Consider the following 101,333-nt stretch of genomic DNA (forward strand, 5'->3'; position numbering starts at 1 on the left):
TGGGCGAGCTGTTCCTGATTGAAGACGAGCGCCGCGAGGGCATGGAAGCCAGCTACCGCGATGTCGCCAGCGAAGGCACCAAGCGCAACGTGATTGCGGCGCTGGCGTGGCTGTCCACGGTCGATCCCGCCCTGCCAGCGGCCACCGTACTGAGCGAGCTATGTACACGCGTGCAGCTGGCCGCCACCGCCAAGCGCATCTTTGTGCGCGCCTACGATGCCGGCGTCATTACCAAGTCGATCGACAGCCTGCTGCAATCAGCAGCCGCGTCCGGGCAAAGCCTGGCGGAATTCTGGAAAGCCGTGAATGCGCGCGAAGCCTTCGTGCGCCGCAAGCGCGACCGCAAGTCGGTGCTGATCGAATGTGCGGCCAATGCCAAGGGCAAGGAATTCGACCACGTGATCCTGCCCTTCCTGCAAGACGGCGAGTTCCCGCATCCCATGCAACCCCGGCGTGAAGAGGAAAACCTGTTTTACGTGGCCGCCACACGCGCCCGCGCGCGCCTGACCCTGTTGTCGCCGGCCGAAGCCAGCCAGCGCAGCAGCTTCCTGGCCCAGATGCGCCTGTCCAAGTCGTCAGCAGCGGCCGAGGCTGCGCTGGAACGCAACCAGCGCACGGCAGCCCAGCCGATGCAGCCTGCGGGCCGCCACTACCTGACCGCCAGCTTTGCGGAGAAAGATGAAGTGAAGGCCTTGGGCGCCAAATTCGACATCGCGCGCCGCGCCTGGTACGTAGAAACCGATAGAGATCTGGCACCTTTTTCACGTTGGCTAAAAAAATAATGCATAAGACCAATTTTTCCAAGGGAAACCCTTATATAATACTGCTCGCGGCTGCAGAACAGCCACACACCTAGCGTGTATCTTATTTGTCCCACAAACAAAACCAATTCGGGAGTTTTTCGATGAAAGCTACAACCCAAAGCCTGCTGGCTGCATGCACCGTCGCTCTGCTGAGCGCCTGCTCGACCCCTGCTCCAACCCCAACTCCAGCACCAGCGCCTACCCCGGCGCCAGTGGCACCGGCACCAGCACCAGTTGCTGCGCCAGTACCAGCACCAGTGGCTGCTCCACTGCCAGCGTACCTGGACCCAAACAGCTCGATCTACAAAAACCGTAGCGTGTACTTCGACTTCGACAAGTACGCTGTCAAATCGGAATTCGACACTCTGGTTGCCGACCACGCCAAGTTCCTGGCCGCTAACCCGAACGTAGCGATCAAAGTCGAAGGCAACACCGATGACCGCGGCGGCGCAGAATACAACCTGGCCCTGGGCCAGAAGCGCGCACAAGCCCTGATCACCGCCCTGAAAGTACAAGGCGTGAAAGAAGGCCAGCTGGAAGCCGTATCGTACGGTAAAGAGAAAGTCACCGGTACCGACGACGCAGCCCGCGCGCATGACCGTCGTGACGACATCATCTACCCAAGCAAGTAATTCAAGTCGTATTGAACGCCCGGCACTGCCGGGCGTTTTTCATTGTGGCTCTGCCTTTTGAGAGCGGCAAGAAGCTATCGTAGTCGTTATGCTGGAAGTTTCCATTCATCCCCATCAGGCGAAGGAAGTTTCATGAAAAATCTCACTACGGCTGCCGGCGCCCCCGTCGCCGACAACCAGAATACCCAAACCGCTGGCCCGCGTGGCCCCGTGCTGCTGCAAGACGTGTGGCACCTGGAAAAGCTGGCCCACTTCGCGCGCGAAGTCATCCCTGAACGCCGCATGCACGCCAAAGGCTCCGGCGCCTACGGCACCTTCACCGTCACGCACGACATCAGCCAATACACGCGCGCCGCGCTGTTCTCCGAGGTCGGCAAGCAGACCGATGTCTTCCTGCGCTTCTCCACCGTGGCCGGTGAACGCGGCGCAGCCGATGCAGAGCGCGATATCCGCGGCTTCGCCGTCAAGTTCTACACCGAGCAAGGCAACTGGGACATCGTCGGCAATAACACGCCGGTGTTCTTCTTCCGCGATCCGCTCAAATTCCCGGACCTGAACCACGTGGTCAAGCGCGATCCAAAGACCAATCTGCGCAGTCCAGAAAATAACTGGGACTTCTGGACCTTGCTGCCAGAGGCACTGCATCAGATCACCATTGTCATGAGCGATCGCGGCATCCCCAAAGGCTATCGCCACATGCACGGTTTCGGCAGCCATACCTACAGCTTCATCAGCGCCAGCAATGAACGCTTCTGGGTCAAGTTCCACTTCGTCTCGCAGCAGGGGATTGAAAACCTCAGCGACGCCGAAGCCGCAGCGCTGGTCGGCGTCGACCGCGAAAGCTCGCAGCGCGATCTGTTCGACGCCATCGAGCGCAAGGAATTCCCGCGCTGGAAACTGGCCGTGCAGATCATGCCGGAAGCGGAAGCCGCCAAAGTGCCCTACCATCCGTTCGACCTCACCAAGGTGTGGCCGCACAAGGACTATCCGCTGATCGATGTCGGTGTGCTGGAGCTGAACCGCAATCCGGAAAACTACTTCGCGGAAGTGGAGCAGTCAGCGTTTTCACCAGCCAACGTGGTGCCGGGTGTGAGCTTCTCGCCGGACAAGATGCTGCAATCGCGCCTGTTCTCGTATGGCGATGCGGCGCGCTATCGCCTCGGCGTGAATCACCATCAGATACCGGTGAATGCGCCCAAGTGCCCGTTCCACAGCTATCACCGCGATGGCGCCATGCGCGTGACGCCAAATGGCGGCGGCAGCACGCCGTATGAACCGAACAGCCGTGGCGAGTGGGCACAACAGCCGCAGTTCACCGAACCGCCGCTGGCGCTGGAAGGCGCGGCGGGCCACTGGGATCATCGCGTGGACACCGACTACTACTCGCAACCGGGTAACCTGTTCCGCCTGCTGACGGCCGAGAAGAAGCAGCTGCTGTTTGAGAACACGGCACGCGCAATTCACGGCGTATCCAAGCCAGTGCAGCAACGCCATATCGACAACTGCACGCAAGCCGATCCTGCCTATGGTGCAGGCGTGGCTGCGGCAATCGCGGCGCTGGAAAGCAAGTAAATTCGGTACAATGGGGCGGCCTATTTGCCCCATTGTCCGATGCCGCTGATTCTCCTGATCCTTTCGCTGTTTTATCCTGCTGCCGCTAGCGCGCAGCAGGTCGCCTGGCTGTGGGACGAAGCACGTTTGCCGGCCTGGTCGACACATGAAGCAGCCGTGCTGCAGCGGCATATTCTTCTCACCGGCGACAAGACACTGATACGCCCGCGCATGCGCTGGCCCGCCCTGCCTTCTTCCGCACTGGTGACGCCGGTGCTGCATGTGGAAGTGAGCACCGTCAATCCGCCAACCCACATTGAAAACAGCCGCGCCATCATCATCGACGCGCTGCTTGATGCGGCTGCCGTCAGCACCTCCGGCTGGGTACAGCTGGACATGGAAGCCAAACCATCGCAGCGCGTGTTCTACCGCTCCCTCGTCCAGGACTTGCGTACCGCTTTGCCGCAGCGGATAAAACTCAGCGTCACAGCGCTGGCATGGTGGTGCCGCGCGCCCGCCTGGCTGGACGGCCTGGCTGCAGACGAAGTCGTGCCCATGTTTTTCCGCATGGGTAAAGATAGTGCGGCCATGCGCAAGCAGCTGGAACACTCCCCCAACACACTGCACGCCAGCTGCCGCGCGAACAGCGCAGGCTTCTCGCCGCAAGAACCGTTCGCGCCATTTGTCAGCGGACGCTATGCCAAAACTTACTGGTTTGACCGCTATGCATGGAAGCGTAGCGGATCGGACTTGCCGCCACCATCAAGGAGTTCACCATGATTTATACAATGCGCCGCCTCGCCGCCGCTGTTGCCGCCCTGGCCTGTGCCAGTGCTTATGCCAGCGGCGGTGGGCCGTGGGACCCATACGTCAACCGCAACGTGCCGGACATCGCACTCTCGCGCTATCAGGCCGGGGAACTGGGCGTGGTGCTGAGCAGCTATGAGCGCATGTATCTGTACACGGCCTGGCGCAGCGTGATGCTGGGTGCGGACGGGATCAAGAAAGCGCCCGCTGAAGAAGCGGGCCTGCTGCGCGCAGTAGGCAACCGCAAAGGCGGCTGGGTCGATGCATCGGAAGGCGCCGGTGGTTACGGCGAATGGACTGCAGCGGTGAGCGCCGCATTGAAACAGCCAGTGCCCAAGCCGAAGGAAGGCAGCAGCCTGGCCTACGGCTACATCAACTGTCCGCTGACCAGCTATGGCTTCGCCACCAGCACCTTGAAAGAACTCGTCAAGCGCAGCGACGCCACGCCCGCGCGGCTGGCGGCCTGGGTGGCGTCGCAGAAGCAGGTGTTCAAAATCTGCGGCGATGATCCGGATTCCAACCGCAACCGCTACGAACAGCCCAAGCCTGTGATTCCAGCACCGGCCGAACTGCCTGCGACGGAAGCGCTGTACTGGCGCCAGATGCAGCAGTACCAGCTGGCAGCAGCGGCCTTCTACAGCGAAGACTACGCCCGTGCAGCCAAGCTGTTTGCGGCGATCGGCGCTACCGACAAGCATCCATTACATCCATGGGGCGAGTATCTGAGCGTGCGTGCGCAAGCGCGTGCCGCCACCTATATGCCCGAGGACGAGCAATGGAAAGAAGCGCAGACCATCCGCACGGAGAACGCGGAAGCGGCGGCAGCCCGGCTGGCGAAGCAGCAGAAAAAGCTGGCAGCGATCCAGGCCAGCATCACCCACATCCTGGCCAATCCGGAGCTGGCACCGCTGCACGAAGCCACGCGCGCGATTGGCCGCTCCATGCAAGCGCGCCTGACGCCAGCGCAGCGCTTCGCAGAACTCAGCAAACTGCTGGATGATCCACGCGCCAATCCATACACAGAGGATCACCTGGGCGACTGGCGCGTGCTGGCCAACGATCAGCTGCAAGCGCCAGCCGGCGAACAAGCGGACAAACGTGACGCACTGCGCGCCAGCGCTGGCTTTATCGACTGGATCCAGACCTTGCAGCAGTGCGGCGAATATCAGGCGAAACGCAGCTGCGCGGTCGAACAGGCGCACGCACTCGACCTGTGGCGCCGCTACGCCAAGGAGGGCAACAAGCCACAGGCACGCGTATGGCTGCTGGCAAGCACCATGCTGTCAAACACCCTGACGCCTGAACAGGAACAGGCAGCGCTGCAAGTGCCAACCGCCGCACCGGAATATCTGACGCTGCGCTACGCGCTTGCCCGCCACTACCGCCTGGCCGGTAAAGCCGACAAGGCACGCGCGCTGGCAGATACCGTGCTGGCCAGCCCTGCCCTGACAGCAGCCAAGTCCACCAGCGCGCGCAACCAGTTCCTGCAGGAGCGCTTTGCCGTCGCCACTTCGCCGGCGGACGCAGCCAGCTTCCTGATGCGTACCCATAGCCGCGACCTCGATCCCGATACGGGCGAAACTGCGGCCAACAACGAAGCCGTTACCGACATCGCAGCCGACGGCCAGCGCTGGCTGAACAGCGGCCTGTCCGCCGCTGACATCCGTGCGGTCGCATCACAACCGTCGCTGCCGGCGGAGTGGCGCGCCCGCATTGCCATCGCCGCATGGATGCGTTTTGACCTGATGGGACAACAGAAAGAAGCGCAAGAAGAAGCGCTGGCGACCTCGAAGCTGGTCGAACAAATCGCGCCCGAGCTGGCAGGCATCGCCCAGCAGTACCGCAATCTGCCAGGCGCACCTGAGCGCCACTACGCGCTGGTGGTGAACGCGCTGAAATACGGTTTGTCGCCAGTCTTCCAAAGCTACGCCCAGCCACTCAAGCTGCGCAGCGCCGACGACACGCTGGCCGACATGTGGTGCAAGCTGCCAGAAAAGCCTGGCGCCGCCTACTACGAAAACATCGACGCGGAATTCTCGCTGCCGATGCCCAACGTCGGCAACACCGCCGCACGCGACAAGGAACTGGCCCAACTCGGCACACTGAAAACCGCCACCGGCTACTTCGGCGACACCGTCATGGCGCGCGCCAAAGCGCTGCCCAACGATCCCGAGCTGCCATGGCTGCTGTACGTGACCGTACAATCTACGCGCGGCGGCTGCCTCGATAACGACGCCAAAGCCCTGTCCCGCAGCGCCTTCTCGCTACTGCACAAGCGTTACGGCAAAACCGAGTGGGCTGGCAAGACGCCTTACTACTATTGAGTGATATCGAACTTCAGCAAAGGTGCGCCGTGACAGGTCATCATGCCGCAGCCATGACGCCCGAACGGTGCAGCAAGGTGGTGCACCGTTGCGACAGGTGCCGTACCTGCAAGGTCTTGCCGGCTTTGGCGTAACGCTCGCTGAGCGTGGCCACTGCGACCAGCGCGGAATGATCGGCCAGGCGCAGGTGGCGGCAGTCCAGCAGCACCAGGGCGGGATCGGCCTGCGGATCAAACAGGTCGTTGAAGTGCGCGATCGAGGCGAAGAACAAGGTGCCGTGCAGCGTGTAGGTCTTAACGTCCTCACCTTGCGTCACGTCCGCGCGGATCTCGCGGGCGTGGCGCCAGGCGAAGCTCAATGCCGCGATCACGATGCCGCACAGGACGGCGACGGCCAGATCGGTGGCGACAGTAATCGCCGTCACTGCCACAATCAGCAGCGCGTCATGACGCGGCACCTTGCCCAGCACCTGCAGCGAACTCCAGGCAAAGGTCTGCTGCGCGACAACCAGCATCACACCGACCAGCGCCGCCAGCGGAATCCGTTCAATCAGCGGCGACAAAAACAGTATAAACAGTAAAATCATTACGCCCGCGACCACGCCCGATACGCGTGTACGGCCACCCGAGCCCAGATTAATCATGGTCTGGCCGATCATCGCACAGCCGCCCATGCCGCCGAACAGGCCGGACGCCACATTGGCCGCGCCAAGCGCCACACATTCACGGTTCGGCAAACCGCGCGTTTCAGTGATTTCGTCGGTCAGATTGAAAGTCAACAGCGTTTCCAGCAGACCCACGACCGCCATCAAAAGCGCATACGGCAGCACGATGTGCAGCGTCTCCAGCGTCATCGGCACCTGCGGCAAGGCCAACGCAGGAAGCCCGCCGGCGATATGCGCCATGTCCCCCAGCGTACGCACCGGCAGATGCAAGACCTGCGACAGCACGCCGACACCAACAATCGCCACCAGCGCTGGCGGCAAGGCCCTCGTCAGGCGCGGAAGCAGATACACAACCAGCATCGTCAGCGCCACCAGACCGCCCATCCACCACAAGGCGGCGCCGTGCAGCCACAAACCATCCGCCTTAAAATGTTGCAATTGCGACCACGCAATCACAATCGCCAGGCCGTTGACGAAGCCCAGCATGACCGGATGCGGCACCATGGACACCAGCTTGCCCATGCGTAGCGCGCCAAACAGGACCATCATCAAGCCACTCAACAGCACCGTCGCCAGGAAGTATTGCAGCCCGTGCTGCGCCACCAGCGCGACAATCACCACCGCCATCGAGCCGGCCGCGCCGGAAATCATGCCGGGACGACCGCCAAACAGCGCGGTGATCGTACAAATAAAGAACGCGCCGTAAAGACCGACCAGAGGATTCAAGTGCGCCACCAGCGCAAACGCGATGCATTCGGGGACCAGCGCAAAGGACGTGGTCAAACCAGCCAGCGCATTTTTAGAAAAATTCGAAGACCACATGGGGAAAATAAGGGGAAAAGACGATGCAGAAAAGCAACAAGCCGGGTATTTTACACGGCTTGAAATGATTTCTCATCGTTATGGGTGAACTGGCGCACATTCAGAACCGGGGTGAGACGGGCACAATGGCATCGCATCTCCGATCAACCAGCCAGTCAAACTACGCCATGACTACCTTGATATCCGCCAGCTACGCCCTGCAAAGACAGAAAATCGCCGTCGAAAGAACGCTGTATGCACGTTCGGCAGAAGAATCCCTGCTGGCGGCCCGCTGGGCCAGCGCCTGGCACAAACTGGTGCAGCGCAAGCTGGATCAAGACCTGGCTGCCCGCATGCCCAAACCGGTGGGCTCGGATGGCTTCCTGATCCTGCCAGCCACCCGCGTCCTGCACTAATTACGCTGCGTAACGTTGTTGGACCGGGGCTGCGATCGTATTGTGGCCTTGATAGCAGCTGCCTGCGCGGCGTTCCATGCCATTCCGATCCAGCACCGTCACACAACCGCGGCGGTACGTAATCAACCCCTCCTGAGCCAGCTTGCCGGCCGCACCGGTGATGCTTTCACGGCGCACGCCCAGCATATTGGCGATCATTTCCTGTGTCACTTTCAATTCATTCGACATCGAGCGGTCCAGACGTTCCAGCAGCCAGCGGCACAGCTTCTGCTCGATGCTGGTGTGACGGCTGCCGGCAACGCTTTGGGCGAGCTGGGCAAACATCATGCTGGTATAGCGCATCAGCTGCTGGGCCAGCGGGCCGCCGGTGTAAAACACGTCGCGCAGCATCGAGGTTTTCAGGCGATAGCCATAACCGGCGGTCTGCACCACAGCGGAATAGCTGGCGCGCTCGGTCGGATTCAGCGCCACACCGACCACACCTTCGCGACCGACTACAGCGATCTCGGTCGTGGCGCCGTCTTCCATCACATACTGCAGCGAGACGATGGCATTGGTAGGGAAATAAGTGTAGTCGACGGTATCGCCAAAATCGAACAGGTGCTTACCTTCTGGCAACGTGACCAGTTCCAGATCACTAAACAAAGCCAGCAGATCGTCACGCGACAAAGCGCGCAGCAAATCATTCTGTTGCGCACCGATCAGGCTGACGGATGGCGATGCGGCTGGAGTGGAGTGGATCGTGTTCATGTTTAAGCCCCTGTGAATATATGTCTTGTCGATGTAGACACTATATCCAGCGACCTAAACAGCCGGTATAGGAGCACCTTGTAGTCCTGTGTAGGCTGCGAACATTGCAAAATGTCATCTTAATCCTACACTCCGGGGTCAGGTCCGTCTTTTCTACACGCGCTCAGCTGTAAACCGGGCATTACATGATTTAGAGCAACTCACGTTAGCGGTGCTGACATAGGCTGTGGGAATGACCCGACCTCTCAGAATCCAATACCCCGGCGCGCTGTATCACGTGACCAGCCGTGGCGACCGTAAAGCGCTGATCTTTCGCGACGACACCGATCGCGCAGTGTGGCTGCAGCTGCTGGGGGAGGTTTGCGGGCGCTTCGGCTACGCGGTCCATGCGTTCTGCATGATGGGGAATCACTACCATCTGCTGGTCGAGACCATCAATGCCAACCCGGCTTTGGGAATGCGGCATTTGAACGGGGTGTACGCCCAGTATTTCAATCGGCGACATGATTTGGTGGGGCATGTGTTTCAGGGGCGTTATCACGCGGTGCTGATCGAGAAGGAAGCGCATCTGCTCGAACTGGCCCGCTATATTGTGCTGAATCCGGTGCGGGCTCAGTTCGTCACACAACCACAGCATTGGCGTTGGAGTAGCTTCAATTTCACTGTGGCCGTGTTGCCGCCGCCAAGCTGGCTGGAGACGGATTGGCTGCTGTCCAAATTTGGTCCCAATGCAAATGCCGCCAGGGCGGCCTACCATCAATTCGTCCTGAACGGACTCGGTATCAGTAGCCCGTTGCAGAACATCTATCGCCAGCTCATGCTTGGCAGCGCGGAGTTCATCCGCCAGCATCAGCAGACAACATTCTCGGACCACATTGACGGCGTCTCCCGCCAGCAGCGCGGCGCACTGGCCCTGCCATTGCAAGCCTATCGCGACAAATTCCCCGGCGACCGCAACACAGCAATGGCAGCCGCCTACCAGACCAACGCCTACACCATCACCGCCATCGCGCGTGCGTTTGGCGTCTCCCACGCAACGGCCAGCCGTGCCATCAGACAAGGCCTACCGTTGAGTTCGTGTAGAAATGACGGACCTGACCCCGGAGTTTAGTAACTAAGGTGGAGCTGGACGTAGGCGGTGCGGGGCGCGCCGACCATGCGGCCGGCATTGCCGTCGACGTTGCGGGTGTAGTAGCGCTTGTCGGCGAGGTTGTTGATGCCGGCCGCGATTTCATACGCTTTCTGTTTCCACGATACTTGGGTATTCCACAGGCGGAAGCCGGGCACGATGCCGTTGCTGCCGTTGGCCGCTTCGGTCACGGTGTTGGCGGTGTCGGCGTATTGCTTGGTCTGGTGCGTGGTCGACAGGTTGGCGGTCCACGCGCCTACGCGGTAGCGCGCGCCGAGGGTATCGGTGTTGCGCGAGTAGAACGGTACCTCCAGCCCCGCCGTCGCGCCCGATTTCTGGATGGCTTTGGTGTAGGTGTAGTTGGCATACACGTTCAGGCCCGCCAGCATACTGGCTTCGTCAAAGCTGTAGTCGGCGGCGGTTTCGATACCGTCATGGTTGGTCGCACCAAGGTTCTGGAAGGTCGCCGGTGTGATGCCCGGTACTTGCAGGATCTGGTTGTCGAACTTGAGTTTGAAGGCGGTCACTTCGGCACTCACCGATGCGCTTTTCCAGCGTGCGCCCAGTTCGGCGGTCTTCGCCAGTTCCGGCGTCAGCGGATTGTTGGGCGTCTGCGAGTTGAGCTGGGTGTTCTGCACGGCGCCAAACGAGGTGGTGTAGTTGGCAAACACGGTCAGCGCGCGGTTCACCAGGTAGGCGACGTTCAGCGATGGCAGCGCTTTGTTGTTGTCGGTCTCGAAGCTGGCTTTGCCGTTGACGTCGTTACGGGTGGAGGAGATTTTCTCGTAACGCACGCCCGGCGTGACGCGCCATGCGCCCAGCGCGATGCGGTCGTCGATGTAGGCGGCGTGGGCATCGGTGCTGTTGATGAAGGTGGTGGTGGCGCCATTCGCGCCGGTGGCCACGGTTTGCACGTAGTTGTTGTCGTCGCCGCGCTCGCGCAGGTAGCGGTAGCCGACCGTGACGTCGTGGGTCAGGCCGGCGGCGTTGAAGCGCTGCGTATAGCGCGGTTCGACGCCCAGCACTTCGTAGTTGCGCGGCTGCCAGGTGATCTGGGTCTTGGCCGTGTTAATCAGGGCGCTCTGGCGGAAGCTTTCGTTGTAGTAGGCCTTGACTTCAAATTCCTGCGTGGCCGAGATGGTGTTGAGGTAGCCAACGTCCACACCACGGCGGTCGCCACTCCAGAAATCGGTCGGACGGGTGTTCTGGAAGGGATCGGCGTTGTACTGCGCCACCGTCAGGCCGCCCGGCGTACGCGACAGCACGTCGTAGTAAGAGACTTTGCCGTACAACTCGCTGTGGGCATTCAGCGGGTAGCGGAATTTCAGCGCGACGTCGTTGACGCGTTCATCGCTGCCCTTGCGCCATTCGGCACCTTCCATGCCCGAGTACATCAGCGCCACGCCCAGGCCATTGCTGGCGGTGCCGCCCACAAACGCGCTGTACTGGCGGTTCTGGCCGCCTTCGCCGAAGTGGTTGTAGCGCACGCTGGCGTCGCCGCTGATGCCCTCGCCTTCGGGAATGGCGCGGCTGCGGAAGTTGATGATGCCGCCGACGTTCTGCGGACCATAGCGCACGGCGCCGCCGCCACGCACGACGTCGATCGAGTCGATGTTATTCAGGCTCACGGGGGCGAACGACAGCTGCGGCTGGCCGTATGGCGCCACCGCCAGCGGAATGCCGTCCAGCAGCACGGTGGAACGCGGCGAGTAACGGCCGGTCAAACCCCGTACGCCGATGTTCAGCGAGATGGCGCTGCCTGCCGTGCCGGAGTTGTCGGTCGTCTGCACGCCCGGAATGCGGCGCAGTACGTCGCCGATGTTGGCCGCGCCGGTCTCGGCGATGTCGTCCTTGTTGACGACGGTACGCGCGCCGGCAAAATTCTTCACGCTGTTCTGCAGGCCGGAGCCTAGCCAGCTGCCTGCGACCTGAATCGTTTCCATCGGTGCGTCTTCGGTTTGCTGGGCCTGCGCGGCCGAAGCCAGCAGGACGGACACCGCGGCAGCCAACGCGGTCAATTTGAATGGCGATACGCTCTGGGACAATGCAGACATGGGAAGAATTATTGTGGAATAAAAACGGTGTGAATGATAACACTTCTCATTCTCAATTTCTAGCTATTAAGCTTATAGGCTATAATTGAAAGATGTTTAACGCTCTCCGACGCCAAACGCTGCATCTGTGGATTGCCATGCTGGCCGTCCTGTTTGCTGCGCTTGCGCCGACCGTGTCGCACGCGCTGGCCTCGACCACCGAGGCCAGGCTGGCGGAGATGTGTTCGGTCGTGGATGCCGGCAAAAAGGCGCCAACCAACACCATGCATGGCATGGAGCACTGTCCCTACTGCGCGGTGCATGGCACGGCGCCGGCGCTGCCAACCAGCTTGTCGAGCGGTTTCGCCGTCATCGGCGGTCACGATTTCTACCCACCGCTGTTCTACACGGCACCGCAACCGCTGCACACCTGGCGTGCCGCCAGTCCGCGCGGGCCGCCTGCGCTTTCCTGATCTTTCCGCTCTTGTTTCCGTTATCCCGTAGAGGATAACGGCTATCTATCCGCATCATCAGGAACACCCATGAAAACCACTTTGTCTCCCCTGGCATTGGCGCTGCTTGCCGCCTTTGCCACCTGCGTCCACGCTGAAGACGCGCCCCAGCATGTACTGGGCACGGTCACCGTGAGCGGCAACCGCCCTACTTCGCTGCCGACGCTGATCCCGACCACGATCGAAGGCATCACCAAGGAAGAAATCGAACGCGATATCAACGCCACCGATGCGGAAGACGCATTGAAGTATCTGCCCAGTCTTCTGGTGCGCAAGCGCTACATCGGCGACTACAATCACGCCGTGCTGTCCACGCGCGCTTCGGGCACGGGCAACAGCGCGCGTTCGATGGTGTATGCGGATGGCATCCTGCTGTCCAACTATCTGGGTAATGGCGCGACATTTGCGCCGCGCTGGGGCATGGTCAGCCCGGAACAGATTGAACGCGTGGATGTGCTGTATGGCCCGTTCTCCGCTGCCTACGGCGGCAATTCGGTAGGCGCGGTGGTGGACTATGTCACGCGCATGCCAGACAAGTTCGAGGCGCACGCCAGGCTGACGCTGACGCATCAGCCCTTCAAGCTATACAACACCAACGATAACTACGACGGCAGGCAAGGCAGCTTCGCGCTTGGCGACCGGCATGGCGCCTGGTCGTGGTATGTGGACCTGAACCGCACCGACAGCGACGGCCAGCCACTCACCTTCCCCAACCGCGCCGTCAGCACCACTACCAGCAATGCCGGCGTGCCTGTCACGGGCGCTGTGCAGGGTCGGGACCGGACCAACAATCCGTGGTATCTGCTTGGCACGGCCACGCAGTACCACACGGTGCAGGATCAGCTCAAAGCCAAGGTGGCATATGACTTCTCGCCCACCATGCGCGCGACCTACACTTTTGGGCTGTGGCGCAACGATGCGCAAGGCCGCCCGAATACTTATCTGCGCGACGCCTCAGGCCAGCCGGTCTACCGGGGCCAGGTCAATATCAATGGCAGCAGCTATACCCTGAACGACACCGATTTCAACCTATCCAACGAAGACCTGCAGCATGTCATGCATGGCCTCACGCTGAAAACCAATACCAGGGGTGTCTTCGACTGGGAAGTGGCCGCCAGCCTCTATGATTACGACAAGGACCAGCTACGCGCTGCCACCGTGGCGCTGCCCGGCGCGCTTTCGGGCGGCAAGGGACGTCTCGTGAATCAGGGCGGCACGGGCTGGAATACCTTTTCCGCCAAGGGCGTGTGGCGCCCGAACGAGGAGCATATTGCGGAATTCGGCTATCAGCGCGAAGCGTACAAGCTGGCCAGCATTGAGAATGCAACCGACGACTGGATCAACGGCGCGCCAGGCAAACGTAACGCCGCCTTCCAGGGCAAGACTGAAACCAACAGCCTGTATGCCCAGGACATGTGGAAGTTCGCATCGCAGTGGAAGACCGTGCTGGGTGCCCGCTTTGAACACTGGCATGCACATGACGGCGCGACCTCGAATGCCGCTGCAACCGCGTCGCATCAGCAGCGTAGTGAGAATTACGTGTCGCCGAAAGCCGCGCTGGCTTATCAGGCCAGCGACGACTGGGTGCTCAAGGCCTCGCTGGGCCGCGCGGTCCGCATGCCGACGGTATCGGAGCTGTACCAGGGCGGCGTCAATGCGGCCGGCGAACTGACCAACAATGACCCCAATCTGAAGCCGGAGAAGTCCTGGACCACGGAGCTGTCCGGGGAACGCAAACTGGTGGACGGCTATCTGCGCCTGACCGCGTTTGGCGAACGCACTGCGGACGCGCTGTACACGCAGATCAACGCTCAGACCCTGGTCAATAACATCCAGAACGTGGATCTGATCCGCACCAAGGGCCTGGAAGTGTCCTACGCCCAGAATGATGTGTGGCTGCGCGGTCTGGACTTGAGCGCCAGCGCGACATGGACCGATTCCAAAATCATCCGCAACGATAAGGCGCCAACCAGCGTCGGCAAATGGCAACCGCGCATCCCCGAATGGCGCGCGACCGGTGTGGCGACTTATGCCGTGAACGACCAGTTGTCCGTCACGCTGGCGGCGCGCTACAGCGGCACGCAGTATTCAACGCTGGATAATTCGGACGTCAACGGCTTTGCCTACATGGGCGCCAGCAAATACTTCACCGTCGATACGCGCCTGCGCTACCGGTTCAATCAGCAATGGAGCATGGCGCTGGGCGTGGATAACCTCAATAACGACAAGTACTGGAACTTCCATCCGTATCCGCAACGGACCTACGTTGCTGAATTGAAGTTCGACCTCTAAGCACCTGACGAAGCGCCACGGGATTCCGTTGGCGCTTCGTGCACGCTTAAACATTCATATGATATACTTGTTTACGTCGTAACCCACTGAGAGACTGAAATCATGCTGAGCACCGAACATAAAGCCATCATTACCGCCACCGTCCCATTGCTGGAAACCGGCGGCGAAGCCCTGACCCGTCACTTCTATCAGACGATGTTCCGCGACTATCCGGAAGTGAAGCCGCTGTTCAACCAGGCCAACCAACACGAGGGCCATCAGCAACGCGCCCTGGCCAATGCGGTGCTCATGTACGCGAAGAATATCGAGAAGCTGGAAAACCTTGGTCCGCTGGTCAGCACCATCATCAACAAGCACGTCTCGCTGCAGATCCAGCCGGAGCACTACCCTATCGTGGGCGCCTCGCTGCTGAAGGCCATCCGCGAGGTGCTGGGTGAGGAAATCGCCACGGATGCGGTGATCGAGGCATGGGCTACAGCCTACGGCCAGCTGGCTGAGATCCTGATCGGGGCGGAAGAGAACATCTACAAGGAAAACGAACAGGCGCCAGGCGGCTGGCGCGGCGCCCGTGCTTTCAAGGTGGCTTCGAAGACGGTGGAGAGCGACGAGATTACCTCCTTTGTGCTGACACCGGCGGATGGCGGCCAGGTCGTGGCGCACAAACCGGGCCAGTACATTGGGCTGACGCTCAACATCAACGGCACTGGGCAGCGCCGCCAGTACTCGCTGTCCGCAGCAGCGAACGGCGTCAGCTTGCGCATCAGTGTAAAGCGCGAACCCGGTGGCCTGGTGTCCAACTTCCTGCATGACCAGGTCAACGTCGGCGACAGTCTGGACGTGTTCCCGCCAGCAGGCGACTTTGTGCTGGCGGACAGCGACAAACCGGTGGTGCTGATCAGTGGCGGTGTAGGCATCACGCCGACGCTGGCCATGCTGACTGCGGCGTTAAGCAGCAATCGCCCGGTGCACTTCATCCATGCCGCGCGCCACGCCGGCGTGCATGCGTTCCGCGATCATATCGATGCGCTGGCGGCCAAACACCCGCAGCTGCAGCGCTTCTACTGCTACGAAAACGCCGATACGCAAGCACCGCTGCCGCATGCAACCGGCTATCTGAATCCGCAACAGCTGTCGGACTGGCTGCCGGTCACCCGCGATCTGGACGCCTACTTCCTCGGCCCGACGCCATTCATGAAGGCCGTGAAATCACACCTGGCGGAACTGGGTGTGCCGGTCTCGCAGACGCACTATGAGTTCTTCGGTCCGGCGGAAGCACTGGCTTGAACCAGTGATGACAGGCGGGATGGTGCGGCTTGCGTTCATCGCGATTGCACCGTCGCCCGCACCGCCGTCTGGCTTCCCTGCTGGACCTGATAACCGGAGACATACCAGCGCTCCCCGTCATCACCTTCGTTGAGGCTGGCGACAAAGCGCATCAACGCGTCCGTATCGCCCGCCTCCACCGCCAGGCTGCTGCGGCCACCCTGTTCATGCGAAAACGACAGCACCGCCAGATTCGGCGTATCCGCCTGCTCAAGCGTAGACAGTACATTATTCCAGGGATAATGCAGCGCGGCTGCCACCTGCTGCTCCGCTTTCAAACGGGCCTGCACCACGGGTGCGAGTGCGACGCGACGCTGCTCTTCATGATGGCGCGCGTCGAGCTGCGCGTTCACTTGTGACAGCTGACGTTGCAGCACCAGCGATTCCTGATGCGCAAGCTGCCAGCGCCATCCAAACAAGGCGGCGCAGGTCAACGCCACCGTCAACAGTCCATACCAGGCCCACGGATGCTGGCGACGTGGGATAAATTCCAGCGTCAGTTTCATGCGCTGGCCTCCGCTGGCTGGATAAAGTATAGATCGCGGAAATCCGCGAGCCTGTCCTGGCCGGGTGGCAGAGCAAGCTGCAACTGCGGATAGCCGGCGGCCATGCCGCGCCGGGATGACGTTGACACCATACGCACGTCAACGCCAGCCTGTGTGCCGTGCGTGAGACGATTCAGCTCGCGTTCCAACACCAGCGTTTCACCGCGGTGCGGGAATATCAGCGCGGACAGCATCTGCGTCCCGGTGCCGGTCAGCGACACCAGCACCTCGTCCTCTACAACGAGCAAAGCGCGCAGCTCACCTGCACGCCATTGCGCATCGGCGCTAGCCGCGTTCCACAACACGCCAGCCAGCGGCCGCACCGACTCCAGTACCAGGTCATGATGTGCCGCCAGCGCACGCAGTTGCGCCAGCAGGGCAAGCGGCATCGCGCATATCACCGACTTGGCTACATGGTCACCGGCGCGATCGACTGTGCAAGTCCATTCCGCTGGCGCCAGGCCCAGTTCACGCGCCAGCAGCGCCATGGCGACCGCTTCCAGCTCCACTGGCGACGCCACTTGCGGCGGCATGGCTGCCATCAGCAGCTTGCACAGCGCAGCGCCCATATAAACACGCAGGCGACGCCGCAGCGGTCCGATGGCCGGTATGGCACGTGCCGGCAAGTCGGGCAATGCCAGTGTGGCCGGATCGCGGACATCCCAGGACAGCGGCGGCAAATCGGTCAGCCGCCGCTGCCATGGCAGCAAGGACTCCAGGCGCAGACTGGCCCGCCCCGCCGTCAGATGGAGGTGCAGCACCTCATTCATAATCCACCACCCGTTCCACTTCGTCGATGGTGGTGACGCCGCTGGCCACCAGGTCGAGCGCCCGCAAACTCAGGGGCCGCACCTGCAAATCCAGCGCGTAGCGTTTGATGTCGGCGACGTCGGCACGGCGCAGGATCATGGCACGTAAATGATCGTCCACCGGCAGCACTTCGGCGATGGCCCGCCGTCCCTTGTATCCCGTATGGCGGCAATGCTCGCAGCCGCAGCCGCGCTGCAGCCGCACCTCGCCGGCCACCACGCCAGCGCGTTCCAGGCGCGCCAGCAAGGCGTCATCGGCCACGTCGGCCTGGGTACAGCGCGGGCAGTTAATCCGGATCAGGCGCTGCGCCACGATCCCGTTCAGCGCCGACATCACGCTGTACAGATCAATATCCATGTGCGCAAAACGGCTGATGACATCGAATACGCTGTTGGCGTGCACCGTGGTGAACACCAGGTGGCCAGTCAGCGCCGCCTGTACGGCGATTTCCGCTGTCTCCGAATCGCGGATTTCGCCCACCAGGATCTTGTCCGGATCATGGCGAAGAATGGAACGCAAGCCCTGCGAGAAAGTCAGCCCCTTCTTTTCATTGACGGGAATTTGCAGCACGCCAGGCAGCTCATATTCAACCGGATCTTCGATGGTAATGATCTTGTCCTGTTCGGTACGGATTTCGGACAGCGCCGCGTACAGCGAGGTGGTCTTGCCACTGCCGGTGGGGCCTGTCACGAGCAGCATGCCATGCGGTTTTTTTGCCAGGCGACGGATGCGCGCCATGGCGTCTTCGTCCAGGCCCAGGCTGGCCAGCGAAATCACGTCCGTCTCGTCGCGCAACTGGGTTTTGTCCAGCAGGCGAACTACCGCGTCTTCACCATGAATGCTGGGCATGATCGAGACACGGAAATCCAGCTCGCGCTGCCCCAGCGTGACACGGAAACGGCCATCCTGCGGTACCCGGCGCTCGGCGATATCCAGCTGCGCCAGTACCTTGATGCGGGAGATGACTTCTTCCGCACGCTGCACATCGGCCATGTCGGCCGCCGGCACCAGCACGCCGTCCAGCCGCAGTTTGACGCGCACACCGCGCCGGTCGCATTCGAAGTGAATGTCGCTGGCGCCCGCGCGCCAGGCGTCATAAATCGCCGAATCGACAAAGCGCACCACCACGCTGCCGCTGCGCTCTATGCTCTCCAGCGAAATGCTGTTGCCGCCATCCGCAACGCCAGCATGCGGCAGCGTCCCGCCTTGCCCCAACTGGCTGGAAGCCTTGATGCGGCTCTGCGCCTCTTCCAGCGCCGCCTGGATATCCGCCGCCGCTGCCCATCCAAGTTCAGGATACAGGCCGGTGCGGTTGGACAGCCATTGCAGCTGCTGTTCATCCCACGGCTGGGCGACCACGAACAGCAGCCCGTCACCCTGCTCCAGCGGATAGATGCCGCGGCCGATGCAATCGGTAAAACCGATACGCTGCAGCTGCGGTGGTGCGGCGCACAGCTCCTGCAAGGAAAAACAGCGCAAGCCGTATGCTGCAGCGCGCGCACGGTCGGTTTCCAGATTCACTATCACACTCCTCCCGCCAGATCGAACACCGGCATGTACATCAAAATAATAATTGCGCCGATCATGACACCGACCACCATCAACAGCAGCGGCTCGGCGATGCGCGTGGTGCGTTCGATGAACAACATCAGTTCCTGGCGATAGGTCTGGGCGATAATTTCCATGGTCTTATCGAGGTTGCCGGAGCGTTCGCCCACCTGCAGCAGCCGCACGGTGACATTGTCCGTCAAGCCTTGCTCGGCGAAGGACTGGCTCATGCGCCGCCCCTCGTTGACCTGTAGCCGGGCGCCATCCAGTTGGCGCCGCAAACGCGCGTCGAACGCCAGTTCGCGTGCCAGCGGCATGGCGTCGCTCAGCGTAAAGCCACCTTTCAGCAGCATGGCCAGGGTCTGGAAAATACGCGACAGCTGATATAGCCGCAGATGATGGCGAACCAGCTGAAAGCGGCCCAGCAAACGCAAGGCCACCGTTTTCAGCGTCCCGCTGCGATAAGCCAGCACCAGGGCCACCATCACTGCCAGCAGCGCCGCCAGTACCAGCGGCAGATGGGCGTCGAAGAACGCGCCTATCCGTATCAAGATCAGCGTCGGCGTGCTGATGCCATGGGCAAAGTCCTCGTAGACGCGGGAAAAGCGCGGTACCACATAGGACAGCATGAACAGGCTGACCAGCATGCCGAATCCCACCACCATCACCGGATATATGGCGGCGCTGACGATTTTTTTACTGAGTTCACGCCCTACCTTTTCGTAGGCGACAAATTCTTCCAGCGCGTGGTCGATGCGGCTGGAACGTTCGCTGGCGCGCACCGACGCGATCAGCAGCACCGGAAAATCGTAGCGGTTCAATTCCAGCGCACTGGAAAAAGGCTTCCCTTCCAGCAGATGCTGGCGGATCTCCAGCAGCACCGCATGCTTGTCGCCGCTGCTTTGCTTGCCGCTCAGGGTGTCCACCGCTTCTACCAGCGACATGCCGGACGACAGCAGCGTGCGCAACTCGTCGCAGAACAGCACCACGTCGAACTGGGCGGCGCGTGCGAAGCTGATGCGGCGTGCTGGCGCCGTCACCGACAGCACGGTCAGGCCTTGGCGCTCCAGCGCGCGCTGCACGTCCTGCGGATTGTCGCCGTCCACCGTGCGCTCGGCATAGGCGGCGCTGGCGGCATCAAAGGTGCGAACGATAAATTGCATAGGCTAGATTCATGTGTTTATGGCGCCGCCTGATAGACGAACTTCCAGTCGGAATAGTGCTTGCCCAAGCGGACGCGCAGCGGCTCCGCTTCGCTCAGGCTGTACACGCCGGCGATGCCGCCATCCGGCGCAGGCACGATGCCCCATTCCTTGTTGTGGTTCAGCGGATCGCCGTAGACTTTGCGCAGGTGACGCCTGGTGCCTGCGAAGCGCCGGTCTTCCACCAGGTCGTCCAGCGTGCGTGGATAGTTACGCGGAGAGCCGGGACTTTGCGTGTAGTAGTCGCCGATCGCCTTCTGATAGGCGGCGCCGATCGCCAGCCACTCCTCTTCCTTGTCGCGTCGCGCCGTGCTGCTCCACGCCGTTCCGGCCGCTGCCAGGCCGATGCCGAAAATGGCCAACGCGGCCAGCACAATCACATACGTGAAGCCCGACTGGCTGCGCTTACCAGGATGCATACGCACTCCCATCCTGCGCCTGGCCCTGGGCGCCACTGCGCACGTCGAAGACCTTGCCCGCGCCTTTTTTGTCCGGCGCGATAATGACCCAGCTGTCGGCGCGCTCCGTGACCGGGTCCAGCGGAATCTTGCGCAGGTACTTGCGCTCGACCAGCTGTTCCAGCGTGTCGGGGTAGACATCCTGGTCGTTGAAATGCTTGTCGATGGCATCGCGCATCATGGCCAGATCCTGACGCAGCACGGTTTCCTTGGCCTTTTCCACGTGGCCGAAATAGCGCGGCACCGACAGCGACAGCAGCAGTCCGATCAACGCCATCACCACCAGCAGTTCGATCAGCGTGAAGCCGCGCGTCCTCACCATGCGCGATACGGCATGCCGTTCATGCCGACCTCCTCTGATTTTGAATAGACGTCGAAGACGTCGGCGCCGGCCCTGGGCTCGTCCGGTGTGGAGGCATAGCTGCGCAATCCCCAGCCGGCTTCGGCGCTGATGCCCTTGGCGGAAAACGGATCGCGCGGCACCCGCCGCAGCCAGTAAATCATCCGGCCGTTATCCTGCTGGTCCGGCACGCCCACGGTCAGCGCCGCCAGTGATGGCGGATAGCCGCTACCACCGGCCGCGCGGGGAATGCGTCCGCTGTCGCTGGCCTGCTTGTAGGCGTCGATGGCGTGGCGGATCTCCCAGACCGCCTGTTTCAGCTCACGCTCCTTGTTGCGTCGGCTGGATAGCTCCGTCAGCGGCATGGCGGCGGTGGCCAGCAGGCCGAGCACCGCCATCACCACCATCATTTCGATGATGGTGTAGCCGCGTGCGCGCTGGCCATTCATCGACGTCATTTGATGGCGATCTTGCCGGCAGCCGGCATGGCTGGCGGCGGCACGGTGACGCTGGATACCGGCTTGGCCGATATCAGGTTGATGCTGGCGTCGCCCGCTGCCAGTGCCTTGAAGCGGAACGCCGCCACCGTACCGCTGCCCTGCGCGCCTTCCATACTATTGCGCAGCACCGACATGGCGGCATGGCCGACGGCCTGCTCCAGCGTTCTGGTCTTGCTGACCGCAACGCCATCCTGCTTGAAGAATGCCCCTTCTTCGGCATCCATCACCTGCAGGAACTGCGGCGAAAATTCCAGCTGCACCGGCATGCCGCGCAAGGGCAAGCCGGATCTGACGTTGACCTGCACCGCGAAAATCTCGCCCACCTTGACTTCACCCGGCATCTGCAGCTGTAGCGTTACCGGCGCTTGCGCGGGCGCCGGCTGCGCCGCGTCCTGCGACGGCGTCATCACGGGTGCCGGTAACGACGGCGCGGTGGCGGTGGCGGTGGCGGGGGCGCCGGTCGCCGGCGTTGCGGCCGCGGGCGGCTTGGCGCCCAGGGTCAGCGGCCGGCTGCGGACATCGTTCTCGGTGCCGGACCAGAATTCCACCTGGTTGATGTCAGGACGACGGATGTTGCGCACGATGCGCGGGGTCACCGACAACACGATCTCGGTACGCTGATTATCGTCGCGCTGCGAGCCGAACAAACGTCCCAGCATGGGCAAGTCGCCGACGCCGGGCACCCGCAAGGCACTCATACGCTCCTCGTTGCTGATGAGGCCAGCCAGCAGCTGGGTTTCGCCGTCCTTCAGGCGCAGCACCGTGTTGGCGGTACGCGTGCCGATCTGGTACACCAGCGAACCGGCAGCCGTCTTCACCTCGCGCACCAGCGAGCTGACTTCCAGACCAACGCGAATCGCCACCTCGTCATCCAGATAAACATTCGGCTCGACGTCCAGTTTCAGGCCGACGTCAACATACTGCACCGATTCGGACAGGAAGTTGCTATTGGCGGCATTGCCGGTGGTGGTCACCACCGGCAGCTTATCGCCGATCATGATTTTGGCCTTCTCGCGGTTGCGCGCGCGGATCTTGGGATTGGCGAGGATGTTGACGTCGCCGACGTCACGGTGCAGATTGAGGGTCACCGACGGCACGGTGACGCCGATGTTGTCGCGGTTCAGTGTATGAAAATTCCCCAGCGTGTAACCGCCCGGTGGCGCAATTGGCGTCAACGTCAGACCGTCCGGGTATTTGATGCCGAGTTCCGTCAGGCTGGTGCGCTTCACTTCCAGCACCTCCACTTCCATCATCACTTCCGGCTCCGCCTGATCCTGCAGCGACACCAGGCGCTCGGCCAGACGGATGGTCTGCGGCGTTTCACGAATCACGATCAGGTTGATCTTTTCATCGACAAACGGCTCGCGGATCTTGAGCATATTTTTCAGCAGCAGCGCGGTCTGGCGCACGTCCGCGTTCGACAGGTAAAACGCGCGTATCATCAGGTCCTGGTACTCGCGTATCTTTTCCGCTGTCTTGGGATAGATCAGCACCGTGGTGGGATCGATGACCTTGTAGGTCAGCTGATTGGTGGTGGTCAGCAGTTCCAGCGCATCGTCCAGACGGCTCTGGCGCATGAAAATGGTGGTGCGCAGGTCCTGGCGCACATCCTTGTCGATGACGAAATTGACGCCGCTGTTGCGCGTCAGGACTTCCAGCACCATGCGCAGATTCGCTTCACGAAAGTCCAGCGACACCGGGCGCATCTCCGCCAGACGCGCGCCGCCCAGCTCCGATTGCCGCGCCTCCAGCTCGATCTGGCGCTGCATGGCCAGTAGTTCCTGGCTGCGCGGCGAGTCCTTCAACCCGGCTTCGATCACGATGGTCGCGCGTTCGACGAAACCCTTTGCCAGCAGTTCCCTGGCGCTGGCGACAGCGGCGGCCTGGCGCCGGTCGCGGGCGATATCAAGCAGCATGGACTTGGCGCGTTCGTCGTTGGGCCGGATCGCCAGCGCGCGCTGCGTGATCTCTTCCGCCTTGGCGTCGTTGCCCGTGGCGCGCGCCTCGGTGGCCGCCTTCAGCAGGCGTCCGAACACGGCTTCCTGTGCGCTGATCAGTCCAGAGCGCAGCTCGACATTCTGCGGATAACGCTGCAAACCGTCTTCATACGTCTTGAGCGCCTTCTCGTAGCTGCCCTTGTTGATCAATGCCTCGGCTTCGGAGCGCACCGACTGCGCACCGCAGGCGGCCAGCAGCAAACACGCCATGGCCGTGGAAACACGCGCAATAAAAATCCGGCTATACAGCAAGGTCATACTCCAGTTCAGCGATGGCTAATTCTCGGCCGAGCGTACTACGATGCGTACACGCTCGTCGAGAGGTAAATAGGTGATGACGATTTCGGCATCGGACAAGGCATCGACTCGGTAATCCTGGTCCAGCACCTGGTGCAGCTGGACCGGTATCATGGCGTCGCCGCGCGTCAGATAGGTCAGCTGCTTGCCGTCGACGCTGAGCATGCGGCCAAGATAGTGGTACGGGAATGGCGGCGCCACAGGTGCGGGCGGTGGCGGTGGCGGCGACGCTTCAACCGGCTTTGGCGGCGGCGGCGGACCGGCAACCTTGAATGGATCGTTGGCGGCATCGACCAGCGGCTCGCGCTCGAACGCGCGCGCGATGGCCGGCGCAGGATGTGGCGCTTGCGCTGTTCTCGCGCGCGCAGCGGCCGGCGGCACTGGTTCGGCACCATCCTGCAGCCATACCCAGCCGCTAAACAGGCAGGCCAACGCCACAGCCGACCAGGCGACAACTCGTGGGCGCCATTTCATGGGGCGGTCCGGGAATACAGGCTGAAGATCAATTGCACGTCCAGCTTCGGGTCCGCCGCGCTGCCACGCCGGATCGACAGGCTGTCCAGCGCAAGGCCGTCGTGCACCGCCAGCAGACTGGCGGTGAAACGCTTGACGCCCGCATAGCTGCCGCGCACCTTGGCGTCGATGCGGCTCCGGGCCAGGCCGGCATCGTTGCGGGATTCGCTGGGCGTATAACGGGCTTCGGCAACCGTCAGATCCTGTTGCAGGGCGAACTCGTGAAAGTCCCGCAGCAGCGGCGACATATCCCCAGACAGCTGGGACGGCAACTGTGCCGCATGCTGTTGCGCCAGGCCTGCCGAGCTGGCGAGCCTGGCCCGCTGACGGTTCAGCTCAACGGCATCCTGCTGGTTCTGGAGATGCAACGACGCCAGCGCGCTATAGCCATATAGCGCGCCTGCAGCCATCAATACGAGCGCTCCGCCAAAGACGTAAGGATTACCGACTTTAGCAAGACGTCGATTTACAGAAAGTGTGTCGACAAGGCCCAAATTTTTATGTTACCGAATCATTAATTTCAAGAACGCGAGATTAGCATGGACTCTTAGCGACCTAAAGACGCAGCAAACCAATATATTTCAAAAATTAAAAACTTTTTAATTACCAGCTACACAACAAGTTAATCAAATTTACATGCGGGATTTTCTTTTTTATCTTTACTTTGTAAAACAGAACAACCGGATGGGGCAGAACTATAAGGAAATGCCTCCATAGCGCTACATACATCCTCATCCCCAGCTATAAGCTGACCGTCTTTCCTTAAACATTTTTCGATTGAATCACCAGGACGACTGGGAACACTCATTTTAACAAGCTCGCCTCGTTCGAAAACACCAACCATAAACACGGACCAATATTTATTTTCATTTACCCAAACTGTCTGACAGCCCGTATATGACGAATCAATTTTTGATCTTCGGGGAAATACTTTAACTAAATTTCCATGAATACTATCTTCGCCTGAAGCCGCTGGAGGCGCCACAAGCTCACAGTTAGATAAAGGTGGAACGGAAGCTTTAGCATGCAAACTCCAGGCAGCCACCGGAAATGCCAATAACGCTGACATAACAATCCTGATTTTCACATAGCCTCCATATCAATGTTTCAAAATACAACCACCGCAACGATTATCGTATTCAATGATAGTTGCTTTTGTATTATTTATTAATACCGGGCGCAATTTGCCAGGAAGTGCATCATCAATAATATGATCAAGACCTACATGTCCATTATAAGTCCTCATCTGATGACCTGGCGACAAATAATCTTGTTCGGCGTGCAAGACTTGCGCTAGCCCCTGCAAAGAGTTCATCGCAAAACTCTTCTCTATATACTCTGCAACAGCAGCTACACACTGAGGTTGAGTGTTGCCAGAAGCGCACATCGAGTGCATATAGGAATGTGGAACGTTTTGGGAGTCGGCGTTAAAAATACTGCCCAAAGAGCCGTCGTCATTCAATTTATCAACCTCTACGACCAAATTGCCCAGCGCCTTCGCCTCATCGCGACTCATGCCGGCCTTCTGAGCTCCCTCACGAGTTACGCTGTCGTGAACATGGGATAACCAATTAAACAGATAACTAAAGGCCGCACTCTGCGCTCCATTTGCGAACTTTCCACCACCCAAGACGGATGCTGTACCTCCTACAACTGCGCTGACTACAGGCCCTAATAAACGATCACCCTGCGTTACGCTATCGGTATATGGCGCAAGCGCTTTACTGAATCCAGCGCTTAAAGCCCCCGAGCCGCAATTTCCTCCCCCAGCCTCGCTTGTTGCGCAACCGACCACAGCATGCACAGCAATTCCGCCTGCGGTGCCCAAGCCAGGAGTGTTCTGAATAAATTCACCGGCCCCAAAGAACGCCACCGCACTAACTGCTCCCTGCAAACCTCCTCTTAAGTTACCTGATGCAATCGAGCCACTCACGAAGCCTGCAATGGCAGCCTGCGCCACCGCATTTTCTGTCAATGCACCCAGCACACCAAATTCACCCCAAGCCAAGCCACCTGGTCCGAGTACGCTGGCAGCGGCGATTGCGGCAACTATGCGAGCGTTCCGATTGTTAAACAGCCCAGGCAGAATTTTATGACCAAACAAACTAAATCGGCCTGATGGATCGGTACACGTCATCGGGTTGTTAAAGCAATAGCCATAACGATTCAGATTTTGTAAATTAGTAGGATCCTGAATGTATGGATCCGTCTGCATAAACATGCCAAGACGTGGATCATAAATACGTCCATTCATGTTGATAATGCCAACATCATCCAGATGTTCATGGCCAGTATAGCCACGATCCATTCCTTTATTCGTCCTATTCCAATCTACAACGACCTTTCCGTCCGCATCATAATTTCCATCTACGAAGCGACGCTTACCAAACGGATCATAGGCAAACGACTGAGTCATGGTTCCCGTATGATCTGTAGTGGACAGCACACTGTTCTGCATGTCTTTGTGCCAGTATTCGACTTTGTTTAAAGTCAAATTTGACAAAACGACAGGCGTTACATCCAGATCAGAGAGCGTCGGCAGATTACCAGTCGACATAAGCACGCCAATTGCGCCTGCCGGCGTCGCCAAATAATGACGGTTACTTATAACTCCAGCGTTTTCTTCGCTTTCAAAAGCCAGACCATTCGTATTGTCTGGATGCAACATCCAAGTGACACGTGTTTCGCCTCCCAAAGTCCGGGTTTCTTTGATTCGTTGATGTGACTCATCGTATTGCCAAGTGTAACGGGGTAAGCCCGCAGCACCCGTAATGCCGCCTTGGCTATCAGGTAAATTGAAACTGGTGTAATCAATTTTGCTATATGCGCCACCGGACCCGGTGATCATGTTGCCGTTTGCATCATAGGTATAACTAGCGGTAACTGCACCGGCGATACTCTGGACCGCATGAGGCTGAGTTCCGCCCTGGGTTCTATACGAATAAGTACCAACATCGGTCTTGTAAAGCAGCGCGCCTACAGCATTGTATTGAAGCGTAATGCTGCGGACCTGATCCTGGGTACTAATCGCCGAGGAGGTAACGCTGTAATTGTGTAACCTTCCGACTTCATCGTAGTCATAATTGTTTGTGACGACATTGGCACCCGCGCCATCAGTGCGCACTCGCAGGCGATTTAAACTGTCCCATTCGTATTTATAATTCGCCACTGATGTATCATCGCCAATACCGGCAGTAACGGAATCTACCCGACCAGTAAGGTCGTTATAAGTCGATTTGGCAACAACATTGTTGCCATAAATTTGTTGCTCGAGATGTCCCCACGCATCGTACGACAACGCTTGCCACAGCAGACTGCCCAGCGGCAGGCTCACACTTGGACCCGGTGCTCCTCCCGCAACCGCTGGCAGCGGATTGACAGTTGCTGGCTGGCTTAAAGTCAATGAATTCAAATATCCTTTAGTGGTGTAGTTGTAATTTACACTTAAACCAGTGGGATAGATCTGGGTCGATGGACGCCCTGTCGTCGCATCGAATTTGATTGCATTGACAAAGCTTGGGCCATTGGCGACATCGACGCGCGTGCTAACCGGGCGGCCAACGTTGTCATAAAACAATCGACGACGGACACCATTTGAGGCCTTTGTCTCGCACAGTTTGCCTGCCCCTTTATTGCATGCAGTACCGTCGGCATATGTGTCGTAATACCAATTGGTAGTGTACTCAGGCTCTACTCGCTTGATCATGCGACCAAGCAAGTCATATTCCATCTTGGTAAACTTTTCTTCAATGGCTGATTTTGCTGCCTGATTAGGGTTTTGTTGCGAAATCAAATCACCTGCCGCGTTGTATTCGTACTGCCAGGTACCTGCGTCCGGATCAGTCATCGAACGTTTGCGACCACGAATGTCGTAACTGATCACTACTGTATTTTGCAGCCCATCTTTGATATTCAGCAGGTTGCCGAAAGCATCATAGACATGGGCAAGTTGCGCTCCTAAAGCATTGGTGACAATACCAATTTTGCCATCGACATTTTTTTCTACAGTTTCTTTTTTACCCTGGTCATCAGTAGTCACCGTCTTCATGCCCTGATAGGTCAGGTGATTATGCGACGCCTGCTTCCCTCCCCAAGGGCCAAATTGTGCAACGCCAAATAGACCTTTCGGATCGCTCACATAAGTGTCAATCGGACGTCCCAGTTCGTCATAAACGGTTGCATTGATACCTACAGACTGCGTGCCGGCGCTGCTAGAGGCACCGCTATCCAAGAAGTATGGCTGAGTACTAAAAGCCACTCCGCCAAGATTGTTATAAATGGTGTCCTGTACGATCAACCGGTCTTTGGAGGTGGTCTGGCCGCTACCATCAAAGGCTTGTACAACCGAACGAATCTTACGTCCTGCCGCATCCAGATAGACCATGCTGACCGGACCATTTTGGTGATCATTTGCCGACAATACGGATACTGAGTACACAAACGCAACAGCATCCGCCGGAATTTCCGCTGCTGACGGATGAGGGCAATTGAAGTTATTGGCGCTGGTGTCGCTAACTCTACCGGCCAGATAACAGTACAGCGTAATCTTTGCAGTGGCATCCGCATGAACTTCTTTATATGTACGGCCAAAATCATCAATCTGCCAATTGGTTGCCAGTAAATTCGGTCCCGTCACCAACACTGGAGAACCGTAACGTGCGTCCATCATCCGCGCCTCGGACTGATTGAGCGGATTCGAAACCTTCGTAGCAAAACCCCCTGCCGGCACTGTCACATTCAAATTATCGCCGGCTGCGGCGGTAGTGGCCGCATACTCGGTGCTCGTAGTGCGTGCCGCAAATACAGCCGTGCCAGTGGCACCGTCACAATTCTTCTGCGTAGCGGTCTTGCGGTTACCATAAGCGTCATACGTATACACCGTCTTGACGCACAAGGCCGGGTTATTCGGCTCGACGGTTTCCGACAGCAGCATGCCGTTGTCGGGATCATATTCAAACGCGCTGCTGCGGCTGAAGCTGGACGGATCGGCCGGGATCACGCTCTGGGCATCGGCGCCGCCGCACAGCGTCAGCAATGCCAGGGCGCCCACTAGATGTCGTATCGCTGTCATGTTGAAATTCTTGAATGAGTTAAAGCGGACTTGATGGCTCATTTGTTCTCTCCCGCTTCGTTCGCTTCTTCATCGGCCGACAAGGCGCGGGCAGCGGCGGCGCGCTTGAAGGTCAGCGTGTTGCTGGCCGTCGCGCTATGGCCTGCGCTATCGCGTACCTCCACCTGCCAGGTTTCGGTGACCGTCTCGCCCTTGGCCAGCGTTGCGGTGAACACCGGCGATGCAATCGCGGCATTCGAAATGGTCGCGCGGTCGCCCGACAGACGGGTCCAGGTATAACTGTATGGCGTCAGGCCACCGGTCGCGGTGACGCCCATGCTCACCGAACCCGTGCCGGTTCCGGTGGCCGGGATCGCCAGCGACTTGGCCGCCAGCGACGGCGTCAGTTGCGACACCACGCTGAAATTCGGATTTAACTGGGCGCTCGCCGTTTTGCCGATGCTGTCCACCACGTCAAGGTACCAGTAGGCGATGACCGATTTACCCCAGTCCAGACTGGCGCTGAACGACGGCGTCGGCGACGACGCATCCGATATCGAGACGCCCGAACTGGCGGTGCGCCAGTGATAACTGAACGGCGGCACGCCACCGGTCACACTCGCGCTGACCTGTGCAGTGAACGTGCCGGGGTCAAGCTGGCGACCGAACCCGGTATAGCTGAACGCAATGTCAATCGGCTGGCCTGGGTAGGTGTAGGTCACCTCGACCGGCTTGGTGACCGTATGGTTGGCCGAATCGGTGAAGGTGGCCTGCCAGTTTTCCACCACGGTTTCGCCCAGCGCCAGCGTCGCGGTCACCACCGGACTGGTGGCGCTTGGATCCGAGAGGACGCCGCGGCTACCCGAGACGCGGGTCCACACCGCGCTGTACGGCGGCACCCCGCCATTGACTGAACCCTGGTTGATCGCACCGCTGGCCACGCCCTTGCTGGCGACGGTGGCGGTCAGGGTGCGGGTGGGCAGCGTGGTGGCCGACAACACTGCCGGCACGTGCACCGCAGTCGTGGTCGAGGCGCTGATGACGGTGCCGAAGCTGTCGGTGACAGTCACCTTCCAGCTGTCGTTCACGGTTTGCGCCTGGCCCACTGGGACGGCAAAGGTCGCGACTGGGCTGGTCGCGCTGCCCTGCAGCGTCCCCTTGCCGACGCCCACGTGCGTCCAGCTATAGCTGTACGGCGCCACGCCGCCGGTCACGGTCGCGGTCAACTGGTCGGTATAGGTGCCCGGATCGCTCATCTGGAAGGTCTCGTTGAGCGGTGTGATGCGTGCCACCAGCGCGGCGCCAGGATACTCGAAGGTCACGGTGGTCACACTCGATGCCACGTGTCCTGCCGAGTCGGTGACGTCGAAACGCCAGTCTTCCACCACACGCTCTCCCAGACTCAGGGTGGCGCGGATGCCGGGGGTGGTGGCGGTCGGATTCAGCGCCAGCGAGCGGCTGCCGCTGACACGCGTCCACTGATAGGTATTGCCGCCTGTACCGCCGCTGGTGGTGCCGGTGAGTGCCGCCACCGAGACGCCGCCGTTGCCGGCGGTGGCGTCGGCGGCCTGCACCGCCGCCGTGCTCGCCGCCTTCAGTACTTGCGGTACCGAATAGCTGACCGTGACGCCGGCCGCTGCGGTTTTGCCCACGCTGTCCTTGACCGTGACGGTCCAGACTTCACTGCCGCTCTGGCCCTGCGCCACGGTGGCGCTGACCACCGGACTGGCGCTGTTCACGTCGGACAGCGCGGTACGCGTGCCCGAGGTGTGCACCCAGCTATAGCTGTACGGTGGAATACCGCCCTTGCCGCTGGCAGTCATGGAGTCCGATACCGTGCCTGGATCGCTGCCGCGCAGCACCAGCGGGCTCGGGTCAACCGACACGGTCAGCGTCGGCGCCGGATAGTTAAACGTCACTACCGTGGTCGCGGTGGTCTTGTGACCCACCGCGTCGGTCACGGTCACGGACCAGTTCTCGACAATGCTTTCGCCGACTGCCAGCGTGGCGCTGACGAGCGGCGTCGGATCGGTGGCATCCGGCGTCGACGAACGGCTGCCGCTGGTGCGCGCCCAGTTATAGGTGTAGGGTGCGCGGCCGCCGGTTGGCGTCACGGTGAAGGTGGCGGCGGCAACACCGCTGGTGGCGGCGCTGGCCGTCAGCGTGCGGGTGGCCGCCAGCGGCACCGTCAGCGCGGTCGGCGCATTGAAGGCGAGGCTGACATTTTCCGCATAGATCTTGCCGCTGCTATCAGTAATGGTCAGCTTCCAGGTCTCGGCAAAGTTATCGCCGGTCACCAGGGTGGCGCTGAACACCGGATTCGGGATCGCCGCATTCGATACGCTGGTGCGGGTGCCGGTGGCGCGCGTCCAGGCGTAGCTGTATGGCGGTATGCCCCCGGTCGCGGTCGCGGCCAGCGTGCCCGACGCCAGACCCGGATCGTTGGCATTGACCTTGAACGGTGACGGGCTGAAGGTCAGGCCCATGGCGGTTGCCGGGTTGTTGAAGGTAATGACGGTGGTGGCCGCCTTGCTGTGGCCGCCCGCATCCTGCACCGTCAGCTGCCAGGTTTCGCTGATGACCTCCCCTGGCGTCATTTGCAGACTGATCACGGCATTGGCGACGGTTGCGTCCGCCGCGGTCGAACGGCTGCCGCTGACGCGCTCCCACAGGTAGGTGTACGGCGCGCGGCCGCCAGTCGGCGCCACGGTAAAGGCGGCGCTGGCCAGGCCCGTGCTGGCATTGGCCGTTACGGCACGGGTAGCAGCCAACGTCACCGCCAGTGCAGGCGGCACCTTGAAGTTAACCGTGACCACACCGGTGGCAGTCTTGGCCGCCGCGTCCGTTACCGTCACGCGCCATTGTTCGCTGAACGCGTCGCCGATCGCCAGCGTGGCCTTGACCACCGGATTGGCTATCGTCGCATCACTGACCGTCGAACGGGTGCCGGTGGCACGCGCCCAGACATAGGTGTACGGCGCCACGCCGCCGGCCGGCGTCGCCACCAGGCTGGCCCAGCCTTCGCCCGGATCATTGATATCGATGGTCAGCGGGCTTGGCGCGATCTTGACCGACAGCGCTGCCGCCGGTACCGCCAGCGTGACCGGCACCGTGGCCGAAATCACGCTGTTGGCGGCGTCCGTCACGGTCAGCAGCCAGACTTCGTTGAAATTGTCGCCCAGCGCCATGGTGGCGCTGACCACCGGATTGGCGATGGTGGTGCTGGACAGCGTGGTATGGGTGCCGTCGATCTGCGACCAGCGGTACTGGTAAGGCGCAATGCCGCCGCTGACCGTCGCCGTCAGCGTGCCGGACAGCTTGCCCGCCACGGTGCCGATGACCTTGAACGGTTTCGGCGCCACGGCCACCGAGAACGCTACGCCTTTGATGGCGGTGGCATACGGCGCCGAGCCGGCCGTGGTGGCGATGCGGCTGATGCTGTTGGTGACAGTACCGGTGGTGCTGATGGTTTGCTTGACCTGCGCAGCAGTCAGAATGTCGATCTGGTCTGGCTTGGTGAAGCGCGTTGCGGCGCCGCCCTGTTTATGCAGTGCGCCCTGCGCAGCCGTCTTGACCCGGTTATCGGCGGTCACAGTGGCCGTCTTCAGGCGGCCCAGTATCCACTTGTCGCCCGCCGTGTTGTTGGGCACGTAGGTATTGTCGGTAGTCTTGGTGAAGACCTGATTCTGTCCAATGGTCGTGCCTGTGGTGGTGTTGACGATCTTGGTCACGTCACCGGTATCGTTAAACGAATTGACGGTGACCACAACCGGCAGCGCCGTGCCATCCAGGTCCCAGCCCTCCTCCTGCGTCATGTACAGGTAGGGGCGGCGCACTTTGGCCGACGAGTAGCATGGATGGCCGGAATTGGCGTTGGTTTCCGCATCGGCGGCAGCCGTCTTGTCGCAATAAATATTGTAGGTATTGCTGACCACCTTGGCATTGGTGCCCCAGATATCGCCGACCCAGGTGCGGGTCAGCGTGGCGGCGCCGGTGTTGACGCCGTCCTGTTCGAACTCGGTCAGCACCGTCAGATAATTGCCGTTCACGGTAGGCGACTGGGTGCGCATTTCGCGGAAACCCAGCCAGCCACGGCCGTCATAGGCCATTTTCAACCCGGCATAGAAATACGCCGTGGTCAGCGTACCGCTCGCCACACCGGTATCGCTGGTCATGCCGTACACCACGTGCGTCGGCAGGTTGAGGTCGCGCACTGGATAGACCGCCTTGATGTTGCTGTTAAAGTCGGAGAAATATGGTGGATTGGCCGCCACCAAAGAAGCCCAGGACAAGGTGGTGGTCAGCTTGGTCGGCGATACGGTGCTGATCAGCAGGTCCGGCGGCGTGGTGCTGGTCTTCTGGTACAGCACATTGCCCAAGCCGCCATTGGGCGTATTCACCGTGCGCAGGATTTCCGTCTGGCCGTTGCCGGTAAAATCGCCCACCACAAAGCTGGCCGAGCCATCGCTCTTCTGCAACTGGTTATTGCCTTGCACCAGATTGAAGTCGCTGACACGGAAGGTGCCGTCGCCGTTGCTCAGGTAGACCGCATTGGCGGCGGGATTGTCGGACCAGCGCAAAATATCGCCGCGGCCATCGCCGTCGATATCAGCCGTAATGAAGCCCATATTGGGGACTTCGGTATTGGGCACCAGGCCCGTCAGCTCGTAGCCGGCCACATTCAGGTTGAAGTTCTGCGTTCCCAGCAGATGGCCGCCACCATCGGCAACCAGTGCGACTTGCGAACCCACGCCCGCTTTCGGCGAGCTGACCACGCAATCGGCGCGACCGTCACCGTTCAAATCCAGCAAATGCTCGCAACCGACACCGAACGCCGTGCCGCCAAAGTCGAAATCGCCGTCACCGCGCGAATACCATACGCCGCTGTCGGCGACCACATCGGCCATGCCATCACCGTTGATGTCGCCAATGAACGGCCGCTGGTGGTAGGTGCTGTCCTTGGTACCGGGTATCCCGTACAGCGAATGACCGCGGACGTTGGAATCGGCTTTCTCGGCAAAGCTGCCATCGGCCTGGGCCAGGTAGACATGTGTGCACACCATGCCGCCGCACAAATCATCGGCCTGCTGCGGCGAGGGCATTTGCTGGTAGGCCGGCACTTTGGTGGTCACGATGTCCAGCAAACCATCGTTGTTCAGGTCCAGCAGGTGGAAGTTCAAGCCTTCATTCTGGCTGTAGTAGTAGTCCCAGCCTTCCGGGCAGGAGATGGCGGCGGGCGACGCTGGCGCGCCCTCGTGCCTGGCTGCGCTCGGCGTGCGGACCAGCGCTGGGATATCGCCCCGGCAATGCGGCACGCTACGCACCACGGCAGCCACCTGGCTGAAATCAATGCCGTTCATCGGCTTGGCCGTAAACGTGCCATCCCCTTTGGACAGATACAGAATGTTTTGCACCGCGCCGCAATTCACGCCGTTACTGGTGCTTTTCATGATGCGCAGGATGTCGGTAGCGCCGTCGCCATTGAAATCGACTGCGATGGCGGTATAACAGCCGTTGCTCTTGAACAGATTCTGGTCGGTGATATTGAAGTTGGCCACCTGGCTGAAGTTGCCGTTGCCATCGCTGCGGAACAGCTGATTTTGCGCCGGGTTGTCCGACCAGCGCAGCACGTCGGTACGACCGCTGCCCAGGAAATTGCCGGTCAATACACCGAGGTCGCCGGCAGCGCTTTGCATTGGCAGCGTCGCCAGCGGCCCGGCGCCAAAGCTGTCGTTCAGCTTGTACTGCGCGCCGGAACCGTCCGAGTAGCTGAACGTGGTCGGCGGCAGACAGAGGGCGTCATTGCTGCCGGAGCATTCAGTGATCTTGTTCAAACGGCTACGGCCGTTGACCGGGTTGTTCTCGTAGCCGAGTTTATAGGCCTTGACCGCAACGGCCGATGCCGGCTTGACACCGGCACTGGCCGGCCAGTTGATATACGTGCGAACCGCGTCCAGACGGCGGATGCTGACTTTTTTCTGGCCCATGTGATAGGCCTCGGCGCGGTCCTGCGCGCGGCCCGGCGTGTCGGGACGGTCGCTGTATTCAAACACCACCTTGTTGACCGGTTCCTGGCCCTCGCCATGTCCCGTATAGCGGATTTCCAGCAGATTCCATTCATGGCCAGCCCACGGCGCCTGGCTATTCCAGGTCAGCGCCGTGCCCCATGGGACGTCGCGCTGTTCGTACTGGAAGTCCATGTGATTGCCGGCACTGTCAAAAATCCGGCTCACCGCCCAGGTCACGACTTTATTGTTGGCGGTAATTGACGCATTCGCGCGCGCATCGCCGGCCGCGCCATACTCGAACAACTGGCCGGCCTTAGTCCAGACGCGGAAGTATGCCGGGCCGTTCAGCGGGTCATTGCCCGCAGCGCCGTACGCGCGGATACGCGCATACATGTCTTTCTCGGTCCGGTACTCGCGCACCAAGCCGCTTCCGCCCGCGCTGTCGCCGGTCTGAAACGGATGCGCGGCATCGATGGGCACACCGGAGGTCAGCACGGCGCCGTTGGCGTCAGTCTGGATCAGACGCTGGCCGTCCAGGCAGAGCTTGTCGTCCACGCCATACGTGACCGCGCGCGCGGCGCCATCGATCGGCTTGGTGCTGGGGCAGCGCGTGATGCTGGAAATGCCCTGCAGGGTCCAGCCCTTGCCCAGCGGACCATTCACGTCGCCGCCGCTGTAGAGCAGCGACACGTTAGGCGCCATGCCGGCGATACCGGGCGGCACTGCCAGCTGCTTGGCATAGGTAGGCGTACCGTTCGTGGAAATCGCGACATTCTGCGCGGTCGCCGGCAACGCCGTGACCCCGCTTGCCACCAGCAGCGCCGCCATCGCACTACGCCATACGCTAAAACATTTTCCGTGGAATTTAATTTTCACACCGACACCTACCCATGAGATGGCTGGCTAGCAACGCCGCCGCGTTTCATTATTTTTTAACAATAACAATTACAAGATTACCATTAGTTAAACATGGCCTATTTCATAATTTCAATTGGGAAACGATGCTAGCAAACTATTCAGTCGGGAAATATATCCAATTATCACCAGTGAAAAATTTATTTTTAGCCAACCACATAATGTGGTCAGGTAAACCGCCGTTGGCCGGCTAGGCGGCCACGTCGGTTAAGGGGGGAGAAGTGAGACGGCGCCTGATGGGGCCGGGAGATGGACCGAAGACTGCCTTGCTCGGCAGCCTCCATACTTAACGCATTAGAACTTGGCGCGCACGCCAAACACGATGTTGCGTCCTGGCAACGGCGCAATATCCTTCAGCACCGAAGTCGATACGCGGATCTCGTCATTGGTCAGGTTTTTCGCCAGCAGGAACCAGGTCAGATCATACGCGCCGGCTTTCTGGGTGTACGAGAGGTTGGCATTGAGCTGGTTGTAGCTTGGCGTGGCGCTCGTCTCAAACGAGGCCAGACGGTCCTGCGACTGTGCGTGTACCAGCGACAGGCCCGCGCGCCATGCGCCCATCTTGTACGCCGTGCTCGCGCCGACCCGCGTCGCCGGTTGCAGCGGCAGGCTGCCGCCGCGTTCCAGCTTGCCGCGCGTGGTGTCGGCAAACACGCGGCCAGACCAGCCGGCGCCGGTCGGGTTGTATTCCAGTTCGGCTTCCGCCCCCTGGATCGTGGCGTCGGCCTGTTCAAAGATGCGCTCGCGCAGTTCGTCGCCTGGCTGGCCCTCTTCATCCAGCAGGTTGCCGGTGATGTGGCCATAGATGAAGTCACTGACCTTGTTGCGGAAGACGTTGGCCTTCCAGCGCACCAGGCCTGTGGTTTTCTGGAGAGTTACTTCGATATTGCGCGAGGTCTCTTTCTTGAAATCGGCATTCCCGATGTCGAAGGTCACGGTAGCGTCATGCGGACCGTGGGAGTACAGCTCTTCCGTCGACGGCGCGCGCTGGGCATACGAGAAAGTGGCGCCCAGCGCGTAGCCAGGCACGAACGGCCAGAGGCCGCCAAACGAAGCGGATTGCAGGTTGAACGAACGGTTGACGCCCGTGACCGGTTCGCGCTTCACGCGCTCCACCCGCCCGCCGGCGTTGAACTTGACCGGGCCGAAGTCGGTTTCCTCGACCACGAAGGCGGCATTGGAGGTCGAGTGCGTGACCGGCACGGTATCCGGACCGCCCTCGGCGCTGAGCGCGGAAAAGTTGGTGTTCTCGGTCTGCACGCCCAAGGTGCCGTGCCAGCCGGCCACCGGTTGATGGGTCAGCTCGAAACGGGTCTCCAGCGCATGGTTTTTGAACAGGACTTCCGGCAGGCCGTCCTCGCCGATTTCGGCGTGCTTGTAGTCGGTGTAGCCAGCCTTGAACTTGAAGGTTTCAAAGCCTGCGAATGGGGTTTTTACCAGGCTGTCGAGATCATAACGGGTTTGCTTCTGGTCGATTTTCGAGCCTTCGTCGCTCGGAATCCCGTAGACATTGGACAGGCGCGACACCGACGCGCCAATAAAGCCCCAACTATCGATGTAGGAACCGCCAAAGCCGCCGGTACGCGAGCGCGTGTCCGAATGCGGCAGGCGGCCGCTGGCGGAATCCGGGTCATTGAATACGCGGTTGCCCGGGATTTTGTAGTCGCCGGCATTGCGCAGATTGCCGTCGATGTGCCACGCCAGCTTGTCGACAGCGCCGTCCAGGGTGCCGGAGAGATTGCGGCCATTGTCGACCGTGCTGCCGCGCGCTTCCAGCTGGCCCGTCAACCTGGGTTCCAGCGCCGTGGGAATACGTTCGTTGACGACGTTCACCAGGCCGCCGATCGCGCCCGAGCCATACAGCAGGGCCGCCGGGCCGCGCAGGATTTCAATTTGCTGCGCCACCGCGCCTTCCGCCGCCACCGCGTGGTCATTCGACAGCCCGGACACGTCGGACACCGCCATGCCATTCTCCAGCATCTTGACGCGCGCGCCTTCCAGGCCGCGGATGATGGGACGCGATGCGCCAGCGCCAAACGCCGACGCGGAAACGCCCAGCTCCTGCGACAGCGTCTCGCCCAGCGAGCTGCCGGCTTTGTCGCGCAGTTCGTCGCCGGCCAGCACTTTGGCGGGCGCCAGGATCTGGTCATTGGCGGTGTTGCCGAACGGGTTGGCGGTGACCACAACTTGTGGCACCACAGCCTGGCCGAAAGCCAGCGAGGAATAGGCGGACAGGATCGCGCTGGCCAGCAGCGTACGTTGGATATTCATGTAAAACCTCTAGCAAATAGGGATGACACGCACGCGGCCGCACATCTCGCGGCCACGGCGAAAAACTCAAAATTCAGGACGGATTTCGGGTGTCAGGCCAGAGGGGGAGCGCGCGGCTGGAAGGCGCAAGTGGTGCGCTCGCAGGCGGCCAGCGTGGCCGGCATCGCGACCGGGCCAGTGCTGAGAGTGGAGATGGCCAGCGTCAGCGGCGAGGCGGTGATGGCCGCAGCTATCTGGGCCACCGAGACGCATTCCGCGCAGACCTTGTGGACGGCCACGCGCTTGCGATGCTCGGCCTGGTCGGCGTCGGTCAGCTGGAAGTTTTGCTGCTCCGCGCCCAGCCAGTGCGTATAGACGTGCGTCACCCCGACCTGCTGCGTCAGGAGCAGCAGCAGCGCGAGCAATACATGGACTATCGGAGCGGTGGATCGGCGTAACATGCCGGTATTCTAACCGCAAGCCTGCCGCTTGCGCCACCAGCCAGTTTCATACGCCGTGTTACCATAGCGGGATGCCTACGAATACTGCTGAATCACAGATCCGCGCTACTGGCGCCCGCGTTACCCGCCAGCGTGTCATGGTGCTTGACTTTTTACTGGGCCAGAGCAAGTCCCTGACCCACCACGAAATTCAAACCCATCTCGCCAAAAAAGCGCACGCGGAACTGGACTCGGTCACGCTGTACCGCGTGCTGGAATGGCTCACGGAGAATGAGCTGATCCACCGCATCGCCGGCGCCGATCAGGTCTGGCGCTTCAGCGCTGGCGCTGGCCATCACGCCCACGAGCATGCGCACTTCCAGTGCACCCGCTGCGAACAGGTCACCTGCTTCACCGATGTCGCCCTGCCGCGCAAGATCAAGCTGCCGGAAGGCTTCCAGACGCAGGAAATCGACTTCCTCATCAAAGGCACCTGCGCCAACTGCAATCGTAAAAACTAATTAACGCAACTTGGTTGCGTTTACTTTCGAATCCGCTTAATATGCAACTCGATTGCATTAACCAAGCGAGATTTGCCATGCCCGTTCCAGATACCCGTCTCCCCGTCACCGTGCTTTCCGGCTTCCTCGGCGCCGGTAAAACCACCCTGCTCAATCACGTACTCGCCAACCGCGACGGCTTACGCGTGGCCGTCATCGTCAACGACATGAGCGAGGTGAATGTCGATGCCAGCCTGCTGCGCGACGGCGCGCAGAATGCCGGCGCCGCGCTGTCGCGCACTGAAGAGAAGATGGTCGAGATGAGCAATGGCTGCATCTGCTGCACGCTGCGTGAAGACCTGCTGCTGGAAGTGCGCAAGCTGGCCGCGGAAGGCCGCTTCGACTATTTGCTGATTGAATCGACCGGTGTCGGCGAACCGATGCCCGTCGCCGCCACCTTCGACTTTGAGGACGAAGGCGGCGCCTCACTGAACCACGTGGCGCGCATCGATACCATGGTGACGGTGGTGGATGCGCTGAATCTGCTGGCGGACTACAACAGCACCGACTTCCTGGCCCAGCGCGGCGAAACGGCTGGCGAAGGCGATGACCGCACGCTGGCTGGCCTGCTGTCGGAGCAGATCGAATTTGCCGACGTGATTGTGGTCAGCAAAACGGACCTGGTCACGCTGGAGCAGCTGGGCGACGTGCGCGCCGTGATCAAGGCGCTCAATCCCGGCGCCGACATCGTGTATGCCGAGCGTGGCCGCGTCGCGCTGCACAAAATTCTGGGCACCGGCAAGTTTGACCTGGACAAGGCCAGCCAGATGGCCGGCTGGGCGCGCGAGCTGGCGGGCGAGCATGTGCCGGAGACGGAGGAATACGGCATCGGCAGCTTTGTGCTGCGCGAGCCGCGCGCCCTGCATCCGCGCCGCTTCGATCATTTCCTCGACCAGGGTTTCCCTGGCCTGATACGCGCCAAAGGCTATCTGTGGCTGGCCACACGGCCGGAATGGGCGGTGGCGTATTCGCGCGCGGGCAAGATCGCCTCGGTAGAACCGGTGGGCCGCTGGGCGCCGCCCTACACCGACCGTGTCAACGAGGTCGTGTTCATTGGCCGCGCCATGGACCGCAGCGCCATCGAGGCCGCGTTTGCCCACTGCATACTGACCGACGACGAGCATGCCGCCGGGGTGGCCGCATGGCGTCATTTACCCGATCCTTTCCCTGACTGGCAGATCGAGTGATGGTATGATGCGGCCCCATGAAAAAGACGCTCATCACCCTCGCCTGCGCCCTGACGCTTAGCGCCTGTGCGCCCTTCCCGCGCCAGAAACCAGCTGCACCGGACACCGTATCGGGCATGCGCTTCATCGGCGAACAACGGCTGCCGTGGCGCCAGGAATTCCAGGGCACGACGGTGGGCGGCCTGTCCGGCATCGACTACTACGCCGACAAGGACGAATGGGTGATGATCAGCGACGACCGCTCGCAGTTCAACCCCGCCCGCTACTACCGCGCCAAGCTGGCTTACGATCTGCAGTCGTTCAAGTCGGTGCAGCTGACTGGGGTCAGCAGCTTCCTGCAGCCGGATGGATCGACCTATCTGACCAAGGAAGAGTACAAGCGCAAGAACGGCGTGGTGCCGGACCTGGAAACCATCCGCGTTGATCCGCGCGACGGCAGCATCTGGTACGGCAGCGAAGGCGACGTGACGCTGGGCCTCGATCCGTTCATCCGCCAGGCCAATGCGGAAGGCCACTATCTGTTCACGCTGCCGTTACCGCCGTTGTTCACGGTATCGAAAGAACACAAGTTCGGCCCGCGTAACAACCAGAGCTTTGAGGGGTTGAGCTTTACGCCCGATGGCCGCACCATCTGGGTGTCACTGGAAGGACCGATGTATCAGGACGGCCCCGAGCCGACGCCGGAACACGGCGCCGTCAACCGCATCACGCATTTCACGCGCGACGGCAAGGTGCTGGGCCAGTATGCCTATCCGCTGGAGGCCATTCCCGCCACGCCGGGCAAAGGCAAATATGCCGACAACGGCATTTCGGAAATCCTCTCGCTCAGCGAACACCGCATGCTGGTGATGGAGCGCTCTGGCGTGCAGGCCGACGACGGTTCGTACAAGGACTATGTGCGGATCTTCGAGATCGATACCGAGGGCGCCAGCGATATCCAGCAGCTGGCGACGCTCAAGGACGCCCGCTACACGCTGGTCAAAAAGCGCCTGGTGCTGGACCTCGCCGACCTCAAACTGCCGATCGTGGATAACCTGGAAGGCATGTCCTTCGGTCCCCTGCTAGCCAATGGCCATGCCAGCCTGGTGCTGATCTCCGACGATAACTTCAGCAAGACGCAAGTCACCCAGCTGCTGCTGTTCGAGCTGATCCCCTGATATCACGGGCGGCGACAGGCAGTTGTCGCAGCGGCAGCAACGTTCGAAACCGGGCAGCGGATCGCCGAAGTAATCCAGCAGCAGCTTCCAGCGGCAAAAGCCGCTTTGCGCGTAGCCGATCATGCGCTCAAGCTTTTCGCGGTCGAGTTCATGCCTGTCGTCCGGCGCCTTGCTCTTCATGAGGAAGAATTTTTGCAGGCGCGTGTCGTCGTGGTAGTACAGCAGCGTGCACGCGGCGTCGTCGCCATCGCGGCCGGCACGGCCGGATTCCTGATAGTAGGCTTCCAGATTGCCAGGCACTTGCAGGTGAATCACGAAGCGCGTATCGCTCTTGTCGATGCCCATGCCAAAGGCGTTGGTGGCGACCATGATGCGGCGCTCGCCATTCATGAACAGGTTCTGGTTTTCGCTGCGTTCAGCCGCGCGCAGCTTGCCGTGGTAGAGCGTGACGCTTTCGCCAGCGTCCAGCAGCAGCTGGTAGGCCTCCTTCACCGCCTTGACAGTGGCCGCATAGACGATGCCGACACCTTGCGTGCTGCGTACCAGTTCCAGCAGCGTGGTGTTCTTCTCTTCCGGATTGGTGACCTGCTGTACCCGGTATTGCAGGTTGGGCCGGTAAATGCCCGTGTTGACCACCCGTAACGCAGGCCGGCCCAGCTGGGCGCGGATGTCGGCGATCACGTCATCCGTTGCGGTCGCGGTCAGCGCCAACACCTGCGGCTGGCCCAGCGCTGCCAGTGCGCTGCCGATTTCCATATACGCCGGCCGGAAGTCATGCCCCCACTGCGAGATGCAGTGGGCTTCGTCGATGACCAGCAAGCCGACGCCGGTATGCTGCAGCAATTCCCGAAACTCGGTGCTGACCAGGCGCTCCGGCGTACAAAAGACGATGTCCTTGTCCGCGCCCTCGATTGCTTCCAGCGCTTCCAGCTCGTCGGCGCGCGACAGGCTGCTGTTGACTTGCGCTGCGCTGGCAATGCCCGCCTCTTCCAGCTTTTCGGCCTGGTCCTTCATCAGCGAGATCAAGGGCGACACCACCACCGTGAGGCCGTCCAGCAGGCGCGCGGGCAACTGGTAGCACAGCGACTTGCCGCTGCCGGTGGGCATCACGGCCAGCGTGTCACGCCCCGCCATGACACTGTCGATAACGCGCTGCTGCCCGTCGCGCAAGGCGTCAATGCCAAACACCTTGCGCAGCAGCCGTTCTATTTGTTTATTGATTGAGGTAGCCATGTCATCAACGTAGCAAAGAATACAAGCCTGGTATGTGCGGCAGAGCACAAAGCTGACAGGGTTGCTGCGGCATCTGTCATACTATGACTTTTAGTGGCTATCCCAAACAACGATGGACCCGAGACGAGAGCATGTTAGGCGGTTGTTGCAGGTCGACGCCTATCTCACCGATGTACATGGAGAACACAATTTGCCTGCGCAGATCATCGACATCTCGCGCATGGGCGTCGCATTTGTGAGCGACCACGCGATGCCCGCCGATGAACAGTACCTGCTCAATTTCTGCTTCCCCGGCAGCACCATCCGCAACGAGATCACGCTTACCGTGGTCAACAGCCAGGCGGTCGGCACGCACGGCCGCTTCCGCAACGGTGCGCGCTTTATCGCGATCTCGGAGGCCTGCGCCGACCGCATCGTCGATTACGTGACGACGGCACCGGCCTGACTTACCAGCCGATATCCTTCAACAACGGCAAGGTCAGGTCGTACGGCGGCTTGACCGCATGCCGCAGATCGGCGTTGATGGCTGGTTCCATCAGCAGGTTCGGCGTGGCACTGGTGTCGTAGTGCGACACCGATGACCCGGGCTGATTGGGACGTGGCGCATACATCAGCACCCGCCCCAGCGCATCAGTGCCAGCGCGCACCGCCAGGTTCACGCCGAGATTGGCGAACAGGCCGGAGTGCTTGCGTGATCGCCCTGCCAGTGCCTGCCTTAAGGCTGCGCCATCTTCTTGCGTGATACGTACGGCGGCAATGAAGATGCCGGGATCGCTGCCACCCAGCCCCGGCGGGGGCGCGCCGGCCACGTTGTCGGCAATCAGCACAGCAATCGCCCCGGCGTCCTGCGCATGGCGCACTTTGACCACGAAGGTGCAGGCGCCACGGTCGATCAGCGCTATCCTGCCCTTCACTGCCTGGGCATTCAAGGCGGAAAGCGGTGTACACGCAAGGCCGGTATCGGGCGCTGTATCAACCACGGGCATCACTTCGCCTGTCAGGCCAGGACTCGCCAGCGGCGGGCCGAAGGCTGCCGTTCCCACCTGCAGCACGCCCGATTCGGACGGTGGCGACAGGATGGTCAGCACCGGCGTGCCCGCCTGCAAAACCAGTTGCGCAGCATTGGTGACCTGCACACCGTTCCACACCAGCTTGCCCGATTTCACCGCGGACGCGGCGCGTTCCGCATTGCTCATGTCCTTCCACACCTTGCCGCTGCTGGTATCGAGCAGAAAGTAGTCCCAGATGCTGGGCACGCCGGCCAGCAGTTCGCCGGTTTCGTCATCGGTATAGGTCTGGAAGCCGAAGCCGTGTGCAAACTCGTGCAACAACACCGTGACCAGATCGGTGTTGCTGCCGTGGTTGTTATCGAGGCCAAGATAGAACGGCGAGCCAGTAAAACAGCCGGCCTGGCCGAGGTTGACATTGAAGCGCGCGCGCACGTCCGGCGTTTCCGGGTCCATGTCGAAGCCGAGCAGCTTGTTGGCTTCCGCCTTGCCAAACCAGGCGTTGGCTTGCGGCGCGCCCGGAAAATCGGAAAACACTTCCAGTGCGCCTGCGCTGCCCAGCACGGCGGCGGAGTCGGTGCACGGCAGTGCTTCCCAGGTCGCCAGCACGCGGATAGGAACGCTGCTATCCAGGCTGTCGCCCCATTGGCTGGCGGCCGCCTGGAAGGCATTGAGCCGCTGCGCCCCCAGCGTGGTGCCGGTGTTGCCACCCACCGGCGCAACCGGTGCCGGGTCATTGAAGCCGACACCTGGCGCATCGCCGTTCACAATGGTGATGGTGGCGGCGGCCCAGCTCGCGGAAGACAACAGCAGCGCCACCAGGGCAGTCATTAGCGCTTTCATTTTGTCTCTCCTTCGGCTGGCACGCAGGTTTCCGTGAGGCTGCCATCGTCGGCCTTGCGGACCATGGCGTAGCGGGCCTGGCGCTCATCCAGCATCACCCCGATGCCGCCATACGGCGGGCGGATGAGTTGCGGCCGCTGCCTGACCAGCGGCGCCGGCGTGCGCGCGGCTGCTGTCAGCAATGCGGCTTGCGCGGGGTTCGGGCCGGTGAGCTGGCCGGTCTGCGGGTCCTTGTATGCCATGAAACCGCCCTGCCCGGGATCGGCAGCGGCAGCGGCAGCGGTAGCCGGAACTTGCTGCCGCGTCACCTGCACATGGGGGAAGCTCATGACACCATGCTCGTCCGCATTGGCCACCAGCGCGCTGGCAGCCAGGCCGGTCGCGGCCAGCCATCGGCGTCGCGACCGGCCAGTGCCCAGCAGCACAACCAGGCCCAGACACAGCAAGGCCACGGTATCCGGTACCGGCAAGGCATTGACGCTGACGGTATCGATACCGACATAATTACCATTGATACTGGTGTCGTCCACGACATAGCGGAAGGCATAGCGCCCAATGGCCGGCGCAGCCAGACCGTTGACCAGGATGGTCTTGTCGAGCCAGCCGGTATCGCTGTCCGATTCAAATGCCGCCAGCATCGAGAAGGCGCCGCCGGTGCTGACATAGACTTCCATGCGGTCCAGCAGACCCTCGCCCAGTAGGCGCAAGGAGAAGTCCAGTGATTCGCCGTTGGTCAGCATCACTTCCGGCGTCAGCAGCCAGTTGCTGACAGCGCCGCCGAAGCCGGCGCTATTGAAGTTGGCTGCGATGTAGGCGTTCGCCGGCCCGGAGGCCGCCGGGAAGATCGCTGCGTTGCCCTGAAACCAGCCGGTGGTGCCCGGCGGTGAACTGCTATTGACGAACGCCCAGCCCCGCGCTGGCAACGTCGCCACATTATCAAAGCCCTCCGACAACAAGGGCACTCCCATCGCCGAGCAGCTCGCCACCAGCGCAAGCAACCCCGCCAGATGCTTAGCCAGATACTTAATCAGGTCCATATCATCCCCCAAGGAAAATACACGTCACACGGCTCACTTTGCCTTGGTTGGACAAATAGCCGGGCTAACAAGTTCCGTTGAAGATGACAATTACATTGACGGCCTGCGAGGTAGCGCGCTCAGGCGAGCACAGTGTCGATGCGCAGGCCGGCCTTGAGGGTCAGCGTGACAGGCGTTTTCTCGGCGATCTCCGCCATGCGTGCTTTCTGCGTGGCATCCACCGCGCCGGTGATCGTCAGCGTGCGGCGGATCACGGTACTGCCGTCGTCGGCGTGCGTCAGGTGCAGGTCGACGTCCACCGCGTCCACCGGCCACTGCTTGCGATCGGCATACATGCGCAAGGTGATCGCGGTGCACGAGCCCAGTCCCGCCAGCAGAAAATCATAGGGCGCCGGTCCCGCGTTCTTGCCGCCGTTGCGCTCCGGCTCGTCGCCGACCAGCGTGTGGGCGCCGATCTCCAGCCGTGTGGTGTATGTTTCTTTTCCGATATGTGCGGTGCCACGTGCCATGCTGTTGTTCTCCAGTTGCCTTACCTAAGTGTAATTTTGCTCGATTCCCGGCGTGATACGATGATTTTGTATTACCCTGAAGTGGTTTTCGCCGCGCTGGTCGCGGCGCTTTTTTTGCCTTGCCCGCGCGTGCCTTGCGCCGCTTTATGTCGTTTGTAAAGCCAAAGTAAAGAAGCGTAAATGCGATTATTTGCCAGATACCCCGCTGGTATAATGGCAACTCTACCGTATAGTGACGGTGCGCCGTCAAAACCATGCAAAAGATACTGCTTACCTGCTGCCTTACCGGCAGCGCTATTCTGCCAGCTTACGCTCAAAACACCACTCCCGAAAAGCCAGCCACAAAGCCCGCTACGACCGCCGTTAAAGCCAAAGACGCCAAAGACGCCGTCGTTCCGGAGGTAACTGTTTCAGCCGAACGCCCCACCAACCGCATCGACCGCCAGGTCTACGATGTGAAATCCGACGTCTCCAGCACCAACGGCTCCGCTGCCGATGCGCTCAACAACGTCCCCTCCGTCAACGTCGATCCCGACGGCAGCATCACCCTGCGCGGCAGCCCCAACGTCCAGATCATGGTCGATGGCAAGCCATCAGCCATGCTGCAGGGCGATAACCGCGGCCCGGCGCTGCAGGCCATGGCCGCCGACGACATCGAATCGATTGAGGTCATCAACAATCCCGGCGCGCAGTTCGGCAACGAAGCCGGCGGCGGCCCTATCCTGAACCTGGTGATGCGCCGCAACCGCAAGCCCGGCGGTTTTACCACCGTCAACGGCAATGCCGGCACTGCGGGCCGCTACAACAGCGCCGTCAACGGCAGCTACAACGAAGGCGCCTGGGGTTTCCAGGGCAGCGCCAACGTGCGCCACGATGGCCGCAACTCGGTGGCCGATGTCACGCGCGACCGCTTCGATCCACTGAGCGGCCAGTTCGTTCACAGCAGCCAGCAGTCCGTCGGCCGCGGCCTGAATGACATGGCGGGCCTGAACGGCACCGTCAGCTACAACCTGAATCAGACCGATACCCTGGCTGGCAGCGCCTCGTACAACAGCCGTACCAACGACCAGCACTCCGCTGACCATTACATCAACGGCGCCACGGCCATGATCCCGGCCAGCGACTACCAGCGCACCACGGTGCGCACTGGCGACAGCAAGAATTTCAGCTGGGGCGGCCGCTACGATCACAAAGGCGAACTGCCCGGCGAAACGCTGAAGATCGACCTGCGTGTGTCGGCATCGGAAAACGATAACGTCAGCAACTACGACAATGTATACGCCACGCCTGGCATGATCGACACGCGCGCCAACCAGCACAACGAATTCAGCACCCGCATCATCGACTTCACCGGCGACTACGAGCGTCCGCTGTGGGGCGGCACCGCCAAGGCGGGCTACAAGGTCGCCACCAACAAGAACGATTTCGACACGCTGTACACCGACATCGATCCGGTCACCGGCGTCGCCAGGATCAACAACGGCCGCACCAACAGCTACGAGCTGGATGAAACCGTGTACGCGCTGTACGGCACCTACCAGATGCGCCTGAACGAACGCTGGGGCGCGCTGGCCGGCCTGCGCACCGAATACACGGACATGGACATCCACCAGATCACCGGCGGCATCGAAGGCAAGAACAGCTACATCAACTACATCCCCAGCGCATATGCGACCTACAAGGTCAACGACAACGCCAACCTGCGTTTCGCCTACGCCCGCCGGATTCGCCGTCCCAACGCCAACGACCTGAATCCGTACGTGACCTACCGTGACGAATTCAACGTCTCGTCCGGTAATCCGAATCTGAAACCGACCAAGACCGATTCGTTCGAAGTTGGCTACGAAACCAAGATCGGCGGCCTGGAAACCAATCTGCGCGGCTACTACCGCCGCGACACCGACGCCATCGTCGATTACCGCTACTTCGTCGCACCCAACGTGCTGCTGACCACCAAGGCCAACGGTGAAGGCAGCCATTCGAGCGGCCTGGAATTCACCGTCAGCGGCAAGCTGACGCCATCGCTCACGCTCAATACCAGCGGCAACCTGGCCCGCTCGCAGCAAAGCTTCTACGACGACAGCGGTTTGCTGGTGACGCGCACCGCCAATTCGCTGAGCGGCCGCGTGCGACTGAACTACCAGTACGATCCGGCCAACCAGATCCAGATGGCGCTGCAAATGATGGGCAAGACGCTGTCCGGCCAAGGCTACCGTTCGCCCAACCACACGTTCAACATGAGCTGGCGCCACAACGTCACGCAGCAATTGAGCCTGGTGGCCAACGTCACGGACGTGTTCAACACCAACAAGATGGAAACCGTGATCAACAGCGCCACACTGCGCGAAACCAGCACCCGCCGCTTCGACGGCCGCGTGTTCTATGTTGGGCTGTCCTACCGCTTCGGCGGCAGCGGCACCTCCAACAATGAGAACCATGAACAGGGCTGGGGTCCGCGCCCGGGCGGACCTGGCGGCCCTGGTCCAGGAGCCGGCGGCCCGCCACCCGGCGCCTGATCGACGAAAAACCGATGATGACCTCATCGGTTTTTTTACGCCTGCGGACATGGTACATTGCACCCATGTCAAATCGCATACCGCTCGCTGCCCGCATCCTGAAGGTCAACCACGCCGGTGAGCACGGTGCGGTCAGCATTTACGCAGGACAGATCCTGATGGCCCGCCTGACGGCAAAGGGACTGGTCGCGCAACTGGAATCGTTCAAGTCTCACGAGGAGCGGCACCGCGCGATCTTCCTCGCCGAACTCACGGGGCGCGGCGTGCGGCGTTGCAGAAGCTACTGGTTGTGCGCGATCGGTGGATATGGTTTGGGCGTGCTGACCGGATTATTGGGCGCGCGCGCCATCGCGCAGACCACGGTGGCGGTCGAACGGGTCGTGCTGCGGCATTTGCAGCAACAGATGGTGCAACTCAAGGACGATGCGGAGGCATTGGCGGCAATCGTCGCCATCATCGGGGAGGAACAGGAGCATCACGACCTGGCTGCCGGTCATGTGAAGGCAGGCGGACCATTGGCCCGCCTGCTAGAGACCACCGTATCCGCCGCAACGGAATCAGTGATCTGGCTGGGGATGCGGATTTAGTACTTGAAGTTGGCCGTCAGCGTCGCGCTGCGGCCAGCACCGACGCCAGCGTAGTGTGGCGAAGACACTTTATCGAAGTAAGTCTTGTCCGTCAGGTTCTGGATATTCAGCTGCAACGCGATATGCTTGTTGATGTCATAGCTGGCCATGGCGTCAAAGCGGCTGTAACCCGGTGCGTACTTGGTGTTGTTGATGTTGGCGTAGACCTTGGCCACATAGTTCACGCCACCACCCACCACCAGACCTGGCAGCACGGCATACGAAGTCCACAGCGATGCGCTGTTCTTCGGCGTGGTCGGGAACACGTTGCCGTTGTATGGCGACGGCGCATACACCGGCTTGGCGGTGGTGCCGGTGTTCACGAAGCCATTGTCGGCGACGCGGCCATCCAGATACGTATAGCCGCCAAAGACTTGCCACTCTTTGGTGAGGTTGCCGCTCACACCCAGCTCCACACCCTTCATGGTTTTCTTGCCGACGTTTTGCGTCGTGCCATCCGGCGCGGTGACGCGGGCGTTGTTCATCTCGCTGCGGAACACTGCCGCGCTGATCGACAGGCGCCCACCCGGCAGCACTTCCCACTTGGTGCCCAGCTCATAGTTCTTGCTGTCCTGCGGCGCCAGGTTCTGCACTGCGCTGCTCAGGCCATCCAGGCCGTCGCCAGCATCGTTACCCGGCGGAGTCGAAGAAGTGCCGTACGAAACGTAGATGCTGCTGTTGGTCGAAGGCTTGTACACCAGGCCCGCCTGGTGGTTGGCGAAGTTGGCGTTGACTTCCGCATGCGATGCGGCCGTCGTTGTGCCGCTCAGCGTGTACATCGGCACATCCAGCACGCTGCGGTAATCATCCCAGCGTACGCCCAGATTCAGCAGCCATTGCGGCGTGAATTCAACGGTGTCAAACACATAGGCCGAACGGGTGTTGGTCACGATGGTATTGCGTGCTGGCGATACGCTGCGCGTGTAGACCCAGGGATCGTTCGGATTCGGATTGATGGTGGTGGTGCAGTTGTACAGCGTGGCGGCGCCCGATGTTGGGCAGGTGGTGGTGCCGGTCAGCGGATTGTTGGTGCCAGGCATGAACAGGTAACTGCTGCGGTCCGTGTTTTCGCGGCTGATTTCCAGACCCGTCGTGTAGCTATGCTTGATGCCCGCAGCGACAAAGCTGCCGGTCAGGCTGGAGGCGTTGGCCAGCGAATCGGTGCTGGCGACACGCGTGTTGGCGCGGCGCCATACGGTGCCGTACAACATGGTGTTGCCCTTCGAATCGTCGGGCTGGGTCCAGACGTAGTCGTTATCCGATTTGCCGTAACGCGTTACGTTGCGGAACACCATGCCGTTGGCGAAATCATGGCGCACGTCGATGGTGCCGATGTCAGTCTGGGTTTTGCGGAAGTCGCGGTTCACCAGGCCATAGAAGGTATCGCGCGGTACGCTGATCGGCGTACCATCGCCGTTCTTGCTGACATTGGTGCCGCTGGTGAACGGATTGTTGAACGGGATGCCGGTATCCGGCAGCTCATCCGACTGCATGTGGTAATAGCTCAGGTTAACCTTGGTGCTGGAGTTCATGCCAAAGCTGATGCTTGGCGCGATGCCCCAGCGGTTGCCGTTGATCTCATTGCGGCCGGCGACATGGGCGTCGTGGGTCATCAGGTTCAGGCGCACGGCCACATCGTCGTTGATGATGCGGTTGATGTCGGCCGTGGCGCGGCGATATTGCGCCGATCCCAGACCCACGCTGGCGTTGGCGAAGTTTTCCGCTTTCGGCGTCTTGCTGATCAGGTTAATGCCGCCACCTGCCGACGAACGGCCGCCGTAGGCCGAGTTAGGGCCTTTCACCACTTCGATCTGCTCCAGCGAGAAAATCTCGCGCGACTGCGAGCCGCTGTCGCGAATGCCGTCGATGTAAGTGTCGGTCTGCGCGTTATAGCCGCGGATGAACAGGTTGTCGCCGACAGGATTGCCGCCCTCGCCCGCACCAATCGTGATGCCGGGCACAGTGCGCAGTGCGTCGGTCAGCGACACGGCGCCCGTCTGCGAAATCACTTCGGAGGTAATCACGGTCACGGACTTCGGTGTATCCAGCAGCGGTGCGGTGAACTTCTCGCTGGCCGAACGGGTCACCTGAATGTCGCTGGCGCGGCTGGCGCCGACCACAACTTCCGGCAGCTTTTGCGGCTGGTCCGGGGCGGCTTCCGCCTGCACCGCGAACGGCATGGCCAGCGTGGCCAGTGCGGCAACGTGCATGCGGCTCAGTTTCAGCGAGTCGTGTTTGCGGCTTTTGATACCCGCATTTTTCTGTATTGATTTCATCGTCTTCCGTAGATCGGTTTTGGTTACTGGCTGGCGGCGGAGCGTGGCTCCTGGCTGGCTATTGGGGCAAAAAAGTCAGGACTTCCGGGCTTGCGGCACGCAGGTCCGGCAGCGCGCAGGGATGTTGATTTCCGGCGGCAGCAGATAACCCTCCATCACTGCGACGTTGGCCAGCTGCGCAGCCAGCGTGCCATCGGCAATGCGCTGCTGGCGTCCACAGACGTCGCAGCGGAAGGTGTAAGCGCGGCTCTGCGCAGCTTCCGCCTGGATCGAATACACGGCCTTGACGCCACCGGAGCTGAGCTGACGGTCGCGATGTACCAGGCCATCATCTTCCATCTGCTTGAGGATGCGGTAGACGGAACCAAGGCTCACGTCCTCGCCGGTATCCAGCAGTTCGCGGAACACCACTTCAGCGCTGATCGGTTCGGGATGGCGCAGCAGCACGGCGGCCACGCTGGTACGGGCGCGCGTGATCCGCAGCGGCGATTTGCGCATCCATTCCCGGACGCGTTCCCGCTGTGCTGATTCATCCTGTGGCTGCGGCATGTGCTACTCCCTACGCTTTTCGATAGTCCTATACCTACCTTGCCAAGCGAGATACAAAAAAGGGAACCGCGAAATGAAAATTTTTTTACCAGCGCGTATGCAGGGCCAGGCGCACGGCGCGTGGCGAGCCGGGAGAGATGTTGTTATCGTTGTAAGACGAGGCAAAATAGGCGCGGTCGAACAGGTTTTCCACGCCGAGTTGCAGACGGTTGCGGGGGTTGATCTGGTAGTACAGGGTCGCATCCAGCCGCGCATAACCTGGCAGCGCCACGCGGTTGCTGGTGGAGCTGAACATGCTGCTGCGCGCAAGCACGCCCAGCGCAGCTTCAACGCTGGCGCTCAGCGTGTGCGTACTCCATAGCGACAGGCTTTGGCGCGGCACATGCGGCATCTGCGCGCCCGCCTGGGAATTGGCCGACTGGGTGGCGGTCAGGCGCGAGCGCTGCCAGGCATAGCCGGCGCTGAGCTTCCAGCTACGGTTGACGCGTCCCGCCAGCTCCAGCTCAACGCCCTGCCCGCGCTGGCCTTCCACCAATTCGTTATCGCCGCCGTTGACCGGATCGGCGACCAGCACATTGCTGCGGCGAAGCTGGTACATCGCCAGGCTGGCGGACAGCCGGTCGCCATCTTCCCAGCGCGCGCCGATTTCCTGGTTGCGCACCACTTCCGGCGCCAGGTCCTGGTTATCCACGGTGAGTGAGGCCATCTGTTCGCCCACCCGCAGCGAATACGCCTTGCTATAGCTGGCGTACAGCGACAGTTTGTCGCCCGGCTGATAGATCAGCCCCAGACGTGGCGACAGCGGACGGTCATGGCTCGCCAGTTGCAGCTGGTTGCGGATATCGCGGAAGTCCACATTCAGCGCCTCCTTGCGCAAGCCCGCGAGCACCTGCCACTGCGGCGACAGCACCATCTGATCCTGCACGTACAGCGCGGTATTCCGGCCGGTGCTGGCATTGCTCATGTCCGTCGCCGAGGGACGGAACGTCATCGGCAGGTGAAACGTCGGCTGCGCCACCGGCACGGATACGAAGCGCACTTCCGGCCCCAGCGTATCGAAATAGCCGGTGGTACGCGCGTTGTCCGTGCGCTGCCGGCCCAGTTCCAGCCCGGCCGTCAACTGATGGCGCAGCGCTCCGGTAGTTGCCGTGGTTTGCAGGTCGGCCTGGTAAAACAGATTGCTGCGGTGGGTCGTGCTGCCATAGCCCAGCATGCGTACCGTGCTGGCATCGTCCATCCCGCCGGGGAAGACGTTCTGATAATACTTGTCGTAAACGGCGTAGTGCAGCTGGCTGCTGAACTTGAGCGCGGGCCCCAGTGGCCGCTCGACGCGCACGGTGAGCGCATCGATATCCACGCCATTGTGGCTATTGGCCGGATCGCCAAAGAAGGTAGAAGGCGCGGACGCCACGGGACGGCCATTGTAGGACGGCATGCCCCGGTCGGTACTGCGGCGGTCGCGGAAATGCTCATAGCTGATGTGCACAAGCGTCGCGCCATCGCGCCAGGCCAGCGCCGGATTGACGCCGTAGCGTTGCAGCCAGCCGCCTTGACGGAACGAGCCTGAATCTTCATCGACCGCATTCAGGCGCCAGGCCAGTTGCGGATTCAGCGCCGCACCCACATCCAGCGCGGCGCGGCGTTGCTGCCAGCTGCCCAGCAGCAGATCGAGGTCGCCGATGTCGCGCCATTGCGCCTGCTTGCCAACGCGGTTGACCGCCCCACCCGAGCCGCCACGCCCCAGCGACATCGCGTTCGGCCCTTTCAGGACTTCGACGGTCTCGATGTTGTAGAAATCGCGGAAATACTGGACGTCGTCGCGCAGGCCGTTCAGGAAGAAATCGGCGCTGGAGTTATAGCCGCGAAAGGCAGCGTTATCGCGGTTGCCTTCGCCAAGGCTGGGCTGTACGCCCGGTACATACGCCAGCAGATCGTCCATGCTCAGCAGCTGGCGATCGCGGATCTTCTCCGCTGTCACGATGCTGACCGCCTGCGGCGTATCCCGCAGCGCGGCGCCGCCTTTGACGACCAGACTGCTCACGGCATCGTCGGGCGACAGCTCGGCACGCGCCACCACTTCCGGCAGGTGCTTCAGCGCCTGCGACTCCGCGACAGTCGCGGCCATCGGCGCTGCGCGCAGCAGGAAGCTGCCATCCAGCTGGCGCACGGCTTCCAGCCCCGACCCGGCAAGAATGCGCGGCAGATCGCGCTCGGGGGCGGACAGTTCCGGCAAGCCCGGACTGCCGACACCTTGCGTCAACCGGCCGTCCGCGCTGAGCAGCGTGCCGCTTGCCAGCGTATAGGCGCGCAGCACCTGGTCCAGGGAGCCAGCGGGTATCGGTGATATCGGCGGCGCCGCCATCGCGATCGACGGCAGGCAAACCAGCAAGGCAAACTTCTTCATGGTCAGCGCGGCGTGATGCTGACCCACCACGACAGCGTGCGCTTGACGCGCACCGGCAACGCGGCTTCCAGCATATCCAGCGCCTGATCGGTGTCACCCAGCGGGTAGCTGCCCACCAGCCGCATGCCGGCCAGCGCGGGATCGCAAGCCAGATGCCCATGCCGATAGCGCGCGAGTTCGGCCAGGAAGTCATCCAGCCGCATCTGCGTCGCAATCAGCAGCTTGCGCGACCAGGCGCTGCTTTCTTCATTCGCCGGCGTCATCGCCCCCGCCAGGCCGCCGGTGATCTCCACCTGGGCGCCAGCAGGCACCACGACGCCGTCGTTCACCTGCACGGCGCCGTCATACACCGCCAGGCGCGTGCCCTGCTCCGTGAGGCGCACCGCAAAGCGCGTGCCCAGTGCGCGCAGCCGGAGGCCGCGTGCTTCCACGACCAGCGGGCGCGCTGGCTGCTGATGGTCGGCGCCACTGTGCAGCAGGATCTCGCCACGTCGCAGCACGATCAAACGCTGCGTGCTGTCGTAAGCCAGGTCGGCGGCACTGTCGGTGTTGAGCCAGGCCTGGGTGCGATCGGGCAGCGGCAAGGCGGCGATCACGCCAACCGCCGTGCGGTGCCCGGCATGCAGCGCCGCCAGAAATTCGCCCGCTTCCTCGCGGCGCATTGCCAGCGCGCCCGCACCACCGCCAGCGCACAACAGCAGCAAGGCTTTCAACGCGCGCCGGCGGCGCGGGCCGGCCACCAACGCAGCACGGGCCGGCGCGCCAGGCAGCGCCTGCAGCTGGGTGTTGATGCTTTCCACGCGGCGCCAGGCTTCACGGTGCTGGTGCGATGCGTCCAGCCAGCGTTGCCAGGCCTGGTGTTCGCCGGGCGCCACATCGGGCGCACTGAGTACCGCGAACCATTCCGCCGCCTGCTCCAGCACGTGGAATTCCAGCGCGGCCTGGTCAGGCATCGCCGTTACTGATCAACAGGCATTGCAGCATCGCCTGCGCCATGTACTTCTTGACCATGCGTTCGGAGACCTGCAAGTGTGCGGCGATGGCGGCATACGTCCAGCCGTCGATTTGCGATAGCAGGAACGCTTCACGCACCTTGGGCGCCAGCGAGGCAAGCATGGCATCGACCTGCATCAGCGCTTCGATGACCAGCGCCCGCTCTTCCGGCGAGGGCTCCAGCACGGCCTCCTGCACCGCCAGCGCCTCCAGGTAGGCGCGCTCCAGCGTCAAGCGGCGCCAGTGGTTGACCAGCAGGCCATTAGCGATGGTGCTCAGGTAGGCGCGCGGTTCGCGCAGGGTTTCGAGGGCGCCGGCATCCAGCACGCGCATGAAGGTGTCATGCGCGATATCCGCGGCGCCATCGCGGCAGCCGACCTTGCGCCATAGCCAGTTATGCAGCCATCCATGATGGCTGCGATACAGCGAGCCGACGGAATCGGCGGTAGGCGCAAATGTGGGCACGATAGATCAATGGCAAATGAGAATCATTCCCATTGTGCCATAGATTGCGGCAGGTGCCAACCAACTGCCGCAGGCTTGTTTATTTCATCACAGCCAGCTTCTGGCGTTTGGCGTCTTTGAAGGTGAAGATGGTCAGCACGCCGTTCTGGATGTCGCCACGTGCGTCAAACGCGATATTGCCGGTCACGCCTTTGTGGCTGATCTTGGCCAGCACCGGCAAATACTTGGCCGGATCTGGCGAGCCGGCTTTCTGCATGGCGTCGACCATGGTCATCAGCGCGTCATAGGTGTACGGCGCGTAGGTCTGCACTTCGATGCCAAAGCGTTTCTTGTAGCGGGCGTGGAATTCGGTCATGCCTTTTTCCTGCGACGGCTCGACGCCGCCCGCTTCCGCGCAGATCACCTGGCCATCGCTCATGCCCTCGCCGGCCAGGCGCGGCACCGAGTCCGAGCACATGCCGTCGCCGCCCATGAACTTGATCGGAATGCCCAGCTGCTTCATCTGGCGCAGCATGGGGCCGGCCACCGCATCCATGCCGCCGAAGAAGATCATGTCCGGCTTGGTGGCCTTGATCGCAGTCAGAATGGCGCTGAAGTCGGTCGCCTTGTCGTTGGTGAACTGAGTCGAGACAATCGTGGTGCCGCTGGCGGCGCCGGTCTTCTTGACGGTTTTGACGAATTCCTCGGCCAGTCCTTTGCCGTAAGAGGTGCGGTCGTCCACTACGGCGATGCGCTTGGCCTGCATGTTCTGCATCGCGTAGCGCGCCAGGGCCGGGCCGAGCTGCTCATCGTTGGCGATGTTGCGGAACGTGGTGTTGTAGCGCTGGCGCGTGTACTGCGGCGAGCTGGCCGATGGCGTGATCTGCGGAATGCCGGCATCGTAGTAAATGCGCGACGCCGGAATCGTGGTGCCCGAGGTCTCGTGGCCAATCACGCCCTGCACTTTGGCGTCCACCAGTTTTTGCGCCACGGCGGTGGCTTGCTTGGGATCGCCCGCGTCGTCCTCGGCCTGCATCACGACCTTGTACTTCTTGCCGCCGATGAGCACGCCCTTGACGTTCAATTCTTCCACGGCCATGCGCGCGCCGTTTTCGTTGTCCTTGCCCAGGTGGGCGATCGGGCCGGAGGTGGCAGCCACGTGGCCGATCTTGATGATGTCTTCCGCATGGGCGGAAGCCGCGCCGACTCCTGCGACAAAGGCCAGCGTCAGTGCCTGGCAAACTGTTTTTGTTGTGAACTGCATAAAATCCTCGTTGGAATCCTCATTGGTTAACACCACTAGCATACCAGACGGCAACGCACGATTGCGAATAGCTACTTGCATGCCGGTCTGATTGAAGTAGAATAAATATTTCCTAAAGTGAATCAATATGGAACTCTCTCACCGCATTGCCCGCTCTAAACCTCTGGCCACAACGGCCATGCACGGCCGTGTCGACGCCATGAAAGCCCGTGGCGAAGACGTGATCGATTTCTCCATCGCCATCTCGCATTTCCAGGCGCCGCCCACCGTGCTGGACGCGGTGCAGCACGGCCTGGAGCAGCCCTACCTGGCCTACACGGCGGTCGGTGGCGACGGTCAGATCCGTGCGCGGTTGGCGGCCAAGGTGGTCAAGGAAAACGCCATCCCGGCCCGGACCGAAGAGATCCTCGTGACCAATGGCGCCAAGCAGGCTTTATATCAGGCGCTGTATGTGATGGCCGATCCCGGTGACACCGTCATCATCTTCAAACCGCACTGGCCGGCCTATGTCGCCACCTGCGAATTGCTGGAGCTGAAGCCGGTGCTGGTCGATCTGCCGTTGGAGATAAACGACACATTGCTCGACAGCCTGCCGCCGGCGCGCATCCTCATCATCAACAATCCGCACAACCCGACCGGCGCGGTGCTGAAGCAGCAGGAACTCGATTGCATCGCCGCCTGGATGAAGCGCACGGGCACGCGCGCCATCGTCGATGAAAGCTACGAAAAGCTGATCTTTGACGGCAGCCATATCAGCCTGGCGGCGCGCAGCAACTGGCAGGAGCTGGGCATCGTCACCCTGTATTCGGCCTCGCAAAGCTATGCCATGATGGGCTGGCGCGCCGGCTTCGCGGTCGCCCCGGCGCACGTGGTCTCCGCCATGGAAACGCTGCAAGGGCCGATCACCGCCGCCGCGCCGATGCTGATGCAGCTGGCCATGGCCGCCGCATTTGAAAGCGGCGAACCGGACGCCATGCTGGAGGACTACCGCCAGCGGCGCAATCTGGTGCTGGACCTGGTCTATGGCCTGCCGTGGATGACCATGCACTGCCCGGCGTCCGGCCCCTATCTGTGGGGCGACATTTCCAGCCTGACCATGGATACCATCAACTTCAGCGAGCAGCTGCTGGCCGAAAGCGCGGTCGCGATCATGCCGGGCGATGCATTGGGGGTGCCAGGTTATATACGGATAGGGTATATTTCCGATGACGTGGCCACCTTGCGCCGAGGTGTGCAGGCCATCATCAATTTCGGTAACCGCCTTCATAACGCTGCCTGACCACGCCGCATGGCCTTCCTGCTCTTCCAGCTGAATAGTTTGCGCAGCCGCCTGGTGCTGCTGGTCATGCTGGCGATTGCGCCCATCGCGATCATGACCTTCATCAACGGCGCGCGCGAGCGGGACCATGCAATCGAGGTGGCAGAAGATAATCTGCTGCGCCTGACCAATCTGGCGGCGGCCAACGAGGCCCAGTCGATTGCCAGTGCGCGCCAGATTCTGCGCGACGTCGCCAGCGTCCCAGACCTGATGGGCGACGACGAGGACTGCAACCGCCTGCTGGCCAATATCCTGCGCCAGAATCAGGATTACGCCAATCTGGGCCTGATCCAGATGAACGGCGACGTGACCTGCAACGCCACGCCCTCCCAGGGCAAGGTCAATCTGGCGGACCGTTCGCACTTCCGCCGTGCGGTCCATCTGAAACGCTTTGTGGCCGGCGGCTACATCTTCGGCCGCGTGATCCAGAAGCACACCGTCAACCTGACCTACCCTGTGATGGACGACGACCAGAAGGTCAAGGCCGTAGTGTTTGCGGCGATGGACCTGACCAAGCTGGATCGCTTTGTGGCCGATATCAAGCTGCCACCTGGCTCACTGCTGTTAACGGCAGACTCGGAAGGCAAGATCATTTCGCGCAAGCCCAATCCTGAACAATGGTTTGGCAAGCAGGTATCAGAAGCGATGCGCCTCGCCATGGCGGCGGAGCCGGGCAAGCCGGTGCTGCTGGTCGGGCCGGATGGCATCGAACGCCTGCACCGTTTTGCCCGCGTCGGCAACAACGGCCTGACCGATTACACCGTCACCATCGGCATACCGGCCGATGAAATCACCGCCAGCGCGCGCCACGATCAGGTGCTGGACCTGCTGGCGCTGGGAGCGACATTGGGCCTGGCGCTGCTGGCCGCATGGTTTGTCGGCGATGTGCTGGTGCTGCGCCGCGTGAAGCGCCTGGCCAACACCGCCAACAGCATCGCCTCCGGCACGCTGGAAGCGCGCAGCGGCATCGTCTATGGCAAGGAAGAGATCAGCGAACTGGCACGCGCACTGGACGCGATGGCGGCATCACTGCAGGAAAAGGAACTCCAGCATCTGAAGGCCGAAAGCCAGCTGCGCGAAGCCGATCGCCGCAAGGACGAATTCCTCGCCATGCTGGCGCACGAACTGCGCAACCCGCTGGCGCCGATCAGTGCCGGGGCGCAGTTGCTGCAAAGCGGCCATGCCAGCGAGGCGGCCGTGCAGCGCACCGCCAGCATCATCGTGCGCCAGGTCCATCACATGACACGGCTGGTGGACGACCTGCTCGATGTCTCGCGCGTAACACGCGGACTGGTGACGCTGACGCGCGTGCCGCTCGACGTCGCCAAGATCATCGCGGATGCGGTCGAACAGGCGGACCCGTTGATGAAAGCGCGCCAGCACCGCTTTGACGTGGTGCTGCCCCCATCGACACTGGTGGTGACGGGAGATCACAAGCGGCTGGTGCAGGTGCTGGTCAATGTCCTCAATAACGCCGCCAAGTACACGCCGTCGGGCGGCGCCATCAGGCTGACCGCACGCGCCGAAGGCAGCAACGTGAAGCTGATCGTCAGCGACAACGGCATCGGCATGTCGCCCGAATTGCGCAGTCACGTGTTTGAGCTGTTCGCGCAAGCCGACCGCAACTCCGACCGCTCGCAGGGCGGGCTGGGACTGGGTCTGGCGCTGGTCAAGTCGCTGGTGGAACTCCATGGCGGCAACGTCGCCGTGGAAAGCGAGGGCGAACAAAAAGGCAGCACATTCACCATCACCCTGCCTGGTACACCGCGCCAGCAGCCAACGCAGGAACAGCCAGGCCACAGCGCCATCGCGTCCCGCAAACTGGCAGTGCTGGTGGTCGATGACAACGTCGATGCGGCCCAGACCCTGCAACTGCTGCTGGAAGCGGGCGGCCATCATGTCAGCGTGGCGCACACCGCGCTGCAGGCGCTGGAACTGGCCCAGGCCACATCGCCAGAACTGTGCCTGCTCGATATCGGCCTGCCGGACATCAGCGGCTACGATCTGGCACGCGGCCTGCGCGCCTTGCCGCATACCGCCCACGCCACGCTGGTGGCCGTGACCGGCTACGGCCGCCGCGAAGACCGCGAGCAGGCCGATGCTGCCGGCTTCGATCACTACTTTGTCAAACCGGTGGACGTGGATGCGTTGTTGACGCTGATCGCCGGACTACCCTAACGGAGTTTCATGAAACACCTGCTACTCAGCCTCGCCATTGCCGCGGCCCTGCCTGCGCATGCGCAGGAACAGAATATGGCGCGCATCCTGGCGCAGCCGACGGTGAAACAGGCGCTGGCCTACATCGAAAAGAACGAAGCCACGACACACGCCAACACGCTGGCGATCAACGCCATTCCCGCGCCGACCTTTGCCGAAGCGGCACGCGCCCGCGACATGGCGGCCCGCTTCAAGGCCGCTGGCCTGGCCGATGTGCACACCGATGATGCGGGCAATGTACTGGCCACCTACCGTGGCAGCGGCAAAGGCCCGACCATCGTGCTGGCGGCGCACCTGGATACCGTCTACCCTGCCGGCACCGATCTCACGCCGCATGAAAAAGATGGCCGCATCTACGCACCCGGCATCGCCGACAACGGCCGCTCACTGGCGGCCTTGCTAGTCATCGCGCAGGCCTTGCAGGAGACTAAAATACACACCGAGGGCGACGTGCTGTTTGTCGCCAACGTCGGCGAGGAAGGCTTGGGCGACCTTAAAGGCGTGAAGCACCTGTTCAGCCAGCGCAAGGACATCAAGGCCTTCATCGGACTGGAGCCCGCCCTGGGCGTCGACGGCGATCCCGTGACCTACATCGGTACCGGCAGCCGCCGTTTCAAAGTCACGATCCATGGTCCCGGAGGCCACAGCTACGAGGGCTTCGGCCTGCCGTCCGCCATCCACGCAGCGGGCCGCGTGATCGCGCGCATTGACGACATCCGCGTGCCCACGCAACCCAAGGTGACGTTCAATGTCGGCGTGGTACAAGGCGGCCAGTCGGTGAACAGCATTTCGGCCGACGCCACCATGCTCATCGACATCCGCTCCGCCGATGCGCCGCTGCTGGCCAAGGTAGAGCAGCAAATCAAGGACGCCATCCAGCAAGGCGTGGCGGACACCAATCAGCGCTGGAACAGCAAGGGAATTACTGCGGACGTGGTCCTGATCGGCGACCGGCCAGCGGGACAAATGAAGGCAGACGCCGTCATCGTCAACACCGCGCTGGCGGCGGCCAAAGTCCAGGGCCGGCCCGCGCTGCTCGACAGCCCGCACTCCACCGATGCCAACCTGCCCATGAGCCTGGGCATCCCGGCCATCACCATGTCCGGCGGCGGCACCTCGGGCGGCTACCATTCCGAGAAGCTGGAATGGTGGTCGGGGCATAACGCCCATACCGGCCCGCAAAATGTGCTGCTGACCATCCTGGGCTTGGCGGGCGTGCGCGATGTCGCGCCGCCGCTAGCGCAGTAAGCCCAACACGGCGGCCAGCGCCACCACGCTGACAAATGCCGCCGCCCAGCCGATACGCACGATGGCATGCGCGGCGTAGCACAGCGTCAGTACCAGCGCGAATGCCGACGCGGTCAGCACGCCGGCCCAGGCCACCCAGCCCTGCGCCGCGCCCCAGATAAACAGGCACACCAGCAGCGAGATGAGTAGCCCGCCGCTGCCGGCCCAGCGCAGCAGGCGGCGCTGGCCATCGCGCGGCACATTGCCGCGGCCGTGCAAGGCTTCCCAGTGGCGGTCCATGGCCAGACTCAATGCTGTAAAGCCGGCGGCCGCGCTGGACAAAGCCGCGACCATGGCCGCCGCGTTCGACGCGCCACTCATGCCGCCACCTTGGCCAGTTTGGCCTTGAGCGGCGCCTTGGCGGCGCTGCCGAGACGCCTGCTGGCCCACAGCAGGCCGCAGCCGATCAGCAGCGACACCAGATCAAACCCCGCCACTGGCCACAAGCCCTGCGCCACACTGGTGAACAGTCCGGCGCCACCGGTCAGGGGATTGAGCGGCAACAGCAGCGCAAACAGCACGCCTGCCAGCGCAAGCTGGAGACGCCACATCCATCGCTGCGGGAAGGCCAGTGCCGCAACGGCGGCGATGCCCCACGCGGTAAAGAAGCAATGGATTTCCAGGTCCGGGCGCCCCTCCAGGCCAGGCGGCAGCAGGCGATTGGCCCAGAAGTAGACGCTCATGGCGATCAGCAGGCCGGCGATGCCGCCCAGGTTCAAGCCATCCACCAGGCGCAGGCCAAAGCCGATACGGCCGTTCGCATTCGCCTTCACATGCTTGGGCCGTTCTTTCACGGCCCACAGCAGCACGCCAGTGGCAACCATGGCGCAGCCGGCCAGGCCGGACAGGAAGAACAGGCCGCGCAGCAGCGGGCTGGCGAAGCGGCCGATATGCAGGCCATACATCACGCCACGCGTCTCCACTGCAGCGCCACTCTTGTCGGCCTCGGTCAGCAAGCCGCCGGTGACGCCATCGAAGGTCAGCGACGGCAGGTTGTTGCTGACGCCATGGCCATCCTGCTGCGTCAGCGTGACCGTCGCCGCGCTGTCGCCAGCATGGCTGACCATGATGCGGCCGACAGAAGCGCCATCCCACAGCTGACTGGCCTTGGCCACTAGCGGCGCCAGTGGCGTCAATGGCGCGGACACGCCGGAGGCTTTGGCTTCCACCCGTGGGCCGCCATTCAAATCGGCGAAGAAGGCGTCGCTGTCCTTGTACACGGCGCCCAGGCCCTGCGGCAGGTACATGAACATCAGCGTGACCAGACCGGTGTAGGTAATCATCAGGTGGTAAGGCAATGCCAGTACCGCCGTGGCGTTATGCGCGTCCAGCCAGGAACGCTGGCCTTTCCCCGGCCTGAAAGTGAAGAAGTCCTTGAAGATGCGCTTGTGCGTCACGATGCCGGAAATGATCGCCACCAGCATGAACATGGCGCAGATGCCGACGATCCAGCGCGCCCAGAGCACCGGCATGTAGTGCATATCGAAGTGCATGCGGTAGAAGAAGTCTCCGCCCCGTGTGGCCCGCGCGGCGCTCAGCTCCTGTCCCGTGAGCGGATCGATGCTGGCGTTCTCGAAACGGCGGCGGCCGCGTGGCTGGCCCTCTTCTCCGGAGGGCGGGGGCGCCCAGCTGGCGCGGACTGCCGGCTCGCGCCCGGTCGGCATGGTGATGAACCAGCGCGGGCTGGCGGGGGCACGCTGCTGCAGCAGGTTCTGGATCTGCGCCGCTGCCACGCCCTGCTCCACCACGGCATGCGAGGACTGATGCAGCTCGGGTTTCATCCACAGCGTGATCTCATCGCGGAAGTAGCTGGCGGTGCCGCAGCTGAACACCATGAACAGCACCCAGCCCACCAGCAGGCCGGACCAGGTATGCAGCCACGCCATCGATTGACGGAAGCTCTCTTTCATAGGCCGCCTCCGAGCCAGACTACGGCGCCCAGCGCCAACGCCACGGCCAGCACGCCAAGCCACGCGCGCAAGGCCGTCCGCGTGGCAAACGACCACATGACTATGCAAGGGAAAATGGCCAGGCCGGACAAGGTGGCGGCCACCACGCGGTCAACCTCACGGCCCGGCAAGGTGAGCGCCAGCGCGGTCACCGCCAGCGAAGTGACGGCGTAACCGCCGCCTATTGCAGCCAGCGTACGCGAGGCAACGCCCAACCGCCGGTTCATCAGTATTGGAATCATGGGATGACATCTACCTGGCTTGCCGGCGGGTGCGGTAAATGCGAAAACTAAACGATAATGATTCTCATTATGTTGTATGATGATGATTGTGTCAATCATTCTTCGCAATCATTCCTCCTTATCATGCCCGCTTTGAAGCCACTTACCATAGGCGTACTTTCCGCCCTCACCGCCCTCTCCTCGCAAGCCCAGACCACCGATGACGCGGTGCAGACGGTCGTCGTCAGCGCCAGCGCCGATGCCTCGGCTGCGGGTTTGTCCAAGACCTTTGCCGGCGGCCAGGTCGCCAAGGGCGGCCGCGTCGGCCTGCTGGGCACCATGGATATCATGGATACGCCGTTCAACAGCACCAACTACACCCAGCAATTCATCCAGGACCAGCAGGCGCACAGCGTTGCCGACGTGCTGCAGTCCGATCCTGGGGTACGCGTGGCGCGCGGCTTCGGCAATTACCAGGAGCTGTATGTGATCCGCGGATTCCCGGTGAACTCCGACGATCTGGCCTATAACGGCCTGAATGGCGTGCTGCCGCGCCAGTACATCGCCGCCGAGCTGCTGGAGCGCGTCGAAGTGTTCCGTGGCGCGAATACCTTCCTCAACGGCGCGACACCAGGGGGCGGCGGCATTGGCGGCGCCATCAACCTGCTGCCCAAGCGGGCGCCGAACCAGGATCTGACCGAGGTGTCGGCCGGCCTGCAGAGCGGCAGGCAGACCTACCTCGCCACCGACATCGCGCGCCGCTTCGGCGAAGAAAACCGCTACGGCGTGCGCGTCAACGCAGCGCAGCGCAAAGGCGGTACCGGCATCGATGACGAAAACCGCGAGGTGCAGCTGGCTGCTGCCGGTGTGGATTACCGCGGCCGCGGCTTCCGCCTGTCGGCCGATCTGGGCTGGCAAACCAGCAAGCTGCATCAGTCCCGCCCGGCCGTCAATGTCGACGCCTCACTTGCGGTGCCGGCAGCGCCGGATGCCACCGCCAGTTACGGCCAGCCATGGGACTACTCCAGCGAGCGCGATGTGTTTGGCACGCTGCGCGGCGAATGGGATGTGGCCACGGATGTGGTGGCGTGGGCCGCCGTTGGCGGGCGTCGCGGCAGTGAGCTGAATCGCCTGGCCAGCACACTGAATCTGAACAACGCCAACGGCGGCGGCCAGATTCGCCGCTTCGACAATGCGCGCGAAGACCATGTGAAGACCGCTGAACTGGGCCTGCGCGCGGCGCTGCGTACCGCCTCCGCAAGCCACAAGCTGGCCATGACCACCACCGGCTTCGACCTGGACTCGCGCAATGCCTACGCCACGTCGGCCTACCAGAATACCTCGTTGTATCAGCCCCTGGTCCTGGCGCTGCCGGTGCTGACCACCTTTGGCAACGACCTTGCCGCTCCACGCACCACCAACCAGGTCAAGCTGGTCAGCGCAGCGATTGCCGACAGCATGGGCTTCCTCGACGACCGGCTACTGCTCACGGTCGGCGTGCGCCATCAGAACATCAAGCAGACCGGCTATGCCTATAACACCGGCAAGCCGACGGTGTACAACGAAGCGGCCAATACACCGATTGCCGCCATCGTCTACAAGGTCACACCCAAGGTATCGCTGTACGCCAACCGCGTAGAGAGCTTGCAGCAAGGCCCGGTGGCCGGGTCGACCGCCGCCAACCGCAACCAGGTCTTCGCGCCATACAAGTCGGTGCAGAAGGAAGCCGGTGTGAAGCTCGACGCGGGCCGTTATGGCGCCACGGCCGCGCTGTTCGCCACCAGCCAGCCCATGGGCGTGCTGAATCCGGCAACCAAAATCTTCGGCATCGACGGTGAACAGCGCAACCGGGGCCTGGAGCTCACCGCTTACGGCGAACCTGTGCGCGGCCTGCGGGTGCTGGGCGGCGCGACACTGCTGGATGCGACGCAGCAGCGCACTGCGGGCGGCCTCACCGACGGCAAGGACGTGATCGGCGTGCCGCGCACGCAGGCCAACCTGAGCCTGGACTGGAGCGTGCCAGGGGTTCGCGGGTTGAGCGTATCGGCACGTGCGCTGCACACTTCATCGCAGGCGGTGAACGCGGCAAATACGCAGAACCTGCCGTCCTGGAACCGGCTGGACGCCAGCGCGCGTTACGCGTTCAAGGCCGACGGGCATGAGGTAGTGCTGCGCGCCCGCGTGGACAATCTGACGGCCCGGGATTACTGGGCATCGGCTGGCGGTTCGCAAGGCGCGGGCTATCTGGTGCTGGGGGCGCCGCGCACTTTCGGCCTCACTGCCAGCACGGAGTTCTGAAACAGGCAGGCCCGCCGGCGGCAAAATGGTACCCTAGGCGCACAGGAGGCAACCCAAGGGGACGATATGAAGCGAGCCATCATTTGCGCGCTACTGACGGTTTTCACACTGCCGGCGGTGGCGCAAAAAGAAGCACGGCCGGATACCGGCTTGTCCATCCGCACCTGGACACCGGATAACGGCAATGGCACCTTCACCAATCCCCTGTTTTACGACGAGCTGTCCGATCCCGACCTGATACGCGCCGGCGAATGGTTCTACCTGACCGGCAGCACCATGCACGCCATGCCTGGCTTGCCGCTGCTGCGCTCCAAAGACCTGGTCAACTGGGAGTTCCTGGGCTACGCGGCCGACCGCATCGACTTCGGCCCGGCCTACCGGCTGGAGGGCGGCAAGAACATCTACGGCCAGGGCATCTGGGCGCCCAGCCTGCACTACCGCAACGGCGTGTTCTACATCTTCGCCAATGTGAACGGGCGTGGTACACAGGTCTATTCCGCCGTCAACCCGCGCGGCCCATGGACACGCTGGGAGATGAAGCGCAGCCTGCAAGAACTGTCGGTGCTGTTTGACGATGACGGCAAGGCATATGCCGTCTGGGACCGTCAGCCAATGCACATCGCCCAGCTCACCGATGACCTGCTGGACATCGTGCCGGGCACGGAGAAAGTGCTGTTCTCGAAAGCGGACGGCATGGGCGGCGGCGCCCACTTCTACAAAATCAACGGCAAGTACTACATCCTGGGCGCCAACGATGTCGGCGGCCTGCGCATGCCGGCCGCGCGCGCCGACAATATCTACGGGCCGTATGAGGTCAACCCGGCCATCAGCAAGGAGGAAGGGTTTGGCATGGTGGCCGGCTACCGCCTGAAAAACAGGCAGTATCCGTTTGAGGTGACACCGCCCGATCCGTCCCTGCGCGATGCCACCGCCATGCACCAGGGCGGCATCGTGCTGACCGAAGCTGGCGAGTGGTGGGGCTTCTCGATGATGGACTATAACGCCGTTGGCCGCCTGCTCAGCCTCGCACCGGTCACGTGGAAGGATGGCTGGCCCTATTTCGGCCTGCCCGGCAATCCCGGACGCAATCCGCGCACCTGGATCAAGCCGCGCGTGACGGAGCGCCAGCAGATCAAGGCGCCGTTTGAGCGCAGCGACGAATTCTCCGACACCACGCTCAAACCTGTCTGGCAGTGGAACCACGTACCGGTGGAGGACAAATGGTCGCTCAGCGAACGTCCCGGCTTCCTGCGTTTGCACTCCATGCCCGCCACCGCGTTCTGGGATGCGCGCAACACGCTGACGCAGCGTGCCATTGGCCCTGTCTCGTCGCCAACGGTGGCGGTGGATGTCAGCGGCCTGCTGGACAACGACGTCGCCGGCCTGGCCCTGCTTGCCCTGCCCTACGCGACGCTCGGCGTGGAACGCAGCAACAGCAAGCTGTCGCTGGCGCTATTCGATCAGGCCCGCAACCAGACCACGCGCCTCGCCATCACCGCACAGCGCCTGTGGCTGCGGGCCGAGTGCGATTTCCTCACTGAGAAGGCACGCTTCAGCTACTCGCTGGACGGCGAAAAATTCCAGCCCGTCGGCGACGAGTTCACCATGATATTCCAGCCCGTGACCTCGCAAGGTGTGCGCTACGGCCTGTTCCACTACAACACCAGCAAGCAGAACGGCGGCTGGGCCGACTTCAACAGCTTCGACGTTTATCAGCCCTACCCGCACGGCCAGATGCGTGCGATTCCATATGAGCAGCAAATCCAGCTTAAATCCGCCAACGGCCGCGCCGCCAGCCAGCCGCTGATTTTCACGGTGCGCGATCTGGGTCTGGGCCGCATCGCACTGCAATCGGGCAGCAATTATCTGAGCGTGGGCGCCGATGGCGCCGCCACGCTGCAAACTGTACGCCCCGGTATTGCCCAGGCTTTTGAATGGATAGAAACTCCCACCAGCGAGCTGATACTCCTGTCATTACAAACTAACTTTTATTTACGTATTAACCCGTCAAGCGGCGCCTTGATTGCCGACAGTCCCGGCCCTGTCCCGGGCAATAATGACGGCGTGCGTTTCAACTGGGGAGCAATAAAAGTCGATTAACTTTCGAAAGTGTGGTTTATTAATTAGTTTTTAATACTCTGCCAGATATTGTCAGAATTGCGTTTTATTTTCACAATAACATTTGTCTGTTGCCAATATTGTAACGGAACAGATATGCTGGAACTACTTGTACTCCGCCATGACGACGCTTATACCCATAAGTTACCCGAAATAATCCACGACGCTGGCTACCAGATCATTAACCTGAAAGACCTGGTTGCCTGCGGCCGGCGTGCCCCTGACAGCACCATCAATCTCGAAGAGCAACGCTCGGAAATATTGGCTTGCATCCTGACACTTGCGCGCCAGCTCAACCCCGGCTGGCGTCTCCACATGCGCGACCGCCGGCTGGAAGCACCGGCCGGCGAGTCGATTAATCTGACCAGCCTTGAATTCAACTTCCTCAAAATATTCAGCATGGTGGAAGTGAATGAGGCTGTCTCCCGCAAAAAAATCGTCAAGGAGTTTGGTGAGGATTATCTGAGCTATGACCAGAACCGCATCGACACCATGGTCAAACGCTTGCGCAAGAAAATAGAAACCCACATCCACGTCAAACTGCCTTTAAAGACGGAACGCGTGCGTGGCTTTTCTTTTGGAGATGTGCTGATTATTGATCCTTGAATGTCATGAAATGACATCGACATTTTCCCATTCCTCGCTATCATCGATATGAAACACCCAGGTTCTTTTAACTTTTTTTACGCAAGGAGAGTTACATGCGACTAGCCTCATTCAAGGTGCTGACACTCGGCCTGTTAATTACTGCACTGCTGCCCCAAGCCTACGCCGAGTCAACGCCACTGCCCGCGCTGGGCGCCGATTTGAGCCAGACCTCGGTATCCGGCATTTCCTCCGGCGGTTTTATGGCGGCGCAGCTGGCCACCGCCTACTCTTCCCGCTTTATCGGCGTCGGCATCATTGCCGCCGGTCCTTTTTACTGCGCCGGCACCTATCCCTCATTAAGCTTTCTGCAAAACGCCGTCACCACCTGCATGGCGCCAGCGTCGCGCTTTGCCGCTGCGGACGGCGCCAAGTCACTCGAGAACGCTAAACGATTCGCCGACCAGGGCCTGATTGATCCCGTCAGCAATTTAAGCCGCCAGCGCGCCTACATCTTCAGCGGCAGCAAAGACCCGACCGTGGCGCCGATCGTGGTGGATGCCAGCTACAACTACTACAAGCTGGCCGTGGCCGATCCGGATAAACAGATCCTGTATTCCAAGGACGTCGCGGCCGGACACTCCATCGTTACCGGGGAATCGGACGATGTGCCATGCGGCGAAACCAGGGCGCCCTATATCAACAACTGTGACTTCACGCAGTCCCAGGTGCTGCTGGCGCATATTTATGGCGACGCCAGCAAGCCGCCCAGCAAGGCCGAGCCCAGCGGCAAAATCATCCGGTTCAATCAGCGTGCCTTTATCACCGGCGATCTCAGCAGCATGGATGACGAGGCGTACGTCTATGTTCCCACCTACTGCCAGCAGAACAGCTGCATTGTCCACATCGCCTTCCATGGCTGCCAGCAAGGCGCACGGTATATCGGCGACCATTTCTATGCCGGCACCGGCTACAACGAATATGCCGATACCAACAAGATGATCGTGCTGTATCCGCAAGCCATCCGCTCCAGGGGCATCCCGGCGAATCCCAAAGGATGCTGGGATTTCTGGGGTTACTCCGATGAAGACAGGCAGTATCCGGCCTTCTTTTCAAAAAAGTCCCCGCAGATGCAGGCCATCATCGCCATGCTGGATCAGCTGGGGAAAAAGCCTTGAACAACCTCTACTCTCTCTTTAAAGGAAAATCATGAGCAGCTCATCCCACAACAGCGCACAAGCCCATTGGGCACACATCGTCCAGGCCGCGATCAGCGCCAGCAAGCAGTGGTCGGAACAGCAGACGGCAGCGGGCATCCGTGCCTTGCACACGCAACTGGACGCCGTGACCGCCGGCCCGGTGGCCGATGCGTTCCAAAATCTGTCCGACTTGCAGCAGGACCTGGCCCGCACCTGGTCGCAGCAGCAAGCCAGTACGCTGAGCGCCATCAGCAGCCGCACGCAGGCATGTGCCAGCGACTTGCGGCGCGCGCAGACCAAGGACGAAGTCGGCATCGTGATTGCAGGTTACGCCAATGACGTCGGCACGCATGTGCGCGAACAGCTGGAGCAAACCATGACCTTGTTGAACTCGGCCAGTGCGGCCTCGGAAGTACTGGTCCAGAAAACGCTGACGCAAATGACGGCAGGCGCGCCGCCCAAATAAGTACCGCATCGCCACGCAAAAAAGGGAGAGCTCGCTCTCCCTTTTTCTTTGTGCGGCCAGCGCCAGATTCGGTCAGGTTGAGCCACCGCGACGCCGCTATTCTTGGTCGTGGTAATCCGATTAACAACTAATGGAAATCCTATGGCGATCTTGACTAGTTTGGAAGACATGGTGCGGGCCATCGCGGGCTCGATCATGAATGCACAGCACATGGTTGAAAAAGCGCAGCTGGCAAATATTGCGTCCTTCTTCGACGACCTCCACAAGCCCAGCGTGATCGAGGTGGAGCTTCCGGCCATCCACAGCAACGCCGAACCTGACAGCGCCTATCTGTACCAGGTGCCCGTGATTTCGCTGGTGCCACATAGCTCGCTCATTATCGGCGAGGCCGAGATCGATCTGGATGTGGAAATCGGCGGCTTTGAAGAACAGGAACGGCCCGACGTGCACGAAGGGATCATCGACCAGCTGGGGCGTGCCGCGCCGGCGGAAAAAAAGGCCACGCTCATGGTCAACCCCGGCACCGGCACGCTCGCGGCCAAGAACGGCAACGCTGCCCACATCAAACTCAAGCTGGTGGCAACGGAGAAATCCGAAGGCCTGGCGCGGCTGGTCAATGATGTGGTGAAGGCGCAGGGTCCGGTACACGTCCGCAAACAGCAGGCCGCTGAATAACTACAGGAGGTTGCGTTGAACCCTAATAATTTTCACCTGGCGAATATCCGCTTCATCAAGCGCATCGTGGTCGGCAACGACAACCCGCAAAGCATGCGGACCGAAAAAGAGGTGCAGGAATCGATGGACATGGTAAACCGCTGCCTGTGCTCCACGCCGCGCGGCTACATCCTGAACGTGGAAAAAAGCTTTGGGCTGTACAACGTCGGCGAGCATCAGATCGTGCTGCAATACGCCGTGTACAACATCGGCTTCGACCGCAAGCCTGCGTTCCTGGACGATCATGCGCAAGGCTAAGCATAACGGCGCCACACACCACGTCGGCCTGCTCAGCGATGCCACGCAGGCTGCGTACAAAGACGCCAACCGCAGCCTGCAAGACCTGGCCTTGCAATGCCAGCCCGCCATCCGCTGCGCAAGCGCACCAGACATCCAGTACAGCGACGGCAGCGTGGCTGTTGTGATTCCAGCCGCGAGCTTTCATCGCAACTACGCCTTGTGCCTGCACACGCTGGAACTCACTGTCTACGGTTACTGTGTGTCGCGCAAGGCCGGCTGGGAGCGAAGGATAGAGCTGGACTTCAGCATGCGGCGGCCGCCCTGGTGGCGCCGCATACTGCGCCGGCCACCCTTGCTGGCGCTGGACGTGCAGGTGCTGCACGAAAGCGTGCGCGTACGCATCCGCCCTGCTCCCGCCGATGCGATGGCGCCGCGTTCCCGCTATGTTTTTCAGCTGGGCGCGACGCTGCAGAATGAGCTGGAAACGCATCACACAACGCAGCTTGCTGCGCGTTCTGTTCCATCCAGGCTGCGTGCCTGGATGTCGTCTTTTCGTCAAAAGCAGTAGCACTGACAGCCGTCAGAAAAGGTCATTTCTCCTTGAATTTAAAACCCTAAGCTTAGTTCGTCGTTGGGCTGAATGCATTACCGGCCAGGCGATACAAGCCCGCATCTTTATGTGGAACTGCGTTTAACTTTCGAGGAGCAAAATAATGTCTGAACTGATTGATATGGCATCCCAGTTTAAAGGTCTGCCGATGGGTGATCTGATCGGTGGTCCGCTGGCCGCCGCTTGCGACGCCCAGGTCAAACTGGCCAACGCCACCGCCGACTTCATCAAGCACGTCGGCTTCCTGCCACCGGCCGACAACGATCCTGCAGGCGTCGGCAGCACCCGCCTGGCGCACTTCGCGTTCACCCGCCCGGTTGCGGACCCCAATGATCCGAAGAAGACGGTGGAAGAAAATGTCTCGCTGGATGTGCCGCTGCTGGCCATCGTGAAAATCCCTAGCCTGTCGATCACCAAGGTCGATATCACCTTCGACATGGAAGTGAAGTCCTCGTTTGCCTCGAAAGAGACCGAAGACAAATCGGGCAAATTCTCGGCCGACATCAAGGCTGGCTGGGGTCCTGTCAGCGTCAACGTCCACCTGGAAGGCTCGGTTGCTACCCACAAGGAAAACACCCGCAGCTCCGACAATTCGGCGAAGTACCACGTACAGGTGCTGGCCGAAGACGGTGGCATGCCTGAAGGCCTGGCGCGCGTACTGGACATCCTGCAAACCTCGATCCAGCCACGCGTAGCAGCACCGGCAGCAGACAAAGCGCCTGCCTGATCCACCGGCGCCGCACTGTGGACCCGGTCTCCGGGTCCATTTCCCGCATATCTAACAGGAGTAATCTATGAGCGACATCACCAAGGCGCAGTTGCAAGCCATACTGACCACGGCTGATGCGGAAGCGCGCGCCGCACAGTGGATCGACCCGATCAACAGCTGCATGAAAGCATGCGACATCTCGACGCCATTGCGGCAAGCGGCATTTCTGGCGCAGGTGCTGCTGGAGTCGTCGGAGTTCCATCAGTTGCAGGAATCCCTGGCCTATTCCGCCGAACGTCTGCGCGCCGTGTGGCCACAACGTTTTACCAGCGACGAGATTGCAGCCGCCTACAGCCATCAACCGGAAAAGCTGGCCAACAATGTGTACGCCAACCGCATGGGCAACGGCCCCGAAGCCAGTGGCGACGGTTGGGCCTACCGCGGACGCGGCCTGATACAACTGACCGGCCGCCAGAACTACGCGAGCTTTTCCAAGGCCATGGGCATCGATGCGGTGAAAGATCCCGACCTGCTGCAGCAACCGACTGGCGCCGCCATGTCCGCCGCCTGGTTCTGGCAGGCGCACGGCCTGAACGAGCTGGCCGACAAAACCAGCGGCGCCGACGCGGACGAAAACTTCCGCCTGCTGACCCAGCGTATCAACGGCGGCACCAATGGCCTGCCACAGCGCCGCAGCTACTGGCAGCGCGCGCTCACCGCGCTGGGCGTCCGCTGACGCCGCGTATCCAGTCGGCAGCGCGCTCCGCAATCATGATGGTCGGTGCGTTCGTATTCCCGCTGATGAGCGCCGGATAAACCGAGGCATCGACCACGCGCAAAGCCTGCAGCCCGTGCACGCGCAATTGAGGGTCCACGACCGCCATGGCATCGCTGCCCATCCTGCAGGTTCCCACCGGATGATAGATTGTGTCGGCACGCGCACGGATCTGCGCCGCGACCGCGCTGTCATCGTTGAAGTCAACCGGATACAGGTTGCGGTGCCGATACTTGGCCAGCGCTGGCGCGCTCATGATCGCGTGCGTTTGTTTCGCGCCTTTGACCAGCAGGTCCAGATCATCTGGATGCGAAAGGAACTGCGGATCGATGCGCGGCGCCGACTGCGGATCGGCGTTGTACAGGCCAACCTCTCCGCGCGATTTCGGACGCAGCACGCAGACGTGGCACGAAAATCCGTAACCCAGGCGCAGCTTGCGCGCATGATCGTCCACCATCCCGATCACAAAATGCAGCTGCAAATCCGGCCGCGCCTGGCCAGCGTCGGATTTGATGAATCCCGCACCTTCGGCAAACGGTGTGGCGATCAGGCCGCGCCCTGTCTTGCGCCATTCGTTGGCCGCCAGCGCAAGACGCAACGCTCCTGTCGCGCCGATGCCGAACAAATCCTTTTCATCGCACTGGTAGGCCAGGATGTAATCGAGATGATCCTGCAGGTTCTTGCCGACGCCGGGCAATGCATGCCGCACCGCGATGCCGTGCGCCCCCAGCTCGGCCGGATCGCCTACGCCGGATAGCATCAGCAACTGCGGCGTATTGAAGGCGCCACCGGCGAGGACCACCTCGCCACGGGCGCGGATGATCCGGGTGCCGGCGCCACGACGCACTTCAATGCCAACGGCGCGCCTACCATCGAACACCACGCGCAAGGCCTGCGTGTTAGTCAGCACGTGCAGGTTCCTGCGGTCCTGCACCGGATGCAGATATGCCGCTGCAGCGGAGCAGCGCTCGCCGTTGCGCGCGCCTCCGTGGAATTGCGTGACCTGATAGTGCCCTACGCCCTCCTGACTGACGCCATTGAAATCCGGATTGCGGGGATAGCCGCACTCCATGCCGGCGCGGACGAAATCCTCAGTGATGCGGCGCGGGCTGCGCTGTTCCGCGACTTGCAGCGGGCCGTCGGCGCCATGCCAGTCGCAGGCGCCGCGCTCATTGCCCTCAGCGCGTTTGAAATATGGCAGAACCTCGTCAAACGACCAGCCGGCACAGCCCTGCTGCGCCCAGCCATCATAGTCCTCACGCTGGCCGCGGATATACAGCATTGCGTTAATCGCGCTGGAACCGCCCAGGCATTTGCCGCGTGGCTGATAACCGCGCCGTCCATTCAGACCTGGCTGCACCACCGTCTGGTAGGCGTAGTTGTTGATCTTCGGACGGCCCGGCACCATCGCCACCACACCTGCTGGCGCCCGCACCAGAATGCCGCGGCCATCGCCGCCCGCTTCGATCAGGCAGACCGTGGTTGCGGGGTCTTCGCTCAGACGCGCCGCCAGTGTCGCGCCGCCGGAACCGCCGCCAACAATGACGTAATCAAATTCCATGCTGCCCCCGTGCTTGGAAGGCGCGCATGCCGCTGCGCAGATTGGCTTCGGCGGCCAGCTGGCGTTCGGCGGGCGTGGCGAAATCTCGGTCCCAGGCCAGCACCTTGGGTGTCATGAGGCGATGCCACAACGGCGGGATCATGGCGACGACAATGGTGGTCAGGTAGCCGCTGACCATCATGGGGGCATGCTGGAACGGCTTGAGATCCTGGTATGCCACTTCACCTTGCGCGTGATGGTGGGAATGGCGCGTCAGGTTGAACATGGTCCAGGAGCTCAAACGGCGATTGGTGTTCCATGAATGGCGCGGCTGCACCGGTGTCGCAGGGTCACGCACAATGCCGTAATGCTCCATGTAGTTGACGATCTCCAGCAAGGCCTTGCCGGCCAGGCCGCACAGCACGAAGTAACCTGCCGCCGCCAAGCCACCGGCGCTCCAGGCAGCAGCGACCAGCACTACGCTCATCAGATGTCCGCGGATGAAGGCATTCCGTGGCGAAACCACACTACGTCCTTCGCGCTGCAAGCGCTTTTGCTCGATCAGCCATGCGCTGGCGTTGCCACGGATGGTGGAAATGAGCACGTGCAGATACACATTGCGTCCGCGCGGCGCCGTCGCCGGATCGTCCCGCGTCGAGACGTAGCGGTGATGGCCGTACACATGCTCGATGGCGAAGGTGGTGTCGAAACTGAAGGCCAGCAGCCAGCGGCCGATCAGCATGGATACCGGGTCCCAGGTGCGGTGCGTGAGTTCATGCGCGGTGATGGTGCCGATCATGCCTATCATCAGGCCAGTCAGCACGATGCCCGCGAGGTGCTGCGGCATGCTGGTGGCGGTGCGTGCCGCAAGTACGTCGTAGCCTGTCAGCTGCGTTACTCGCGCGCCGAAACCGAGAACATCGGCAGTACACACGCTCCACACCGACGCGAACACAATCAGCGCCAGTAACGGCAACGCCAGCCACAGTTGGAAGGTCAGAATGCCGGGATGACGGAAGGTGGGCGTACTCACGTCGTCGCCACCGATCGCATCGCCAAGCAGATACAGTCCAAGTATCGCAACAAGACCCAGCGGGATGCTGCTGCCGCCAGCGACAATGCTGGCCAGGGCGCAGAGCCCGATCATATGGAACAGGAAGTACTTCAGGTAATGCAAAATGCTCATCAAGGTCTCCTTATTGTTATAAAGCGGTCTGCAAAAATGTGTTCGTGCGCGACGCCACGCGCCAGTAGCGCCGCCGTGCAGGCATCGACCATGGCCGGCGGCCCGCACAGGTAAGCCTGCGCCGCCTCGCCAATGTGTACGGGCAGATGGTCGCCAACCATGCCGCGCGCGCCGGGCCACGCGTCGTCGCCGGATAGCGCCGACAGCACGGGCATAAAAGTGAACGGCGCCCGCCATTGCTGGCGGATCGCTTCGATCTCGTTCAGCGCATACAGATCGCTTTCCGTGCGCGCGCCAAACAGCAAGGTGACTGGCCGCGTGTTCGCGGTTTGCGCGGCATCCAGCAGCATGGCGAGGATGGGGGCGAGGCCACTGCCGCCTGCGACCATCACCAGCGGGCCGGCACCGGGGCGCAGCCAGCAATCGCCGGACGGCCCTTCCACGATGGCCGCTACACCAGTCAGGTCGCGCTCATTGATGAGCGTCGACAGTGCACCGCCCTCCACCTTCCGCACAAAGAACTGGACCTGTGCATCCGCCTGCATCGGCGTGGCAAACGAATAGCTGCGCGCATGTTCGCCCAGCGCCGCCAGGCCAAGCTGGGCGAACTGTCCAGCCTTGTAGGTCAACCCTTCATCCAGTTGTATTTGTAGTAGCGTGATGTCATGGGTAAGCCGCTGCTGGGCAAGCACGCGGCCAGTGACGCGGCGGCTCGCTGGCCGCGCGGCCAGATCAACCTCCACTGCGATATCCGTCGCCGGCACCGATTGGCAGGCAAGGATGTAGCCTTGCTCAAGCTCCGCTGCCGACAGCACATAACCGGACTGCGTCAACTCCCTGACGCGCCCACTCACCAGCCGGCATTTGCACGTGGCGCAACCGCCAACCCGGCAGCTATGGGGAAAATCGACGCCGCTACGCAACGCGGCCTGCAACAAGGTCTCCCTGGGGAGGACAGTCAGCGGCGCGCCATTGATATGGGCCATTGCCGCCTGCTTCTTTTTGAATAGCGTGAACATTGGCTGAAAGTGTTGTGTTCTGACAGCACGATCGTAGGGGAAGCGCCACAGTCCAGCGAGGTGCAGGCTTGACATCCAGCAGTCATTTTTTGACAATCGACAGTTCGTTCACTGCTGCCCGCCGCCATGCATACGCTGCAATTCGCCCTGCCGGTCCAATACATCCGCCAGATTACCGACCAGGTGCGCCGCATGAATGTGCCCCTGCCCGCGTCCTTTGTGCGCAACCGCTGGGACGCGCTGCCCGCCGGTGAGGTACAGGTGCTGGCCCTGGATGTATTCGAACAGTCGGTGCAGGACGCCATCGATGCCACCGGCGAACCGGCCTTCGGCCTGCTGGTCGGCGAGCGCATGCGAATCAATAGCCACGGCATGCTGGGCTATGCGACCATGAACAGCGCCACGCTGAGCGAAGCGATCGCCTTGATGGAGCAATACCTGCTCACCCGCACCCGCCTGGTCGCCGTGCGGCATCAGGCCAAAGGCGCGCAAGTCCAGCTGATGTTTGACGAGCTTATACCACTGCGCAAGGTACGGCAGTCCGTGCTGGAAGCGATCGTGCTGACCATCAAAAACCTGTACGACTACATTACCTCGGGCGGCGCGTCCGTCGCCTGCATCTGTTTTCCGTTTGAGGCGCCATGCTATGCCGACCTGGCGCGCGAACTGTTCAACTGCGAGGTGCGCTACGGGCAGTCCTGGTGCGGCTTCGCCTTCCCTGCCGAGGCGCTGACTGCGCCGCTGGCCATGGCCGATCCCACCACCCTGCAGCAGGCCATACAAGCATGTCAGCGCGAGATGCACAGGATGAGCGCCGATGCCGGCTGGACGGCGAAACTCACGCGTGTGATGCTGGAAAAGCAGGGACCGTTTCCCTCCCTGAACGTGGCGGCCCGGCTATTCAATCTGACGCCACGCACACTGCATCGCCGCCTGCTGGAGGAAGGCACGTCCTACCGCGAAGTGCTCGACCAGGTGCGCCATATGCTCGCGCTGGAGCACCTGAAAACGGGCAAGCTGTCGATTCCGGAAATCGCCTACCAGCTTGGCTATACCGACACCGCCAACTTCCGCCGTGCGTTTATCCGCTGGCAAGCGGTATCGCCCGCCGCGTACCAGTCAGCGCAGACTGAATCCGCGAACAACAGTTAATCTGGAACCGGGAGCAATTATCGGCTTTCCCGCTAAAAAATACCCTCATGACTGCCAGTTGGTCGTAAGATAAAAGAAAGATCATTTCTCCGTCACCAATATATGCGTATGCGCTTTTCGTGCTGTGCAATTCGCAATGGTTCTCCGGCCCGGCCACGGCGCCGCGCGTGTCTGCTTACACTGCTGGCCGGATTGCCAATGTTGACGTGCATGCCAGCGCGGGCCGACGCACCGCTTTCCGTCACCCTGACCATCCACGACTATCCGCCCTTCATTGGTCTGGACCTGCCCTACGGCGGCCTGCTCACGCGGGTGGTGGTGGAAGCGTTCAAAGCCTCCAACGTCACCGTCAAATTCGCACGTGTTTCCAGCAACCGCGCCATCACGGGTGTAATGATGGGCTTGTACGACGGCGGCTTCGGCTGGGCACATACCCCGGAGCGTGACCGCAAGCTGCTGTATTCGGATACCTCCATCTACACCTTCCGCATGGTGTTTTTCCAGCGCCGCGACATGCAGCTCAACTGGAACGCCCTGTCCGACCTGAGCAAGTACCAGATCGGCGCCACGCTCGGCGACCACTACTCCGACGAATTCTCAACACTGCACGCGCAGCGCAAGCTGCAGGTGCAGGAAGCGGCGGGAGACTTGAACAATATGCGCAAGCTGCTGCTGGGCCGCATCGATCTGTTCCCGATGGAGGAAGAAGCGGGCAAGATGCTGATACAGACCTCGCTGACGCCCACCGAGCAAGCGCGCCTGAGCTATCAGCCCAAAACGATTTCGACTGTTCCCACTTACCTGGTGCTGCGGCGCGACCTGCCCAATGCCCGCGAGCTGCTGAACCGCTTTGAGCAGGGCTACCGGCAATTGCAAAGCACGGGCCAACTGGCACGCTTGCAAGCCGAGACGCGCAAAGCCCTGCTGGATGCGGCATCACCAAAGCGCCCGGCGCCCTAGAGGAGAATCACGATGCGGCCACCTTCGATACGCGCTCTGCCCGCAGCAATCAGCCTGATATGCGGCGGTTTGGGCTGGTGCCAGGCGCAGGCACAGGACGGCCCGGTCGAACAGGTGCTGGTGACGGCGCAGAAGCGTTCCGAGGCGCTGCAAAGCGTGCCGCTCAGCGTCACCGCACTGGACTGGCGCGAACTGGAACACATGGGCGTCGAGCACCTGTCCGACATCGCGCGGCAGACGCCGGGGCTGACCGTGGTGTCATCCGGGCCGGGACAGAACATCCTGATCGTCCGCGGGATTTCCTCCGTGGCCGGCACGGCCGGCACGGTGGGCTACTATCTGGACGACACGCCCATCGCCGCGTCCAGCAACGCGTCGCTGCTGTCGCTGCGGGGCTTGATCGATCCGGCCATCTTCGATATCGCCCGCGTTGAAGTCCTGCGCGGACCGCAGGGAACGCTGTACGGTTCGAGTTCCATGGGCGGCACCGTCAAGTATGTGAGCACGCAGCCGGACCTCAACCAGCGTAGCGGCACAGCCAGCGTCGTACTGTCGCACACACAGGACGGCGGTTGGAACAAGGAAGGCAATGCCAGTATCAACGTGCCGCTCAGCGACAGCGTGGCGGCGCTACGGATCGGCATCTACTACCGCGACCAGGATGGCTATATCGACCGTTATCCGGTCGCGGCCAACAACATCCTCGCCATCGCGCCGGGCGGCGCCAGGACCAGCAACGTCAACACCGAGCAAACCAAAGGCGCACGCATCGCCCTGCGCGTCAACCTGGGCGAAGGTCTGGTGGCGACGGCGTCGCTGTACTATCAGCATATGCTGCTTGGTGCGCCGTTCCAGATCGATGTGCCGCCGGGTAGCCTGGACCGGCTGATTCAGACCCGGCTGGTAGCGGAACCCAGCGTGCAGAACTCATCGCTGTCCAACCTCACCTTGCGCAAATCCTTCGAGCGTTACGAGCTGGTGTCGTCCACCTCGTATTACGACCGCCGCGTCTCGGTGGACGAAGACGCATCCAAGGTGCTGTACTACTTCTTCTCGCCCAAGCCGCAAACTTCGGTCTACCCGGGCCGCATGCACGGCGACTACATCAACCGCGAATTCACGCAGGAAGTGCGTGTGGTGTCCGATTTCACCGGACCGCTGCAAATGATCGCCGGCGCCTACTACCATCACGTGGATGCGCCACTGGCCTCGTCGATTCCCGTGCCCGACGGGTACAACAATCAGTTTGGCACCAGCTACGACAGCTTCTTCCAAGGCGCGCGCCAGGCCACCGTACGCGAGACGGCCTTGTTCGCGGAAGGCTCCTACCAGGTGACGCCGGCATGGATAGCGCGCCTCGGTGTGCGGGCGTTCCGCGTCAACCAGGGCTTTGCGCAGCAAGGCGACGGTTTTTTCAATGGCGGTCCTTCCGCCATCACCGGCACGTCGCGCGACCGCGGCTACAACCCCAAGTTCAATCTATCGTGGCAGGCGACACCAGATGCGATGCTGTACGCAACCGTCTCCAAAGGCTATCGTCCCGGTGGCCCCAACAACCCGGCGCCCGCCGCGCTGTGCGCCAAGGAAGTCGCGACACTGGGCCTGAGCGAAAGCGCGCTGCGGACATTCTCGCCGGACACCTTGTGGAATTATGAAGCCGGCGCCAAAACCCAGTGGCTGAACAAACGTCTCACGCTGAATGGCTCGCTCTACAGCATCGACTGGAGCAAGGTGCAGCAGCAGATCGTGCTGCAATGCGGCTTCAATATCACCGCCAATTTTGGCTCGGCGCGCAGCAAGGGCGGCGAACTGGAAGCGGCATTCCAGGCCACGCGCGCACTGACGCTGCGCGCCACCGCAGGCTATGTCAGCGCAGTGCTCAATAACGACGTTCCCGGCACCGGCGCCAAACAAGGGGATACGCTGCTGGATGTGCCGCGCTGGAGCGGCAGCGTGGCGGCAGAATACAACTGGACCCTGGGCGCAAACTATGCGGGATTCGGCCGGCTTGATGCCACGTACACCGGCAGCGCCAACGCCCTGTACGACCGCAGCAGCCCGTTCTATCGCCACGCCGGATTCGCGCAAGTGAACCTCAAACTGGGCTGGCAGCCGATAGGCAAAAACCCGCGCTGGACCGCCACCGTCTTCGTCGACAACCTGCTCGACAAAATCGGCCAGACCGGCCTGCCGGTGGCACTGTTCGCCGACCTGCCCGACACGCGCCGCATCGCCGTCAACCGGCCAAGAACGATGGGACTGAAACTGGGGACGACATTCTAGCCAATAGCACCCAGCTTATGGCTCAGGAGTTCCTATCGCAAAAATGCAGTGTCCCCCTCTCCGATTTCCCTTGACGCCGAGATAGTAAGTTATTAATTTTGCATTGCAAGTAAATAACTTGCAAAACCTAACTACTACCAATACGGAGTAATTAATGACTTCTCGTCGCGATGTAATGAAGTATTCTGCTATAGCTGCACTGCTGTCCCGCTTCCCGTGGGCGAGTGCGCAAACTGCCGCAGGTCTCACGCCTGTTCAATACTGGCAACAGCAAGCCTCCTTGCGCCCGCCCAGGACGCCGACGCCGGCCCCCACCCACTATGTCGACGCAATTCGGGGGCGGGACTCATACAACGGCACCACCAAAGCATCTGCCGTGCAAACCATTGAAAGAGCAATTACGCTGTCGTCACTGACTCCGGGCACCGTTATCGCGCTGGCGAATGATTCGGTGTTTGACCTTACCAAGCCGGTTCGTTTCATTAACGTCGCAGGCACATCGGCAGCACGCATCTATCTGACCAACTACGACCCGGGCGGCGCATCGGATACGCTGCCAAAGATCCGGTATCGCTTCAAACCCACGGCGGCCCAATGGCTTTGGGATACCGAAAAACAGGCCTGGTACTTTGCGCACCCAAATGCCAGCACCTTCGGCTACGCCTATGTGCGCTTCAATGACGGCACCTGGGGCAGTTCTTACACTTACACCCAAAATTTCGGCAAGCTGAGGACCACCAAGTACGCCTATCTCTCTGACCAAGACAACAAGCGCATCTATGTGTACGCACCAGCGGAGACGAATCCGACCACCTATTACAACGGCATCACCATCGCGGGTGACGAACTCGGTTGTCTGCTGATGCAGCGTGGTGGCGCCTATGTCACAATCGAGAACATCGATTTCGAAGAATCGCCGGCGCTGGTGTCGGTCGGCGCATTTACCAATATCACGGCGGACATCGTCGATTTTGAAATCCGCAATTGCCACGGCACGAATGTCGTCGGTCTGCTGGGAGCATGGGCAGATCCGCACCAATTTACTGTCCAGGTGCATGCCCATGATTGCACGTTGCAGCACTACGCCGCCGGCGGCATCACCTTGGGAAATAATTCCCGTAACTGCGTTATTGAAGACAACTGGTTTGTCGATGGCGGCAAGGGTAACAGCTCGGCCGGCGGTGTGTATCTGCAAGAGCGGACAGTCGCCACGGCAGCCAATTTGACAGGCACGATAGTCCGAAGGAATTTTATCGATACGTACGCGCACGGCGTTGGCGACCATTCATACGATGGAGCAGGCCTCTATTGCGAGATCAATAGCGATGGCTGCCTGATCCAGAATAATATCGTGATCAACTGCCGCACCGCGCTGCAGGATAACAGCGGCAAATCCAACAAATTCGTCGGCAATCTACTGATTTGCGATCGCGCGTTGATGATTACTGATCAAACGCCAAACTACACCACGAAGACTATCTTCGACGGCAATACCGTTTACTCCCAGACCAATCGCAATGTTTATCCAGCACCAGGGGCGGCGATTAGTAGCTCCGATGCAGTAGTGGCATGGCGTATAGATACCGCTAACGCCAATTACTCATTCAAAGCCAGAGCTAATGTTATTCGTGCTGCAGGATTCGCCGGCCGACAAGCAGTCTTTTTGTTTGGCACCTCCAATGGCGCGCCTGTCCCGTTCTACGATTTAACCGGCAACACCGTTTCCAACGCGGTGCCGCTCATCCTTCCGGCCGGCACAGCGGCCGGTACTCAGCAGATGGATCTGGAAGCGCTCACGACTAACGGCTACACGGCTCCTGGAATCACGACCATCGGCAGCAGCGGATCAGTATCCAATCTCTCATTACTGGGTAACGGATTGTCTGCAAATAGCACTCGCGGCGCCATCGGATAAATCATCCATATAGGCATGTAATCGCCACTGCATGCCTACCTTCGCACACTCGCAGTGCGCCCAGCGACACGAGCAGAATTTCACCAAGTTTCGCCCTGCTCGCTTCGCTGCATCGCGACTACTGATCGTCGCAAGTGAATGGGGCCTGTTTTTTTATTTAGCGATCAGTACCGGAACGCCGGTGGTCACGCTGGTCACCGTTGTCGTTGCGTCGCCCTCCTGATTGTTCACCGTGGCATACAGACCTACTTCGCCGTCTGCATCCGCAGCGCCCACGGTAATGCTGGCGCGCCAGGTGTTACCAGGGCCGCCAGTGACATTAGCCGTACGGCCAGCAAGCGTTACCTGCGGTGGCGTTTTGGATGCCTGGTTCACCGTGAAAGACACAGTGATGACTGAGCCGGCTTTGGCCACACTGGGCGAATTACCGTCCGCCGCCATGGAAACATTCGTCACAGCGGGGATGCCGCAGGTGATGCTGTCGCCTGGCTTGACCAAGGCGCAGGAGGCCGCGACTCCGGCGCCGTTATCGGCTGCGATGCGGATCTCATCCGCGTATAGCGTGCGGTTGGAAACAATAGTGCCGCCTGGCGAATTCCCCCAGCTCCATTTGTAGTCGCCGAATTTCAGATAAGGGCCGTGTTGATTCGATTCACCTAATGAGTGGTAGATCGTGCTCCCTGTATAGTCGGCGACCTTGACGCCATTCATCCAGATTCGGACGTAGCCATCGGTGTAGTCAAATTTGGATTGAATTACCCAGTCGGTCCATTTACCTTTCAACTGACTGACCGGCACGGTGACTAGTCGGTTCTCAGCTGGACGAACGGTTTTGGATTGCGGATCGTAATAAGTGTTGGGATCTCCCACAAACAGTACGACCGATGCTTGATCGCCACGAATAGACAGGGAAAGTGGCTGCTGCGACGCGCCAGACGGCCCATCAGTCGCGCCGTGGAACTGCCAGATGACTTCATCATTGCTGGCGTTGGTTTCGTTGACCCAGTCGGCGGGCAGGTACTCGCTCAGGCCAGTCCAATATGACTTACCTAGCACATACTCGACGGCAGGCGCGTTTGGAACGGCCTCTGTACGACGGACGTCAGCATTCTGATCGCCTACGATACGATACCAATCCGAGAAATTGAAATCAAACTTGAACGCTTTGCCTCCCGCGCGCGTCGGGGCATCCACGATGCTGATGGTATTGGCTGCCCCATGCTGTATCCAACCTGGAATGAGTGACGCCTTGCCCAGCGGATTAGCCTCCAGGTCGCCGCTAAACAGCAGGGGCAAGGCCGGCGTGGCAACCTGCGCCAAAGCTGATACCGGCGACCGGTTTCCAGAGGCGTCGAATGCATATAACTTGTAGGCGTAAGCCGTGCCGGCTGCGAGGTTGGTATCGATGTAAGAATTGGCGCTGCCGGCAACTTTTGCAATCAAAGTGTCATTACGGTAAAGCAGGTAGCCCCCCGGCTGTTCGGCAGGCAGGTTCCAGGCGACGACAACGTTGGCGGGAGACAGCGCTGAAGCTGCGAACGCTTCGGGAGCGAGTGGAGCTACGGTATCGGCGACCGGTGGCGTCGTGCCGGCATAAATCGATGTCACTTCATCCGGGGACAGTACACGCTGATAGAGCGCGATATCATCCAGCATCATGTCCGGGCTGGATCCGGAAGAGGCAAACTGAAATAACTGGCCGCTGGGTGTCCAACCTGGGTTCGCTATGCCCCAGAAGAACTGGCTGGCAGCGGCGCCGTTTTTGTAGACAGTTCCGACTTTATTGAGCGAATCCCATACAAGTGCTATATGTGTCCAAGTGTTTTCATTCATGCTCAACCCCGTTGATCCGGGCAGATAAGCGCCAGTGGAATCTTGCAGGGCAATTTGCAGCGAACCTGTGGTTTGCGAGCCTGATGGCGGAACCGTACGCATGAAAATGTGGTTGCGGCTAGCCCAGTTATCCAGCACAGGAAGGTAGCTGGCATTGGTAAAGCTGCCTTTGATCCAGAAGGCTAAGCTGCCGGTACTTGGGAAGACAGCGGAGCCGATAGCGGGAAACGACAGAAATGAGCGAGTGCCCGAGGTCCCCGCCGTGCTGGAAAACTTCAGCGCGCTTCGTCCAGTGTCGCTGGTCCACAGCGCCCCGTATTGCAGTAGGCCGTTGTAGTGGTTGGCGCTGACATCGATAGCACTGTTACCGCTGCTTTCGTCGAGCTTCCAATGTCCCATCAGACCAGTTTGTGGAATGTCTGCACCAAAGGCAGGAGCCAAAGCGCCTATGGCGACAGTGGCGATGCCGGAAAAAATAGTACGTCTGAATTGCTGCATGTCGATCCTCTTGTGTATTGAGCGGGCACCAATGTTATCAAATACAGAATTAGATTAAACATTAGTTAGACATGCCGCATGGCGCAAATCGGCCAAAAAACTACGCGCATCACACGGCCTGCGGAATGCGCTCCACATCACGTCACCTGCCCCATGCGACGACGCCAAGATCATGAAGCACGCCCTACAGCACCTGGCTAGCAAACGAGCGTTCAGCAATAGTTGTCACGTAAATTTACATGCCAGCCGTGTAAATTTACACGTAGCAAACACCCAAAATTCACGTTTTATAGGAAAGACACAGGGCAAACTTGAATCATGCAGGTGGCATGAGATTTGCGAAAGTATTGAGGTCGCCGATCTACTGCAAATGGACTGCGGTGAGTCAGGTGATACGCTTTTCACTGATCGATGCGCCTTAGGGCAAGTGAGCGCTTTTACTAAATTAATCTCAAAGGAGTTGTCATGACACGTCAAATCATCGCGAAAATCGACCAACAAGGTAGTGTGGTCGCCGGCAAGGGGCTTCATTCCGACTACAAAAGCAATATCTACGTGGTCGAGTTCGATACGGGCATTTTTAAATCGACACCAGTTATCATTGCAACAACCGATACCTCATCGCTCGGCGGTACCTATACCTGCTCGGCATCGGTTCATGACGCGGGCTACGCAGGCTGTAAAATCAGCGTGCAAAACCTGAACGGCCAGGATGTAAAAGCGGCTATCAACCTGTTCGTTAGCGAAGCGGTCTGAGTAGTCGGTCTATAGATCGCCGCAGCAGAACTGCAGCCCCCTGCATGGCAGTGCCATTCAGGGGGCTTTAACACCAGCCCCAAGTTAATGGCTCGCAGTAATGCCAGCAGGCTGTATCGTGATGCGTTGGCGCAGTTTGGTTTGATTGGTTCGATGAGTGCACCGGCGAACCCTTGCAATAATGCGCAGGCGGAGAGCTTTATGAAGACCTTGAAGGTCGAGGAAGTTTATCTGGCCGGCTTCACGACGTTCCGTGATGTTGCCAATAGGCTGCCGTATTTCATCGAACAGATTTATAACGAGCGGCGCATGCATTCGGCGTTAGGCTATCAATCATCCAATAAATTCGAAGCACAACTCGCTCGCCAAGCGGCTTAAATCTGGAGACCTGATTGGTCCAGCCCGAGGCGGCAGTCCAAAAGTGGATCAGTTTTGGATGCAAATCAACACCGCGAATGTCCTTAGGGCTCCCGGAAGGGAGCGGAGGCTTACCTGAAAATTCTAAAATCCGTGTTGAAGTAGGACAGCCCCCTGAGGCGCAAAAACTTAAGTATGCTTTCTATAGTGTGAGTGCCATTGGCGGTACGCAAACGCAGTGTTCTCATCGGGGAAAGATCTTACGGATCGTCCAAGAACCCCAGCTTGTTGCACTGAATTACACTGGGATTTACGCTGGAAAACCGCCCGGTAAGCGGCGTTACGCACTTAAGCCTGACACAGGGGGCAGCAGTTCAACGCCGCACAACGCCTAACGGCGTGCGAAGAACACGCAAAGCGACTCAAAGTGCCGGTGCTAAACCAGCCGAACTAAGCCTAAGCTATCGGCCGCCCGGAACGGTTGGTTCACCGAGTCTAGCGGCTGCATTTCCGCGCCGCGCCCGTACGCCGCTTCCAACTCAGCAGGCCTAACCCGGCTAGCATCATAGACGCTATGGCAGGTTCCGGAACTGGAGCGGGCGCCTCGTTATAAATAAAATTGTCCATGGAATAGTAGGGTTTGTTTGTACTAACGAAAGTAAGCGAATCGACCAGGCCGTTGTAGCCGCTGCTGAGAAAATAGTTGGTGTCATTCGGCGTCACATCTACCGACCGCCCTACCATTTGTCCGTGGTAGAAGAGCTCGACATGCAACGTCGTCAAGGCAAAACCGGAAATGTAGGCCCCCTGGAAGGTAAAAGCCGTCGGCGAACTGACCTTCGCCTCATTCCTGGCATCGGCAGTGGAGGCGGTATACCGGCCCGATACTGCTGTGTAAGGACTAATCTCGGGAACGATAATCCATTTGTCCCAGTTTAATCCTGCATACCCGTCCGGAATGCCATAGATGCCCAGATTCTTGGTACCTGGAATATCATCGAACGTGACGACCGTGGCTGCGGCAAACTGGGATGCCAGTAACATCGCTACGGCACAAACGGACTTGTTAAACATGGCGTCTCCTGGATAGTTGATGACGGGTAATAAAGATACATATCTTAAACATGTAGCTTATACAAGTCTGTCCCCAGAACTACTGACAAATGGATGTCTAGGCACTGGCGAAGGGAATTCCAGCGCTACGCGCACCTCCAGGTTGACGCTCAACGCGCCGCGCTGGACAAGCTTCCGCAGCTGGCAGGAAAAAAGTAAATGACACCCAAAATTTTCACCCAACAAAAAAGCCGATCTGTTTAAAGATCGGCTTCGCTTGTAAGTGATTGATTTCACTTTGAATTCTTGGTGGGAGTGCAAGTTTCGAACTTGCGACCCCTGCAGTGTGAATGCTCTGAGACAAGACTCTGTGAGCTCTCCGAAGACAGCCCTCATAGGAAATGCCGCCGAGTGATGGCTCCCGCTGGCTCCCGGAAAATCCTGCAGGACTCCGTACTTACTCCGTACTCCCCTCCGAATTTTCATTGGCGCATCATGGGTGAGAGAGTCGATACCGTATCGGGCCGCGACCGCCTTAAACCGCGCCGCGAACCCTACTGGCATAGATTGAAGCGGGGCTACATGTCGGTTTCCGGAAAATGACGTCCGACGCCGTCGGTACCTGGCAGTTTCGCGTGCTGGAGAACGGCGAGAAGTGGGAAGTTTCGCTGGGACAGTTGGATGCGTTTCGGCCGAGCGATAGATTTGGCCAAGCGGTACTTACTAAATCAACAGCAAAGCGCAAATGGCTTCATCGCGGACTGATTGCGTTATGCCAAGCGCCGCCGATCGCATTGTTAAGCTCAAGTTTGTGTACCGTAAAATATAGGTCGAAATGCTTCCACTGTTGTTATTTTCAATAGCGTTGAGATGACTGGCGATGGCGGCTCTCTCGAGGGCATATTTTACGGAGGTGATAGCTGCGAATATTGGCTGTTCCCCTCACATCCAGTTTCGAGGAGTAGCTCTTAGCCTATGGAACAGTAACCACGCCGTAGGATTTCAACCCGACCGAAGGCGGCACCTCTGCCATCGATAGAATGCGCAAATGTGGAATTATGCGCTCCGATAACAGGCGCACGTGGCGCCGCAGGTCTGGTGAGCACAGTAGCACCGGCAGCATGTTCGCCTTCATCATGCGCTCCGACTCCGCAGACAAGCGCGCCTGCAGCTGGTCCGCGTACTTGGGCTCAATCACCAGATTACCGCCTGCCTCAACATTGCGTAGGCCCTGCAATAGCACTTGCTCAATGCCTGGGTCCAGCGTCATCACATTCAGTGCGCTCATGTCGCCCAACAAAGCCTGGCAGATCGCCGCACCGAGCTTCTGCCGTACGACTTCCGTCAGATATCCGAGGTCTTTGGTATTGCGGCCCATGTCGACCAGCGATTCAAGTATTACTTCCAGGTTGCGGATAGAGACTTTTTCGCGCAGCAGATTCTGCAGTACCTTCTGCACGTCGCTGACCGACAGAATGGTCGGGATGAGCTCTTCCACCAGCCCCGGCTGCTGGTCGCGCACGCGCTGCAGCAGCCGGTCTGTTTCGGTACGTGTCAGCAGCTGTGCCGACTGCTGTTTCAGCACCTCGCTCAAATGGGTAATGAACACGGTCGAGGCATCAACCAGGGTGTAGCGCGCGGCGCGTGCGATCTCGCGTTCGCTGTCCTCGATCCAGATCGCCGGCAAGCCGTAGGTCGGCTCGCGCGTGGCCACACCCTTGATCGGCCGCTGCTCGCCGCCGCCATGGATGGCCATGGTGCGGTCTATCATGATTTCACCTTTGCCGGCCGGTACGCCAAACACCTGCAACTCATAAGCGTTGGCGGCCAGCTGGGGCGCATTACGGAAGCGTATACGCGGCAGCACCATGCCGGAATCCAGCGCATACTGCTTGCGGATGGCGGCGATGCGCTCTTTGAAGACGGTCTTCTCGCCGCTTACCAGCGGCGTCAGGTTGGTGCCCACCAGCACCTCCACCGGTTCGACCTTAAGCATGTCATAGGCGCTACCCTCACCTTCCTGCCCGCCCTCTTCCGGTGCTTCCTCTGCTTTTACCGGCGCGCTCTGGTGTGCTTTACGCCGCGCCGTAAAGCCCGCTGCCAGCAAGGCGGCCAACAGCAACAGCACCGGCGTCGCCGGTATGCCTGGCAGCAGCAGCATAAATGACAGCGCCGCAGCCACGATGAACAGGGTCTTGGGAAAGGCGGTGATCTGCTTCAATACCTCACCGCTGAGGTTACCATCCGAGGCCGAACGCGTGACGATGATGCCGGTGCCGACCGAGATCACCAGCGCTGGTACCTGGGTCACAATGCCGTCGCCCACCGTCAACAGGGTAAAGGTCTGCAGTGCCTGGTCCCAGCGCATGCCCATCTGCATCACACCAATCACCAGACCGCCGACGATATTGATCAGCATGATGATGATGCCGGCAATCGCATCGCCTTTCACAAACTTGCTGGCGCCATCCATGGCGCCGTAGAAGCCACTTTCCTTCTCCAGCATCTTGCGGCGGCGCTTGGCTTCCTCCTGGTCGATGAAACCCATGTTAAGGTCGGCATCAATACTCATCTGCTGGCCCGGCATGCTGTCCAGCGTGAAACGTGCCGCCACCTCGGAGACGCGTTGCGCGCCGCTGGTGACTACCACATACTGCACCACCACCAAAATGAGAAATACAATCATGCCGATCACATAATTGCCGCCGACCACATAAGCACCAATAGCGCCAATCACATGGCCGGCATCCGCTTCCGACAGGATCAGGCGCGTTGCTGCCACGTTCAACGACAAGCGGAACAGCGTCGCCACCAGCAGCAGCGAAGGGAAAGTCGAGAACTCGACCGGCCGCGCGATGTAAAACGTCAGCAACAGAATTAACAGCGCGAAACTGATGTTGCTCAGGATTAGAAAGTCGAGCAGGCCGGAAGGTATCGGCACAAACAACACCGTCAGGATGCCTACCACCAGCAACGCCAGCACCAGGTCGGTGTTCTGGTTAAAAATACGACGAAGAGACAACATCAACCTACCCTTTGTGAAGCGCGTTTGGCATCGCGCATTGTATAAACCCAAACCATGATCTTGGCGACCTGCGGATACAGCTGCTCGGGCACGTAGCCGTCATAATCGACCTGGCGGAATAGCGCCCGCGCCAGCGTGCGGTTCTGGACAATGGGAATCTGCTGACGCGCGGCCAGCGCGCGCATCTCGCGCGCCACCTGGCCGGCGCCCTTGGCCACCACCTGCGGCGCAGCCGAACTCCCGTGGCAATAGCTGAGCGCCACGGCCAACCGGGTCGGATTGGTGATCAGCACATCTGCGCTGGACACCTTGGCCATCGACTTGCTACGCTTGAGCATTTCCTTGCGCAGCTCACGGATACGCGAACGGATGCGCGGATCGCCCTCGCGGTTCTTGGACTCGTCCTTCACGTCGCGCTTGCTCATGCGCATGCGTTTGGCAAATTCCCAGCGCGTAAAGCCAACGTCAATCAGCGCAATACACAGCAATGTCAGCACCAGCTTGACCAGCAGCGCGGCGCTCAGCGCAATCACGGTGCGCAGATAGCCCTTGGGCTCACCCGCTGACAGCCCCATCAGTCCGGGGACGCTGTCACGCACCAGCACGAACACCACCACGCCCAATATCACCAGCTTGAGGATGCTTTTGCCCGAGTCAAACAGGGTCCGCATGGAAAACACACGCTTGAAGCCACCCACGGGATTGAGCCGCTCCAGATCGGGCTTGAGTGGATGCATGCTAAAGATGGGGCCGGTCTGTACCAGATTGGTCAGTACGGCCACCACCACCAGCGTCAGGAATAACGGCCCCAGCACATGCAAGGCGCCGCTCAGCAGTTGCCCCAGCCAGGCAGCCACAGAGTCCACACGCCATTGCTGGCGGCCGGCGCTGGCCAGCAGGCGCTGCTGCATGACCAGCGTCTGCCGCACCGCCTCCCAGCCGCTGGCATAAATGGTCACCACCAGCGCGGCCATCATGGCCATCGCATTGAAGTCGTTACTGCGGGCAACCGAGCCTTTCTTGCGTGCTTCGGCCAGCTTATATGGCGTGGCCTGTTCCGATAAATCGGCATCCTGTTCGGCCATTTACGTCAACACCTGTTCCCAATAAATAAAAATCGACGCGTATACGCGCGTCATGACTGGCTCTAAACTACCCACGGTCAGCGCCAGCACCGCCAGCGCCACCACAATCTTGACCGGCACGCCGACCACAAACACATTCATCTGCGGCAGCACACGCGACACCACGGCCAGCCCGGTTTCCGCCAGCAGCAGACACAGCACGACCGGAATGACCAGTGCCACGCCCAGCGAAAACATCAGACCGAACTGACGAATCACGGCCTCCACATCGAACCCGTGCAGACCGCTGCCGGGCGCTAGCTGATGCAGCGAAAACACCATGCCGCGCAACAGTGCATGGTGGGCGTCAAGGCCAAAGAAGACCGCCACAGCCACCAGGTTGAGCAAGGTGGCAAACAGCGGCGCACCGCCGCGCGTGACTGGATCATAGATATTGCCGAGGCCGAAACCACTCTGTACGTCAAGCAGCTTGCCGCCCACGGAAAAGGCGCCAAACGCAGCAAATACGCCAAATGCCAGCGTCAGCCCGATCGCCAGCTCGCACAGCGCGGCCACCAGCACCGGCCCCAGGGCCAATGCCGGCGGCGGTAGCATCACGCCTGGCGCGCTGACCAGCACCGCGCTCAACGCCAGCGTCAGCAGTACGCGCACCGCGACCATCCCGCTCAGATTGCTGAACAGGGGCGAGAGCAGCAGTACCACCCCCAGCCGTATGCTGGTGAAGAAGACTGCCAGTATCCAGGCCGTATCGATATTGATCGCCATGCGGCCGTCCTAAAAATAGCGCGGAATGTTAGCGATCAGATTGGTGGCAAAGCCGGCCAGGCGTTTCAGCATCCACGGTCCGCACACAACCAACACGACCACTGCGGCAATCACCTTGGGTATGAAGGTCAGCGACGCCTCCTGCACCTGGGTCACCACCTGGATCACACTGACCAGCAGGCCCACCGCCAGCGTCACAGCCAGCAGCGGCGCCGAAATCAGCAGCGCATTCCACAGCAGGTCGGCCAGCAGCTGCATGGCCAGGTCCGGCCTCACAGCCCGGCTCCCGTGGCCGGCGCCACATATGCAAGACATCTCATTTGAGTAAATCGCCCAGGTTCTGGCCGAGTGCCCCCCGCCGCGTGGAAAGCAGGCGGCGGGCCAGCGCGCGGAAACGCACCGGGTCCGCCGTCTCGCCGGCGAGTACCATTTGCGCATAGCGGGCCGACAGACCGTCCGCGTCCAGACGCAGTGCCCGCTCGATGCAAGCCTCGGCCTGCGCGCGCTGGCCCCGGTGTGCATGCACCACGGCCATGCCGCCATGGCTTTCGCCAAAGTTGCGGTCAAGATCAAGCGCTGCCTGAAACGCCTGGGCGGCGCTGTCGATCTGCCCCGCCAGCAAGCGGCTCCAGGCCAGCAGATGCCAGCTGCCAATATGGTCGGGCATATGGTGCACGGCCTGCTCCAGTTGCTCGCTGGCGCCGGCCAGATCGTTGCGCAGCAGGCTCGCGGCACCCAGGCCCGACCAGCTGCGTCCTTGCGCCGGGTTGGCGGCCAACGCCTGCTGGAAATAGCTGCTGGCCGCATCGCTGTCGGTGCGCGCCAACGCCAGCGAGCCGGCTGTGACCAGCGCCTCCAGCGGCAAACCCTGGGCGCCAGCCGCGCTGGCGGCCGCCAGCGCCGCCTCACTCCATTGCTGGGCCTGCTCCAGCTGGTCGGCGTCAAAACCGGCCAGGCTGGCTGCGGCCAGCAACATGGCGTCATTGCCGCAGTGCTGCTGCAAGCGGGCCGCCAGCGCGACGGCGCGTTCCGGTTCGCCCATATGGTGCAGCGCGCGCACCAGCAGTGTCGCCATCGGTGCCGTTAGCTGCGCCGCGTCGGCGTAGGGCGCCAGCCCCGCATACGCGTCGGCATAACGGCCCAGCCAGACATAAGCATATGCCAGGTTGTAGGCCAGATTGATGTCGGCATGCCGTGCCATCACCGTGCTCAACACCGCCGCTGCTTCAGCCCACTGCCGCCGCGCCAGATGCACCGTACCTAGCCGCGCCAAGAAGAAGGCATCCTCCGGGTAGCGCTGCAGCGCGTCGCGCACATGGCGCTCCGCGCGCTCGGCCTCGCCGGCCACAAGGCTGAGGTCGATCACGCGCGCCAGCAGCTCATTGTTGGCAGGGTCTGCCGCCAGATAGCTCTCGCTGCGCGCCAGTTGTTGCAATACGTCCTGCATGTTTCATCCTTATACTTGTCTATGGTTCTGCCAACAATTGCTCGATGGCGCGCGCCACCAGCGCGCCGCAGCCGGGATCGGCTTCCATGGCAAGCTGGATATCGTTCACCATCTGGAAGAAGCGCGGGTCGTTGACCAGGCCCTCGCCGAGCTGCGCCAGCAGCACCGCCTCCAGAAATACCCGGAACGCCTTACGGCCGCGCTGCGGGTCATCGCGGCCAATCTGCTGCACCCGTGTGCCGATCAGCGCCGCCAGATTTTCCTGGGCATAGCGGGCGGCGGCCGTGCCTGCGGCCGGGCGCCGTCCGCTGTTGCCGACCTGCGCGCCATCCGGTGCGCGCGCGGTCAGCTGGCGCTGGATTACCTTGACCAGCTGCGCGACCGAACCTATCGTTGAGCTCATGACGCGCTCCCGTGCTTAGTGGCGCATGCCGGTGTAGGCCGACAACAGCAAGTGCTGGCTATCGTCTTCCACCGCAGGCGCTGCCGCAGCGGTACCATCGGCCTGGCGCTGTTCGATCTGGCGCAGGATGGCCTGCATATCATGGTTCAGTGGTGGATTGACCTGGTTCAGCGCCACGCCCTGGCTCAGGCTCTCCACAGCCGGCGCCAGCCGTTCACCGATCAGGTGACGCAACCCGGCGCCAAAATGATGCAGCGGATTGCCAGCATCGAGCTGGACCAGCACGGCCAGCACCTCATCGGCGCGCGCCGCCTGGTTGGCGCCCAGCAGCAGCATGCCCAGTTGCAAGCGTGCCACCGACAGCGATGGATCGAGCGCAATCGCCGCTTCCATCGCACCAATGGCGCGCTCGTACATCTTGATCTGGGCGTACTCGGCCCCCAGCAGATAGTGGGCCTGGGCGCTGGCGTCCGGGCGTGCCACGGCTTCCTTCCAGTAGGCGATGGCGCTGGCGGAGTCGTTGGCGGCGCTGGCATTGAGCGCCAGTTGCTGCAATTCCGCCTGGTCGAGCATGGCGAGCGTGTTGTGGTTCATAGTCTTCCCTTCCCGTTGTGTAGTACGGCGGCAATGGCCGCTTTTTCCTGCTGTGGACTGCACGGCGTCTGTCGGCGCGCTAGCCACTCCAGTCCAGCTCCGGCTGCGCCAGCATGAGCTGGCGCAGCCGCAGCAAGGCTTCCTTGTGCAGCTGCGCGATGCGGCCACGTGACACCTGCAGCAAACCGGCGATCTCATCGAACGGCATGTGCTGCAGGTAGTGACAGGCGATCACGCGACGCTGCTTGTCCGGCAATTGCGTCACCAGGCTTTTGAGACGCTCGCGCAGCTGGCGCAGTTCCACCCCGGCGTAGGTATTGTCGCGGTAGGATGCGGTGTCGTCCCCCGTATGGAACATGCCGGAGTCTTCCAGCGCAAAGCCGACCGCCAGGCCGATCGCCAGGTCCGCCAGATAGCCGAACAGTGCGTCCGGTTCGCTGAGTTCCGGGGCGGATTGCTGCAGCGAGGCCAGACGGGTTTCCACCAGCCGCTTGCGTGCCGCCACTTGTTCATGCACCTCGCTGTAATTCTCCATGCCGCTGAGTATAGCGCCGTTGATGCGGCGCGCCGCGTAGGTCTCAAACTTGAAGCCACGTCCGGCATCGAAACGGTCCACTGCCTGCAACAGGCCACTGCGCGCAAATTGCAAATAATCGTCAAATTCCACCTGCGGATGGGTGCGGCCAGCGTACATCTTGGCGGCCAGCATGCGTGCAAACGGCAGGTACAGCAGCACCAGCCGTTCGCGCAGCTGTGGCTCGCGGCCGTGGGCGTACGCCGCCCACAACCCGCGCGCCTGGTCCTCTGCCTCCATGTGCATGCTGCTTCCCATGGCCGCCTAGTTAAAGGTACCCAGCAGGGCGCGCACCACCAGACTCCAGCCGTCGATGAGCACAAACATGAGTATTTTAAGCGGCAGCGCGATCGACGCCGGCGGCACCATCATCATGCCCAACGCCATCAGCGCGCCGGAAACGATCAGGTCGACCAGCACGAACGGCAGGAAGATCACAAAGCCAATCTGGAACGCCGAGCGCAGTTCGGACAGCATAAAGGCTGGAATCAGCTGTACCACGCTGATATCGTCCATGCTGCGCGGCTGCTCCGCCTTGGCCAGTTCCACCATGAGCGCCAGGTCTTGCTCGCGCGTCTGCCGCACCATGAATTCACGCAGCGGCGCCAAGCCGCGCTGGCCGGCCGTCTCGGTAGAAATCTTACCAGCCATATAGGGCTGCAGCGCCTGCTGGTTGATCTGCTGCAGCGCGGGCGACATGGTGAACATGGTCAGGAACAGCGCCAGACTGATGATCACGGTGTTGGGCGGCGTCTCCGGCATGCCGAGCGCGTGGCGCAGCATGGACAGCACAATCACAATCCGGATGAACGAGGTCATACACATGAGAATGGCCGGCGCCAGGCTCAGCACTGTCAGCCCCAGCAGTATCTTCAGTGCCGACGACACTTCCGTCGGCGTACCGGCGCCGCCGGCCAGCCGCAGCTGCATGCCCGGCAGCGACAGTGCCGTACTATCCGGCACGGCGGCCTGCACCACCGATGCTATGCCCAGCAATACGGCGCCCAGCAGCAGCCAGACGGCGTGACGCCGCTTCATGCCGCCTCCTGCGGGACCGGCACGGACTGGCACGGCGCACTGGCCAGGCAGCTGACACCGTGCTCGCCTTGCGCGATCAGGTGCTGCTGTCCGCCGAACTCCACCACTGCCAGCAAGGTACGCGGCCCCAGGCGCTGGGTTTCCAGCACCTGCAGATGACGCACCGGGGCACTGCCGCTGCGCTGCAGATTAAGACGCTTGCGCACCACCAGTACCGCCGCGATCGCCAGCAGCGACAGCAGCAGCACGCCCAGCGCACCACCAGGCAGCGCTGCGGCGGCGCCATTGTCATGCTTGAACGGTATCGGTTCAGCGGCGGCCAGCCCGCTCGCCGCCAGCGCCAATGCGCCTGCCTGCCAGCGCATCATGCCTGCACAGCCGTGGCGATTTCGGTGATGCGCACACCAAAGTTGTCCTCCACCACCACCAGTTGGCCGCGCGCCACCACGCTGCCATTGAGCATGACGTCCACCGGATAATCGGCCTTACGGTCAATTTTCAGCAGCGACGCTGGCGTCAGCGACATCAGCTCACCCACCGTGGAACGGGCCGTCCCCACCATCACCTGCAAGCTGACCTGGACCCCGTCCAGCAGACCGAGGTTGCCGCCCAGCAGAGCGGCGCCGGACGCCGCAGACGGCGCCAGTTCAGCCAGCTCAACCAGCTCAGTCACCGCCGTGGCGGAAGTAGATTTACTGCTCATGCTTTACTCCATCATTAAAATCGTGGACCAGCAGCTCCAACGCCATGACGTCGCCACTGCGGCCCAAGTAACCATCAAACAACGCGATCCCGGAGGGACTATTCACCGGCAATGCACGGTCCGCCGCGCGATCGAGCCGTATCACATCGCCTACTTGCAGCCGCACCAGGCTGCCAAGGTCCACCGCAGCCTGGCCCAGCGCCACCGGCAGGGCTACGGGCTGGGCCGCCAGCAGGCGTGGCAGGTCGACCGGTGCCAGCGGCGCATCGGGCGCCCGCACCAGCTGGCCGCGCGTCGTCAGTTGCGCCAGCAACGCCTGCACCGCAGCGTCATTGAGCAACAGCTGGGTGCTGTGCCGCCCCAGCTGCAGCTGCACCAGCAGCGCCCCCGAGGCATAGCGCCACACTGACGCTGGCGGCGGCGTAGCCGCAGCGGCCGCCACGCCCACCGGCAAGGCAGCGGCTGCCAGCCGCTCCAGCAAGTCGTGCCAGGCGGCCGTGCCAGCTGCCTGAGCGCTATGCGGTACGCCGGACTGGGCGGTGTACTGGCGCTCGACGCCAAACAGCAAGCGCTGTACCTGGCCCGGCATCTCGGCCGGCCAGGCCAGCATCAGCAGGCCCGCGCCCGCCTGCCACGACTGCTGCCACTGCGGCGGCGGCAACTGCGCTTCGCCGTCCCAGGCACGGCGGCACACCAGTACCAGCTCGTCGCACGCGCCGCCCCAATCGGCGCACCAGGTCCGTACCACCGGCTCCAGCAGGCGCCGCACGCTGAGCAGCACATCGTCGCCCAGCAGCGTATAGGCGCGCTGCTGCATCAACGGTGTCCTTTCATGTCAAACAATTCCTGAATCATGTCGTTGGTGGTGCTGATCACGTGCGAGGCGGCCTGATAACCGCGCTGCATGACGATCAGATTGCTGAATTCCTCGGCCAGGTCGACGTTGGAACCTTCGCGGTGGCCCGACACCAGGCTGCCATAGGCGTCCGTGCCCGCATAGCCGTAAGACACGGCGCCGGTTTTGGTCTTGCTAAACGCTGCGCCGTTGTCCTGCACCAGATCGTCCTCGGTGACAAACTGGGCCAGGGCAAGGCGCTGGCCCTTGCCCTTTTCACCGTTTGAATAGGTAACGTTGATAAAACCATCGCTGCCGATTGTCTGCGCGGTGCGTACGCCCGCCACACGGCCGTCGGCGCTGCCCATCTGCAAATTGGTGGTGGCCGGATTATTGCTGGTCTTGGAAAAGTCCAGCTTGACGGTAAACGGCGGTACCCCAGCCGTGCTGTACTGGAAAGTGAACGCATTGTTGGATACCGAGGGCTGGCCACCCGAATAGCGCAGCGTGCCCGTACCCAGCGTAGCGCCGCCGGTCACGCCGTCGGTCACGGTCACCGTGTAGGCGCCGCCGCCGATATCCTTGAAACTCAGGTTGACGGTATGGCTGCCGCCGACCAGGTCGACAATCGGCACGCCGTTGACCGTGGCGTCCACCGGCGGCACCGCCACATTGGACGTCAGGTTGTTGTTGAAGCTCACTGTGGTGGTAACCTTGGCCGGGTTGCTGCCGAGCGCGTCCAGCGTGATATCAGTCAGCTCACCGCCGGCGCTGAGCGCCTGCACGTGGTCGCCATTACCGTTGACCAGCACCTCCTTGCCATTGAAGCTGAAGTCGCCGGCACGCGTATAGCGCAACTCGCCGTCGCGGCGCACCACGAACATGCCGTTGCCATTGATGCTCTGGTCCAGCGCGTTGCCGGTGGACTGGTCGCTGCCCGGCCGGAAGTTGAGTTGAGCGCCCAGCGTGGTCACGCCCTGGCCCGCCGCTGCCTGCGGTTCGCCGTGGCCGGCGGTGACGCCGCCGCCCTGTTCAAACAAGGCGCCGAAGCGCAACTGCGCGCCCTTGAAACCCGGCGTATTGACGTTGGCCAGATTGTTGCTGACGATCTTGAGGCCTTTGGCATTGCCCAGCAGGCCGGAGGTGCCGATGTAGAGCGTATCGAACATGAAAATTCCTTATGGGCGGATGTTGAGGATCTGCGACGGGCTGATGTTGTTCTGGAACGCGCCACTGGCCGTGGTCACGGTCAGCTTCGGTGTACCGCTGGACACGTCCAGCGCCGTCACCCGCCCCGAGACAATGAACCCGTTCTGGTTGACGTCCACGGTTTTGCCCAGCAGTCCCACCGATTGCTGCGATGATTGCACCGTCAGCAGGTCGTCGATCTTGACGTTGAGCTGGCGGCTTTGCTCGAGCGTTGCAAACTGGGCGATCTGGGCCACAAACTCCTGGTTGTCGACCGGTTTCAGCGGGTCCTGGTTATTCAGCTGCGAGGTCAGAATCTTCAAAAAGTCCTGGATAGCGATATTGCTCGATTGCGCAGGGGTGCCCGTGCCCACGGCAGGGATGGAACTGATGGCCATTTAGAATGCTCCGTTCAAATAAGGGGTTAACCGCGCAACCGGCGCGGCAACGCCGGTCTCGTCGGCGTCGGCGTCGGCGTCGGCGTCGGTGCGCTCTTGGCTGGCACGCGCCGCCGGCAGCGTCTGGCGGCGACCATTCACCGTCAGCGCGGTCAGCGGTGTGCCCGCGCTGCCCAGTTCGCTGGCCATGGCGCGTACCAGTTGCTGGGCTTGCTGCTGGCCGAGACTGGCATCGCGCACCCAGGCTTGCACGCCGTCGGCATCGCGATACACATGCAGCAGGCGCGCGGCGTATTGCTGGTCGTCGCCAGCGAAGGTGGGCGCCGCCGGCAGGTCGGCCACTGCGGCATGGTCGGCGCCGGCCAATGCCGGTTCGGGTGCCGCCGGTGCGCCAGCGCCGCCCGGCAACCAGCCGGCGTTGGCTGGCACCGGCGATACCCTGGCGTTGGTGCCGAGACTGTCGGCGCCCTGCGGCGCGCTGCTGGCCAAGGCCGGGCTGGCGGCC

Annotated in this window: 86 protein-coding genes (1 of these 86 cut by a window edge); 35 read left to right on the forward strand and 51 right to left on the reverse strand. The window is 61.3% G+C overall.

Annotated elements, in window-relative coordinates:
• The 5 genes from GTP58_RS09150 to GTP58_RS09170 all read left to right on the forward strand — a co-directional run.
• Positions 1-782 carry the end of an ATP-dependent helicase gene (locus GTP58_RS09150; protein ID WP_161077139.1) on the forward strand. The gene continues 1,390 nt to the left of window position 1, outside the view, so the window shows 782 of its 2,172 coding nt (coding positions 1,391-2,172); the start codon falls outside the window, past its left edge; the stop codon is at positions 780-782.
• 122 nt (positions 783-904) lie between these two features.
• The gene (locus GTP58_RS09155; RefSeq protein ID WP_072781658.1) at positions 905-1,435 is read left to right on the forward strand and encodes an OmpA family protein; all 531 of its coding nucleotides are present in this window, start codon (positions 905-907) and stop codon (positions 1,433-1,435) included.
• Positions 1,436-1,567: 132 nt separating this feature from the next.
• Positions 1,568-3,007 carry a catalase gene (locus GTP58_RS09160; RefSeq protein ID WP_161077140.1) on the forward strand — a complete coding sequence of 480 codons (1,440 nt, stop codon included), beginning with the start codon at positions 1,568-1,570 and terminating at the stop codon, positions 3,005-3,007.
• 39 nt (positions 3,008-3,046) lie between these two features.
• Positions 3,047-3,766 carry a hypothetical protein gene (locus GTP58_RS09165; RefSeq protein WP_161077141.1) on the forward strand — a complete coding sequence of 240 codons (720 nt, stop codon included), beginning with the start codon at positions 3,047-3,049 and terminating at the stop codon, positions 3,764-3,766.
• Positions 3,763-6,117: a hypothetical protein gene (locus GTP58_RS09170; protein ID WP_161077142.1), complete on the forward strand. Its 2,355-nt coding sequence runs from the start codon at positions 3,763-3,765 to the stop codon at positions 6,115-6,117. The genes GTP58_RS09165 and GTP58_RS09170 overlap by 4 nt, the downstream gene beginning before the upstream one ends.
• Positions 6,118-6,157: 40 nt before the next feature.
• Here GTP58_RS09170 and GTP58_RS09175 read toward each other — a convergent pair whose 3' ends face one another.
• On the reverse strand, positions 6,158-7,603 hold the full coding sequence (locus GTP58_RS09175) for a SulP family inorganic anion transporter (RefSeq protein ID WP_161077143.1): 1,446 nt from the start codon (positions 7,601-7,603) through the stop codon (positions 6,158-6,160).
• 167 nt (positions 7,604-7,770) lie between these two features.
• On the opposite strand from GTP58_RS09175, the gene GTP58_RS09180 reads away from it, so the two are divergent.
• Positions 7,771-7,998 carry a hypothetical protein gene (locus tag GTP58_RS09180; protein WP_161077144.1) on the forward strand — a complete coding sequence of 76 codons (228 nt, stop codon included), beginning with the start codon at positions 7,771-7,773 and terminating at the stop codon, positions 7,996-7,998.
• Here the strand turns inward: GTP58_RS09180 and GTP58_RS09185 are convergent, their stop codons facing one another.
• Positions 7,999-8,748, reverse strand: a complete 750-nt coding sequence (locus tag GTP58_RS09185) for a Crp/Fnr family transcriptional regulator (RefSeq protein WP_161077145.1) — start codon at positions 8,746-8,748, stop codon at positions 7,999-8,001. It abuts the gene before it with no gap.
• A 232-nt stretch (positions 8,749-8,980) separates the two neighbouring features.
• Here GTP58_RS09185 and GTP58_RS09190 point away from each other — a divergent pair, with 232 nt between their 5' ends.
• A complete protein-coding gene (locus GTP58_RS09190) occupies positions 8,981-9,859 on the forward strand; it encodes a transposase (RefSeq protein ID WP_161077146.1) in 879 nt (292 codons plus the stop codon).
• Here GTP58_RS09190 and GTP58_RS09195 read toward each other — a convergent pair.
• Positions 9,856-11,931: a TonB-dependent siderophore receptor gene (locus tag GTP58_RS09195; RefSeq protein WP_161077147.1), complete on the reverse strand. Its 2,076-nt coding sequence runs from the start codon at positions 11,929-11,931 to the stop codon at positions 9,856-9,858. The two genes, GTP58_RS09190 and GTP58_RS09195, sit on opposite strands and share 4 nt — an antisense overlap.
• Before the next feature lie 92 nt (positions 11,932-12,023).
• Between GTP58_RS09195 and GTP58_RS09200 the strand changes: the two genes are divergently transcribed.
• The 3 genes from GTP58_RS09200 to hmpA all read left to right on the forward strand — a co-directional run bounded on the left by GTP58_RS09200 (position 12,024) and on the right by hmpA (position 15,998).
• Complete coding sequence (locus GTP58_RS09200; protein ID WP_161077148.1) at positions 12,024-12,383, forward strand: DUF2946 domain-containing protein; 360 nt, start codon at positions 12,024-12,026, stop codon at positions 12,381-12,383.
• Between the two features lie 69 nt (positions 12,384-12,452).
• Positions 12,453-14,714: a TonB-dependent receptor gene (locus tag GTP58_RS09205; protein WP_161077149.1), complete on the forward strand. Its 2,262-nt coding sequence runs from the start codon at positions 12,453-12,455 to the stop codon at positions 14,712-14,714.
• Between the two features lie 102 nt (positions 14,715-14,816).
• Positions 14,817-15,998, forward strand: coding sequence for an NO-inducible flavohemoprotein (hmpA, locus tag GTP58_RS09210; protein WP_161077150.1), 1,182 nt, complete (start codon positions 14,817-14,819; stop codon positions 15,996-15,998).
• A gap of 35 nt (positions 15,999-16,033) precedes the next feature.
• Here hmpA and GTP58_RS09215 read toward each other — a convergent pair whose 3' ends face one another.
• The 15 genes from GTP58_RS09215 to GTP58_RS09285 all read right to left on the reverse strand — a co-directional run bounded on the left by GTP58_RS09215 (position 16,034) and on the right by GTP58_RS09285 (position 38,931).
• A complete protein-coding gene (locus GTP58_RS09215) occupies positions 16,034-16,543 on the reverse strand; it encodes a hypothetical protein (RefSeq protein WP_161077151.1) in 510 nt (169 codons plus the stop codon).
• Positions 16,540-17,352: a hypothetical protein gene (locus GTP58_RS09220; protein WP_161077152.1), complete on the reverse strand. Its 813-nt coding sequence runs from the start codon at positions 17,350-17,352 to the stop codon at positions 16,540-16,542. Before GTP58_RS09220 ends, GTP58_RS09215 begins: the two co-directional genes overlap by 4 nt.
• Positions 17,345-18,913, reverse strand: coding sequence for a GspE/PulE family protein (locus GTP58_RS09225; RefSeq protein WP_373924717.1), 1,569 nt, complete (start codon positions 18,911-18,913; stop codon positions 17,345-17,347). Before GTP58_RS09225 ends, GTP58_RS09220 begins: the two co-directional genes overlap by 8 nt.
• 2 nt (positions 18,914-18,915) lie before the next feature.
• Entirely contained in the window at positions 18,916-20,103 is a 1,188-nt protein-coding gene (locus tag GTP58_RS09230; protein ID WP_161077154.1) for a type II secretion system F family protein, read from the reverse strand.
• A 17-nt stretch (positions 20,104-20,120) separates the two neighbouring features.
• Entirely contained in the window at positions 20,121-20,561 is a 441-nt protein-coding gene (locus GTP58_RS09235; protein WP_161077155.1) for a type II secretion system protein, read from the reverse strand.
• Positions 20,548-20,922, reverse strand: a complete 375-nt coding sequence (locus GTP58_RS09240) for a type II secretion system protein (RefSeq protein WP_161077156.1) — start codon at positions 20,920-20,922, stop codon at positions 20,548-20,550. Before GTP58_RS09240 ends, GTP58_RS09235 begins: the two co-directional genes overlap by 14 nt.
• Positions 20,916-21,398, reverse strand: coding sequence for a type II secretion system protein (locus GTP58_RS09245; RefSeq protein ID WP_202413525.1), 483 nt, complete (start codon positions 21,396-21,398; stop codon positions 20,916-20,918). The genes GTP58_RS09240 and GTP58_RS09245 overlap by 7 nt, the downstream gene beginning before the upstream one ends.
• Positions 21,395-23,695, reverse strand: a complete 2,301-nt coding sequence (locus tag GTP58_RS09250; RefSeq protein ID WP_161077157.1) for a FecR domain-containing protein — start codon at positions 23,693-23,695, stop codon at positions 21,395-21,397. The genes GTP58_RS09245 and GTP58_RS09250 overlap by 4 nt, the downstream gene beginning before the upstream one ends.
• An 18-nt stretch (positions 23,696-23,713) precedes the next feature.
• Positions 23,714-24,208 (reverse strand): hypothetical protein, encoded by a 495-nt coding sequence (locus GTP58_RS09255; protein WP_161077158.1) that lies wholly within the window; start codon positions 24,206-24,208, stop codon positions 23,714-23,716.
• The gene (pilO, locus tag GTP58_RS09260; protein WP_229215524.1) at positions 24,205-24,657 is read right to left on the reverse strand and encodes a type 4a pilus biogenesis protein PilO; all 453 of its coding nucleotides are present in this window, start codon (positions 24,655-24,657) and stop codon (positions 24,205-24,207) included. Before pilO ends, GTP58_RS09255 begins: the two co-directional genes overlap by 4 nt.
• 212 nt (positions 24,658-24,869) lie before the next feature.
• Positions 24,870-25,334 (reverse strand): hypothetical protein, encoded by a 465-nt coding sequence (locus tag GTP58_RS09265; RefSeq protein ID WP_161077160.1) that lies wholly within the window; start codon positions 25,332-25,334, stop codon positions 24,870-24,872.
• Positions 25,335-25,346: 12 nt separating this feature from the next.
• Complete coding sequence (locus GTP58_RS09270) at positions 25,347-29,360, reverse strand: RHS repeat-associated core domain-containing protein (protein ID WP_161077161.1); 4,014 nt, start codon at positions 29,358-29,360, stop codon at positions 25,347-25,349.
• The gene (locus GTP58_RS09275; RefSeq protein ID WP_161077162.1) at positions 29,357-36,133 is read right to left on the reverse strand and encodes an FG-GAP-like repeat-containing protein; all 6,777 of its coding nucleotides are present in this window, start codon (positions 36,131-36,133) and stop codon (positions 29,357-29,359) included. The genes GTP58_RS09270 and GTP58_RS09275 overlap by 4 nt, the downstream gene beginning before the upstream one ends.
• A gap of 381 nt (positions 36,134-36,514) precedes the next feature.
• A complete protein-coding gene (locus tag GTP58_RS09280) occupies positions 36,515-38,491 on the reverse strand; it encodes a TonB-dependent receptor (RefSeq protein WP_161077163.1) in 1,977 nt (658 codons plus the stop codon).
• Positions 38,492-38,583: 92 nt separating this feature from the next.
• Positions 38,584-38,931, reverse strand: coding sequence for a hypothetical protein (locus GTP58_RS09285; RefSeq protein ID WP_161077164.1), 348 nt, complete (start codon positions 38,929-38,931; stop codon positions 38,584-38,586).
• Positions 38,932-39,002: 71 nt separating this feature from the next.
• On the opposite strand from GTP58_RS09285, the gene GTP58_RS09290 reads away from it, so the two are divergent.
• From GTP58_RS09290 to GTP58_RS09300, 3 genes are all read left to right on the forward strand, one after another.
• Positions 39,003-39,431 carry a Fur family transcriptional regulator gene (locus tag GTP58_RS09290; protein ID WP_072781637.1) on the forward strand — a complete coding sequence of 143 codons (429 nt, stop codon included), beginning with the start codon at positions 39,003-39,005 and terminating at the stop codon, positions 39,429-39,431.
• Between the two features lie 77 nt (positions 39,432-39,508).
• Positions 39,509-40,657, forward strand: a complete 1,149-nt coding sequence (locus tag GTP58_RS09295) for a GTP-binding protein (RefSeq protein WP_161077165.1) — start codon at positions 39,509-39,511, stop codon at positions 40,655-40,657.
• Between the two features lie 17 nt (positions 40,658-40,674).
• A complete protein-coding gene (locus GTP58_RS09300) occupies positions 40,675-41,814 on the forward strand; it encodes an esterase-like activity of phytase family protein (protein WP_161077166.1) in 1,140 nt (379 codons plus the stop codon).
• Here GTP58_RS09300 and GTP58_RS09305 read toward each other — a convergent pair.
• A complete protein-coding gene (locus GTP58_RS09305; RefSeq protein ID WP_161077167.1) occupies positions 41,719-43,047 on the reverse strand; it encodes an ATP-dependent DNA helicase RecQ in 1,329 nt (442 codons plus the stop codon). The genes GTP58_RS09300 and GTP58_RS09305 overlap by 96 nt on opposite strands.
• Before the next feature lie 112 nt (positions 43,048-43,159).
• Here GTP58_RS09305 and GTP58_RS09310 point away from each other — a divergent pair, with 112 nt between their 5' ends.
• Complete coding sequence (locus tag GTP58_RS09310; RefSeq protein WP_161077168.1) at positions 43,160-43,492, forward strand: PilZ domain-containing protein; 333 nt, start codon at positions 43,160-43,162, stop codon at positions 43,490-43,492.
• A 1-nt stretch (position 43,493) separates the two neighbouring features.
• On the opposite strand, the gene GTP58_RS09315 is transcribed toward GTP58_RS09310, so the two are convergent.
• The 3 genes from GTP58_RS09315 to GTP58_RS09325 form a co-directional block, all read right to left on the reverse strand.
• Positions 43,494-44,897, reverse strand: coding sequence for a PA domain-containing protein (locus tag GTP58_RS09315; protein WP_161077169.1), 1,404 nt, complete (start codon positions 44,895-44,897; stop codon positions 43,494-43,496).
• A complete protein-coding gene (locus tag GTP58_RS09320) occupies positions 44,894-45,934 on the reverse strand; it encodes a choice-of-anchor J domain-containing protein (protein ID WP_161077170.1) in 1,041 nt (346 codons plus the stop codon). The genes GTP58_RS09315 and GTP58_RS09320 overlap by 4 nt, the downstream gene beginning before the upstream one ends.
• 119 nt (positions 45,935-46,053) lie before the next feature.
• Complete coding sequence (locus GTP58_RS09325; protein WP_161077171.1) at positions 46,054-46,443, reverse strand: OsmC family protein; 390 nt, start codon at positions 46,441-46,443, stop codon at positions 46,054-46,056.
• Positions 46,444-46,697: 254 nt separating this feature from the next.
• Here GTP58_RS09325 and GTP58_RS09330 point away from each other — a divergent pair, with 254 nt between their 5' ends.
• Entirely contained in the window at positions 46,698-48,959 is a 2,262-nt protein-coding gene (locus GTP58_RS09330; RefSeq protein WP_161077172.1) for an outer membrane beta-barrel family protein, read from the forward strand.
• Positions 48,960-48,973: 14 nt separating this feature from the next.
• Positions 48,974-49,546, forward strand: a complete 573-nt coding sequence (locus GTP58_RS09335) for a demethoxyubiquinone hydroxylase family protein (protein WP_229215471.1) — start codon at positions 48,974-48,976, stop codon at positions 49,544-49,546.
• On the opposite strand, the gene GTP58_RS09340 is transcribed toward GTP58_RS09335, so the two are convergent.
• From GTP58_RS09340 to GTP58_RS09365, 6 genes are all read right to left on the reverse strand, one after another.
• A complete protein-coding gene (locus GTP58_RS09340) occupies positions 49,543-51,861 on the reverse strand; it encodes a TonB-dependent siderophore receptor (RefSeq protein ID WP_161077173.1) in 2,319 nt (772 codons plus the stop codon). The genes GTP58_RS09335 and GTP58_RS09340 overlap by 4 nt on opposite strands.
• A gap of 75 nt (positions 51,862-51,936) precedes the next feature.
• The gene (locus GTP58_RS09345) at positions 51,937-52,410 is read right to left on the reverse strand and encodes a Fur family transcriptional regulator (RefSeq protein ID WP_161077174.1); all 474 of its coding nucleotides are present in this window, start codon (positions 52,408-52,410) and stop codon (positions 51,937-51,939) included.
• Positions 52,411-52,495: 85 nt separating this feature from the next.
• Positions 52,496-54,841, reverse strand: coding sequence for a TonB-dependent siderophore receptor (locus GTP58_RS09350; protein WP_161077175.1), 2,346 nt, complete (start codon positions 54,839-54,841; stop codon positions 52,496-52,498).
• Positions 54,817-55,767: a FecR domain-containing protein gene (locus GTP58_RS09355; RefSeq protein WP_161077176.1), complete on the reverse strand. Its 951-nt coding sequence runs from the start codon at positions 55,765-55,767 to the stop codon at positions 54,817-54,819. The genes GTP58_RS09350 and GTP58_RS09355 overlap by 25 nt, the downstream gene beginning before the upstream one ends.
• On the reverse strand, positions 55,760-56,275 hold the full coding sequence (locus GTP58_RS09360) for a sigma-70 family RNA polymerase sigma factor (protein WP_373924731.1): 516 nt from the start codon (positions 56,273-56,275) through the stop codon (positions 55,760-55,762). The genes GTP58_RS09355 and GTP58_RS09360 overlap by 8 nt, the downstream gene beginning before the upstream one ends.
• A gap of 76 nt (positions 56,276-56,351) precedes the next feature.
• Complete coding sequence (locus tag GTP58_RS09365) at positions 56,352-57,515, reverse strand: branched-chain amino acid ABC transporter substrate-binding protein (protein WP_161077178.1); 1,164 nt, start codon at positions 57,513-57,515, stop codon at positions 56,352-56,354.
• A gap of 127 nt (positions 57,516-57,642) precedes the next feature.
• Here GTP58_RS09365 and GTP58_RS09370 point away from each other — a divergent pair, with 127 nt between their 5' ends.
• The 3 genes from GTP58_RS09370 to GTP58_RS09380 are packed head-to-tail and all read left to right on the forward strand — an operon-like array spanning position 57,643 to position 62,298.
• Complete coding sequence (locus tag GTP58_RS09370; RefSeq protein ID WP_161077179.1) at positions 57,643-58,794, forward strand: pyridoxal phosphate-dependent aminotransferase; 1,152 nt, start codon at positions 57,643-57,645, stop codon at positions 58,792-58,794.
• Positions 58,795-58,803: 9 nt separating this feature from the next.
• Positions 58,804-61,011 (forward strand): ATP-binding protein, encoded by a 2,208-nt coding sequence (locus GTP58_RS09375; protein WP_161077180.1) that lies wholly within the window; start codon positions 58,804-58,806, stop codon positions 61,009-61,011.
• A 9-nt stretch (positions 61,012-61,020) separates the two neighbouring features.
• The gene (locus GTP58_RS09380) at positions 61,021-62,298 is read left to right on the forward strand and encodes a M20/M25/M40 family metallo-hydrolase (RefSeq protein ID WP_229215472.1); all 1,278 of its coding nucleotides are present in this window, start codon (positions 61,021-61,023) and stop codon (positions 62,296-62,298) included.
• On the opposite strand, the gene GTP58_RS09385 is transcribed toward GTP58_RS09380, so the two are convergent.
• The 3 genes from GTP58_RS09385 to GTP58_RS09395 are packed head-to-tail and all read right to left on the reverse strand — an operon-like array spanning position 62,287 to position 64,528.
• The gene (locus GTP58_RS09385; protein ID WP_161077181.1) at positions 62,287-62,658 is read right to left on the reverse strand and encodes a DUF3325 domain-containing protein; all 372 of its coding nucleotides are present in this window, start codon (positions 62,656-62,658) and stop codon (positions 62,287-62,289) included. The genes GTP58_RS09380 and GTP58_RS09385 overlap by 12 nt on opposite strands.
• A complete protein-coding gene (locus tag GTP58_RS09390; protein WP_161077182.1) occupies positions 62,655-64,247 on the reverse strand; it encodes a PepSY domain-containing protein in 1,593 nt (530 codons plus the stop codon). The genes GTP58_RS09385 and GTP58_RS09390 overlap by 4 nt, the downstream gene beginning before the upstream one ends.
• The gene (locus GTP58_RS09395; RefSeq protein WP_202413526.1) at positions 64,244-64,528 is read right to left on the reverse strand and encodes a DUF3649 domain-containing protein; all 285 of its coding nucleotides are present in this window, start codon (positions 64,526-64,528) and stop codon (positions 64,244-64,246) included. Before GTP58_RS09395 ends, GTP58_RS09390 begins: the two co-directional genes overlap by 4 nt.
• Positions 64,529-64,651: 123 nt before the next feature.
• On the opposite strand from GTP58_RS09395, the gene GTP58_RS09400 reads away from it, so the two are divergent.
• The 10 genes from GTP58_RS09400 (at position 64,652) to GTP58_RS09445 (ending at position 74,182) form a co-directional block, all read left to right on the forward strand.
• Positions 64,652-66,805 (forward strand): TonB-dependent siderophore receptor, encoded by a 2,154-nt coding sequence (locus tag GTP58_RS09400; protein WP_161077183.1) that lies wholly within the window; start codon positions 64,652-64,654, stop codon positions 66,803-66,805.
• A 66-nt stretch (positions 66,806-66,871) separates the two neighbouring features.
• A complete protein-coding gene (locus GTP58_RS09405; RefSeq protein ID WP_161077184.1) occupies positions 66,872-68,905 on the forward strand; it encodes a glycoside hydrolase 43 family protein in 2,034 nt (677 codons plus the stop codon).
• A gap of 114 nt (positions 68,906-69,019) precedes the next feature.
• A complete protein-coding gene (locus tag GTP58_RS09410; protein WP_161077185.1) occupies positions 69,020-69,529 on the forward strand; it encodes a helix-turn-helix domain-containing protein in 510 nt (169 codons plus the stop codon).
• A 95-nt stretch (positions 69,530-69,624) separates the two neighbouring features.
• Positions 69,625-70,686: a poly(3-hydroxybutyrate) depolymerase gene (locus GTP58_RS09415; RefSeq protein ID WP_161077186.1), complete on the forward strand. Its 1,062-nt coding sequence runs from the start codon at positions 69,625-69,627 to the stop codon at positions 70,684-70,686.
• Between the two features lie 31 nt (positions 70,687-70,717).
• The gene (locus tag GTP58_RS09420) at positions 70,718-71,173 is read left to right on the forward strand and encodes a hypothetical protein (protein ID WP_161077187.1); all 456 of its coding nucleotides are present in this window, start codon (positions 70,718-70,720) and stop codon (positions 71,171-71,173) included.
• Between the two features lie 141 nt (positions 71,174-71,314).
• Positions 71,315-71,848: a DUF2589 domain-containing protein gene (locus GTP58_RS09425; protein ID WP_072781607.1), complete on the forward strand. Its 534-nt coding sequence runs from the start codon at positions 71,315-71,317 to the stop codon at positions 71,846-71,848.
• A 15-nt stretch (positions 71,849-71,863) separates the two neighbouring features.
• Positions 71,864-72,145, forward strand: a complete 282-nt coding sequence (locus GTP58_RS09430) for a hypothetical protein (RefSeq protein WP_072781605.1) — start codon at positions 71,864-71,866, stop codon at positions 72,143-72,145.
• Positions 72,132-72,695 carry a hypothetical protein gene (locus tag GTP58_RS09435; RefSeq protein WP_161077188.1) on the forward strand — a complete coding sequence of 188 codons (564 nt, stop codon included), beginning with the start codon at positions 72,132-72,134 and terminating at the stop codon, positions 72,693-72,695. The genes GTP58_RS09430 and GTP58_RS09435 overlap by 14 nt, the downstream gene beginning before the upstream one ends.
• A 145-nt stretch (positions 72,696-72,840) precedes the next feature.
• Positions 72,841-73,464 carry a DUF2589 domain-containing protein gene (locus GTP58_RS09440; RefSeq protein ID WP_161077189.1) on the forward strand — a complete coding sequence of 208 codons (624 nt, stop codon included), beginning with the start codon at positions 72,841-72,843 and terminating at the stop codon, positions 73,462-73,464.
• Between the two features lie 67 nt (positions 73,465-73,531).
• Positions 73,532-74,182, forward strand: coding sequence for a glycoside hydrolase family 19 protein (locus GTP58_RS09445; RefSeq protein ID WP_161077190.1), 651 nt, complete (start codon positions 73,532-73,534; stop codon positions 74,180-74,182).
• Here GTP58_RS09445 and GTP58_RS09450 read toward each other — a convergent pair.
• Genes GTP58_RS09450 through GTP58_RS09460 form a run of 3 tightly spaced genes read right to left on the reverse strand, consistent with a single transcriptional unit; the run spans position 74,160 to position 77,933 of the window.
• Complete coding sequence (locus GTP58_RS09450; protein WP_161077191.1) at positions 74,160-75,782, reverse strand: GMC family oxidoreductase; 1,623 nt, start codon at positions 75,780-75,782, stop codon at positions 74,160-74,162. The genes GTP58_RS09445 and GTP58_RS09450 overlap by 23 nt on opposite strands.
• Positions 75,772-76,947, reverse strand: coding sequence for an alkane 1-monooxygenase (locus tag GTP58_RS09455; protein WP_161077192.1), 1,176 nt, complete (start codon positions 76,945-76,947; stop codon positions 75,772-75,774). The genes GTP58_RS09450 and GTP58_RS09455 overlap by 11 nt, the downstream gene beginning before the upstream one ends.
• Complete coding sequence (locus GTP58_RS09460; protein WP_229215473.1) at positions 76,947-77,933, reverse strand: 2Fe-2S iron-sulfur cluster binding domain-containing protein; 987 nt, start codon at positions 77,931-77,933, stop codon at positions 76,947-76,949. The genes GTP58_RS09455 and GTP58_RS09460 overlap by 1 nt, the downstream gene beginning before the upstream one ends.
• A 159-nt stretch (positions 77,934-78,092) precedes the next feature.
• Between GTP58_RS09460 and GTP58_RS09465 the strand changes: the two genes are divergently transcribed.
• The 4 genes from GTP58_RS09465 (at position 78,093) to GTP58_RS09480 (ending at position 84,276) form a co-directional block, all read left to right on the forward strand.
• Positions 78,093-79,118 carry an AraC family transcriptional regulator gene (locus GTP58_RS09465; protein ID WP_161077194.1) on the forward strand — a complete coding sequence of 342 codons (1,026 nt, stop codon included), beginning with the start codon at positions 78,093-78,095 and terminating at the stop codon, positions 79,116-79,118.
• A 198-nt stretch (positions 79,119-79,316) separates the two neighbouring features.
• Positions 79,317-80,078, forward strand: coding sequence for an ABC transporter substrate-binding protein (locus tag GTP58_RS09470; RefSeq protein ID WP_229215474.1), 762 nt, complete (start codon positions 79,317-79,319; stop codon positions 80,076-80,078).
• 12 nt (positions 80,079-80,090) lie between these two features.
• On the forward strand, positions 80,091-82,361 hold the full coding sequence (locus GTP58_RS09475) for a TonB-dependent receptor (RefSeq protein WP_161077195.1): 2,271 nt from the start codon (positions 80,091-80,093) through the stop codon (positions 82,359-82,361).
• A gap of 154 nt (positions 82,362-82,515) precedes the next feature.
• Positions 82,516-84,276, forward strand: a complete 1,761-nt coding sequence (locus tag GTP58_RS09480) for a hypothetical protein (protein WP_161077196.1) — start codon at positions 82,516-82,518, stop codon at positions 84,274-84,276.
• 153 nt (positions 84,277-84,429) lie between these two features.
• On the opposite strand, the gene GTP58_RS09485 is transcribed toward GTP58_RS09480, so the two are convergent.
• On the reverse strand, positions 84,430-86,607 hold the full coding sequence (locus tag GTP58_RS09485) for a heparin lyase I family protein (RefSeq protein ID WP_161077197.1): 2,178 nt from the start codon (positions 86,605-86,607) through the stop codon (positions 84,430-84,432).
• Between the two features lie 465 nt (positions 86,608-87,072).
• On the opposite strand from GTP58_RS09485, the gene GTP58_RS09490 reads away from it, so the two are divergent.
• Together GTP58_RS09490 and GTP58_RS09495 are read left to right on the forward strand one after the other, a co-directional pair.
• Positions 87,073-87,363, forward strand: a complete 291-nt coding sequence (locus GTP58_RS09490) for a hypothetical protein (RefSeq protein ID WP_161077198.1) — start codon at positions 87,073-87,075, stop codon at positions 87,361-87,363.
• Between the two features lie 87 nt (positions 87,364-87,450).
• Positions 87,451-87,741: an integrase core domain-containing protein gene (locus GTP58_RS09495; protein ID WP_161077199.1), complete on the forward strand. Its 291-nt coding sequence runs from the start codon at positions 87,451-87,453 to the stop codon at positions 87,739-87,741.
• A 474-nt stretch (positions 87,742-88,215) separates the two neighbouring features.
• On the opposite strand, the gene GTP58_RS09500 is transcribed toward GTP58_RS09495, so the two are convergent.
• The 16 genes from GTP58_RS09500 to GTP58_RS09575 form a co-directional block, all read right to left on the reverse strand.
• Positions 88,216-88,794 carry a PEP-CTERM sorting domain-containing protein gene (locus tag GTP58_RS09500; RefSeq protein WP_161077200.1) on the reverse strand — a complete coding sequence of 193 codons (579 nt, stop codon included), beginning with the start codon at positions 88,792-88,794 and terminating at the stop codon, positions 88,216-88,218.
• A 952-nt stretch (positions 88,795-89,746) separates the two neighbouring features.
• The gene (gene flhA / locus GTP58_RS09505; RefSeq protein ID WP_161077201.1) at positions 89,747-91,798 is read right to left on the reverse strand and encodes a flagellar biosynthesis protein FlhA; all 2,052 of its coding nucleotides are present in this window, start codon (positions 91,796-91,798) and stop codon (positions 89,747-89,749) included.
• Positions 91,798-92,883 (reverse strand): flagellar biosynthesis protein FlhB, encoded by a 1,086-nt coding sequence (locus GTP58_RS09510; protein ID WP_161077202.1) that lies wholly within the window; start codon positions 92,881-92,883, stop codon positions 91,798-91,800. The genes flhA and GTP58_RS09510 overlap by 1 nt, the downstream gene beginning before the upstream one ends.
• Positions 92,884-93,648, reverse strand: coding sequence for a flagellar biosynthetic protein FliR (locus GTP58_RS09515; protein ID WP_161077203.1), 765 nt, complete (start codon positions 93,646-93,648; stop codon positions 92,884-92,886).
• Between the two features lie 9 nt (positions 93,649-93,657).
• The gene (fliQ, locus tag GTP58_RS09520) at positions 93,658-93,924 is read right to left on the reverse strand and encodes a flagellar biosynthesis protein FliQ (RefSeq protein WP_161077204.1); all 267 of its coding nucleotides are present in this window, start codon (positions 93,922-93,924) and stop codon (positions 93,658-93,660) included.
• 40 nt (positions 93,925-93,964) lie between these two features.
• Complete coding sequence (locus GTP58_RS09525; protein WP_161077205.1) at positions 93,965-95,095, reverse strand: tetratricopeptide repeat protein; 1,131 nt, start codon at positions 95,093-95,095, stop codon at positions 93,965-93,967.
• 19 nt (positions 95,096-95,114) lie between these two features.
• A complete protein-coding gene (locus GTP58_RS09530; RefSeq protein ID WP_161077206.1) occupies positions 95,115-95,498 on the reverse strand; it encodes a hypothetical protein in 384 nt (127 codons plus the stop codon).
• 15 nt (positions 95,499-95,513) lie between these two features.
• Positions 95,514-96,092 carry a hypothetical protein gene (locus GTP58_RS09535; protein ID WP_161077207.1) on the reverse strand — a complete coding sequence of 193 codons (579 nt, stop codon included), beginning with the start codon at positions 96,090-96,092 and terminating at the stop codon, positions 95,514-95,516.
• 79 nt (positions 96,093-96,171) lie between these two features.
• A complete protein-coding gene (locus GTP58_RS09540) occupies positions 96,172-96,912 on the reverse strand; it encodes a sigma-70 family RNA polymerase sigma factor (protein ID WP_161077208.1) in 741 nt (246 codons plus the stop codon).
• An 18-nt stretch (positions 96,913-96,930) separates the two neighbouring features.
• Complete coding sequence (gene fliP / locus GTP58_RS09545) at positions 96,931-97,704, reverse strand: flagellar type III secretion system pore protein FliP (RefSeq protein ID WP_161077209.1); 774 nt, start codon at positions 97,702-97,704, stop codon at positions 96,931-96,933.
• Positions 97,701-98,072 carry a flagellar biosynthetic protein FliO gene (locus tag GTP58_RS09550; RefSeq protein WP_161077210.1) on the reverse strand — a complete coding sequence of 124 codons (372 nt, stop codon included), beginning with the start codon at positions 98,070-98,072 and terminating at the stop codon, positions 97,701-97,703. Before GTP58_RS09550 ends, fliP begins: the two co-directional genes overlap by 4 nt.
• On the reverse strand, positions 98,069-98,407 hold the full coding sequence (locus GTP58_RS09555; RefSeq protein WP_161077211.1) for a FliM/FliN family flagellar motor switch protein: 339 nt from the start codon (positions 98,405-98,407) through the stop codon (positions 98,069-98,071). The genes GTP58_RS09550 and GTP58_RS09555 overlap by 4 nt, the downstream gene beginning before the upstream one ends.
• Positions 98,397-99,224 (reverse strand): FliM/FliN family flagellar motor C-terminal domain-containing protein, encoded by an 828-nt coding sequence (locus GTP58_RS09560; protein WP_161077212.1) that lies wholly within the window; start codon positions 99,222-99,224, stop codon positions 98,397-98,399. The genes GTP58_RS09555 and GTP58_RS09560 overlap by 11 nt, the downstream gene beginning before the upstream one ends.
• The gene (locus GTP58_RS09565; RefSeq protein WP_161077213.1) at positions 99,224-100,411 is read right to left on the reverse strand and encodes a flagellar hook-basal body complex protein; all 1,188 of its coding nucleotides are present in this window, start codon (positions 100,409-100,411) and stop codon (positions 99,224-99,226) included. The genes GTP58_RS09560 and GTP58_RS09565 overlap by 1 nt, the downstream gene beginning before the upstream one ends.
• A 9-nt stretch (positions 100,412-100,420) precedes the next feature.
• Complete coding sequence (locus GTP58_RS09570; RefSeq protein ID WP_161077214.1) at positions 100,421-100,828, reverse strand: flagellar hook assembly protein FlgD; 408 nt, start codon at positions 100,826-100,828, stop codon at positions 100,421-100,423.
• On the reverse strand, positions 100,829-101,333 hold a 505-nt coding region (locus GTP58_RS09575), incomplete at its 5' end, for a hypothetical protein (RefSeq protein WP_202413527.1).

Origin of the sequence: Duganella sp. CY15W, assembly GCF_009857555.1 — a bacterium.
In the GTDB taxonomy this organism is placed as follows: Bacteria; Pseudomonadota; Gammaproteobacteria; order Burkholderiales; family Burkholderiaceae_D; genus Rugamonas; species Rugamonas sacchari.

What these genes read in the sequence shown, in the direction of transcription:
- GTP58_RS09315 (WP_161077169.1), bottom strand. Translation starts at nt 44,897, where the DNA reads ATGAAAGCGCTAATGACTGCCCTGGTGGCGCTGCTGTTGTCTTCCGCG.
- GTP58_RS09440 (WP_161077189.1), top strand. Translation starts at nt 72,841, where the DNA reads ATGTCTGAACTGATTGATATGGCATCCCAGTTTAAAGGTCTGCCGATG.
- pilO (WP_229215524.1), bottom strand. Translation starts at nt 24,657, where the DNA reads ATGGCTGCAGGCGCGCTATATGGCTATAGCGCGCTGGCGTCGTTGCAT.
- GTP58_RS09335 (WP_229215471.1), top strand. Translation starts at nt 48,974, where the DNA reads ATGATGACCTCATCGGTTTTTTTACGCCTGCGGACATGGTACATTGCA.
- GTP58_RS09285 (WP_161077164.1), bottom strand. Translation starts at nt 38,931, where the DNA reads ATGTTACGCCGATCCACCGCTCCGATAGTCCATGTATTGCTCGCGCTG.
- GTP58_RS09345 (WP_161077174.1), bottom strand. Translation starts at nt 52,410, where the DNA reads ATGCCGCAGCCACAGGATGAATCAGCACAGCGGGAACGCGTCCGGGAA.
- GTP58_RS09550 (WP_161077210.1), bottom strand. Translation starts at nt 98,072, where the DNA reads ATGATGCGCTGGCAGGCAGGCGCATTGGCGCTGGCGGCGAGCGGGCTG.
- GTP58_RS09255 (WP_161077158.1), bottom strand. Translation starts at nt 24,208, where the DNA reads ATGAAATGGCGCCCACGAGTTGTCGCCTGGTCGGCTGTGGCGTTGGCC.
- GTP58_RS09400 (WP_161077183.1), top strand. Translation starts at nt 64,652, where the DNA reads ATGCCCGCTTTGAAGCCACTTACCATAGGCGTACTTTCCGCCCTCACC.
- GTP58_RS09205 (WP_161077149.1), top strand. Translation starts at nt 12,453, where the DNA reads ATGAAAACCACTTTGTCTCCCCTGGCATTGGCGCTGCTTGCCGCCTTT.
- GTP58_RS09355 (WP_161077176.1), bottom strand. Translation starts at nt 55,767, where the DNA reads ATGCCTGACCAGGCCGCGCTGGAATTCCACGTGCTGGAGCAGGCGGCG.
- GTP58_RS09540 (WP_161077208.1), bottom strand. Translation starts at nt 96,912, where the DNA reads ATGCACATGGAGGCAGAGGACCAGGCGCGCGGGTTGTGGGCGGCGTAC.
- GTP58_RS09275 (WP_161077162.1), bottom strand. Translation starts at nt 36,133, where the DNA reads ATGGCGGCGCTGCTGGTGGCAAGCGGGGTCACGGCGTTGCCGGCGACC.
- GTP58_RS09510 (WP_161077202.1), bottom strand. Translation starts at nt 92,883, where the DNA reads ATGGCCGAACAGGATGCCGATTTATCGGAACAGGCCACGCCATATAAG.
- GTP58_RS09445 (WP_161077190.1), top strand. Translation starts at nt 73,532, where the DNA reads ATGAGCGACATCACCAAGGCGCAGTTGCAAGCCATACTGACCACGGCT.
- GTP58_RS09270 (WP_161077161.1), bottom strand. Translation starts at nt 29,360, where the DNA reads ATGAGCCATCAAGTCCGCTTTAACTCATTCAAGAATTTCAACATGACA.
- GTP58_RS09290 (WP_072781637.1), top strand. Translation starts at nt 39,003, where the DNA reads ATGCCTACGAATACTGCTGAATCACAGATCCGCGCTACTGGCGCCCGC.
- GTP58_RS09195 (WP_161077147.1), bottom strand. Translation starts at nt 11,931, where the DNA reads ATGTCTGCATTGTCCCAGAGCGTATCGCCATTCAAATTGACCGCGTTG.
- GTP58_RS09425 (WP_072781607.1), top strand. Translation starts at nt 71,315, where the DNA reads ATGGCGATCTTGACTAGTTTGGAAGACATGGTGCGGGCCATCGCGGGC.
- GTP58_RS09565 (WP_161077213.1), bottom strand. Translation starts at nt 100,411, where the DNA reads ATGTTCGATACGCTCTACATCGGCACCTCCGGCCTGCTGGGCAATGCC.
- GTP58_RS09280 (WP_161077163.1), bottom strand. Translation starts at nt 38,491, where the DNA reads ATGAATATCCAACGTACGCTGCTGGCCAGCGCGATCCTGTCCGCCTAT.
- GTP58_RS09530 (WP_161077206.1), bottom strand. Translation starts at nt 95,498, where the DNA reads ATGAGCTCAACGATAGGTTCGGTCGCGCAGCTGGTCAAGGTAATCCAG.
- GTP58_RS09305 (WP_161077167.1), bottom strand. Translation starts at nt 43,047, where the DNA reads ATGGCTACCTCAATCAATAAACAAATAGAACGGCTGCTGCGCAAGGTG.
- GTP58_RS09155 (WP_072781658.1), top strand. Translation starts at nt 905, where the DNA reads ATGAAAGCTACAACCCAAAGCCTGCTGGCTGCATGCACCGTCGCTCTG.
- GTP58_RS09180 (WP_161077144.1), top strand. Translation starts at nt 7,771, where the DNA reads ATGACTACCTTGATATCCGCCAGCTACGCCCTGCAAAGACAGAAAATC.
- GTP58_RS09450 (WP_161077191.1), bottom strand. Translation starts at nt 75,782, where the DNA reads ATGGAATTTGATTACGTCATTGTTGGCGGCGGTTCCGGCGGCGCGACA.
- GTP58_RS09475 (WP_161077195.1), top strand. Translation starts at nt 80,091, where the DNA reads ATGCGGCCACCTTCGATACGCGCTCTGCCCGCAGCAATCAGCCTGATA.
- GTP58_RS09560 (WP_161077212.1), bottom strand. Translation starts at nt 99,224, where the DNA reads ATGCAGCAGCGCGCCTATACGCTGCTGGGCGACGATGTGCTGCTCAGC.
- GTP58_RS09570 (WP_161077214.1), bottom strand. Translation starts at nt 100,828, where the DNA reads ATGGCCATCAGTTCCATCCCTGCCGTGGGCACGGGCACCCCTGCGCAA.
- GTP58_RS09310 (WP_161077168.1), top strand. Translation starts at nt 43,160, where the DNA reads ATGGACCCGAGACGAGAGCATGTTAGGCGGTTGTTGCAGGTCGACGCC.
- GTP58_RS09245 (WP_202413525.1), bottom strand. Translation starts at nt 21,398, where the DNA reads ATGACGTCGATGAATGGCCAGCGCGCACGCGGCTACACCATCATCGAA.
- GTP58_RS09370 (WP_161077179.1), top strand. Translation starts at nt 57,643, where the DNA reads ATGGAACTCTCTCACCGCATTGCCCGCTCTAAACCTCTGGCCACAACG.
- GTP58_RS09250 (WP_161077157.1), bottom strand. Translation starts at nt 23,695, where the DNA reads ATGACCTTGCTGTATAGCCGGATTTTTATTGCGCGTGTTTCCACGGCC.
- GTP58_RS09535 (WP_161077207.1), bottom strand. Translation starts at nt 96,092, where the DNA reads ATGAACCACAACACGCTCGCCATGCTCGACCAGGCGGAATTGCAGCAA.
- GTP58_RS09395 (WP_202413526.1), bottom strand. Translation starts at nt 64,528, where the DNA reads ATGATTCCAATACTGATGAACCGGCGGTTGGGCGTTGCCTCGCGTACG.
- GTP58_RS09555 (WP_161077211.1), bottom strand. Translation starts at nt 98,407, where the DNA reads ATGAGCAGTAAATCTACTTCCGCCACGGCGGTGACTGAGCTGGTTGAG.
- GTP58_RS09300 (WP_161077166.1), top strand. Translation starts at nt 40,675, where the DNA reads ATGAAAAAGACGCTCATCACCCTCGCCTGCGCCCTGACGCTTAGCGCC.
- GTP58_RS09220 (WP_161077152.1), bottom strand. Translation starts at nt 17,352, where the DNA reads ATGAATGAGGTGCTGCACCTCCATCTGACGGCGGGGCGGGCCAGTCTG.
- GTP58_RS09405 (WP_161077184.1), top strand. Translation starts at nt 66,872, where the DNA reads ATGAAGCGAGCCATCATTTGCGCGCTACTGACGGTTTTCACACTGCCG.
- GTP58_RS09390 (WP_161077182.1), bottom strand. Translation starts at nt 64,247, where the DNA reads ATGAAAGAGAGCTTCCGTCAATCGATGGCGTGGCTGCATACCTGGTCC.
- GTP58_RS09325 (WP_161077171.1), bottom strand. Translation starts at nt 46,443, where the DNA reads ATGGCACGTGGCACCGCACATATCGGAAAAGAAACATACACCACACGG.
- GTP58_RS09500 (WP_161077200.1), bottom strand. Translation starts at nt 88,794, where the DNA reads ATGTTTAACAAGTCCGTTTGTGCCGTAGCGATGTTACTGGCATCCCAG.
- GTP58_RS09435 (WP_161077188.1), top strand. Translation starts at nt 72,132, where the DNA reads ATGCGCAAGGCTAAGCATAACGGCGCCACACACCACGTCGGCCTGCTC.
- GTP58_RS09460 (WP_229215473.1), bottom strand. Translation starts at nt 77,933, where the DNA reads ATGGCCCATATCAATGGCGCGCCGCTGACTGTCCTCCCCAGGGAGACC.
- GTP58_RS09165 (WP_161077141.1), top strand. Translation starts at nt 3,047, where the DNA reads ATGCCGCTGATTCTCCTGATCCTTTCGCTGTTTTATCCTGCTGCCGCT.
- GTP58_RS09470 (WP_229215474.1), top strand. Translation starts at nt 79,317, where the DNA reads ATGTTGACGTGCATGCCAGCGCGGGCCGACGCACCGCTTTCCGTCACC.
- GTP58_RS09160 (WP_161077140.1), top strand. Translation starts at nt 1,568, where the DNA reads ATGAAAAATCTCACTACGGCTGCCGGCGCCCCCGTCGCCGACAACCAG.
- GTP58_RS09525 (WP_161077205.1), bottom strand. Translation starts at nt 95,095, where the DNA reads ATGCAGGACGTATTGCAACAACTGGCGCGCAGCGAGAGCTATCTGGCG.
- GTP58_RS09185 (WP_161077145.1), bottom strand. Translation starts at nt 8,748, where the DNA reads ATGAACACGATCCACTCCACTCCAGCCGCATCGCCATCCGTCAGCCTG.
- GTP58_RS09340 (WP_161077173.1), bottom strand. Translation starts at nt 51,861, where the DNA reads ATGAAATCAATACAGAAAAATGCGGGTATCAAAAGCCGCAAACACGAC.
- GTP58_RS09455 (WP_161077192.1), bottom strand. Translation starts at nt 76,947, where the DNA reads ATGAGCATTTTGCATTACCTGAAGTACTTCCTGTTCCATATGATCGGG.
- GTP58_RS09480 (WP_161077196.1), top strand. Translation starts at nt 82,516, where the DNA reads ATGACTTCTCGTCGCGATGTAATGAAGTATTCTGCTATAGCTGCACTG.
- GTP58_RS09465 (WP_161077194.1), top strand. Translation starts at nt 78,093, where the DNA reads ATGCATACGCTGCAATTCGCCCTGCCGGTCCAATACATCCGCCAGATT.
- GTP58_RS09235 (WP_161077155.1), bottom strand. Translation starts at nt 20,561, where the DNA reads ATGCATCCTGGTAAGCGCAGCCAGTCGGGCTTCACGTATGTGATTGTG.
- GTP58_RS09320 (WP_161077170.1), bottom strand. Translation starts at nt 45,934, where the DNA reads ATGGACCTGATTAAGTATCTGGCTAAGCATCTGGCGGGGTTGCTTGCG.
- GTP58_RS09410 (WP_161077185.1), top strand. Translation starts at nt 69,020, where the DNA reads ATGCTGGAACTACTTGTACTCCGCCATGACGACGCTTATACCCATAAG.
- GTP58_RS09515 (WP_161077203.1), bottom strand. Translation starts at nt 93,648, where the DNA reads ATGGCGATCAATATCGATACGGCCTGGATACTGGCAGTCTTCTTCACC.
- GTP58_RS09170 (WP_161077142.1), top strand. Translation starts at nt 3,763, where the DNA reads ATGATTTATACAATGCGCCGCCTCGCCGCCGCTGTTGCCGCCCTGGCC.
- GTP58_RS09365 (WP_161077178.1), bottom strand. Translation starts at nt 57,515, where the DNA reads ATGCAGTTCACAACAAAAACAGTTTGCCAGGCACTGACGCTGGCCTTT.
- GTP58_RS09215 (WP_161077151.1), bottom strand. Translation starts at nt 16,543, where the DNA reads ATGAAACTGACGCTGGAATTTATCCCACGTCGCCAGCATCCGTGGGCC.
- GTP58_RS09380 (WP_229215472.1), top strand. Translation starts at nt 61,021, where the DNA reads ATGAAACACCTGCTACTCAGCCTCGCCATTGCCGCGGCCCTGCCTGCG.
- flhA (WP_161077201.1), bottom strand. Translation starts at nt 91,798, where the DNA reads ATGTTGTCTCTTCGTCGTATTTTTAACCAGAACACCGACCTGGTGCTG.
- GTP58_RS09190 (WP_161077146.1), top strand. Translation starts at nt 8,981, where the DNA reads ATGACCCGACCTCTCAGAATCCAATACCCCGGCGCGCTGTATCACGTG.
- GTP58_RS09490 (WP_161077198.1), top strand. Translation starts at nt 87,073, where the DNA reads ATGACACGTCAAATCATCGCGAAAATCGACCAACAAGGTAGTGTGGTC.
- GTP58_RS09375 (WP_161077180.1), top strand. Translation starts at nt 58,804, where the DNA reads ATGGCCTTCCTGCTCTTCCAGCTGAATAGTTTGCGCAGCCGCCTGGTG.
- GTP58_RS09330 (WP_161077172.1), top strand. Translation starts at nt 46,698, where the DNA reads ATGCAAAAGATACTGCTTACCTGCTGCCTTACCGGCAGCGCTATTCTG.
- fliP (WP_161077209.1), bottom strand. Translation starts at nt 97,704, where the DNA reads ATGAAGCGGCGTCACGCCGTCTGGCTGCTGCTGGGCGCCGTATTGCTG.
- GTP58_RS09385 (WP_161077181.1), bottom strand. Translation starts at nt 62,658, where the DNA reads ATGAGTGGCGCGTCGAACGCGGCGGCCATGGTCGCGGCTTTGTCCAGC.
- GTP58_RS09240 (WP_161077156.1), bottom strand. Translation starts at nt 20,922, where the DNA reads ATGGTGAGGACGCGCGGCTTCACGCTGATCGAACTGCTGGTGGTGATG.
- GTP58_RS09415 (WP_161077186.1), top strand. Translation starts at nt 69,625, where the DNA reads ATGCGACTAGCCTCATTCAAGGTGCTGACACTCGGCCTGTTAATTACT.
- GTP58_RS09230 (WP_161077154.1), bottom strand. Translation starts at nt 20,103, where the DNA reads ATGCAATTTATCGTTCGCACCTTTGATGCCGCCAGCGCCGCCTATGCC.
- GTP58_RS09485 (WP_161077197.1), bottom strand. Translation starts at nt 86,607, where the DNA reads ATGCAGCAATTCAGACGTACTATTTTTTCCGGCATCGCCACTGTCGCC.
- GTP58_RS09200 (WP_161077148.1), top strand. Translation starts at nt 12,024, where the DNA reads ATGTTTAACGCTCTCCGACGCCAAACGCTGCATCTGTGGATTGCCATG.
- hmpA (WP_161077150.1), top strand. Translation starts at nt 14,817, where the DNA reads ATGCTGAGCACCGAACATAAAGCCATCATTACCGCCACCGTCCCATTG.
- GTP58_RS09420 (WP_161077187.1), top strand. Translation starts at nt 70,718, where the DNA reads ATGAGCAGCTCATCCCACAACAGCGCACAAGCCCATTGGGCACACATC.
- GTP58_RS09495 (WP_161077199.1), top strand. Translation starts at nt 87,451, where the DNA reads ATGGCTCGCAGTAATGCCAGCAGGCTGTATCGTGATGCGTTGGCGCAG.
- GTP58_RS09295 (WP_161077165.1), top strand. Translation starts at nt 39,509, where the DNA reads ATGCCCGTTCCAGATACCCGTCTCCCCGTCACCGTGCTTTCCGGCTTC.
- GTP58_RS09175 (WP_161077143.1), bottom strand. Translation starts at nt 7,603, where the DNA reads ATGTGGTCTTCGAATTTTTCTAAAAATGCGCTGGCTGGTTTGACCACG.